89 protein-coding genes, 4 tRNA genes, 3 rRNA genes, 1 other RNA gene and 1 pseudogene (2 of these 98 only partly in view) are annotated in these 115,343 nt (G+C 59.2%); 58 read left to right on the top strand and 40 right to left on the bottom strand.

What is annotated here, in order from left to right; all coding sequences use genetic code 11:
* The 11 genes and pseudogenes from ABWL43_RS25050 to ABWL43_RS25000 form a co-directional block, all read right to left on the bottom strand.
* Window positions 1–1,330, bottom strand: partial view of an ArnT family glycosyltransferase gene (locus ABWL43_RS25050; protein ID WP_404485071.1) — the 5' portion only. The gene continues 104 nt to the left of window position 1, outside the view; 1,330 of the gene's 1,434 nt are visible here — the first part of the coding sequence; the start codon lies at window positions 1,328–1,330; its stop codon lies off the left edge, out of view.
* A 127-nt stretch (window positions 1,331–1,457) separates the two neighbouring features.
* Window positions 1,458–2,483, bottom strand: coding sequence for a hypothetical protein (locus ABWL43_RS25045; RefSeq protein WP_404485068.1), 1,026 nt, complete (start codon window positions 2,481–2,483; stop codon window positions 1,458–1,460).
* A gap of 107 nt (window positions 2,484–2,590) precedes the next feature.
* Window positions 2,591–2,845, bottom strand: a complete 255-nt coding sequence (locus tag ABWL43_RS25040; protein WP_404485066.1) for a DUF6124 family protein — start codon at window positions 2,843–2,845, stop codon at window positions 2,591–2,593.
* A gap of 457 nt (window positions 2,846–3,302) precedes the next feature.
* Window positions 3,303–3,956 (bottom strand): RraA family protein, encoded by a 654-nt coding sequence (locus ABWL43_RS25035; protein WP_404485063.1) that lies wholly within the window; start codon window positions 3,954–3,956, stop codon window positions 3,303–3,305.
* 27 nt (window positions 3,957–3,983) lie between these two features.
* Entirely contained in the window at window positions 3,984–5,039 is a 1,056-nt protein-coding gene (locus ABWL43_RS25030; protein ID WP_404485061.1) for an NAD(P)-dependent oxidoreductase, read from the bottom strand.
* A 64-nt stretch (window positions 5,040–5,103) separates the two neighbouring features.
* Window positions 5,104–7,791: a phosphoenolpyruvate carboxylase gene (locus tag ABWL43_RS25025; protein ID WP_404485058.1), complete on the bottom strand. Its 2,688-nt coding sequence runs from the start codon at window positions 7,789–7,791 to the stop codon at window positions 5,104–5,106.
* A 637-nt stretch (window positions 7,792–8,428) separates the two neighbouring features.
* Window positions 8,429–8,817 (bottom strand): annotated as a pseudogene (locus ABWL43_RS25020) (integrase arm-type DNA-binding domain-containing protein); the annotation flags it as partial.
* Window positions 8,818–9,003: 186 nt separating this feature from the next.
* Window positions 9,004–9,400: a transfer-messenger RNA gene (gene ssrA, locus ABWL43_RS25015) on the bottom strand.
* A 103-nt stretch (window positions 9,401–9,503) separates the two neighbouring features.
* On the bottom strand, window positions 9,504–9,785 hold the full coding sequence (locus ABWL43_RS25010; protein WP_106579272.1) for a hypothetical protein: 282 nt from the start codon (window positions 9,783–9,785) through the stop codon (window positions 9,504–9,506).
* A 135-nt stretch (window positions 9,786–9,920) separates the two neighbouring features.
* On the bottom strand, window positions 9,921–12,731 hold the full coding sequence (locus ABWL43_RS25005) for an FAD-binding and (Fe-S)-binding domain-containing protein (RefSeq protein ID WP_404485054.1): 2,811 nt from the start codon (window positions 12,729–12,731) through the stop codon (window positions 9,921–9,923).
* Window positions 12,732–12,801: 70 nt separating this feature from the next.
* Window positions 12,802–14,496 carry a lactate permease LctP family transporter gene (locus tag ABWL43_RS25000; protein ID WP_404485051.1) on the bottom strand — a complete coding sequence of 565 codons (1,695 nt, stop codon included), beginning with the start codon at window positions 14,494–14,496 and terminating at the stop codon, window positions 12,802–12,804.
* A 251-nt stretch (window positions 14,497–14,747) separates the two neighbouring features.
* Here ABWL43_RS25000 and ABWL43_RS24995 point away from each other — a divergent pair, with 251 nt between their 5' ends.
* Entirely contained in the window at window positions 14,748–15,515 is a 768-nt protein-coding gene (locus tag ABWL43_RS24995; protein WP_242200392.1) for an FCD domain-containing protein, read from the top strand.
* A 37-nt stretch (window positions 15,516–15,552) separates the two neighbouring features.
* On the opposite strand, the gene smpB is transcribed toward ABWL43_RS24995, so the two are convergent.
* Complete coding sequence (smpB, locus tag ABWL43_RS24990; protein WP_003176160.1) at window positions 15,553–16,035, bottom strand: SsrA-binding protein SmpB; 483 nt, start codon at window positions 16,033–16,035, stop codon at window positions 15,553–15,555.
* A gap of 166 nt (window positions 16,036–16,201) precedes the next feature.
* Between smpB and ABWL43_RS24985 the strand changes: the two genes are divergently transcribed.
* Window positions 16,202–16,636, top strand: a complete 435-nt coding sequence (locus ABWL43_RS24985) for a type II toxin-antitoxin system RatA family toxin (RefSeq protein ID WP_124418492.1) — start codon at window positions 16,202–16,204, stop codon at window positions 16,634–16,636.
* A complete protein-coding gene (locus ABWL43_RS24980; protein ID WP_262208600.1) occupies window positions 16,629–16,931 on the top strand; it encodes an RnfH family protein in 303 nt (100 codons plus the stop codon). Before ABWL43_RS24985 ends, ABWL43_RS24980 begins: the two co-directional genes overlap by 8 nt.
* Window positions 16,932–16,996: 65 nt before the next feature.
* Here the strand turns inward: ABWL43_RS24980 and ABWL43_RS24975 are convergent, their stop codons facing one another.
* The gene (locus ABWL43_RS24975; RefSeq protein ID WP_106579266.1) at window positions 16,997–17,524 is read right to left on the bottom strand and encodes an outer membrane protein assembly factor BamE; all 528 of its coding nucleotides are present in this window, start codon (window positions 17,522–17,524) and stop codon (window positions 16,997–16,999) included.
* 98 nt (window positions 17,525–17,622) lie between these two features.
* On the opposite strand from ABWL43_RS24975, the gene fur reads away from it, so the two are divergent.
* Window positions 17,623–18,027, top strand: a complete 405-nt coding sequence (gene fur / locus ABWL43_RS24970; protein ID WP_024077449.1) for a ferric iron uptake transcriptional regulator — start codon at window positions 17,623–17,625, stop codon at window positions 18,025–18,027.
* A gap of 87 nt (window positions 18,028–18,114) precedes the next feature.
* On the opposite strand, the gene recN is transcribed toward fur, so the two are convergent.
* Entirely contained in the window at window positions 18,115–19,788 is a 1,674-nt protein-coding gene (gene recN / locus ABWL43_RS24965; protein ID WP_242200396.1) for a DNA repair protein RecN, read from the bottom strand.
* A 254-nt stretch (window positions 19,789–20,042) separates the two neighbouring features.
* On the opposite strand from recN, the gene grpE reads away from it, so the two are divergent.
* From grpE to ABWL43_RS24925, 8 genes are all read left to right on the top strand, one after another.
* Window positions 20,043–20,603 (top strand): nucleotide exchange factor GrpE, encoded by a 561-nt coding sequence (gene grpE / locus ABWL43_RS24960; RefSeq protein WP_017139264.1) that lies wholly within the window; start codon window positions 20,043–20,045, stop codon window positions 20,601–20,603.
* A gap of 102 nt (window positions 20,604–20,705) precedes the next feature.
* Complete coding sequence (gene dnaK / locus ABWL43_RS24955; protein ID WP_106579264.1) at window positions 20,706–22,622, top strand: molecular chaperone DnaK; 1,917 nt, start codon at window positions 20,706–20,708, stop codon at window positions 22,620–22,622.
* Between the two features lie 316 nt (window positions 22,623–22,938).
* A complete protein-coding gene (dnaJ, locus tag ABWL43_RS24950) occupies window positions 22,939–24,063 on the top strand; it encodes a molecular chaperone DnaJ (RefSeq protein WP_119741042.1) in 1,125 nt (374 codons plus the stop codon).
* Window positions 24,064–24,073: 10 nt separating this feature from the next.
* Window positions 24,074–24,880: a 4-hydroxy-tetrahydrodipicolinate reductase gene (gene dapB, locus ABWL43_RS24945; RefSeq protein ID WP_145162164.1), complete on the top strand. Its 807-nt coding sequence runs from the start codon at window positions 24,074–24,076 to the stop codon at window positions 24,878–24,880.
* Window positions 24,881–25,139: 259 nt separating this feature from the next.
* A complete protein-coding gene (carA, locus tag ABWL43_RS24940) occupies window positions 25,140–26,276 on the top strand; it encodes a glutamine-hydrolyzing carbamoyl-phosphate synthase small subunit (protein WP_124418491.1) in 1,137 nt (378 codons plus the stop codon).
* A 105-nt stretch (window positions 26,277–26,381) separates the two neighbouring features.
* Window positions 26,382–29,603 carry a carbamoyl-phosphate synthase large subunit gene (gene carB, locus ABWL43_RS24935; RefSeq protein WP_145162157.1) on the top strand — a complete coding sequence of 1,074 codons (3,222 nt, stop codon included), beginning with the start codon at window positions 26,382–26,384 and terminating at the stop codon, window positions 29,601–29,603.
* Window positions 29,600–30,076: a transcription elongation factor GreA gene (gene greA, locus ABWL43_RS24930; protein ID WP_083356716.1), complete on the top strand. Its 477-nt coding sequence runs from the start codon at window positions 29,600–29,602 to the stop codon at window positions 30,074–30,076. The genes carB and greA overlap by 4 nt, the downstream gene beginning before the upstream one ends.
* Before the next feature lie 28 nt (window positions 30,077–30,104).
* Entirely contained in the window at window positions 30,105–30,509 is a 405-nt protein-coding gene (locus ABWL43_RS24925) for an MFS transporter (protein ID WP_106579259.1), read from the top strand.
* Window positions 30,510–30,517: 8 nt separating this feature from the next.
* Here the strand turns inward: ABWL43_RS24925 and ABWL43_RS24920 are convergent, their stop codons facing one another.
* Window positions 30,518–30,826: a YhbY family RNA-binding protein gene (locus ABWL43_RS24920; RefSeq protein ID WP_106579258.1), complete on the bottom strand. Its 309-nt coding sequence runs from the start codon at window positions 30,824–30,826 to the stop codon at window positions 30,518–30,520.
* A gap of 106 nt (window positions 30,827–30,932) precedes the next feature.
* On the opposite strand from ABWL43_RS24920, the gene rlmE reads away from it, so the two are divergent.
* The 16 genes from rlmE to ABWL43_RS24840 all read left to right on the top strand — a co-directional run bounded on the left by rlmE (window position 30,933) and on the right by ABWL43_RS24840 (window position 47,157).
* Window positions 30,933–31,583 carry a 23S rRNA (uridine(2552)-2'-O)-methyltransferase RlmE gene (gene rlmE, locus ABWL43_RS24915; protein WP_065892263.1) on the top strand — a complete coding sequence of 217 codons (651 nt, stop codon included), beginning with the start codon at window positions 30,933–30,935 and terminating at the stop codon, window positions 31,581–31,583.
* A gap of 200 nt (window positions 31,584–31,783) precedes the next feature.
* The gene (gene ftsH / locus ABWL43_RS24910) at window positions 31,784–33,694 is read left to right on the top strand and encodes an ATP-dependent zinc metalloprotease FtsH (protein ID WP_106579257.1); all 1,911 of its coding nucleotides are present in this window, start codon (window positions 31,784–31,786) and stop codon (window positions 33,692–33,694) included.
* 8 nt (window positions 33,695–33,702) lie between these two features.
* Window positions 33,703–34,554, top strand: a complete 852-nt coding sequence (gene folP / locus ABWL43_RS24905; protein WP_404485040.1) for a dihydropteroate synthase — start codon at window positions 33,703–33,705, stop codon at window positions 34,552–34,554.
* 16 nt (window positions 34,555–34,570) lie between these two features.
* Complete coding sequence (glmM, locus tag ABWL43_RS24900) at window positions 34,571–35,908, top strand: phosphoglucosamine mutase (protein WP_145162150.1); 1,338 nt, start codon at window positions 34,571–34,573, stop codon at window positions 35,906–35,908.
* A gap of 66 nt (window positions 35,909–35,974) precedes the next feature.
* Window positions 35,975–36,730, top strand: coding sequence for a triose-phosphate isomerase (gene tpiA / locus ABWL43_RS24895; protein ID WP_003194193.1), 756 nt, complete (start codon window positions 35,975–35,977; stop codon window positions 36,728–36,730).
* A gap of 4 nt (window positions 36,731–36,734) precedes the next feature.
* Complete coding sequence (secG, locus tag ABWL43_RS24890) at window positions 36,735–37,118, top strand: preprotein translocase subunit SecG (RefSeq protein ID WP_010206600.1); 384 nt, start codon at window positions 36,735–36,737, stop codon at window positions 37,116–37,118.
* A gap of 22 nt (window positions 37,119–37,140) precedes the next feature.
* Window positions 37,141–37,226 (top strand) — tRNA-Leu (locus tag ABWL43_RS24885).
* Between the two features lie 97 nt (window positions 37,227–37,323).
* A tRNA-Met gene (locus ABWL43_RS24880) sits at window positions 37,324–37,400 on the top strand.
* A gap of 140 nt (window positions 37,401–37,540) precedes the next feature.
* Entirely contained in the window at window positions 37,541–37,999 is a 459-nt protein-coding gene (rimP, locus tag ABWL43_RS24875; protein WP_003235029.1) for a ribosome maturation factor RimP, read from the top strand.
* A gap of 47 nt (window positions 38,000–38,046) precedes the next feature.
* Window positions 38,047–39,528: a transcription termination factor NusA gene (gene nusA / locus ABWL43_RS24870; RefSeq protein ID WP_008057419.1), complete on the top strand. Its 1,482-nt coding sequence runs from the start codon at window positions 38,047–38,049 to the stop codon at window positions 39,526–39,528.
* Window positions 39,529–39,555: 27 nt separating this feature from the next.
* Window positions 39,556–42,081 carry a translation initiation factor IF-2 gene (gene infB / locus ABWL43_RS24865; RefSeq protein ID WP_145162144.1) on the top strand — a complete coding sequence of 842 codons (2,526 nt, stop codon included), beginning with the start codon at window positions 39,556–39,558 and terminating at the stop codon, window positions 42,079–42,081.
* Between the two features lie 159 nt (window positions 42,082–42,240).
* A complete protein-coding gene (gene rbfA / locus ABWL43_RS24860) occupies window positions 42,241–42,636 on the top strand; it encodes a 30S ribosome-binding factor RbfA (protein ID WP_016973761.1) in 396 nt (131 codons plus the stop codon).
* Window positions 42,637–42,639: 3 nt separating this feature from the next.
* Complete coding sequence (gene truB / locus ABWL43_RS24855) at window positions 42,640–43,557, top strand: tRNA pseudouridine(55) synthase TruB (protein ID WP_106579253.1); 918 nt, start codon at window positions 42,640–42,642, stop codon at window positions 43,555–43,557.
* Between the two features lie 115 nt (window positions 43,558–43,672).
* Window positions 43,673–43,942, top strand: a complete 270-nt coding sequence (gene rpsO, locus ABWL43_RS24850; RefSeq protein WP_003176135.1) for a 30S ribosomal protein S15 — start codon at window positions 43,673–43,675, stop codon at window positions 43,940–43,942.
* 194 nt (window positions 43,943–44,136) lie between these two features.
* Window positions 44,137–46,242 (top strand): polyribonucleotide nucleotidyltransferase, encoded by a 2,106-nt coding sequence (gene pnp, locus ABWL43_RS24845; RefSeq protein ID WP_119741048.1) that lies wholly within the window; start codon window positions 44,137–44,139, stop codon window positions 46,240–46,242.
* A gap of 294 nt (window positions 46,243–46,536) precedes the next feature.
* Complete coding sequence (locus ABWL43_RS24840; protein WP_119741050.1) at window positions 46,537–47,157, top strand: BON domain-containing protein; 621 nt, start codon at window positions 46,537–46,539, stop codon at window positions 47,155–47,157.
* A gap of 288 nt (window positions 47,158–47,445) precedes the next feature.
* On the opposite strand, the gene ABWL43_RS24835 is transcribed toward ABWL43_RS24840, so the two are convergent.
* From ABWL43_RS24835 to dksA, 14 genes are all read right to left on the bottom strand, one after another.
* Entirely contained in the window at window positions 47,446–50,379 is a 2,934-nt protein-coding gene (locus ABWL43_RS24835) for a DUF748 domain-containing protein (RefSeq protein ID WP_404485030.1), read from the bottom strand.
* 87 nt (window positions 50,380–50,466) lie between these two features.
* The gene (locus ABWL43_RS24830; RefSeq protein WP_404485028.1) at window positions 50,467–51,483 is read right to left on the bottom strand and encodes a class I SAM-dependent rRNA methyltransferase; all 1,017 of its coding nucleotides are present in this window, start codon (window positions 51,481–51,483) and stop codon (window positions 50,467–50,469) included.
* A gap of 54 nt (window positions 51,484–51,537) precedes the next feature.
* Window positions 51,538–52,407 carry an oxygenase MpaB family protein gene (locus ABWL43_RS24825; protein ID WP_404485026.1) on the bottom strand — a complete coding sequence of 290 codons (870 nt, stop codon included), beginning with the start codon at window positions 52,405–52,407 and terminating at the stop codon, window positions 51,538–51,540.
* A 16-nt stretch (window positions 52,408–52,423) separates the two neighbouring features.
* Window positions 52,424–54,361: an acetate--CoA ligase gene (acs, locus tag ABWL43_RS24820; protein WP_404485023.1), complete on the bottom strand. Its 1,938-nt coding sequence runs from the start codon at window positions 54,359–54,361 to the stop codon at window positions 52,424–52,426.
* A gap of 105 nt (window positions 54,362–54,466) precedes the next feature.
* Window positions 54,467–56,131: a glucose-6-phosphate isomerase gene (pgi, locus tag ABWL43_RS24815; protein WP_404485020.1), complete on the bottom strand. Its 1,665-nt coding sequence runs from the start codon at window positions 56,129–56,131 to the stop codon at window positions 54,467–54,469.
* Window positions 56,132–56,368: 237 nt separating this feature from the next.
* The gene (gene panC, locus ABWL43_RS24810; RefSeq protein WP_242200423.1) at window positions 56,369–57,220 is read right to left on the bottom strand and encodes a pantoate--beta-alanine ligase; all 852 of its coding nucleotides are present in this window, start codon (window positions 57,218–57,220) and stop codon (window positions 56,369–56,371) included.
* Window positions 57,217–58,017 (bottom strand): 3-methyl-2-oxobutanoate hydroxymethyltransferase, encoded by an 801-nt coding sequence (gene panB / locus ABWL43_RS24805; protein ID WP_145162101.1) that lies wholly within the window; start codon window positions 58,015–58,017, stop codon window positions 57,217–57,219. Before panB ends, panC begins: the two co-directional genes overlap by 4 nt.
* A gap of 352 nt (window positions 58,018–58,369) precedes the next feature.
* The gene (folK, locus tag ABWL43_RS24800) at window positions 58,370–58,855 is read right to left on the bottom strand and encodes a 2-amino-4-hydroxy-6-hydroxymethyldihydropteridine diphosphokinase (RefSeq protein WP_262208926.1); all 486 of its coding nucleotides are present in this window, start codon (window positions 58,853–58,855) and stop codon (window positions 58,370–58,372) included.
* A gap of 2 nt (window positions 58,856–58,857) precedes the next feature.
* Window positions 58,858–60,261 (bottom strand): polynucleotide adenylyltransferase PcnB, encoded by a 1,404-nt coding sequence (locus ABWL43_RS24795; RefSeq protein WP_145162099.1) that lies wholly within the window; start codon window positions 60,259–60,261, stop codon window positions 58,858–58,860.
* A gap of 708 nt (window positions 60,262–60,969) precedes the next feature.
* Complete coding sequence (locus tag ABWL43_RS24790; protein WP_145162098.1) at window positions 60,970–62,409, bottom strand: sigma-54 dependent transcriptional regulator; 1,440 nt, start codon at window positions 62,407–62,409, stop codon at window positions 60,970–60,972.
* 22 nt (window positions 62,410–62,431) lie between these two features.
* Window positions 62,432–65,386 carry a sensor histidine kinase gene (locus ABWL43_RS24785; RefSeq protein WP_162530298.1) on the bottom strand — a complete coding sequence of 985 codons (2,955 nt, stop codon included), beginning with the start codon at window positions 65,384–65,386 and terminating at the stop codon, window positions 62,432–62,434.
* On the bottom strand, window positions 65,370–65,546 hold the full coding sequence (locus ABWL43_RS24780) for a hypothetical protein (protein ID WP_003176118.1): 177 nt from the start codon (window positions 65,544–65,546) through the stop codon (window positions 65,370–65,372). The genes ABWL43_RS24785 and ABWL43_RS24780 overlap by 17 nt, the downstream gene beginning before the upstream one ends.
* Before the next feature lie 62 nt (window positions 65,547–65,608).
* Window positions 65,609–66,496 (bottom strand): tRNA glutamyl-Q(34) synthetase GluQRS, encoded by an 888-nt coding sequence (gene gluQRS / locus ABWL43_RS24775; protein ID WP_404485013.1) that lies wholly within the window; start codon window positions 66,494–66,496, stop codon window positions 65,609–65,611.
* 83 nt (window positions 66,497–66,579) lie between these two features.
* On the bottom strand, window positions 66,580–67,020 hold the full coding sequence (dksA, locus tag ABWL43_RS24770; protein WP_034100675.1) for an RNA polymerase-binding protein DksA: 441 nt from the start codon (window positions 67,018–67,020) through the stop codon (window positions 66,580–66,582).
* A gap of 320 nt (window positions 67,021–67,340) precedes the next feature.
* On the opposite strand from dksA, the gene ABWL43_RS24765 reads away from it, so the two are divergent.
* On the top strand, window positions 67,341–68,513 hold the full coding sequence (locus tag ABWL43_RS24765; RefSeq protein WP_404485010.1) for a pyridoxal phosphate-dependent aminotransferase: 1,173 nt from the start codon (window positions 67,341–67,343) through the stop codon (window positions 68,511–68,513).
* Entirely contained in the window at window positions 68,513–69,226 is a 714-nt protein-coding gene (gene sfsA / locus ABWL43_RS24760) for a DNA/RNA nuclease SfsA (protein ID WP_404485008.1), read from the top strand. The genes ABWL43_RS24765 and sfsA overlap by 1 nt, the downstream gene beginning before the upstream one ends.
* Here the strand turns inward: sfsA and ABWL43_RS24755 are convergent.
* Window positions 69,223–69,540, bottom strand: coding sequence for a Rieske 2Fe-2S domain-containing protein (locus tag ABWL43_RS24755; protein WP_145162090.1), 318 nt, complete (start codon window positions 69,538–69,540; stop codon window positions 69,223–69,225). The two genes, sfsA and ABWL43_RS24755, sit on opposite strands and share 4 nt — an antisense overlap.
* 83 nt (window positions 69,541–69,623) lie before the next feature.
* Here ABWL43_RS24755 and ABWL43_RS24750 point away from each other — a divergent pair, with 83 nt between their 5' ends.
* From ABWL43_RS24750 to ABWL43_RS24740, 3 genes are read left to right on the top strand one after another with little or no spacing between them, the layout of a single operon-like run.
* Complete coding sequence (locus tag ABWL43_RS24750; RefSeq protein WP_404485006.1) at window positions 69,624–70,502, top strand: hemin ABC transporter substrate-binding protein; 879 nt, start codon at window positions 69,624–69,626, stop codon at window positions 70,500–70,502.
* Window positions 70,499–71,536 (top strand): FecCD family ABC transporter permease, encoded by a 1,038-nt coding sequence (locus tag ABWL43_RS24745; protein WP_404485003.1) that lies wholly within the window; start codon window positions 70,499–70,501, stop codon window positions 71,534–71,536. The genes ABWL43_RS24750 and ABWL43_RS24745 overlap by 4 nt, the downstream gene beginning before the upstream one ends.
* Entirely contained in the window at window positions 71,536–72,303 is a 768-nt protein-coding gene (locus tag ABWL43_RS24740; protein ID WP_404485000.1) for a heme ABC transporter ATP-binding protein, read from the top strand. The genes ABWL43_RS24745 and ABWL43_RS24740 overlap by 1 nt, the downstream gene beginning before the upstream one ends.
* 255 nt (window positions 72,304–72,558) lie before the next feature.
* Here ABWL43_RS24740 and ABWL43_RS24735 read toward each other — a convergent pair whose 3' ends face one another.
* The 3 genes from ABWL43_RS24735 to ABWL43_RS24725 form a co-directional block, all read right to left on the bottom strand.
* Window positions 72,559–72,831 (bottom strand): TfoX/Sxy family protein, encoded by a 273-nt coding sequence (locus tag ABWL43_RS24735; RefSeq protein WP_010562703.1) that lies wholly within the window; start codon window positions 72,829–72,831, stop codon window positions 72,559–72,561.
* Window positions 72,832–73,034: 203 nt separating this feature from the next.
* A complete protein-coding gene (locus ABWL43_RS24730) occupies window positions 73,035–73,379 on the bottom strand; it encodes a pentapeptide repeat-containing protein (protein WP_106579232.1) in 345 nt (114 codons plus the stop codon).
* A 93-nt stretch (window positions 73,380–73,472) separates the two neighbouring features.
* Window positions 73,473–75,029 carry a bifunctional aminoglycoside phosphotransferase/ATP-binding protein gene (locus tag ABWL43_RS24725; protein WP_145162078.1) on the bottom strand — a complete coding sequence of 519 codons (1,557 nt, stop codon included), beginning with the start codon at window positions 75,027–75,029 and terminating at the stop codon, window positions 73,473–73,475.
* 118 nt (window positions 75,030–75,147) lie between these two features.
* Here ABWL43_RS24725 and mrcB point away from each other — a divergent pair, with 118 nt between their 5' ends.
* The 20 genes from mrcB (at window position 75,148) to ABWL43_RS24625 (ending at window position 102,557) form a co-directional block, all read left to right on the top strand.
* On the top strand, window positions 75,148–77,472 hold the full coding sequence (gene mrcB / locus ABWL43_RS24720; RefSeq protein WP_145162075.1) for a penicillin-binding protein 1B: 2,325 nt from the start codon (window positions 75,148–75,150) through the stop codon (window positions 77,470–77,472).
* Between the two features lie 16 nt (window positions 77,473–77,488).
* On the top strand, window positions 77,489–78,223 hold the full coding sequence (locus ABWL43_RS24715) for a M48 family metallopeptidase (RefSeq protein WP_145162072.1): 735 nt from the start codon (window positions 77,489–77,491) through the stop codon (window positions 78,221–78,223).
* Complete coding sequence (locus tag ABWL43_RS24710) at window positions 78,223–78,552, top strand: YqcC family protein (RefSeq protein WP_145162069.1); 330 nt, start codon at window positions 78,223–78,225, stop codon at window positions 78,550–78,552. The genes ABWL43_RS24715 and ABWL43_RS24710 overlap by 1 nt, the downstream gene beginning before the upstream one ends.
* A 431-nt stretch (window positions 78,553–78,983) precedes the next feature.
* Window positions 78,984–80,708, top strand: coding sequence for an acetolactate synthase 3 large subunit (locus ABWL43_RS24705; protein WP_106579404.1), 1,725 nt, complete (start codon window positions 78,984–78,986; stop codon window positions 80,706–80,708).
* A 2-nt stretch (window positions 80,709–80,710) separates the two neighbouring features.
* Entirely contained in the window at window positions 80,711–81,202 is a 492-nt protein-coding gene (ilvN, locus tag ABWL43_RS24700; RefSeq protein WP_003176102.1) for an acetolactate synthase small subunit, read from the top strand.
* A 47-nt stretch (window positions 81,203–81,249) separates the two neighbouring features.
* Complete coding sequence (gene ilvC / locus ABWL43_RS24695) at window positions 81,250–82,266, top strand: ketol-acid reductoisomerase (RefSeq protein WP_003176099.1); 1,017 nt, start codon at window positions 81,250–81,252, stop codon at window positions 82,264–82,266.
* A 144-nt stretch (window positions 82,267–82,410) separates the two neighbouring features.
* On the top strand, window positions 82,411–83,268 hold the full coding sequence (gene pssA / locus ABWL43_RS24690; RefSeq protein WP_145162066.1) for a CDP-diacylglycerol--serine O-phosphatidyltransferase: 858 nt from the start codon (window positions 82,411–82,413) through the stop codon (window positions 83,266–83,268).
* 63 nt (window positions 83,269–83,331) lie between these two features.
* Entirely contained in the window at window positions 83,332–84,345 is a 1,014-nt protein-coding gene (msrP, locus tag ABWL43_RS24685; protein WP_404484991.1) for a protein-methionine-sulfoxide reductase catalytic subunit MsrP, read from the top strand.
* Window positions 84,345–84,965 carry a protein-methionine-sulfoxide reductase heme-binding subunit MsrQ gene (gene msrQ, locus ABWL43_RS24680; protein ID WP_242200443.1) on the top strand — a complete coding sequence of 207 codons (621 nt, stop codon included), beginning with the start codon at window positions 84,345–84,347 and terminating at the stop codon, window positions 84,963–84,965. The genes msrP and msrQ overlap by 1 nt, the downstream gene beginning before the upstream one ends.
* 545 nt (window positions 84,966–85,510) lie before the next feature.
* A 16S ribosomal RNA gene (locus tag ABWL43_RS24675) occupies window positions 85,511–87,047 on the top strand.
* 83 nt (window positions 87,048–87,130) lie between these two features.
* Window positions 87,131–87,207, top strand: a tRNA-Ile gene (locus ABWL43_RS24670).
* A 30-nt stretch (window positions 87,208–87,237) separates the two neighbouring features.
* Window positions 87,238–87,313: transfer RNA gene (locus ABWL43_RS24665), tRNA-Ala, on the top strand.
* A gap of 251 nt (window positions 87,314–87,564) precedes the next feature.
* Window positions 87,565–90,456 (top strand): 23S ribosomal RNA (locus tag ABWL43_RS24660).
* A gap of 170 nt (window positions 90,457–90,626) precedes the next feature.
* Window positions 90,627–90,742: ribosomal RNA gene (rrf, locus tag ABWL43_RS24655) — 5S ribosomal RNA — on the top strand.
* Together the 16S, 23S and 5S rRNA genes with 2 tRNA genes alongside form the textbook arrangement of a ribosomal RNA operon.
* Before the next feature lie 165 nt (window positions 90,743–90,907).
* Window positions 90,908–94,357 (top strand): exodeoxyribonuclease V subunit gamma, encoded by a 3,450-nt coding sequence (gene recC, locus ABWL43_RS24650; protein ID WP_404484987.1) that lies wholly within the window; start codon window positions 90,908–90,910, stop codon window positions 94,355–94,357.
* Window positions 94,354–98,028 (top strand): exodeoxyribonuclease V subunit beta, encoded by a 3,675-nt coding sequence (gene recB, locus ABWL43_RS24645; RefSeq protein ID WP_404484984.1) that lies wholly within the window; start codon window positions 94,354–94,356, stop codon window positions 98,026–98,028. The genes recC and recB overlap by 4 nt, the downstream gene beginning before the upstream one ends.
* The gene (gene recD, locus ABWL43_RS24640; RefSeq protein WP_404484981.1) at window positions 98,025–100,094 is read left to right on the top strand and encodes an exodeoxyribonuclease V subunit alpha; all 2,070 of its coding nucleotides are present in this window, start codon (window positions 98,025–98,027) and stop codon (window positions 100,092–100,094) included. The genes recB and recD overlap by 4 nt, the downstream gene beginning before the upstream one ends.
* A gap of 141 nt (window positions 100,095–100,235) precedes the next feature.
* Window positions 100,236–100,802, top strand: a complete 567-nt coding sequence (locus ABWL43_RS24635) for a YfiR family protein (protein ID WP_106578168.1) — start codon at window positions 100,236–100,238, stop codon at window positions 100,800–100,802.
* Entirely contained in the window at window positions 100,799–102,061 is a 1,263-nt protein-coding gene (locus ABWL43_RS24630; RefSeq protein WP_145164393.1) for a diguanylate cyclase domain-containing protein, read from the top strand. Before ABWL43_RS24635 ends, ABWL43_RS24630 begins: the two co-directional genes overlap by 4 nt.
* A gap of 4 nt (window positions 102,062–102,065) precedes the next feature.
* Window positions 102,066–102,557 carry an OmpA family protein gene (locus ABWL43_RS24625; protein ID WP_145164391.1) on the top strand — a complete coding sequence of 164 codons (492 nt, stop codon included), beginning with the start codon at window positions 102,066–102,068 and terminating at the stop codon, window positions 102,555–102,557.
* 952 nt (window positions 102,558–103,509) lie between these two features.
* Here ABWL43_RS24625 and ABWL43_RS24620 read toward each other — a convergent pair.
* Window positions 103,510–103,800, bottom strand: a complete 291-nt coding sequence (locus tag ABWL43_RS24620) for a DUF3077 domain-containing protein (RefSeq protein ID WP_145164389.1) — start codon at window positions 103,798–103,800, stop codon at window positions 103,510–103,512.
* Between the two features lie 330 nt (window positions 103,801–104,130).
* Window positions 104,131–105,078 carry a LysR family transcriptional regulator gene (locus ABWL43_RS24615; protein WP_145164387.1) on the bottom strand — a complete coding sequence of 316 codons (948 nt, stop codon included), beginning with the start codon at window positions 105,076–105,078 and terminating at the stop codon, window positions 104,131–104,133.
* A gap of 129 nt (window positions 105,079–105,207) precedes the next feature.
* Between ABWL43_RS24615 and ABWL43_RS24610 the strand changes: the two genes are divergently transcribed.
* Together ABWL43_RS24610 and mmsB are read left to right on the top strand one after the other, a co-directional pair.
* A complete protein-coding gene (locus ABWL43_RS24610; RefSeq protein ID WP_083356770.1) occupies window positions 105,208–106,725 on the top strand; it encodes a CoA-acylating methylmalonate-semialdehyde dehydrogenase in 1,518 nt (505 codons plus the stop codon).
* Between the two features lie 14 nt (window positions 106,726–106,739).
* Window positions 106,740–107,627 (top strand): 3-hydroxyisobutyrate dehydrogenase, encoded by an 888-nt coding sequence (gene mmsB, locus ABWL43_RS24605; RefSeq protein ID WP_404484976.1) that lies wholly within the window; start codon window positions 106,740–106,742, stop codon window positions 107,625–107,627.
* A 269-nt stretch (window positions 107,628–107,896) separates the two neighbouring features.
* Here the strand turns inward: mmsB and ABWL43_RS24600 are convergent, their stop codons facing one another.
* On the bottom strand, window positions 107,897–108,241 hold the full coding sequence (locus tag ABWL43_RS24600) for a cupin domain-containing protein (protein WP_010566207.1): 345 nt from the start codon (window positions 108,239–108,241) through the stop codon (window positions 107,897–107,899).
* Window positions 108,242–108,625: 384 nt separating this feature from the next.
* Between ABWL43_RS24600 and kynB the strand changes: the two genes are divergently transcribed.
* Both kynB and kynA read left to right on the top strand, forming a co-directional pair.
* A complete protein-coding gene (kynB, locus tag ABWL43_RS24595; protein ID WP_404484972.1) occupies window positions 108,626–109,276 on the top strand; it encodes an arylformamidase in 651 nt (216 codons plus the stop codon).
* The gene (kynA, locus tag ABWL43_RS24590) at window positions 109,273–110,130 is read left to right on the top strand and encodes a tryptophan 2,3-dioxygenase (protein WP_242201155.1); all 858 of its coding nucleotides are present in this window, start codon (window positions 109,273–109,275) and stop codon (window positions 110,128–110,130) included. Before kynB ends, kynA begins: the two co-directional genes overlap by 4 nt.
* Window positions 110,131–110,272: 142 nt before the next feature.
* Here kynA and ABWL43_RS24585 read toward each other — a convergent pair whose 3' ends face one another.
* The 4 genes from ABWL43_RS24585 to antA form a co-directional block, all read right to left on the bottom strand.
* The gene (locus tag ABWL43_RS24585; protein ID WP_404484968.1) at window positions 110,273–111,676 is read right to left on the bottom strand and encodes an amino acid permease; all 1,404 of its coding nucleotides are present in this window, start codon (window positions 111,674–111,676) and stop codon (window positions 110,273–110,275) included.
* 71 nt (window positions 111,677–111,747) lie between these two features.
* Window positions 111,748–112,755, bottom strand: coding sequence for an anthranilate 1,2-dioxygenase electron transfer component AntC (gene antC / locus ABWL43_RS24580; RefSeq protein ID WP_404484965.1), 1,008 nt, complete (start codon window positions 112,753–112,755; stop codon window positions 111,748–111,750).
* A gap of 233 nt (window positions 112,756–112,988) precedes the next feature.
* On the bottom strand, window positions 112,989–113,480 hold the full coding sequence (antB, locus tag ABWL43_RS24575; protein ID WP_124418464.1) for an anthranilate 1,2-dioxygenase small subunit: 492 nt from the start codon (window positions 113,478–113,480) through the stop codon (window positions 112,989–112,991).
* Entirely contained in the window at window positions 113,480–114,871 is a 1,392-nt protein-coding gene (gene antA, locus ABWL43_RS24570; RefSeq protein ID WP_404484962.1) for an anthranilate 1,2-dioxygenase large subunit, read from the bottom strand. Before antA ends, antB begins: the two co-directional genes overlap by 1 nt.
* 337 nt (window positions 114,872–115,208) lie before the next feature.
* Here antA and ABWL43_RS24565 point away from each other — a divergent pair, with 337 nt between their 5' ends.
* A protein-coding gene (locus ABWL43_RS24565) for a helix-turn-helix domain-containing protein (protein WP_145164368.1) crosses the window boundary here: on the top strand, window positions 115,209–115,343 show its beginning. 858 nt of this gene lie beyond the right edge of the window; the window shows 135 of its 993 coding nt (coding positions 1–135); the start codon lies at window positions 115,209–115,211; its stop codon lies off the right edge, out of view.

Raw genomic sequence — 115,343 nt, 5'->3', positions numbered from 1 at the left:
CGGGCTTGGCCGTGAGATAGCTGCGCAACTCAGCTTCGGTTTGCAGGATCGGCAAGTAGGCCTGCAGATAGAACACGCTGGCCCCGGCGATGCGTTCGTTGGGCTGGAACAGCACCACATCCTTGCCTTGGGCCTGGTAGGCCTGAACCTGACTGATAACGGGCACAAACGACTGGCGCACGTCGGCTTTGGGCGCAAACCAGAACGCGGCCGTCAGGTAGCAGGCGATCGCCAACGTGAAAACCCCGCCGATCACGCCACGGTGATAGCGGTACAGCGCCGGCCTGTTCGCTTTGAGCCACTCCAATAACACCCCGGCGTATTCTGCTGCGAGTACGGCGGCGGCAGGTGTCAGGGCCATCAGATAAACCACGCGCTTGCTCGAAGCCAGGGTCAGCAGGGTGAACTGCGCCACCAGCCACACGCTGAAAAACAGCCGGTAGCGGTTACGCACCAGGCTTTTGCGAAAGTGCCACAGGCCCAGGTACACCAGGATGTTCCACGGCAGGAAGGCCTCGGGCAGTTTGGCGATGTAGTAGTAGAAGGGCTCGTAGTGCCCGGCCTCGACAAACGAACCGCTGAAACGCCCGACGCTGTTGGTCCACAGCACTTCGGCCACAGCCTGCATGCCGCCGCGCTGGAACAGGAAGCCCAACCAGATGAGCAACGGCACCAGGGCCAGCAGCGTGAACAGCGCTGGCTTGAGCCAGTCGCCAATGCGCACACGCTTATCCATCACGCTGGTGCTGGCCAGGTACACGAAGATCACAATGCCCGGCATCGCCAGGCCCAGTACACCTTTGCTCAGGGTCGCGATGACCATGCCGACGGTGAACAACGCCCAGGCCCACGTACTCGAACCCTGGCGCTCGGGGCGCACCGCTTGGTAGAACGCCAGCAGCGCGGTGGTCACGCCGAGGCTGAGCAGCGAGTCTTCACCCACGCCCCGCACGTTGCCCCAGTAACTGGCCATGGTTGCCAGAATCAGCGCCGCGCAGAATGCCATTGGCTTGGGCCGTCCAAACTTGCGCAGCATCGCGTAAAACAGCATCACGCTGAACAGGCCGGCAAATGCCGAGGCCAGGCGCACGGCCCACGTCGTGCCGCCGAACAGGCGAATGGCGCCGGCGTCCAGCCATAGGCTCAGGGGCGGTTTTTCCAGGAAGGGTTCGCGGAACAGGCGCGGGATGACCCAGTCATTGTCCAGGTGCATGGCCATGGCGATCCCGGCGACGCGGGCTTCGGTGGAGCCTTGCAGCTCATGGCCACCCAGGGCAAAGAAGAACAACACACCAGCGAGAAGGAGCAGCAGAGGAGCGGGACGCGTCATGGTTTCTGGATACCGGAGCAAGGGACCGTTCGGGGGAACGGCCGTGGCGATCGGCTAGTATCTGCCAGCACTTCTGAACATTTCATGAATGAGTGTCAGTTTTTTGTAAGGCTGGCCAACGTGCAACTCAGGGCAGTTTCAAGCTTGGCACGGCTGCCTTGCCTTGCGCTGTGAGTACCGGCTCCAACTGCTCCCAGGTGAAGGACAAGTCATTGTCGCAGCCGTCTCCCGTGGCCGGTGTCGAGAGTTGCAGGCCCTGGGTGTTGAAGCTCAGGTCAAAGGAGGAATAGCGGTTGATGGCCGGGCAGCCTTCGTCAGTGGTGGTTTGCTTGGCCAGCCAGCGGCTGAATGCGCTGGGCAGCTTGATTTGGCCGGAATACGGGCTGTCCCATTCTTCGCGCCCACCCAGCCAGGTCCACGGGTCTACGCTGTCGCCGGTTTGCAGGTTCCAGCTGTGCAAGCCCCAACTGATGCCGCCGCGACCGTAACCGGCTGTCCAGCGGTAAAAGCGCACGGTGATCCACTGTGACGACCAGTAGAAGGGCTCTACGGTGATTTCACTGGTTGAGGTGCTGCCGCTCTGATCCAGGGCGTTGCGCCGCTCGCGGTAGAAGTCTGCCTGGCCGTCGGGGCTGACTGCCAGGCGCGCCAGGTCGCGGTTGATCTTTTCGATCGCCGGCCCGTCGCCTTCGAGCTTCAAGGTGACCTGCCCACCCTGGGTTTTCACTTGGTAGGCGTGCTCGCCGAACGTCTTCTTCTCGACCATCACCGCCGGCGGCACCGCCTCGAGCGGGTTGTTATAGGTGTCGCTGGCGCAGCTGTCCGAATCCGCCCGCTTGAGCGCCAATGCCAGGCTTTTACCGCCCAGTGTTTTACTCCAGGTTCCCGTCAGCGTGTCGCCTTGCGGTTCGTCCAGTTGCCAGAAACCGGTATTGCCCTCTTCGGCCCACGGCTCGCTGGCGTTGGCTTGGGTCAGCTGGATGGGGGTGAGAATGCGCTGGTAGTAATAACTGCCATTGGCCCCGTGAGCCCCGTTGAAACAGGCCGTAATGGAGGACTTGCCCAGCGTGCCTTTCCAGACACCTGCCAGGTCGGCAGCAGAGGCGAACAACGGCGCGCAGGCGAGCGCGAGGACAGCAAGAGGCTTGAGCACGGGTATCGGACTTCCGGTTGTCTGATAAAGGCCGTCAGGGTAATGGGAAGTGTGAGGGGTTTCCAGAGGGCGAGGCGTTGTGAGGCGGCTCGCCCTTTTGACGTCGCTTAGGGCTGAGGCGTGTGGCTGGGGAAGGGGTGGGTGCTCAACACACGGTCGATGAGTAGCTCGCCCAAAACGGTCAATTGCTGAGCGGCCAGCAGCGTGTGGCGATGCGAGCCTTCAAGCTTGAAGGCCAGGTCTGTGGTCATGGCGTTCAGTGAGGCGAGGGTTTCGCTGGCTTGGATCAGCAGGGTTTCGGGTTCGACGCCTTCAGTAATTGTGAAGAGCGTTGTTGGAGGATTGGGGGTGATTTTTTTCATGGCGCAAACTCCTTGATTGATGGAGTCGCCAGACATCGCTGCTAAACGAAAAGGGTGGCGACTGTACGCGGGTTAGCAGACCAGGAATCAAGGAACCCAGCGCACCCGAAAGTGCCCCACGCACAGCCGCCATAATGCAGTCCAGCAGATGCTGGGCAGGTGGTGGCGTTGCAGGCCTTGATATTAACCGAGCTGCTAAACCCGGTCGCTGATTTTGCAGCGACTGGGGGAGGTTAGCGGGGAGGGGAAAGCGCGGCCAGTTCACCAACAGCGCGACATATCGAAGGAAAAATCCGAAGGCCCGCCGGCTGGGCTTTCCACCCTCCAGAAACAACAAAACCCGCACTGGGCGGGTTCTGTTGATGCTTCGAATGGGTAAATACCAACTGGAATACCGTGCGAAATGGCATTTCACTTGAGCACCCACAGACACACTCGCCAGCAGTCAACGCTGTCGTCAGCTGCGTGGGGTTTGGAGTGCGTGGTAACCATAGTCGGCCCGAGCCTGGCGCAACGGCACGCCTGCCTCGATAGCCGCGCGGATATGCTCTTCGGCCTGGTGGACTTCTTCGGCCACCGCCAGCACTTCGCTCAGCGAACCGGCCGGAATCACCACCAGGCCATCGCCATCGCCGCGCAACCAATCATCCGGTTGTACCCGCACGCCGCCCAGCGTCACGGGCGTCTGGATCGCCTCAACGCGCACCCGATCCTTGCCGGTGCGCATCCAGTTACCCCGGGAAAAGATCGGGTAATTAAGCTCCAGCGCACGGTCGACATCGCGGCAGATACCGTCAATCACCGTCCCGGCCAACTGCTTACGGGCGGCGGTAGAGGTCAGCAAGTCACCCCACACGGTGGTGTCGAGCCGCGCCTGGTTGTCGATCACCACCACTTGGCCGGCCTCAAGGTCGTCGATGTAATCCCCCACCGAGCCGCCGTCCAGACCAATAGGGCCGTAGCGCAGGGTCCAGGCTTTGCCGGTGAGATTGAACGTGCGATCCAGGGGCATGATGTCGGTGCACTGGCAAACGATTTTCAGGCGGTCCATCGCATCGCTGAGGTCGGTGCAACTCAGGGCGTTGAGACGGGTAAAAATAGAGGTTTGCATGGTGTGGCCTTCCTTGTGTCCGATAGGTTAACGCACGCGGGCGGCGTTACTGAATGCATGGATTTTGTCGACGATCTGGCGCGATGCCGTCCTGATTGCCGTGGTGGTATTGCCGGCGATATGCGGCGTCAATTGCGCGCAGGGAATGCCGGTCAGTGGCGACTCGAACCGGTCCTTTTCCAGGGCAAAGGTATCGATGGCGACCGCCTTGATATGCTTGGGAAACTGGCGCATGAAGGCTGCCAGCTGGTGTTCGTCGACGATCCCGCCGCGTGCGGTATTGATCAGGATTGAACCTGGGCGCATCTGCCGGAACTCGGCAGTGCCGAACAAGCCTCGGGTCAGCGTGGTGAGCGGGACGTGGATCGAAACGATGTGCGCCTCGGCCAGTAACTGCGCAAGGTTTGCTCGTCGCTCAAGCTCAAGGCTGCGTGCTACCTGTTCGGTGAAGCGCTCCGACCCGGTGGCGATCACCTTGATGCCCAGCGCCGCCGCCTTGCGTGCCACCTGTCGGGCAATGCTGCCGGTGCCCACCAGCCCAAGCGTGAGTTCGGCGTATTCGGGGGTAGGTGCCAAGGTGCCTTTTGCCCAATGGCCGTTGTGGGTTTGGACGTTGTAGTAATCCAGGTCGCGAGACAGAAACAGCGTCTGGGCCACGACGTACTCGGCAACAGCGGCCGCGTTGGAACCTGGCGTGTTGAGTATCGCCACGCCGCACTGCTCGCACTCGAGCCGATCAATATGATTAACCCCGGTGCCGGCCTGGGCAATAGCGCGCAGTGGTGTGGCCAACGCGGGCGAGCTGGCGGCGCGGATCAGGCTGGCGCCCAGGGGGATGTTCAAGCGCGTCTTGAACACGCTGTAACCCCCGGCCCGATTCACGGCGGCAATAAAGGCCGGCTCGTCGTGGCAGTTGATCTCGGCATAGTGAATGCGCGTGGTGTAGTGCTGCCGGATGCGCTCTTTGTCCGCGAAATAGTGCAGGTTGAGGGTGACGGCCAGGCCCAGCTCAAGAAAGCGATCAACTTCCTCAAACAGTAACGGTGGGCCGGGGGCATCGAGTATCAGGGTAGTAAATGCCATACAGTTGATCCTCTTGCAGGGTAGCGCCTGCCGATACCCAGGTTGCCCTGGGTATCGGGGCTGATCACCAGGTGAAATGGTGGGCGCTGATGGGATCGACCAGACCTGCATCGGTACTCACGGCTGCGAGGAACCCGCTGTAGAAATCATTCAGCGATGAAGACTGGATGAACTCGGGATTGCTCTTGGCGTAGATAAGAAACAACCGATAGATTCTCAGGTTCTTTTCCTTGCGGTAGACCTCTGCCTTGAGGCTAGGCCACAGGTTGAGCAAGCTGCCTTCCTTGATTTTCCAAGGGTCCGCCGGCTCGGTGCCGATGGTGGCTTTGTAGACGAAACGTTTACCTTCAATCACCTCCAAGTGCAGGCTGGCCAACAGCTGTTCAGCCGTGCCGACGGCTTCGCCCTTCAACGCTTCAGCCAGCGCCAGGATGTGGGCCTTCTCCGGGATGCTGCCGGTCAAGGTCAGCCAGGCGCATTTGAGGTCGGTTCGCGCAATGGCATAGGCCATGCCTTTGACGTAGGTGTGAAAGCTCTCATCTTCGTTGAAGGCCTTCGAGACCTGCGTTGCCGGCTCTTGCGCGAACTGCCCGACGCCGATCAGTTCGCTGTGCAACCCACCGGCCAGCAGGGCGCGGGTCCAGGGAATCGCACGAATGGCATCGGGTCGCGACTCGAAAACCTTGATGTTGAAGATACGCGAAGGCGGCCGGGTGCCCTTGGCGGTGGCCCTGACCACATCAAATCGCGCCAGGTCCCGCAGCAGGGAGGGCAGCGCCGGGTGCTCGAAGAACGTCGCTTGATAGCGTCGCACCACCTCAGCCCAGCGTTGGATCCTGCCCGCAACGACCTCTTCGGACGGTTGCGGCTGGGGCTCGGCGTGCATGCGGTACAACTGGCTGAGGAAGTTGACGGACTGGTTGCGGGTCAGCAGATGAGCGCGCATCTCCGCGCACCCGGCCAGCATGAAGCGGGTTTCCGGGCCCTCCAGCGCGCCGAACTCCTGCAAGGTCTCGGCGATCACGCCGTTACACCGTGCATGTTCCCCGCCCATGATCACGTGGACAACCACCTCGACACCGTAGCGGGCCGCGATCCGCTTGTGCTGGTTGGCAATCGCCATGTTCAGTTTGTGCATGGCCTTGCCGCCTTGTTTGCCCGTGTCGCTGGGGCCAAACGTGATGTATTGGCGGTTGCCCCGCGTTGCCAGGTGCTGGCGGTACAACGGGTTTTCGTACACCTCATGCACCGTCGCCAGCGTGCGCTCGGCACCCGCCAGGTCTTCGGGTTGCAGGGCGATGTCGATACCGTCCCGCACCTGGGCCGCCTTCATCAGGAACAGCACCTCCAGCGCGCTGAGGGCCGAGGTGTATTCGGCGATCCCGTGGATTTTCATGCGGTCGCGATACCGATCGATCATTTCAAACCGCTCGAGCGCGTTGCGCGCATCGTGCATGCGGATGTAGCTCGGGTCCTGCTCCATCAGCGCGATGTAATCCTGGCCGGCGTATTGCTGGGCTTTCTTGGTGTAGATCGACGTGGTGCGTTGCAGATAGCCTTGCCAGAGGGCAGCGGGAGCCTGGGACTCGTCGCCTTCCAGCGCGACCTCAAGCGCGGCCTGGCGCGCACGCTCATCCAGCTCGTGATAGTGCCGGCCTTGGCCCAGGCCGATGGTTTCCAGCCACTGGCTGGAAAGAATCTCATCGACCACGCTGCTGAACATCTCGGCGTTTTCACGAAACTCGATATCCAGGTAGTGAAAGCCAAACGCATGCACCCGCAGCAGCAAGCGGTCAATGGCGGCCGGCTGGGTAAAACGGATGCTGCCCAGTGCTTCGATCAGCTCGGCGGGCTGCTCGAAATGCTCGGGATGATCCTTGCCCAGGCGTGCGCGAATCTCTTCCAGGCGATGCCGTGCGCCGCCGTCCTTGATCAGGCTGTCGATATCAGCGATGTAGCGATTACGCAGCGCGGTTTCCAGCGCCACGACCAGGGTTTCGGTGTGCTGGTTGGTGTCATAGGGGCGGCCATCTTTGTCGCCGTATAACCAGGTAAACAAGGTCAGCCATTTTTCCTGCGGCGCCAGGCCCAGGGCGTGATGCACGTCGGGTAACGCGTCATACACACTGTTGGCGTAAAAAATCTGCGACTCGATATCGGTGCCATTACTGCCCGACCACACGGCGTTGTACAACTCCAGCAGGAGCTGCGCAGTGACTTGGGTTTTTTTCAGGCCACGGTCTTCGATGTGCTGCGCCAGTTTCTGCAAGACCAGCACGACGGAATGCTTGAGCTGGTCGGTCTCTTTGCACAGCAGCCCCAGGCTGATATTTACCCCCGACGGCGCTGCAATCAACTGCGAGTCGAGCGTGAGCAACTGACGGGGCAGGCTGGCTTGCGAAGCGATCTGGGTCGCCACACTCCTGACCGACAATTCGAACAGCAGCTGCTTGATCAGCAACAGCTTCCAGAACGCCTCGACGTCTTTGCTTGAGCGGGATTCGAAGAACGCCTTGCCCAGAGCCGCCGCCAGCTTCGAATCAGCCTTGTCCAGATACGACAGCGTATCGATTTCGGCGTAGATCCTCAGGCAGGCACGAGTGTGCGGGGTTTGCGAAGCATCATCCGTGTTTGCCTTGAGTGCGTGCTCCAATGCCCGCCATAGAACGTCATGCAGTAACGCAGGGTTGGTATGGCCGATTGATGGGCGAGTTGATGCATTTTCCAGTATGGAGTTGATCACATGATTCATGGGTTCAAGCCTCGATAATTACAAATCCCTTATTTGCATTGCGCCAAACAGGCACAAGCAAAATCATCAATGTCCCAGGCTTAACCCACTGCGTCGCAACGAACGGAACTCACCTGTTCGCCGACAGAAAGCCCCCCTTGTCGGTACCGAAAAACGGCAAAAAATTGAAACAACTTGTTACATCTGTGAGCAATAAAGCATGCCCCCGTTTTCTCGACAAAAGACCTTTTTGGAATAAACGGCATCGAAAAAATGATAGGAAGCTATCAAACATTGTTGGATGAAGGTCTAATTTTGAGCGCCGATATTTTCTTAAGCTTCTGTTTTTTCGAGATGAAAAAAAGCTAAAAGAAAAAATAGCCAGAAAAGCGTTGGTAGAGCGGCGAGGTATTTTCTAGAGGGATATGAAAAAAGTTTCATGAGGCTAACAGCCGCTCCCCGCTCCCCTACACGAGCCTTTATATGATCCAAATGAAACTCTCGGAGGTTAAATACGCCAGTTGGCGCTTCGAACCTCGTCTTTATCGACATGTGCCAGCGCGACCTCGATCAGTTCCGGATCCTACCCATGCTCGTTCAGGATGGTGCTGGCCATGGAGCGCATGTCGGGAAGCACATGCAGCGTGAGCGACCGCTAAATGTCCTCGGCATAGGCCGGCGTGACCGTATCTTTTTTTAAGCTCGAACCAGGCAGTGCTACGTTCTCGAAGGTGTGTTCCGTTTCTGCACGCCGTGCCTCATTTAGCGTATCGCGCTGCACTTTCGGATCGATGCCTTGGGCGAGCAGCTCGCGGGCTTGCACTGCCATCTTTCGGGCGTTCGCCAACGAAAGCTCTGGGTAGGTACCCAAGCCCTTGTTAATTCAGTTCTTGGTCACCGGTTCACGGTAGTTGAAATTCCATAGCAAAGAACCGTTGCCGCGTAGTCGAGGTTGCAAACCGTCCCCGTCGATGAGGACGTAATCCTTGGACGCGGGTTGACTCCCTTGAGGTGTCGATCGGAAAGGCAGAGGGTTTGAGCAGTCATGAGAGTTCCCTCACACGCTGATTTGGTATTCCAAAGGTGAGCACCGGAGGTGCTGGAATACCGTATGGAATACCAAAACTTCTGAGCTCCAAAAAGCTACGAAGACCTCAATAGACGCTGACGCCTTGTATTCACTGGATTTCAGGCACAAAAAAAGACGTCCGTGGACGTCTTTAGATGATGAAGTGGTGGAGCCGGGGGGATTTGAACCCCCGTCCGCCAGTACTCCGCTGTCGGTACTACATGCGTAGCCGTATCTATTAAGTTAACCCTCAGCGACCCGAAGGGCAGGGTGCTTTGGGCGAGTTGTGTAAGTTTTAGCCGCTTCGTCCACAACGTACTGCACGGCGATTCTGTTCTATATGACAATCACTTTGGGTTTACAGACATCCCCTGGTGATTGCTGGACCCGAAGGTACCAGAAGCTCAGGTCTAAGGCTGCTTACGCAGCGATAGCGAATTCCTGGCCGTAGTTTTCGTCATTGGCAACTATAAGAAGTTGCAACAGTGGATTTACGAGTTCTGTTACCAACTCGGCATGCACCTAAAGTTTCGCGACCGGCGTCGAATCCTAAACGGCCCCGTGCTTGTAACTCGTTGTTTCATAGCGAGTGACAAGCCTGTGCAGTGTACGCCAAACCGTCACAGAAGGCCAACCCGAAGGTTGACCTCTGCGGCTGGCGTGGTTACTGATTGCCGCCTTTGTCGCTGTTCTGCAGGTCTTGCAGGGCTTTGGAGGTGATCTCGATGCACTTCTTGTCATCACCGGCCGCGTGCGCGGCTTTGGCTTGGGAGACAGCGGTATCGATTTCGCCTTTTTTGCCACTGGTATCGGTTGCGAGCAGGGCTTGGCCGTTATTGATTTTGTCCAGATTGATTTTGCACAGATCAGGCTCACCGGCAGCAAAAACAGGGGAGGCCATCATCGCAGCGGTAATGAACAAGCCAGCAAGAGCGGAACGCTTCATAGGGTATCTCCTTGCGAAAAAGGGCTCGACGCTGCTGGCGTTCAGAGGCGGCCAGCGACATCACTGTTAAGCCTCGTACGCCGAGGCCTATTCAAATGACTACGCAGACGCACAGGCGTTCGGTTTAGTGGCCATTTAATGCGCTCGAGCTTGCGTTACCCGGTCCACCAGATACACCAACCCGTGATAATCAATGCCTCCATGCTGGCTCAGGCCGATCTCGCAGGTGCGGCTGGTGGAAATGCCTTCGCTGCAATGTTGCACGGCGTCCTTGAGCGACCGCAGTGAGTGGGCGTTGAGCTCGGGCGTGGTAAAGCCTTTGTCGCCGGCAAAACCGCAGCAATGGATGCCTTCCGGGATCACCACGTTTTTTGAGCAGCGTCGCGCGAGATCAATCAACGCCTGGCTCTCGCCTAGGTGCTGAGTGCTGCAGGTGACGTGCACGGCGATGGGCGCCTCCTGCGGCGTGAAGTCGAGGCGGTCCATCAGGTGGGTGCGGATAAAACGCACCGGGTCGTAGAGGTCCAGGCGTGTTTCGCCCAGGTCTTGTACCAGGCGCAGGGTGCAGGGGCTGGTGTCGCAATAGATCGGGTCGAGGCCGCCGCGGCTGGCGTGGAGCAGGGCGCCGATCAGCTCCTGGCGTTTGTGCTCGGCTTGTTCAGCGTAACCTTTGGAGGCGAACGGCTGGCCGCAGCACAGGCTGTCCTGATTGTCGGGAAAGACTACCTGGTAACCGGCTTTTTCCAGCAGCCCTCGGGTCTTTTCGTACAGCGACATCTGCTCTTTATCACCCGCCGCCGGGCCCATGGCGCGTGAGACGCAGGCTGCCAGGTAGACCACGCGCGGTCGCTCATCCGTCACGGCCGGGCTGAAGCGAATGGCTTTTTCCGGCTGAGGCATGGCGCTGCTCCACTGCGGGATTTGCCCCTTGGACAGCTTAGTCACCGTCGCGGACAGTTTGGCCAGGCGTGGCGCGCCCAAGAGCATGCGCGCGCCGTTGGCGACATGCAGGGTAAAGCGCGCACCTTGCAGTGCCGTGGCGAAATGGCTGGCAAGCCATTCGGCGGTTTTCTGACTGTCAGCGTCACGGGCGCGCAGCTTTTTCACCAGGTCGCCGGTATTGATGCCTACAGGGCAGCGTTGAGCGCATAACCCGGTGGCGGCGCAGGTGTCGATGCCTTGGTAGTGGTAAGCCGCTTCCAACTCGGTGGTGTCTGCACCCGCGCGTTTCTTCGCCTGGATATCGCGCCAGATCACAATGCGCTGGCGCGGGCTCAAGGTCAGGCCCTTGGAGGGGCATACCGGCTCGCAGAAACCGCACTCGATGCACTTATCCACAATCTCGTCGGCCGCAGGCAATGGCTTGAGGTGTTTGAGGTGAATGTGCGGGTCTTCGCTGAGCACCACGTCGGGGTTGAGAATGCCATTGGGGTCGAGCAGGCGTTTGAGCTGCCACATCAACTGATACGCATCGCTGCCCCATTCCAGTTCAACGAACGGCGCCATATTACGGCCAGTGCCATGTTCGGCTTTTAGCGAGCCACCAAACTCCACTGCCACCAATTGCGCGACGTCGTCCATGAACGCTTGATAGCGTGCGATTTCTTCGGTGCTGTTGAAGCCTTGGGTGAACACAAAGTGCAAATTACCTTCCAGGGCATGTCCGAAAAGGATGGCTTCGTCGTAGCGATGTTTGTCGAACAACTCGATCAAGCGATTCACGCCGATGGCCAGTTGCTCGACCGGGAAGGTCACGTCTTCGATGATTACGGTGGTGCCGGTTTTACGTACAGCACCCACGGCGGGGAAGGTGTCTTTGCGGATGGCCCACAGCCTTGCGTTTTCGACCAGATCTTCGGTGAAGTCGACCTGTTTTTCCACAGGGAAAGGTGCCAGGGACGCCATGATCAGCGACAGCTGCTCGTGCAGCAACGACGGCGACGCGGCGCGGGATTCGATCAGTAGCGCGCAGGCATTTTCCGATAACTGCTGTACGAAAGCGGGCATGCCCGGTTTGTCCTGTACCGAACGCATGCTGCGCCGGTCCAGCAACTCGACGGCCGAGACCGGCTGGGTTTTCAGCACCGTCACCGCGTTGCAGCAGGTTTCGACATCCGGGAACACGATCAGCGCCGAAGCTTTGTGCGGGTGATCGATCACCGTGTCGTAAGTCACCGCGCTGATAAAACCCAGGGTGCCTTCGGAACCCACCAGCAAGTGGCTGAGGATATCCAGTGGCTCGTCGAAATCCACCAAGGCATTGAGTGACAGGCCGGTGGTATTTTTCAGACGGTATTTGTGGCGGATTTTGGCCGCCAATTCAGCGTTTGCCCGCGTCTCACGTCCCATCGTCGCCAGGCGTTCCAGCAGCGCGCCATGTTGGTTGCGAAAAGCCGCGACGCTCGCCGCATCTTCGGTATCCAGGCGGCTGCCGTCGGCCAGTACCAGCCGGATGCCAGCCAGGGTGTGATAGGTGTTCTGCGCGGTACCGCAGCACATGCCGCTGGCATTGTTGGCGACGATGCCGCCAATTTTGCAGGCATTGATCGACGCGGGGTCCGGGCCAATCTTGCGTCCGAACGGCGCAAGCCACGCATTGGCCTGCGCGCCAATCACGCCGGGTTGCAGGCGGATCTGTGTGCCTTGCCCACGAATCTCGCGACCGTTCCAGTTGTCACCCAGCACGATCAGCACCGAGTCGCTGATGGCTTGGCCTGACAGGCTGGTGCCCGCCGCGCGGAAGGTCACGGGTACGCGATCACGCTGAGCCAATTGCAGCAGTGCAACTACTTCGTCTTCCGACTCCACGCGGATCACCAGCTGTGGGATCAGTCGGTAAAAACTGGCGTCGGTGCCGAAGGCCAGGGTGGAAAGTGGATCGTCGAAGCGACGATCTTTCGGGATCAGTTGTGCGGCGTCGCTCAGAAAAGCAGCATGCAGGCTCATCGGTCCTCCAGAAATAGCTGACGCCGGCATGAGTGTCCGGCGTCGATTCTTACCCTATTACGTGCAGGTTTCAGTGCACCAGCATACCGGTGAACCAGTAGGCCTGCGCCAGCGTGATCAGCCCGACGATGGTGGCAAAAAACAGGCTGTGCTTGAGGGTAAAGCGGAACAGATCGGATTCCTTGCCCACCAGGCCGGTGGCGGCGCAGGCGACGGCGATCGACTGCGGCGAGATCATCTTGCCGGTCACGCCGCCGCTGGTATTGGCGGCAACCAATAGCACGTCGTTGACGCCGATCTGGTGGGCAGTGGTGGCTTGCAGCGAGCTGAACAGGGCATTGGACGATGTGTCAGAGCCTGTCAGAAAAACGCCAAGCCAGCCAAGGAACGGCGAGAAGAACGGGAATGCAGCACCGGTTCCGGCCAGCACCAGTGCCATGGTCGAGGACATGCCGGAGTAGTTGGTAACGAAGGCAAACGCCAGCACCATGCCAATCGAGAGGATCGGCCAGCGCAGCTCATAGAAGGTCTCTTTTAAAGTGGTAAGACCAGTTTTTACGTTGATCTTGAGCACCAGCATCGACACGAGTGCGGAGAAGAAAATCGCCGTGCCGGTGGCTGAAATGGGGTCCAGTTTGAACACGGCTGGAATCGCCGTTGGGGTGGTGACGATCGGGGCGACCTTGATCACCAACTGGTCCAGGTGCGGGATCGCGAAGTTGAAGACCCAGCTGTACATCGAACCGCCCGCCGCGAACATTGCCTTGAAAGGTTTGAGGGTCCAAAGGGTGACCAGGACGGTCAGGATCAGGAACGGCGACCAGGCTTTGAAAATCTGCCCCAGGCTGTAGGGCGAAGCGACCGTTTGGCGCGGTTGGCCGAAGCCGCCGACACTGGCGGTAACTGCGGCGCTGGACGTCGCGCCGGCAATCTGCGCGCCCGCGGTGCGCTTGGGCTGCCAGACTTTCAGGAACAAGGTCAGGGCTATCAGGGCGGCCAGCGCGGAAGTGATGTCCGGCAGCTCCGGGCCGATGAAGTTGGAAGTGAAATATTGGGTAACGGCAAAGCTCAGGCCTGCCACCAAGGCGGCCGGCCAGGTTTCACGAACGCCACGCAGGCCGTCCATCATGAACACCAGCCAGAACGGCACGAACAGCGACAGCAGGGGCAGTTGGCGGCCGGTCATGGCGCCGATCTTGAATGCGTCAATGCCGGTGACCTGGCCTGCGACGATGATCGGAATACCTAGCGCGCCGAAGGCCACTGGCGCCGTGTTAGCGATCAGGCACAGACCGGCGGCGTACAACGGGTTGAAACCCAGGCCGACCAGCAGGGCGGCAGTGATCGCCACAGGTGCGCCGAAGCCGGCCGCGCCTTCGAGGAACGCGCCGAAGCAGAAACCGATCAGCAGCACTTGCAGGCGCTGGTCGTCGGTAATCGACAGCACTGAGCTGCGGATGATCTCGAACTGGCCGCTCTTGACCGTCAGTTTGTAGAGAAACACGGCTGCGACGATGATCCACGCGATAGGCCACAGGCCGTAGGCAAAGCCATAACCAGCGGCGGCCAGTGCCATGTCCACGGGCATCTGGAAGGCAAAGATAGCCACCAGGATCGACAGCCCCAAGGTGATGCTCCCGGCGACGTGGCCTTTGAGGCGAAACACGGCCAGGGCGAGGAAGAAAAATACGATTGGAATGACGGCGGCCAATGCGGACAGGTCGAGGCTGCCGAGCGGGCTGTAGAGCTGTTGCCAGGTTTGCATATGGGGTGGCCCCTGATTGTTGTTGTTAGGTCAGCGTGGGTAATTGGTAATACCAATTTACAGTTGCTGTTGGCTAGAGTAAAAGCCTGGGATGGGGTGTGTCAATTTGCCGCTCGCGAAACTTTGGTCGTATCTGGGCGGCGCAGAGGTTCTGCTCGGGTAAATCGAGGGCGTTCTGATAGGTGCCGCAAGCGCGGCGATAGGCCAGAATAGAGGGCCCGGCGAGTGGTCGGGATTGTGGAGAGTGAGTTATGGGGTTTGATCAGGTGCGTCAGCGCCGTTTGTCTGACGATATCGTCGAGCAGCTTGAGGGCATGATCCTCGAGGGCACGTTGAAGTCGGGCGAGCGCTTGCCGGCCGAGCGCGCGTTGGCTGAGCAATTTGGCGTGTCGCGCCCATCGTTGCGCGAGGCGATCCAGAAGCTGGCGGCCAAGGGGTTGCTGGTCAGTCGCCAGGGCGGCGGCAACTATGTGGCGGACTCCCTGGGGTCGACGTTCAGCGACCCGCTGCTGCACCTGCTGGAAAATAACCCCGAGGCCCAGCGGGATTTGCTGGAGTTTCGCCAGACGCTTGAAGCATCGTGTGCTTTTTACGCCGCACAGCGCGCCACCGAAGTTGATCGTGAGCGGCTGACTGCAGCGTTTGAGGCATTACAGGATTGCTACACGCGCGTTGATGAAGTGAGTCGGGTGGAGGAGGGTGCGGCGGATGCGAGGTTTCACTTGGCTATCGCCGAGGCCAGCCATAATGCGGTGTTGCTGCACACCATCCGCGGCTTGTTTGATCTGCTCAAGCGCAACGTGGTGACCAACATCGGTGGCATGTATCAACAGCGTACGGAAACCCGCGACATGCTGATCAGTCAGCACCGGGATTTGTACCTGGCGATTATCGAGGGGCGGGCCGAGCAGGCGCGTGAGGTTTCAACACGCCATCTGCTGTATGTGCAGGAGGTGTTGGAGGAGGTGCGTCAGGAGGTCCAGCGCGTGGCGCGGGCGGAGCGACGTAAAGGCCTGTAGCCCGGGTGAGTCACCCAGGGCTACATCGTCACAAGGATTATTCTTCCTTGCCCTTGTTGCGTACGGCGCGATGCAGCTCACGATTGGAATCGCGCTCGCGCTCGGTATCGCGCTTGTCGTATTCCTTTTTACCCTTGCCCAATGCGATCTCGCACTTGACCAGGTGCTTGCTCCAGTACCACGACAGGCAGATGCAGGCATAGCCTTTCTGCTGTACAGCGGCGGCGAGCTTTTCGAGTTCGCGGGCGTTGAGCAACAGCTTGCGCGTGCGCACCGGGTCAGCAATCACGTGGGTGCTCGCGGTGGTCAGCGGGGTGATATGACTGCCGAGCAGCCATGCCTCGCCATCCTTGAGCAATACGTAGCTGTCGACCAGTTGCAGCTTGCTGGCGCGCAGACTTTTTACTTCCCAGCCGGCCAGGACCAGACCAGCCTCGAACCGATGTTCGATGAAGTAATCGTGTCGCGCCTTTTTATTTTGCGCGATGGTCCCTGTGGGGTGTTTCTTTTGTTTAGCCATAGGGGCGGCATTATAGGGAGTTGCGAGCGTGTCGGCTACGGTCAACCTGCGTGCTTGAGCGTGTTGGACGAATCCCGGACAATACCGGCAGTTCTTTGGTTTTTTTCTCTCGCGGATCGGGCTGTTCTTTCGCGATGTTTGCCTCAGCAGTGGAAGTAACGCTCACATGACGACGCATATTCAACGTTCGGCTTTATTGCCTTATCCGGCGCAGGCGCTCTATGACCTGGTCAACGACGTGGCGCGTTACCCGGAATTCCTGCCATGGTGCAACACCGCCGAGGTGCTGGAGAGCAGTGATGAGCACATGGTTGCCAGTGTCGGTGTGGCGAAGGGCGGCCTCAGCCAGCATTTTGTTACGCGCAATGTGTTGGTCCCTGGGCAATCCATCGAAATGAATTTGCAAGAGGGGCCGTTCACCCAGCTTCATGGGGTATGGGTGTTCAAGGCGCTGACTGACAAGGCCTGCAAGATCAGCCTGGACCTGTCCTTTGATTATGCGGGGCCGATTGTGCGGGCAACGTTGGGGCCTTTGTTCAACCAGGCGGCCAATACGCTGGTGGACGCATTCTGCCAGCGGGCCAAGCAACTGCATGGTTGAGATTGAGGTGGTGTATGCCGCCGAAGACCGTCAGGTCTTGTTGGCGGTCACTGTGCCGGCGGGCACAAGCCTGAGGGCTGCGGTGCTGGCGTCGGGTATCGCAGTGCACTTTCCAACAGTAGTCTTGGCTGATTGCCCTTTGGGCATATTCGGCAAGGTAGTTACGGATGCGGATACGCGCGCTGTGCAGCCGGGTGACCGTATCGAGATTTACCGGCCCTTGCTGGCAGACCCCAAGGAAGTGCGCAGGCTGCGCGCGGCCAAGGCGGCGATAGCCCGGCAGAAAATTTCATGACTCCCTGCTAAAAGGCAGGCAACAAAAAGCCCGGCATGCCGGGCTTTTTATCGAGCGCCGCAAACTTACTGCGGGCCGGTGTCCAGAGGCTGAGGCGTCGGGACTGGAACGGTTTGCACGCCGTCCACGTCCTTCTGGATCTGATCCAGCAAGGAGCCTGGCTTGGCCGGCACTTCAGACTTAGGCTTTTCTGCTTCCTGCGCGGGCGCAGTCACATTGGTGCCGTTGTCCTTGCCCAGCAAGGCTTCATCACGGCTTACGCCAGGCATGAAGTCACCGGACAGGCTGACAAGCTGGTCATTGCCATTGAAGATGACACTGACGCGTTCCTGCTGGCGTTCACCGCCACCAGGCTGGATGCTGTAGAGATAATCCCAGCGATCGGCATGAAAAGTGTCGGTCAGCAGGGGGTTGCCCATAATAAACCGTACTTGCCGTCGGGTCATTCCCGGGCGTAACTGGTCTATCATGTCCTGCGTGACGACATTGCCCTGCTGGATGTCGATTTTGTAAACCCCGGGGAATGAACAACCGGCGAGTGCGAGCAGTCCCACAAGGGTGAAACTGGTTAGCAAGAGCTTGGTGTTTTGCATCGGTGGGCGACTTCCACTATCTTGGCTGGGACAACGTAAACGCCGATCATACCCGTATTAAGAGAAGCTGCGAAGCAGCATCCGCGAGAAAGCTAACCATGGTTGAAAATAGCGAACTACGCAAAGCCGGTCTTAAAGTGACTCTGCCACGAGTCAAGATTCTACAAATGCTCGATTCTGCTGAGCAGCGCCACATGAGTGCCGAGGATGTTTACAAGGCGCTGATGGAGTCTAACGAGGACGTTGGCCTGGCCACGGTTTACCGTGTGCTGACCCAGTTTGAAGCCGCAGGGCTGGTGGTTCGTCATAATTTCGACGGCGGTCATGCGGTGTTCGAATTGGCTGACGGTGGTCATCACGATCACATGGTTGACCTGGATACCAACGAGGTTATCGAGTTCACCAGTCCGGAAATCGAGAAGCTCCAGAAGGCTATCGCCGAAGAGCATGGTTTCGATTTGGTGGACCATAATCTGGTGCTGTACATCCGTAAGAAAAAGTAAAAATCGACGCAGATTTGCTCTGCAAAACGATTGAAGGCGACCCTAGGGTCGCCTTCGTGCTTTCTAAATAGAAGAAATAACCGGATTTTAGGCCTTGGCTGCCACGACCATTTTCTTCGCGTGGGCCAAAGACTCTTTGGTCAGGTCGATCCCGCCCAGCATCCGCGCCACTTCTTCCACACGTTCCGACTTGTTCAGTTTGGAGACGGCCGTGTGGGTCGCATCGCTGCCGCGTACTTTATGTACAAACAGGTGCTGATGCCCTTGAGCGGCCACTTGCGGCAAGTGGGTCACGGTCAAGACCTGCCCACGTTCGCCCAGGCGGCGCAGCAATTGGCCAACAATTTCCGCAGTCGGCCCGCCGATACCCACGTCTACTTCATCGAATACCAGCGTGGGTACTCGTGAGGTTTGCGCGGTAATGACCTGGATCGCCAGGCTGATTCGCGACAGCTCGCCGCCAGACGCCACTTTCGCCAACGCCTTGAGCGGCTGACCGGGGTTGGCGCTCACCAGCAGCTCCACCTGTTCCAGGCCGTGGGGTTGCAGCTCATTGCTGGTGTTGGCATGCAGTTCGATGGTGAAGCGCCCGCCCGGCATGCCGAGGCGCTGAATTTCCTGCTCTACCGCTGCGGCCAGGCCTGTGGCCGCCTGCTGGCGCAGCTCGCTTAATTCGCGAGCTTTCTCCTGATAGTGGCGAGCAAAGGAGGCGAGCTCGTCACCGAGGCGCTCAATGGATTCGTCATTCGCGTTCAAGGTTTCGATTTCATCCAGCAACTTCTGCTGCATCGTCGCTACTTCGGTTGGCTGAATTCGATGTTTGCGGGCCAGGGTGTAAATAGTGTCCAGACGTTCTTCGATTTCCTGCAGGCGCGCTGGGTCCGCGTCGAAGTGATCAAGAAAGCGATTCAGTTCGCCCACGGCCTCTTCGACCTGGATCTGTGCGCTGGTCAACAGTGTTGTGGCTTCACTCAGCGAGCCGGACGCGTTGTTCACGCTGGACAGTCGATTGAGGCTGGCGGTCAATGCGTTCAGGACATTGCCCGAATCACTTTCGCTGCACTGCTCCACCACTTGGCGACAGATACCCAGCAGGGTTTCGGCATTGGTGAGGTTCTTGTGCTCCTGCTCAAGTTGCTCCAGCTCGGTTTCGCCGAGGCCCAGGCTTTCGAGCTCTTCAAGCTGATAGCTAAGCAGCTGATGGCGAGCGCGCTGCTCGTCGCCGGAATTGGAGAGACGCTCCAGCTCCTGACGAGTCTGACGCCAGCGCTGGGCGGCAAGTTGTACCTGCCGGGCCAGGTCGGTGGCGCCGGCATACTCATCGAGCAGGCGGCGATGGGTATCGGTTTTCAGCAGGGATTGGTGTTCGTGCTGGCTGTGGATATCGATCAGCAGCTCGCCCAGGGCTTTCAAGTCGCCAAGAGGGCAGGGCGTGCCATTGATGTAGCCGCGCGAGCGGCCTTCCGCGGTGATGACCCGGCGCAGGATGCACGGGCCTTCATTATTAAGATCGCGCTCGGCCAGCCAGGTTTCGGCTTCTGGAATGTCTGCCAGGTCGAAGGTCGCCAGGATATCGGCCTTGTCCGCACCGGGTCGCACCACGCCGCTGTCGGCACGGTCGCCAAGCGTCAGGCCCAGGGCGTCGAGCATGATCGACTTGCCGGCACCGGTTTCGCCTGTGATTACGCTCATCCCGCGATCCAGTTCGAGGTCCAGATGTTCAACGATGGCGTAGTTATGTACAGACAGGTGCACGAGCATGGCGGCCGCTCCGAGGCGTTAGGTCTGGTTATTTATACAGTGTTTTGTTTGAGGCTGACAATCCTGATGCTTAGCTCGATTTGCTTGATTGCAGGAGTTTCTTAGCTCAATGAGGAATGAGTGCGCAGGAATTGATCCAGAGCACGCGAAAGACTTTTGGTAACGCCTGCGCTCTTGAACCTGGAAATTGTGGCCCCATATACCGGAACAGAAGCGCGAGTTGAGTTCGCGCATGATTTTGAAAGGAGAAATCTATGGCTGACGAACAGACGCAGGATACGCAAACTCCAGACGCCAATTCGGCTGCCGGTGATGAGCTGGCGACTCGTGTGCAAGTGCTCGAAGAGCAATTGGCTGCTGCGCAGGATCAGTCTTTGCGTGTTGCCGCCGATCTGCAGAACGTCCGCCGCCGTGCCGAGCAGGATGTCGAGAAGGCTCACAAATTCGCGTTGGAAAAATTCGCCAATGACCTGCTGCCGATTATCGATAGCCTGGAGCGTGGCCTTGAGCTGTCCAACCCGGACGATGAAAACATCCGCCCGATGCGCGAAGGAATTGAGCTGACGCTGAAAATGTTCCAGGACACCCTCAAGCGTTATCAGCTGGAAGCTATCGATCCGCAAGGCGGCGAGCCGTTCAATGCGGAGCATCACCAAGCCATGGCCATGCAGGAAAGCCATGACCTGGAGCCCAACAGCGTATTGAAAGTGTTCCAGAAGGGTTATCAGCTCAACGGTCGCTTGTTGCGCCCGGCAATGGTGGTGGTGAGCAAGGCTCCTGCACCTGTTGCACCTTCTATTGATGAGCAGGCTTGAAATCAGTCGTAACGGCCCCATCTATAAGTCAAGCGTTTAAGTGCTACCGCAGTTAGCCACCACTGCTGCGGCAACCAAATTAAAGTTTCGGGAGAGTAAATCATGGGCAAAATTATCGGTATCGACCTGGGGACTACCAACTCCTGCGTCTCCGTGCTGGAAAACGGCGTTGCTAAAGTTATCGAAAACGCCGAAGGCGCGCGTACCACGCCGTCGATCATTGCATACGCCAACGACGGTGAAATCCTCGTGGGTCAGTCGGCCAAGCGTCAGGCTGTGACCAACCCGCACAACACCCTGTACGCGGTGAAGCGTCTGATCGGTCGTAAGTTCGACGAAGAAGTCGTACAGAAAGACATCAAGATGGTCCCTTACAAAATCGCCAAGGCTGACAACGGTGACGCCTGGGTTGAAGTAAACGGCCAGAAAATGTCGCCGCCGCAAATCTCGGCTGAAATCTTGAAAAAGATGAAGAAGACCGCCGAAGACTACCTCGGTGAAGCAGTGACTGAAGCGGTGATCACCGTTCCGGCCTACTTCAACGACAGCCAGCGCCAGGCGACCAAAGACGCCGGCCGCATCGCGGGCCTGGACGTAAAACGTATCATCAACGAACCTACCGCAGCGGCTCTGGCTTACGGTATGGACAAGGCCAAGGGCGACCACACTGTGATCGTTTACGACCTGGGTGGCGGTACTTTCGACGTCTCCGTGATCGAGATCGCTGAAGTTGACGGCGAGCACCAGTTTGAAGTGTTGGCCACCAACGGCGACACCTTCCTGGGTGGCGAAGACTTTGACATTCGTCTGATCGACTACCTCGTTGACGAATTCAAGAAAGAAAGCGGCATGAACCTCAAGGGTGACCCGCTGGCCATGCAGCGCCTGAAAGAAGCCGCTGAGAAAGCCAAGATCGAGCTGTCTTCCGCTCAGTCGACCGACGTGAACCTGCCGTACATCACTGCAGACGCCACCGGTCCTAAGCACTTGAACGTGAAGATCTCGCGTTCCAAGCTGGAAGCACTGGTTGAAGACTTGGTTCAACGCACCATCGAGCCTTGCCGCATCGCGCTGAAAGACTCCGGTATCGACGTTGGCTCGATCAACGACGTGATCCTGGTTGGCGGTCAGACCCGTATGCCACTGGTTCAGAAGCTGGTCACCGAGTTCTTCGGCAAAGAAGCCCGTAAGGACGTGAACCCGGACGAAGCCGTTGCCATGGGTGCTGCTATCCAAGGTGCGGTACTGGCCGGTGACGTGAAAGACGTGCTGCTGCTGGACGTCAGCCCGCTGACTCTGGGTATCGAAACCATGGGCGGCGTGATGACCGCGCTGATCGAGAAAAACACCACGATTCCTACCAAGAAATCGCAAGTGTTCTCGACTGCCGACGACAACCAGGGCGCTGTGACCATTCACGTGCTGCAAGGTGAGCGTAAGCAAGCGGCGCAGAACAAGTCTCTGGGCAAGTTCGACCTGGCTGAGATTCCACCAGCACCACGTGGCGTGCCGCAAATTGAAGTGACCTTCGACATCGACGCCAACGGCATTCTGCACGTAGGCGCTAAAGACAAGGCCACAGGCAAAGAGCAGAAGATCACCATCAAGGCCAACTCCGGTCTGTCTGATGAAGAAATTCAACAGATGATTCGTGATGCTGAAGCCAACGCTGATGCAGATGCCAAGTTTGCTGAGCTGGCCGGCGCCCGTAACCAAGGCGATGCCCTGGTTCACTCGACGCGCAAAATGATCTCCGAAGCAGGCGACAAAGTGACTGCTGAAGAGAAAACCGCAATCGAAGCAGCTGTGGTTGCCCTGGAAGCCGCTATCAAAGGCGACGACAAGGCTGCCATCGAAGCCAAGGTTGAGGAGCTGTCGAAAGTTTCCGCACCGGTTGCTCAGAAAATGTACGCCGAACAAGGCCAGCCGGCAGAAGGCGCTGCGCAGCACGCAGAGCCTGAAGCCAAGCACGACGATGTTGTCGATGCCGAGTTCGAAGAAGTTAAAGACCAGAAGTAAGTTGGTCGCCCGGTTGACCGCTATCAAGCGGTGACTGGTAGGATGTCGCCGCGCGGGAGCTTGCTCCCGCGTTGGCGTGTCTGGGGTATGCGAATTTTTACAACATGCGACAAGGTTCGGATGTTGGCGGTGTGACTGGGAATGCTCCTGCTTCCTGGCGACAGTCACCGCGTTTTTGGCCGGCTCCCTGGCTAAAAGCAGTTATGACCAGGATCGTTGAATTGACGTGAGTTGGGTCCGGGCCTGTATTGGGGCTCAACGAGTTTGGCAAGGCTCAGGAGGGTCTGGCCGAACGTCCTTAAGAGTGCAAAGACTTATGGCAAAGCGTGACTATTACGAAGTGTTGGGTGTGGAGCGTGGCTCCAGCGAGGCGGACCTGAAAAAGGCTTACCGTCGCCTGGCGATGAAGCACCACCCGGACCGTAATCCGGATAGCAAAGAATCCGAAGAGCTGTTCAAAGAGGCCAATGAGGCCTACGAGTGCCTGTCTGATCCCAACAAGCGTGCGGCCTACGACCAGTATGGTCATGCGGGTGTTGACCCAAGCATGGGCGGCGGCGGTGCTGGCTTTGGTGGTCAGAATTTCTCCGATATTTTCGGCGACGTATTCAGCGACTTCTTCGGCGGTGGCCGTGGCGGCCAGCGTGGCGGCGCTCAGCGTGGCAGCGATTTGCGCTACACCCTGGAGCTGAACCTGGAAGAAGCCGTGCGCGGCACCAGCGTCAATATCCGTGTGCCGACGCTGGTCAATTGCAAGCCGTGCGATGGCTCGGGCGCCAAGAAAGGCTCCTCGCCGATCACGTGCCCAACCTGCGGCGGTATTGGCCAGGTGCGTATGCAGCAGGGCTTCTTCTCGGTGCAGCAGACCTGCCCGCGTTGCCATGGTCAGGGCAAGATCATTTCTGATCCGTGCGACTCCTGCCACGGCGAAGGCCGCGTAGAAGAGTACAAGACCCTCTCGGTGAAGGTGCCGGCGGGTGTCGATACCGGTGATCGCATTCGTCTGTCGGGCGAAGGTGAGGCGGGGACTCAAGGTGGGCCTACGGGCGACCTGTATGTGGTGATCAATGTGCGCGAGCACTCGATCTTCCAGCGCGATGGCAAACACCTGTTCTGTGAAGTGCCGATCAGCTTTGTCGATGCGGCCCTGGGTGGCGAGTTGGAGATTCCGACGCTGGACGGTCGGGTCAAACTCAAGATTCCTGAAGGTACGCAGACCGGCAAACAGTTCCGTATTCGTGGCAAAGGCGTTGCGCCAGTGCGCGGTGGCGGTGCTGGCGACCTGATGTGTCGCGTGGCGGTGGAAACACCGGTCAACCTCGGGCGTCGTCAGCGCGAACTGCTGGAAGAGTTCCGCAGTTCGTTGGAGGGTGATGACTCCCATTCGCCGAAAACCACCGGATTTTTCGATGGCGTGAAGCGCTTCTTCGGCGACCTGTAAGGAAGTGAGTATGCGACGTATAGCCGTAATGGGCGCTGCCGGGCGCATGGGCAAGACGCTGGTCGAAGCGGTGCAGCAGCGCTCGCCGGCCTCGGGGCTGACGGCGGCGATTGTTCGCCCGGGCAGCACGTTGATCGGTGCGGATGCAGGTGAGCTGGCCTCGTTGGGGCGCATCGGCGTTTCGTTGTCTGGCAACCTGGAGCAGGTGGCTGACGAGTTCGACGTGCTGATCGATTTCACCCTGCCGGAGGTGATGCTGAAAAACCTGGCGTTCTGCCGCAAGGCGGGCAAAGCCATGGTGATCGGTACCACGGGCTTGAGTGCTGAGCAGAAGCAGTTGCTGGTGGAGGCGGGCAAGGATATTCCAATCGTCTTCGCTGCCAATTTCAGTGTGGGCGTGAACCTGTCGCTCAAGTTGCTGGACCTGGCCGCTCGTGTGCTGGGTGATGAGGCGGATATCGAGATCATCGAGACCCATCATCGCCACAAGATCGACGCGCCGTCGGGTACCGCATTGCGCATGGGCGAAGCCATCGCCGATGCGCTGGGGCGTGATCTGTCGAAAGTCGCGGTGTATGGCCGTGAAGGTCATACCGGGGCGCGTGCGCGTGACACCATCGGTTTTGCCACTGTGCGCGGTGGCGATGTGGTGGGTGATCACACTGTGCTGTTCGCCTCCGAAGGCGAGCGCCTTGAGATCACGCACAAAGCCTCAAGCCGCATGACATTCGCCAAGGGTGCGGTACGTGCCGCCCTTTGGTTGGAAGGTCGTGAAGCGGGGCTGTACGACATGCGTGATGTGCTGGATCTGCACTAATCAGTAGCTAAAACGGGGCCTCAGGATTATCCTGAGGCCCCGTTTTTACCCGCTAGGCGACTTCCTGTCGCATTCCCCTGCCTTTAAGGCTCATTAGCGGTGGACCAAAAAAGCCTTTTTCTGTAAGCTACAGCTTTAGTGTGTCCACTAAAAGCGCGCAGAATAATTCAGTGAAGAAGCGGGGTGACGTGTCCATACGTCACTCCGCTTTTTTACAACCTGCGATCGCCCTTTCAGGCTTTATTTACGGGAGGTCTTCTTGACTAAGCCAGCCATACTCGCCCTTGCTGATGGCAGCATTTTTCGCGGCGAAGCCATTGGAGCCGACGGTCAAACCGTTGGAGAGGTAGTGTTTAACACTGCCATGACCGGCTATCAGGAAATCCTTACCGATCCTTCCTACGCCCAACAGATTGTTACCCTGACCTATCCGCACATCGGCAACACCGGTACTACACCGGAAGACGTCGAGTCTGATCGTGTCTGGTCGGCTGGTCTGGTCATTCGTGACCTGCCGCTGGTTGCGAGCAACTGGCGTAACACGATGTCGCTGTCCGATTACCTGAAAGCCAACAATGTTGTGGCAATCGCCGGTATCGACACGCGCCGCCTGACACGCATCCTGCGTGAAAAAGGCTCGCAGAACGGCTGCATCATGGCGGGTGACAATATTTCCGAAGAAGCGGCGATTGCCGCAGCGCAAGGCTTCCCTGGCCTGAAAGGCATGGACCTGGCGAAAGTTGTCAGCACCAAAGAGCAGTACGAGTGGCGCTCCACTGTCTGGGACTTGAAGACCGACAGCCACGAGACCATCGCCGCTGCCGACCTGCAATACCACGTGGTCGCCTACGACTACGGGATTAAGTACAACATCCTGCGCATGCTGGTTGAGCGCGGTTGCCGCGTGACCGTGGTGCCGGCGCAAACCCCGGCCAGTGACGTGCTGGCCCTGCAGCCGGACGGTGTGTTCCTGTCCAACGGCCCGGGTGACCCCGAGCCTTGCGATTACGCCATCAAGGCGATCAAGGAAGTGCTGGAAACCGAGATTCCGGTATTCGGTATCTGCCTCGGTCACCAGCTGCTGGCCCTGGCCTCCGGCGCCAAGACCCTGAAAATGGGTCACGGCCACCACGGCGCCAACCACCCTGTGCAAGACCTGGACACTGGCGTTGTGATGATCACCAGCCAGAACCATGGTTTTGCGGTGGATGAAGCGACTTTGCCGGCCAACGTTCGCGCTATTCACAAGTCGCTGTTCGACGGTTCCCTGCAAGGCATCGAGCGCACCGACAAGAGCGCGTTCAGCTTCCAGGGCCACCCTGAAGCCAGCCCGGGCCCGAACGACGTAGCGCCGCTGTTCGACCGTTTCATCAATGAGATGGCCAAGCGACGCTGACTGAGCGGCCTGCGGGCGGCCCCGAATGTCGGTGGCCCCCGCAGGCTCTTCAAAGAGTGTTCAAGACGGCTTGCCGACTGACCTGCGGATTTGAGTGACAAACCCATGCCAAAACGTACAGACATAAAAAGCATCCTGATTCTCGGCGCTGGCCCGATCGTGATCGGCCAGGCCTGCGAATTCGACTACTCCGGCGCCCAGGCCTGTAAAGCCCTGCGCGAAGAGGGTTACCGCGTCATCCTGGTGAACTCCAACCCGGCCACCATCATGACCGACCCGGACATGGCCGACGCCACCTACATCGAGCCGATCAAGTGGCAGACCGTTGCCAAGATCATCGAAAAAGAGCGTCCGGACGCGCTGCTGCCAACCATGGGCGGCCAGACCGCACTGAACTGCGCCCTGGACCTAGAGCGCGAAGGCGTCCTGGAAAAATTCGGCGTAGAGATGATCGGCGCCAACGCCGACACCATCGACAAGGCTGAAGACCGCTCGCGTTTCGACAAGGCCATGAAGTCCATCGGCCTGGATTGCCCGCGTTCCGGTATCGCCCATAGCATGGAAGAGGCCAATGCGGTCCTCGAGAAGCTGGGCTTCCCGTGCATCATCCGTCCGTCCTTCACCATGGGCGGCACCGGTGGCGGTATTGCCTACAACCGTGAAGAGTTCGAAGAAATCTGCGCCCGTGGTCTGGACCTGTCGCCGACCAAAGAGCTGCTGATCGACGAATCCCTGATCGGCTGGAAAGAGTACGAGATGGAGGTTGTCCGCGACAAAAAGGACAACTGCATCATCGTCTGCTCGATCGAAAACTTCGACCCGATGGGCGTGCACACCGGTGACTCGATCACCGTTGCTCCGGCACAGACCCTGACGGACAAGGAATACCAGATCATGCGTAACGCCTCGTTGGCGGTACTGCGTGAGATCGGCGTGGAAACCGGCGGTTCCAACGTTCAGTTCGGCATCTGCCCGGACACCGGCCGCATGGTCGTGATCGAGATGAACCCGCGTGTATCGCGTTCTTCGGCGCTGGCATCGAAAGCCACCGGCTTCCCGATTGCGCGTATCGCTGCCAAGCTGGCGATCGGTTACACCCTGGACGAGTTGCAAAACGAAATCACTGGTGGCGCTACGCCGGCATCCTTCGAGCCGTCCATCGACTACGTCGTGACCAAGCTGCCACGGTTTGCCTTCGAGAAGTTCGCCAAGGCTGACGCTCGCCTGACCACCCAGATGAAATCCGTCGGTGAAGTCATGGCCATCGGCCGGACTTTCCAGGAGTCCCTGCAGAAAGCCCTGCGTGGCCTGGAAGTGGGTGTTTGCGGTCTGGACGAGAAGCTCGACCTGAGCAACCCGGAAAGCATGAGCGTGCTCAAGCGCGAGCTGACCGTACCGGGCGCCGAGCGTATCTGGTACGTGGCCGATGCTTTCCGCGCTGGCATGACTGTCGAACAAATCTTCGGCATGAACATGATCGACCCGTGGTTCCTGGTGCAGATCGAAGATCTGATCAAGGAAGAAGAGAAGGTCAAGACCCTCGGTCTGTCCTCCATCGACCGCGACCTGATGTTCCGCCTCAAGCGCAAAGGTTTCTCCGACCAACGTCTGGCCAAGCTGCTGGGTGTGACCGAGAAGAACCTGCGCACGCATCGCCACAAGTTGGATATCTTCCCGGTCTACAAGCGCGTTGACACCTGCGCTGCCGAGTTCGCCACCGACACTGCATACCTGTACTCCACCTATGAGGAGGAGTGCGAAGCCGCGCCGTCGGGCCGCGACAAAATCATTATTCTGGGCGGCGGTCCAAACCGTATCGGCCAGGGCATCGAGTTCGACTACTGCTGCGTACACGCCGCTCTCGCCTTGCGCGAAGACGGGTACGAGACCATCATGGTCAACTGCAACCCGGAAACCGTTTCCACTGACTACGACACTTCCGACCGTCTGTACTTCGAGCCGGTCACCCTGGAAGACGTGCTGGAAATCTGCCGCGTCGAGAAGCCAAAAGGCGTGATCGTCCAGTACGGTGGCCAAACTCCGCTGAAACTGGCTCGCGCCCTAGAAGCAGCCGGCGTGCCGATCATCGGCACCAGCCCTGACGCCATCGACCGTGCCGAAGACCGTGAGCGCTTCCAGCAGATGGTTGAGCGCTTGAGTCTGCGTCAGCCGCCTAACGCCACCGTGCGCAGCGAAGACGAAGCCATCCGCGCAGCCAGCAAGATCGGTTACCCGCTGGTGGTGCGTCCGTCCTACGTATTGGGCGGCCGTGCGATGGAAATCGTCTACGAAGAAGAAGAGCTCAAGCGTTACCTGCGTGATGCGGTGAAAGTGTCCAACGACAGCCCGGTGCTGCTGGACCACTTCCTCAACTGCGCCATCGAGATGGATGTGGATGCTGTTTGCGACGGCACCGACGTAGTGATCGGCGCGATCATGCAACACATCGAGCAGGCGGGCGTTCACTCCGGTGACTCCGCATGCTCGCTGCCGCCATACTCGCTGCCGGCGCACATCCAGGACGAGATGCGCGAGCAGGTCAAGAAAATGGCTCTGGAACTGGGCGTGGTCGGCCTGATGAACGTTCAGTTGGCGCTGCAAGGCGAAGACATCTACGTCATCGAAGTCAACCCGCGTGCTTCGCGTACCGTGCCATTTGTTTCCAAGTGCATCGGCGTTTCTCTGGCGATGATTGCTGCCCGTGTGATGGCCGGTAAGACCTTGAAGGAAATCGGCTTCACCAAGGAAATCATTCCTAACTTCTACAGCGTGAAAGAGGCGGTGTTCCCCTTCGCCAAATTCCCTGGTGTGGACCCGATCCTGGGCCCAGAGATGAAGTCCACCGGTGAGGTGATGGGCGTGGGCGACACCTTCGGTGAAGCGTTCGCCAAAGCCCAGATGGGTGCAAGCGAAGTGCTGCCGACCGGCGGTACCGCGTTCATCAGTGTGCGTGATGATGACAAGCCGCTGGTTGCAGGCGTGGCCCGTGATCTGATCAACTTGGGCTTTGAAGTCGTGGCCACCGCCGGGACCGCCAAGCTGATTGAAGCTGCCGGCCTGAAAGTGCGTCGCGTGAACAAGGTGACGGAAGGCCGTCCGCACGTTGTCGACATGATCAAGAATGACGAAGTCACCCTGATCATCAACACCACTGAAGGTCGCCAGTCGATCGCGGACTCCTACTCCATTCGTCGTAATGCCTTGCAGCACAAGATCTACTGCACCACTACTATTGCTGCTGGCGAAGCCATCTGCGAAGCGCTCAAGTTCGGTCCGGAAAAGACCGTGCGTCGCTTGCAGGATCTACACGCAGGATTGAAGGCATGACCAAATACCCAATGACCGTCCAGGGCGCCAAGGCCCTGGAAGAGGAACACGCCCATCTGACCAAGGTTGTCCGTCCGAAGCTGAGCCAGGACATCGGTACGGCCCGCGAGCTGGGTGACTTGAAGGAAAACGCTGAATACCATGCTGCTCGCGAGCAGCAAGGTATGGTCGAAGCGCGGATCCGTGACATTGAAGGCCGTATGCAGAACGCGGTGATCATCGACGTCACGACCATCCCGCATACCGGCAAAGTGATTTTCGGTACCACCGTGGAAATCGCCAACGTCGAGACGGATGAGCGCGTTGTTTACCACATCGTCGGCGAGGACGAAGCTGACTTCAAACTCGGCAAGATCTCGGTTGGTTCGCCTCTTGCTCGCGCCTTGATTGCCAAGGAAGAGGGTGATGTGGTGGCGGTGAAAACGCCCGGTGGCGTGATCGAGTACGAGATTGTTGAAGTTCGTCACATCTGAAAGACGGCGCCCGCTTCGTGCGGGCGCCATGCTTTGGCAGCTTGCCCAGATGCTTTGGGTGGGCGGCGTGTGGTTGTTACACATTGGTTTACTGCCGACGCTGGGCCTGATTGGCCTGGCGCCGTTGCTGATCGATGAAATCGACGGATTGCTCAGCGCGCTGCTGGTAGGTTTTGCGGCGGCGTGCGTGACGCTCCAGGTGCTGGTGCTGATCAAGGCCGAGGGCTTGGGGAGTTTGTGGCGGGATATTCGCGGCCAACTGCTGTTGATGGCGCTGTACGCATGCGCAATGTTTTGCGTGGTGCATACGTGGCTGCCGGAAGCGTTGCGCTGGCAGCTATTCAGCTATCTTGTGCTAGGGTTCTCCGGCTTGGTGCTGGTTTTACAACCGGCGCCAGGATGGAGTGGCGGGGCGCGCGAAGCACGCCCGTGACCCTTTTGTTACTTGAAGCGGTGTACGTTCGACAGTTGCTTGTTGACGCTGAAGTTCTTGCGATACAGCAGCGCCATCTTACCGATGACCTGAACCAGATCCGCTTTGCCGACCTTGCACAGTTCTGCAACAGCGGCCAAACGCGCTTCGCGGTCAAGGATGTTGACCTTGATCTTGATCAGTTCGTGATCGCCCAATGCGCGTTCAAGTTCGGCTAACACACCTTCAGTCAAACCGTTGTCTGCCACAATCAGAACTGGTTTCAGATGGTGGCCAATGGATTTGTACTGTTTCTTCTGCTCTTGAGTGAGCGGCATAATCTGACCCCTGCGTCTGATCTTGTAAAAAGCGGCGGCCAGTTTACCCGAGCGAGTCCGGGACCGCCCAGTTAATCACGACCCGTTTTATTTTTCGAGGTGGCCCGTGGCCCGTTCCAAAACTAGCCTTAAGTGGCTGCAAGAGCATTTCAACGATCCTTACGTCAAAAAGGCGCAAAAGGACGGGTACCGTTCGCGGGCCAGCTACAAGCTCCTTGAGATCCAGGACAAGGACAAATTGATTCGCCCCGGCATGAGCGTTATTGATCTTGGCGCGGCCCCTGGTGGCTGGTCCCAAGTGACCAGTCGTCTGATTGGTGGGCAGGGCCGCTTGATCGCTTCCGACATCCTGGAAATGGACAGCATCCCGGATGTGACCTTTGTTCACGGTGACTTCACCCAGGACACCGTGCTCGCAGAGATCCTCGAGGCAGTGGGAAATTCGCAGGTAGACCTTGTGATTTCCGACATGGCCCCCAATATGAGTGGATTACCGGCCGTCGATATGCCGCGCGCAATGTTCCTGTGTGAACTGGCGCTGGATTTGGCGGGTCGGGTGTTGCGTCCGGGTGGTGATTTTCTGGTGAAAGTCTTCCAGGGTGAAGGTTTTGACGAGTACCACAAGAACATCCGCAAGTTGTTCGACAAGGTGCAAACGCGCAAGCCAGACTCTTCTCGGGACAGGTCTCGAGAGCAATACCTGCTGTGCCGCGGCTTCCGCGGTGTTGAAGGTGCGGCGAGTGAAGAGCGTTTTTGAGGAATTCGAGGAAGGCGATAGGTTTTTTTATATCGCTTTCGTCACGAAGCTTTACGAATATTGTGTAGTCAAAGTTTCACAAAGGGTTACAGACGGCGCCTGCCAGAGTTGTAGGTAATGTAGTAAGTTAGGCCGGTGAATATCATGCGAAGCGCGCGCCAGTAGCGGAGCTTGCTTCAGAGGGTAGTTAATTGAACGATATGGCAAAGAATCTGATCCTGTGGTTGATCATCGCGGCAGTCCTGGTGACGGTGATGAACAACTTCTCCAGCCCTAACGAGCCGCAGACCCTCAACTATTCCGACTTCATCCAGCAAGTTAAGGATGGCAAGGTCGAGCGCGTAGCGGTTGATGGCTACGTGATCACCGGCAAACGCAACGATGGCGACAGCTTCAAGACCATTCGTCCGGCTATCCAGGACAATGGTCTGATCGGCGACCTGGTAGATAACCACGTGGTCGTTGAGGGCAAGCAGCCTGAGCAGCAGAGCATCTGGACTCAACTCCTGGTGGCCAGCTTCCCGATCCTGGTGATTATCGCCGTGTTCATGTTCTTCATGCGCCAGATGCAAGGTGGTGCGGGAGGCAAGGGCGGGCCGATGAGCTTCGGCAAGAGCAAGGCGCGCCTGCTCTCCGAGGATCAGGTCAAGACCACCCTGGCTGACGTTGCAGGTTGCGACGAAGCCAAGGAAGAGGTCGGTGAGCTGGTCGAGTTTCTGCGCGATCCGGGCAAGTTCCAACGCCTGGGCGGCCGTATTCCACGCGGCGTACTGATGGTTGGTCCTCCGGGTACCGGTAAAACCTTGCTGGCCAAGGCGATTGCCGGCGAAGCCAAAGTGCCGTTCTTCACCATTTCCGGTTCTGACTTCGTCGAAATGTTTGTTGGTGTGGGTGCCAGCCGTGTTCGCGATATGTTCGAACAGGCCAAGAAGCACGCACCGTGCATCATCTTCATCGATGAAATCGACGCTGTTGGTCGCCATCGTGGTGCTGGCATGGGCGGCGGTCACGATGAGCGTGAGCAGACCCTCAACCAGTTGCTGGTGGAGATGGACGGCTTCGAAATGAATGACGGCATCATCGTCATTGCTGCGACTAACCGTCCTGACGTACTGGACCCTGCACTGCTGCGTCCAGGTCGTTTTGACCGTCAGGTTGTGGTTGGCCTGCCGGATATCCGCGGTCGCGAACAGATTCTGAAAGTGCACATGCGCAAAGTGCCGATGGGCGACGATGTTGCGCCGGCCGTGATTGCTCGTGGTACGCCAGGCTTCTCGGGTGCAGACCTTGCCAACCTGGTGAACGAGGCTTCGTTGTTCGCAGCCCGTACCGGTAAACGCATCGTTGAAATGAAAGAGTTCGAGCTGGCAAAAGACAAAATCATGATGGGCGCCGAGCGCAAATCCATGGTCATGTCCGAAAAAGAGAAGCAGAACACCGCTTATCACGAAGCCGGTCACGCCATTGTGGGTCGTGTTGTGCCTGAGCATGACCCGGTCTACAAAGTGTCGATCATCCCTCGTGGTCGCGCGCTGGGTGTCACCATGTTCCTGCCGGAAGAGGATCGTTACAGCCTCTCCAAGCGAGCGCTGATCAGCCAGATCTGCTCGCTGTACGGTGGCCGGATTGCTGAAGAAATGACCTTGGGCTTTGACGGTGTGACCACCGGTGCCTCCAACGACATCATGCGTGCCAGCCAGATTGCACGAAACATGGTGACCAAGTGGGGCTTGTCGGAAAAACTCGGTCCATTGATGTATGCCGAGGAAGATGGCGAAGTGTTCCTGGGGCGTGGCGGCGGCGGTCAAAGCGCCAGCTTCTCCGGTGAGACGGCCAAGCTGATCGACTCCGAGGTGCGCAGCATCATTGACCAGTGCTACGGCACTGCCAAGCAGATCCTGACTGACAACCGCGACAAGCTGGATGCCATGGCTGATGCGCTGATGAAGTACGAGACCATTGACGCCGACCAGATCGACGACATCATGGCCGGTCGTACGCCTCGTGAGCCTCGCGACTGGGAAGGCGGTTCAGGCACCTCTGGCACCCCGCCAGTGGTTCAGAACGAACGCCCTGAAACCCCGATCGGTGGCCCTGCGGCTGACCACTAAGGTTTGAAATGACTTCTGCGTCGTCCTCCACCCGGTTGCCTTGCGGCAACCGGGTTCTTGATTTGGCCCATACACACGTCATGGGCATTCTTAATGTAACCCCTGATTCCTTTTCCGACGGCGGCCGTTTCAGTCAGCAGGACGCCGCGTTGCGTCACGCCGAGGCTATGGTGCTGGCGGGGGCAACGTTGATTGATGTTGGTGGCGAATCGACTCGTCCGGGAGCACGTGTTGTTTCTCCCTTGGAGGAGCTGGAGCGCGTCGCGCCGATAGTTGAGCGTATCGCCCGCGAGCTTGATGTGATCATCTCGGTTGATACATCTACGCCGGCGGTAATGCGTGAAACGGCGCGCCTGGGTGCGGGCCTGATCAACGATGTGCGCTCCCTGCAGCGAGACGGTGCCCTGGATGCTGCGGCGGCAACCGGTCTGCCGGTGTGCCTGATGCATATGCTGGGGGAGCCTGGCAACATGCAAGACAGCCCGCACTACGACGACCTGGTAGGTGAAGTGAGTGGGTTTCTCGCCGAACGAATCGCTCAGTGCGCCACAGCGGGAATCGCTGCCGAAAAGATCATCCTTGATCCCGGTTTTGGGTTTGCCAAGACACTCCAGCACAATTTGAGTCTCTTTAAGCATATGGAAGCCCTGCATGCCCTTGGTCGGCCCTTGTTGGTCGGTGTTTCGCGCAAGAGCATGATAGGGCTGGCCTTGAATCGCCCGGTGGGCGAGCGGCTGTACGGCGGACTGGCGCTTGCTGCGCTTGCCATGACCAAAGGTGCGCGAATTTTGCGCGTGCATGATGTCGCCGAGACAGTCGATGTGGTGCGTATGATTGCCGCTGTAGAATCAGCCGAATAAGAATGACGGAGCACTTATGACTAAAAAATATTTTGGCACCGACGGTATTCGCGGTCGGGTCGGCGAATTTCCGATTACTCCTGATTTCATGCTCAAGCTGGGCTGGGCGGCAGGCATGGCGTTCCGCAGCATGGGCGCTTGCCGCATTCTGGTGGGCAAGGACACCCGTATTTCGGGTTATATGTTCGAATCGGCGCTGGAGGCAGGTTTGTCCGCCGCCGGTGCTGATGTGATGCTGTTGGGGCCAATGCCTACGCCTGCAATCGCTTACCTGACGCGTACCTTTCACGCTGAAGCCGGGATCGTGATCAGTGCGTCGCACAATCCCCACGATGACAACGGCATCAAGTTCTTCTCGGGCCAGGGCACCAAGTTGCCGGACGAGATCGAGTTGATGATTGAAGAGCTGCTGGATGCACCGATGACGGTGGTTGAGTCCAGCAAGCTGGGCAAGGTGTCGCGTATCAACGACGCATCAGGCCGTTATATCGAATTTTGCAAAAGCAGCGTTCCGAGCAGTACCAATTTTGCCGGGCTGAAGATCGTTGTCGACTGCGCCCATGGTGCGACCTATAAGGTGGCTCCGAGTGTATTCAAAGAGCTGGGTGCGGACGTGACGGTGCTTTCGGCGCAACCGAACGGCTTGAACATCAATGAAAATTGCGGTTCCACCCACATGGGGCAGTTGCAGGCGGCCGTTCTGGCTGAGCATGCCGACCTGGGCATCGCCTTTGATGGCGATGGCGACCGTGTGTTGATGGTGGATCACACCGGTACCGTGGTTGATGGCGATGACCTGCTGTTTATCATTGCTCGCGACCTGCATGAGCGTAACAAGCTGCAAGGTGGTGTCGTCGGCACATTGATGAGCAATCTTGGGCTTGAGCTCGCTCTGGCGGAACTGGGTATTCCGTTCGTACGCGCTAACGTCGGTGACCGATATGTGATCGCCGAGCTGCTGGAGCGTAACTGGCAGGTGGGGGGTGAAAACTCCGGGCATGTTGTCTGCTTCCAGCACACCACCACGGGCGATGCCATCATTGCTGCTCTGCAAGTGTTGTTGTCGTTGCGTCGCCGTGAAGAGAGCTTGGCTCAGGCGCGACAGGCGCTGCGTAAGTGCCCGCAAGTTCTGCTCAATGTGCGTTTTGCCGGTGGCGAAAACCCGATCGAGCACCCTGCTGTCAAAGACGCGTGCGAGCGCGTAACCCTGGCAATGGCGGGGCGTGGACGGGTGCTGTTGCGCAAGTCCGGCACAGAGCCTCTGGTGCGCGTCATGGTCGAAGGCGAAGACGAAACACAGGTTCGCGGCCATGCCGAAGACCTGGCAAAACTGGTAACTGAAATTTGCGCCTGAATTCGGCTTGCCAGTGATGATGTGGTTGGGTAACATCTGCGCCCACTTTGACCGACGAGGTACAGCATGCGTCGCACTATGGTAGCTGGTAACTGGAAGATGCACGGTACCCGCGCCAGTGTCGCTGAGCTGATCAATGGCCTTCGTCACTTGGCCTTGCCTAGCGGTGTTGATGTTGCGGTTTTCCCGCCTTGCTTGCATATCAACCAGGTTGTTGATGGCTTGAAAGGTAAGTCGATTCAGGTCGGCGCGCAGAATTCTGCGGTGGAGCCCATGCAAGGTGCGTTGACCGGCGAGATTTCGCCGAGTCAGCTGGTAGATGCGGGTTGTTCCTATGTGCTTGTCGGGCACTCCGAGCGCCGTCAGATGATGGGCGAGCGTGATGGGACACTCAACCGCAAGTTCGCAGCGGCACAGGCTTGTGGCTTGATTCCAGTGTTGTGCATAGGGGAGACCCTGGAGCAACGTGAATCGGGCAAGACTCTTGAAGTTGTCTCGCGTCAGCTGGGCAGCATCATCGAGGAGCTGGGTGTTGGTGCATTTGCAAAGGCAGTCATTGCTTACGAGCCGGTCTGGGCCATTGGCACCGGACTGACTGCTACGCCGCAACAGGCGCAGGATGTGCACGCAGCCATCCGCGCTCAGTTGGCGGCAGAGAATTCTGAAGTCGCGCAAGGTGTGCGGCTTCTATACGGCGGCAGCGTGAAGGCGGCCAATGCGGTCGAACTGTTCGGCATGCCGGATATCGATGGGGGGCTCATTGGTGGAGCTTCCCTGAATGCAGATGAGTTCGGTGCGATCTGTCGCGCCGCGGGAAACTGAAAAAATGCTGGAAACAGTCGTAGTCGTTTTTCATCTGTTGGCTGCCCTGGGCGTAGTTGCCCTGGTTTTGTTGCAACAGGGTAAAGGTGCGGATGCTGGTGCGTCTTTCGGTGCAGGTGCTTCAAATACTGTGTTCGGAAGCCAAGGTTCCTCTACCTTTCTTAGTAAGTTTACTGCTATACTTGCCGCCGGTTTCTTCATAACCAGCTTGGGGTTAGGTTACTTTGCTAAAGAGAAAGCTCATGTGCTGACTCAAGTAGGTCTCCCAAACCCGGCAGTGTTGGAAGTACCAAAAGCAAAACCGGCTTCTGATGATGTCCCGGTGCTTCAAGAGCAAAAGTCGGCTACTCCAGCGACTGACGTACCTCCAGCTCAAGAGCAGAAGTAAGAAGGGTTGTAAACGCTGTATTGCCGAGGTGGTGGAATTGGTAGACACGCAACCTTGAGGTGGTTGTGCCCATAGGGTGTAGGGGTTCGAGTCCCCTTCTCGGTACCAATTATCAGGAGAGCCCGCTGTTGCGGGCTTTCTTGTAGGTGGAAGGTTACATTGACCCTGTAAGGGATCGGTCGTATACTTCCGCCCCCAGCTTTGTCGCGGGGTGGAGCAGTCTGGTAGCTCGTCGGGCTCATAACCCGAAGGTCGTCGGTTCAAATCCGGCCCCCGCAACCAGTTTTAGCGGAGCCCCTTTTAAGGGGCTTTTTGTTAGCTGGACACTTTCAACGCCGCTGTTCGACGGCGTTTCAAGGATGGGCGTTTCGCCCATTTTTTTATTTTGCACAGCATGCACATACATGCACGAGGGGGTTCAGGTGTCGAGCAAGCTAGAAGAGTTGCAGGCCTTGTTGGCCCCGGTGGTCGTGGCCCTAGGCTATGAATGCTGGGGTATTGAGTTTTCGGCTCAAGGTCGCCACTCAATGTTGCGCGTTTATATCGATAAAGAGGGCGGCGTGCTGGTGGACGATTGTGCCATTGTCAGCCGTCAGATCAGCGGTGTCCTGGATGTTGAAGATCCGATTTCCGTTGAATACACCCTCGAAGTTTCCTCGCCAGGCATGGAACGCCCACTGTTCACTATTGATCAGTTTGCAAAATTTGCCGGTGAACAAGTGAAGATCAAGCTGCGCTCTCCCTTTGAAGGGCGACGCAACTTTCAGGGCCTTCTGCGCGGTGTAGAAGAACAGGATGTCGTGGTGCAGGTAGAAGACCATGAATTCCTGTTGCCGATCGATATGATCGACAAGGCCAACATTATTCCCAGTTTTGACTGAGACGCGGATCCCGCGGATCCAATGGCTTGCGAAAGGCGAGGCGTACGATGAGCAAAGAAGTACTGCTGGTTGTTGAGTCGGTATCCAATGAAAAGGGCGTACCGGCAAACGTGATTTTTGAAGCGCTGGAGCTGGCCCTGGCCACTGCTACCAAAAAGCGTTTTGAAGACGAAGTTGATCTGCGTGTGGAAATCAACCGCCACACCGGTGCCTATGAGACTTTCCGTCGCTGGACGGTCGTCGAAGAAGCCGATCTTGATGATCCGGCCATCGAAACCTGGCCAAGCAAGGTTGCCGAAACGCACCCTGGCGCCAAGGTCGGTGATGTCGTCGAAGAAAAGATCGAGTCGATCGAATTCGGCCGTATTGCTGCACAGACCGCCAAGCAGGTCATCGTGCAGAAGGTTCGCGAAGCTGAGCGCGCTCAAGTCGTTGATGCTTATCGCGAGCGCCTGGGTGAAATCATCTCCGGTACCGTGAAAAAAGTTACCCGCGACAACGTGATCGTTGACCTGGGCAACAACGCTGAAGCGTTGCTGGCCCGCGAAGACATCATCTCTCGCGAAACCTTCCGTGTCGGCGTGCGTCTGCGTGCGCTGCTCAAGGAAATCCGCACCGAGAACCGCGGCCCTCAGTTGATCCTGTCGCGTACCGCGCCGGAAATGCTGATCGAGCTGTTCCGTATCGAAGTGCCGGAAATTGCCGAAGGCCTGATCGAAGTCATGGCTGCGTCCCGCGACCCGGGTTCGCGCGCCAAGATCGCGGTCCGCTCCAAGGACAAACGCATCGACCCACAGGGCGCTTGCATTGGTATGCGCGGTTCGCGCGTCCAGGCAGTGTCGGGCGAGTTGGGCGGCGAGCGTGTGGACATCGTCCTGTGGGACGATAACCCGGCGCAGTTCGTAATTAACGCCATGTCGCCGGCTGAAGTGGCGGCAATTATCGTTGACGAAGATGCCCATGCAATGGACATCGCCGTTGGCGCAGATAATCTGGCTCAGGCCATTGGTCGTGGTGGTCAGAACGTGCGTCTGGCCAGCCAACTGACCGGCTGGACCCTGAACGTGATGACCGAATCGGACATCCAGGCTAAGCAGCAAGCTGAAACCGGTGACATCCTGCGCAACTTCATCGACGAGCTGGAAGTCGACGAAGACCTGGCGCAGGTGCTGGTAGATGAAGGCTTCACCAGCCTGGAAGAGATTGCCTACGTACCGTTGGAAGAAATGCTCAACATCGACGGCTTTGACGAAGACACCGTCAACGAGCTTCGCGCTCGGGCCAAGGATCGTTTGTTGACTAAAGCCATCGCTACTGAGGAAAAGCTGGCAGACGCCCATCCGGCCGAAGACCTGCTCTCGCTTGAGGGTATGGACAAGGATTTGGCGATGGAACTGGCGGTGCGCGGCGTAATTACCCGCGAAGACCTGGCCGAGCAGTCTATTGACGATCTGCTCGACATCGACGGCATTGACGATGATCGTGCCGGCAAGTTGATCATGGCCGCCCGAGCCCATTGGTTCGAGTAACTAGGCGCGGCCTGAGGAGAGAAGTGCATGACGCAAGTCACGGTGAAACAACTGGCCGATGAGGTCAAAACACCGGTAGAGCGCCTGTTGCAGCAGATGCGTGAGGCAGGTCTGCCGCACACCGCCGCCGATGAAGGTGTGAGCGACAGTGAGAAGCAGTCTTTGCTGACTCACTTGAAGAGCAGCCACAAGGCGAAAGTGGAAGAACCGCGCAAGATTACATTGCAGCGCAAAACCACCAGCACCCTGCGTGTTGCTGGTAGCAAGAGCATCAGCGTTGAAGTACGCAAGAAGAAAGTCTTCGTACAGCGCAGCCCGGAAGAAATCGAAGCCGAGCGCAAACGCGAACTGGATGAACGTCGCGCAGTAGAAAATGCTGCTCGTCAGAAGGCTGAAGAAGAAGCCAAGCGTCGCGCCGAAGAAGAAGCGCGCCGCCAGCCTGCTGCTGCGCAACCTGCTGGTACTGACGCGGTCGCCGCTCCTGCAGCGCCTGTTGAAGCTGTGCGTGAGGCTGCTCCGGTTGCCGCTGCACCTGCTCCTGCAGCAGACGCTCGCAAGCGCGACGAGCCTCGTCGTCCGGACAAACCACGTGCCGACGATAACAATCGTCGCGGTGGTGGTGGCGATGGCGAGCGTAAAAACGCTCCACATCGTGCCTCGGTCAAAGAGAAAGCGCCTGCTCCACGCGTTGCCCCACGTACTACCGACGAAGAAAGCGATGGCTTCCGTCGTGGTGGTCGCGGCAAGGCCAAGCTGAAAAAGCGCAACGCCCACGGTTTCCAGAGCCCAACCGGCCCTGTCGTGCGTGATGTGCAGATCGGCGAGACCATCACAGTTGGCGACCTCGCCAATCAGATGTCGGTCAAGGCTGCTGAAATCATCAAGTTCATGTTCAAACTGGGTACGCCGGCGACCATCAACCAGGTACTGGACCAGGAAACTGCCCAACTGGTTGCTGAAGAGCTGGGCCACAAAGTGACCCTGGTCAGCGACACCGCCCTGGAAGATTCCCTGGCCGAGTCCCTGAAGTTTGAAGGTGAGTCGTTCTCCCGTGCGCCAGTTGTGACCGTAATGGGCCACGTTGACCACGGTAAGACCTCGCTGCTCGACTACATCCGTCGTGCCAAGGTAGCTGCTGGCGAAGCCGGCGGTATCACCCAGCACATTGGTGCATACCACGTTGAAACCGAACGCGGCATGGTCACTTTCCTCGACACCCCTGGTCACGCCGCGTTTACCGCAATGCGTGCCCGTGGTGCCAAGGCGACTGACATCGTAATTCTGGTGGTTGCAGCGGACGACGGCGTGATGCCGCAGACCATTGAAGCTGTCCAGCACGCCAAGGCCGCTGGTGTTCCACTGGTTGTTGCCGTGAACAAAATCGACAAGCCGGGCGCCGATCTCGATCGCATCCGTAGCGAACTGTCGGTTCACGGCGTGACGTCCGAAGAGTGGGGCGGTGATACGCCGTTCGTTTCGGTCTCGGCAAAAGTCGGTACCGGTGTAGACGAACTGCTCGAAGCGGTCCTGCTGCAAGCTGAAGTACTCGAACTGAAAGCAACGCCATCGGCCCCGGGTCGCGGTGTTGTGGTTGAATCGCGTCTCGACAAAGGTCGTGGCCCGGTTGCAACCGTTCTGGTTCAAGACGGTACGCTGCGCCAAGGCGACATGGTACTGGTTGGTTCGAACTACGGCCGTGTACGTGCCATGCTCGACGAGAACGGCAAGCCAATCAAGGAAGCCGGTCCTTCCATCCCTGTCGAGATTCTCGGCCTGGACGGTACCCCGGACGCTGGCGACGAGATGAGCGTAGTAGCCGACGAGAAGAAAGCCCGTGAAGTGGCTCTGTTCCGTCAAGGCAAGTTCCGCGAAGTCAAACTGGCCCGTGCTCACGCCGGCAAGCTGGAAAATATCTTCGAAAACATGGGCCAGGCAGAGAAGAAGACGCTTAACATCGTCCTCAAATCTGACGTCCGTGGTTCCCTCGAAGCGTTGAACGGCGCCTTGAACGGCCTGGGTAACGACGAAGTGCAAGTGCGCGTTGTCGGTGGCGGTGTCGGTGGTATCACCGAGTCCGACGCCAACCTGGCACTGGCTTCCAACGCTGTACTGTTCGGCTTCAACGTGCGTGCCGATGCTGGCGCTCGCAAGATCGTCGAGCAGGAAGGCCTGGACATGCGTTACTACAACGTCATCTACGACATCATCGAAGACGTCAAGAAAGCCCTTACCGGTATGCTTGGCAGCGACGTTCGGGAGAATATCCTGGGTGTTGCCGAGGTGCGTGACGTGTTCCGCTCGCCGAAATTCGGCGCGATCGCCGGTTGCATGGTTATCGAAGGTGTTGTGCACCGTAACCGTCCAATCCGTGTACTGCGTGAAGACATCGTTATCTTCGAAGGCGAGCTGGAATCCCTGCGCCGCTTCAAGGATGACGCTTCCGAAGTGCGTGCCGGCATGGAATGCGGTATCGGCGTCAAGAGCTACAACGACGTCAAAGCTGGCGACAAGATCGAAGTCTACGAGAAGGTTCAGGTTGCTCGCAGCCTCTAACTCGCGCACTTCCGGAGCCACGCGACGCGTGGGCATGCACATGCCCCGCGCAGCGTACGGACTCTAAACGCAACGCCCGGTCTGGCTTTTGTCAGGCCGGGCGTTTGCCGCTTTCAGACCCCACGGGTTTCACCGTGTGGCAGTAACAGGTAACAAGACATGGCAAAAGAATACAGCCGTACCCAGCGTATCGGCGATCAGATGCAGCGCGAGCTGGCCCAACTGATCCGTCGCGAAGTCAAAGACCCACGCGTTGGCTTGGTCACCATCACCGCCGTTGAAGTGAGCCGCGACGTAGGTCACGCGAAGATCTTCATCACCGTGATGGGCCAGGACAGCAGCGAAGAAATCGCGCAAAGCATCAAGGTGCTCAACTCGGCTGCAGGTTTCCTGCGCATGCAGTTGGCCCGCGAAATGAAGCTGCGCAGCGTGCCTCAGTTGCACTTCCACTACGACGAAAGCGTCGTGCGTGGTGCGCACCTGTCGGCGCTGATCGAGCGCGCCGTGGCTGAAGACAGTCAGCACCCATCCACACCTGAAGACGCCAAGGAGTAAGCGGTGGCTCAGGTCAAACGTATCCGTCGCAACGTCAGCGGCATTATTCTGCTCGACAAGCCCATTGGCTTTACCTCCAATGCTGCCTTGCAGAAAGTTCGCTGGCTGCTCAATGCCGAGAAGGCCGGGCATACCGGCAGTCTCGACCCCCTGGCCACCGGCGTGCTGCCGTTGTGCTTTGGTGAGGCGACCAAGTTCTCGCAATACCTGCTCGATTCCGACAAGGGTTACGAAACCCTGATGCAACTGGGCAAGACCACCACCACGGCCGATGCTGAAGGTGATGTTCTGCAGGTTCGCGACGTGACCGTTGGTCGTGCTGATATTGAGGCTGCTTTACCCGGTTTTCGTGGGCAAATCAGTCAGATACCGCCGATGTACTCGGCCCTCAAGCGTGATGGCCAGCCTCTGTACAAGCTGGCACGTGCGGGCGAAGTAGTGGAGCGCGAACCGCGTTCTGTTACTATTGCGCGCTTGGAATTGCTCGCCCATGAAGGCGACACTGCCCGCTTGGCCGTGGACTGCAGCAAAGGCACCTATATCCGTACCCTGGTGGAAGATATTGGTGAAAAGCTCGGTTGCGGCGCGTACGTTGCAGAACTGCGACGCACCCAGGCCGGTCCTTTCAGCCTGGCCCAGACGGTCACGCTGGAAGAGTTGGAAGCAGTACACGCCGAAGGCGGCAATGAAGCAGTTGATCGCTTCCTGATGCCATCGGACAGCGGTTTGCTGGATTGGCCATTGCTGCACTTCTCGGAGCACAGCGCGTTCTACTGGCTCAACGGCCAGCCGGTACGTGCCCCGGACGCTCCGAAGTTCGGTATGGTGCGGGTACAGGATCATAACGGTCGCTTCATCGGTATCGGTGAAGTGAGCGAAGACGGGCGCATCGCGCCGCGTCGACTGATTCGGTCAGAATGACCGAACGAGTGTGGCTGTTAACAGGCACGGTCAACACTCATTTTTAGATACAGGGATTTGTCCCTGGCCTGTTGAGATCACCCTTTGGGTGGTTTCCTGAAAAAAGGATTGCCTCATGGCTCTCGACGTTCAAGAAAAAGCACAAATCGTAGCTGACTATCAGCAAGCTGTTGGTGACACTGGTTCGCCAGAAGTGCAAGTTGCACTGCTGACCCACAACATCAACAAGCTGCAAGGTCACTTCAAGGCCAACGGTAAAGATCACCACTCCCGTCGTGGTCTGATCCGCATGGTAAACCAGCGCCGTAAGCTGCTGGACTACCTGAAAGGCAAGGATCTGGGTCGTTATCAGGCTCTGATCGGTCGCCTGGGTCTGCGTCGCTAATCAGCGATTGCGCTAGAGGTTGGTTGTCTGCCGTGTGTCAGTGGGATTCCCGCTGGCCCATGGCAGGCTTCCAGCCTCAAGTTTTATCTGGATACACGTTTTACCCTGGACGAGCGTCGGGCCGATTCCCGGCATTGCCCAAGAATTTCGCAAGAAGACAAGTTCCCCAAGAGCCACAAAGAAGGTAGGACACCGTGAACCCGGTTATCAAAAAATTCCAGTTCGGTCAGTCGACCGTTACCCTCGAGACAGGCCGTATCGCCCGTCAAGCCTCCGGCGCAGTGCTGGTCACCGTTGACGACGACGTCACCGTATTGGTGACCGTTGTTGGCGCCAAGACCGCTGACCCAAGCAAAGGCTTCTTCCCTCTTTCCGTTCACTACCAGGAAAAGACTTACGCTGCCGGTAAGATCCCTGGCGGTTTCTTCAAGCGCGAAGGCCGTCCTTCCGAAAAAGAAACCCTGACTTCCCGACTGATCGACCGTCCGATCCGTCCGCTGTTCCCAGAAGGCTTCATGAACGAAGTGCAGGTTGTCTGCACCGTCGTTTCCACCAGCAAGAAGACCGATCCGGACATCGCTGCGATGATCGGTACTTCGGCTGCCCTGGCCATCTCCGGTATTCCTTTCGATGGCCCGATCGGCGCAGCTCGCGTTGCTTTCCACGAAAGCACCGGCTACCTGCTGAACCCGACTTACGAACAACAGAAAGCGTCGAGCCTGGACATGGTCGTTGCCGGTACGTCGGAAGCCGTGTTGATGGTTGAATCGGAAGCCAAAGAGCTGACCGAAGACCAGATGCTGGGCGCGGTATTGTTTGCTCACGACGAGTTCCAGGTTGTGATCAACGCTGTTAAAGAACTGGCTGCCGAAGCTGCCAAGCCGACTTGGACCTGGGCTCCACAGGCTGAAGCGACTGAACTGCTGGGTGCGATCCGCTCCGAGTTCGGCGCTGCAATCTCCGACGCCTACACCATCACCGTCAAGGCCGACCGCTACGCTCGCCTGGGCGAGCTGAAGGAGCAGGTTGTGGCCAAGCTGTCCGGCGAAGAAGGCCAGCCTTCTTCCAGCGACGTCAAAGCTGCCTTCGGTGAAATCGAATACCGCACCGTTCGCGAAAACATCGTTAACGGCAAGCCGCGTATCGATGGTCGCGACACGCGCACCGTACGTCCGCTGAACATCGAAGTCGGCGTTCTGCCGAAGACTCACGGTTCTGCTCTGTTCACCCGTGGTGAAACCCAGGCTCTGGTTGTTGCAACACTGGGTACCGCCCGTGACGCACAGCTGCTGGACACCCTGGAAGGCGAGAAAAAAGACCCGTTCATGCTGCACTACAACTTCCCTCCGTTCTCGGTAGGTGAGTGTGGTCGCATGGGTGGCGCTGGTCGTCGCGAAATCGGTCACGGCCGTCTGGCCCGTCGTTCGATTGCAGCCATGCTGCCTGCCGCCGACGTTTTCCCGTACACCATTCGTGTTGTGTCGGAAATCACCGAGTCCAACGGTTCCAGCTCCATGGCTTCGGTCTGCGGCGCTTCCCTGGCGCTGATGGACGCTGGTGTGCCGATGAAGGCACCGGTTGCTGGTATCGCCATGGGCCTGGTTAAAGAAGGCGAGAAGTTCGCCATCCTGACCGACATCCTGGGCGACGAAGACCACCTGGGCGACATGGACTTCAAAGTAGCCGGTACCGCTAAAGGTGTTACCGCGCTGCAGATGGACATCAAGATCAAGGGCATCACCGAAGAGATCATGGAAATCGCTCTGGGCCAAGCCCTGGAAGCGCGCCTGAACATCCTCGGCCAGATGAACCAGATCATTGGTCAGTCGCGTACCGAGCTGTCGGAAAATGCTCCGACCATGATCGCGATGAAAATCGACACCGACAAAATCCGTGATGTTATCGGTAAAGGCGGCGCGACCATTCGTGCGATCTGTGAAGAGACCAAGGCTTCGATCGACATCGAAGACGATGGCTCGATCAAGATCTTCGGCGAAACCAAAGAAGCTGCAGAAGCTGCACGTCAGCGCGTTCTGGGTATCACCGCAGAAGCCGAGATCGGCAAGATCTACGTCGGTAAAGTTGAGCGCATCGTCGACTTCGGCGCATTCGTCAACATCCTGCCGGGCAAAGACGGTCTGGTGCACATCTCCATGCTGAGCGACGCTCGTGTTGAGAAAGTGACCGACATTCTGAAAGAAGGTCAGGAAGTGGAAGTGCTGGTACTGGACGTGGACAACCGCGGCCGTATCAAGCTGTCCATCAAGGACGTAGCAGCAGCCAAGGCTTCGGGCGTTTAATTACCCCGGCCTCACGCTGAAAAAAAGGACTCTTCGGAGTCCTTTTTTTATGCGCTTAGGAAAATGCCGATAAATCAGAAGCTTAGTAAATCCCAAAAGCCGCAACTTGCATGCAAGGACGGCCTTCTTCATGCAAGTTGCACGATTCCGAAAATTGGTCATTTTTATAAGTTATTGTTTTATAAGGATTTAATTCGAAAATCTAACTTGGCACACTGCCTGCAATAATCCTGGTAACGCTGCAGCATCAAGGTTTACCCACTGCAGACTTTCAATAAAACAGGAGTTACTCGTATGAAGAAGTTCGCTCTCGCTACTGCTACCGCTCTGACCCTGGCCATGGGTGCTAACGTGGCCTTTGCTCAGACTTCCCAAGCTCCAATGACCATGGCTGCTGGCGAAGTGACCAAAGCCAAAGAATCCACTTCGGATACTTGGATCACCACCAAAGTCAAAGCTGACCTGCTGACCGAGAAAGGCATTCCTGGTTCGGACATCAAGGTTGAAACCAACAAAGGTGTGGTTTCCCTGTCGTCGACCGTAGCGATCTCTGATTCGCAGAAAGCCACTGCAGTAGCAATCACCAAGCGCATCAAAGGTGTGACCGCTGTTTCTGCTGACGGCCTGCTGGCAGGCGGCGCAACTAAAGCCGACAACGTCGACAAAACCAAAGGCGCAGCAGCTGACGCCAAGGGCGCCACTTCCGATACCTGGATCACCACCAAAGTGAAAGCTGACCTGGTAACCGAGAAAGGCATTCCTGGCACCGACATCAAAGTCGAAACCAACAAAGGCGTAGTTTCTCTGTCCTCTTCGGTCGCTGTGACTGAAGCACAGAAAACCACCGCGGTGAATATCGCCAAGAAAATCAAAGGCGTTAAAGCTGTATCGGCCGATGGCCTGAAAGCAGAGTAACGCTTAACTGTTCGTCTGAACTGAATAGCGGCGGCTTAGGGTGAGTTAGATATCCACCCAAGGCACCTCTGGAGTTCATGCGACCGACCACACGGATGTGGTCATTACAGGCCCCGGCACTTGTGTCGGGGCCTGTTCTATTCTGGGCGCAAACAAAACCCCAGGCCGAGCACAAACAAATGTGGGAGCTGGCTTGCCTGCGATAGCATCACCTCGATTCAACTGAATGACCGAGGTGTCTGCATCGCCGGCAAGCCAGCTCCCACATTTGGATGGGTGTCTCAGGTGTTACTCAGCATCCAGATGCATTGGGGTTACCACCCGGCCATCCTTCTCCGCCTGCCCCAGGTTGGCATCGATGAAGTACACCCGGTCATCTTCCAGTTGGCCCTTGTCCACCAGGTAATCCTTGATGGCACTGGCTCGGTCTTGCCCCAGTTGACGCAGCAGTACATCACTGGCGCCCCAGAACTTGATCAGCCCGTCACGCAGCTTCGCGGTGCGTTCATCGCTGCTCAGGTCTTTCCACTCGGCCGGCGGTTGTTGTTTCAGACGGGTGCGGTAGATGCCTTCCAGCAACGGCGCTTTTTCCTTCTCGGGGACGACCAGCAGCGAAGCCTGGGCCGGAACCTTATCGCCACGGCGCTGCAGTATCTTGTAGTAGTTGTATTGATATTCACGTTCCAGTCGCTCGGCAGCGAGCAAGGGACCGTCACTGCTGGCAGCCGCCGTGCCTTCGATTTCAAGGCGCAGGGTAGGGCGCTCTTTGAGTGCCTTGGCCAGGGTATTCAGCGCGCCTTGAGCGTCTTTGTTCAATTCGCTGGAGCCTGGGGTGAACGACACATTGCCCAAGTCTTCCGAGCCTCCACCCGTGACCAGCCCACCGATGAACTTGAACGGCGCCGTCGCCGCGCGCACCACCAGGTTACGCAGGGTTTGCCAGACAATCGGCATCACGCTGAATTGCGGGTTGTTCAGGTCGCCGGTGACCGGCAGTTCGATGGAGATCTTGCCGTCGGAGTCCTTGAGCAGGGCGATGGCCAGGCGAATCGGCAAATCCACGGCGTCGGCGCTGTCGACTTTCTCACCCAGTTGCAGTTGCTCAACCACCACCTTGTTTTCAGCCTTCAACTGGCCTTTGGTGATCACATAATGCAGGTCCAGGTTGAGCCGGCCCTTGCGGATGCGGAAACCGGCGAACTTGCCGGAATACGGCGTCAACGTGGTCAACTCGACGCGTTTGAAGCTGGTGGCGATATCCAGCGCCGCCATCGGATCAAACGGGTTCACGCTGCCTTTGATGGTCACTGGCGCATAGCGATCCACCTTGCCCTTGATGTCGACGCTGGCCGGTTTGGCTTGGCGACTGTCAATGGTGCCGATCTGCCCGTTGAGCTGTTGAATGGCCGTGGCAAAGTTGGGCGTAAGGCTGAAGTCGGCAAAGTTGGCCGAGCCGTCATTGATCGCGATCTGCCCTATATGGATGCCCAGCGGCTTGTCTTTACTGGCCGCCGGCTTGGCTGCCGATTTGGCGCCACTGTCGGCCGGCTGCGGGATCAACAGGTCATCGATGTTGGTGGTGCGGTCATCATTGATCATGAAGCGCGCGTACGGTTGCAGCAGGTTGACCTTGTCGATCGACAGGCTGTCGCCGTGTTGATAATTGACATCTTCGAGCACCAGGCGCTGCCATTTGAGGAAGTCGCGGGTCTTGAGCGTGTCCAGGGTGTGCAATTGGTCGACCTGAGCGCGGCCGGTGACCTGAAGCGCCAAAGGCTCGGTGCTCTTGAGGTTCACATCCAGGTTGCTGCCCAACATGCCGCTGCGCAGTTCCAGCCGAATGAACGGGCTGATATAGGACTGAGCAACCCGCAGGTCGATGTCCTGGGTATTCACTTTGAGTTTGGCGCTGACCGGGTTGAGATTGACCTCGCCGGTTGCCTGGATCTTGCCTTGTTTACCCAGGCCGGAGTCGACCTTCAAGGTAAACGGGCTTTGGTTGAGGCTGTCGAAGTTCTGCACATCGACGTTCAAGGGGCCCAGTTCCAGCGCTACCGCAGGTTTGGCCTGACGGTCGGCCAGGTGCACCTGATAGTTACGCAGCTGCACATCCTTGAGCATTACTTGCCAGGGCTTGCCAGGCGCGGCCGGTTCAGCCTTTGGCGAGTCGGCCGTTGCCGGCGCATTGGCGGGCTCGGGCGCCTTGGCCGGTTTGCTCGGTTGGCTGGCGAACAGTTTTTGCCAATCCAGTTGCCCATCGGCTTCGCGGGCGGCCCAGGTTTCCAGCTTGTTGCTGCGAATCTTGCCGACCACCACGTGCTGCTTGGCCAGGTCCACCGTGGTGTCACTGACGTCCAAGCGTTCCAGGCGCACCAATGGGCGGCCATCGGGCGCCTTGATAGCAAATGGCGCAATGCTGGCGGCGGTGTTGGTCAGGTTCAGTTCGGTTTCTTTGGCCAGGCTGAATGTGTAGTTGGTGCTGAAATTCAGCACACCGTCTTCCAGCACGAGCGGCAAGGCATCACGAACATACGGCCACCAGGCCTTCATCTTGCCGTCGGTGACTTTCAGCGTGCCCTTGGAGGTGATCGGCACCAGGCTGAAATTGCCTTTCCAGTCGATTTGCCCACCCTCCGGGCCGGCGGCCACCAGCGTCATGTCGGCGTTGTCTTCCGGCAAGGTGCTGAGGTTTTTGAGTTCAAAGTCGAGTTTGTCGTAGAGGAATTCGATCGGTTCGCTGGGACGCAGGTCTCGAAAATGCACATAGCCGCCCGCTAGCTTGATGCTGTCGATGCGCAGCGGGAATGGCTTGGCGTCGGGATCGGCCGGGGTCGGCTCGCTCGGCGGCAGCTTGAACAACTGCGCCAGGTTCAGTTGGCCGGATTTGTCGAACAGCAGCTCGGTCTTGGGGTGGTCGAGTTGCACATCGGCCAGGTGCAGGGCGCGAGTCCAGAGGCTGTCGATCTGCAGGTTGGCGTAGAGACGCTCGAAACCCACTTGCTCTTTGCCCGGTTCGCCGATTTTCAAGCCCCAGGCTGTCACTTCCAGGCTGAACGGATTGAGTTCGATACGCTCGATGCGTGCCGGCACCGTGGCGTAATGGGCCAGCTGTTGATTGGCAATACGAAGGGCGATGCCCGGCAAAATCAGAAAACCCAGCAAGCTGTAAAGAGCCAGGGCGGTCAACAAGGCGCCAGCGGCGCGGATCAATCCTTTGGGCATGAGTGACGCCATCTATGTCGAACAGGAGTGCCTTGGAGTATGGCACGGGATTTCGGTTCCGAAGCACCGGGCCGCTTGGGAAAAGTACTACAGCTGCAGGATGAGGGTTTTCAACGGTGGCTGCAGGTCCTGGGAAGGGAAGTCGGCACCCGGTGTCATGATTTGCCAGTCGCGTATCGGGCGACCGGCTTTCTCAGCGCAGCGCAGCACCTGTTCGCGCCAGTCATCCATGCTGACTTTCGCCAAATTGTTGCAGCAGATCAGCACGCCATTGTCGGCCGTCGCGAGCAGCGCAGGCTTGAGCAGGCTTTGGTAGTCACGCAACAGGTCAACGGTGCCAAAGGCGCTCTTGGCCCATGCCGGTGGGTCGAGCAATACCAGGTCATATTGGCGCTGGTCCAAGCGTGGATAGCTCGGCAGTTTCTGCCCGCGACGTTGAGTGATCGGCAAGCCCGCCAGTTGGCGAATCGCCGGGAAGTAGTCGGACTGCACGAATTGCATGGTTGGCAATTGTGGGTTGAGCAGGCCGTTTTCGCGACCGACTGCCAGGTTGCCCTCGGCGAAGTCCAGGTTGCACACCTCACGCGCGCGACCGGCCGCCGCGCTCAGGCCGACGCCGCAGGTGTAGGCGAACAGGTTGAGCACGCTCTTGCCGGCGCTGTGCGCCTTGACCCAGCCGCGGGTGTTGCGCAGGTCCAGGAACAGCAGCGGGTCTTGCCCGGCATGGCGCCCACGCACACGATAATTGAGGCCCCATTCATGGCCCACCAGGTCTACCAGCGCGGCAGGCTCGGCGCGGTACACCGTGTCTTCACGGTCGATCCGCGAGTTGCCACGGGAGCGGTCGTTGTAGACCAGCAGCAATTCCAGGCCCATGAACTGGTTGATCAGCTGGTGCAGGTCCAAAAGGTCGGCTGTTTCCAGGGATTGGTGGAAACTCTGCACCAGCAACTGTGGGCCGTAACGGTCGATAGTCAGGCCGCCGGCACCTTCCTGGCTGCCATGAAACAAGCGGTAGCAGTCAGTGCCTTGGGCATGCAACTCGTGGATCAGGTCTTGGCGGTAATCGAGGGCGGCGCGCAGCGCCTGATTCAAGGAAGTCATGGAGCGCGCCTTGCTGTAAATGGGGCGCGGAGTTTAACAGCTATAGGCGCCGGCCTACATCAACCCCATCCGCCGATGGGCACGCTGCACCGAGCCATTGCGCATCGCCCAGCGCAGCAACGGCGCACTGCGCTTGACCCCGGCGCGGATCATTTGCCGTTGCAGCGGGCTTTGGTGTTGCTCGAGCAGGCTGCTCGCCCAGTCGGGCAGCAAGTCGATCCCGGCCTGCATCATCAGCGCACCAAAAGGTTTGGCCAGCGTGCTGGGTGAGGGTGCATTGAGCAGCAGACGCAACACCTCGCGGCTGCGCTCGTCGCACAGCAGTTGCGGACGAATGCGCGCCAGGTAATCCGAAATTTCCTGCCGTGAACGCGGAACATGCCGCGCGCCCAGGCGTTCGGCCACCAACGCGATTTCACTGTAGTAGCGGTCCTGATCCCGACCCGAAAGGCGCGGGTTGCAGTAACGCAGGTGGGCCGCGAGGAAGTTGCTGACCTCCGCCACATGCACCCACGTCAGCAACGCCGGATCGCTGGCCGCGTAAGGTCGCCCGTCCGGGGCGTGCCCCGTCACTTGCAGGTGAATGGTGCGCACTTTTTCGATCAGCCATTCGGCGTCTTTGCGCGAGCCGAACGTGGTCCCGGAAATGAACTGCGAGGTGCGCCGCAAACGCCCGAGCATGTCCTGGCGAAAATTCGAGTGGTCCCACACACCCGCCAGGGCCAACGGGTGCAAGGCTTGCAGCATCAAGGCGCTGATCCCACCAATCAGCATGCTGCTGAAATCGCCATGGACTTGCCAACTGACCGAGTCCGGCCCGAACAGGCCTGGATCGCCCTTGGGGTTTTCCAGGTCCAGCTGGCCCAGCGACAGGCCGGTGAGGCTCATCAGCTGGGTTTCGATACGGCTGCGGATAAATTCCATGGCGACTCGAGGGTTCCTAGCGGTTCAGGCGTTTGTCGATCAGGCCATCCACGACGCTGGGGTCGGCCAGGGTCGAGGTGTCACCCAGGCTGTCCAGTTCGTTGCAGGCGATTTTGCGCAGAATCCGCCGCATGATCTTGCCGGAGCGGGTTTTCGGCAAGGCCGGCGCCCATTGGATCAGTTCCGGTTTGGCAAAGCTGCCGATTTCCTTGCTGACCAGCTCAAGCAGGTTTTTCTTCAACGCATCGCTGGGTTCAACGCCATTCATGGGCGTGACGAAGGCATAAATTCCCTGGCCTTTGACGTCGTGGGGATAGCCCACCACCGCAGCCTCGGCCACTCGGTCATGCAGCACCAGCGCGCTTTCCACCTCGGCAGTGCCGATGCGGTGGCCGGACACGTTGATCACATCGTCGATGCGCCCGGTGATCCAGTAGTCGCCGTCTTCATCGCGGCGTGCGCCGTCGCCCGTGAAGTAGTAGCCAGGGTAGGGTTTGAAATAGGTGTCGATCATACGCTGCGGGTCGCCGTAGACGCTGCGAATCTGCCCAGGCCAACTGGCCTTGATCGCCAGCACGCCACTGCCGGCGCCGTTGATTGGCTTGCCTTGCTCATCCAACAGCACCGGCTGCACGCCAAACATTGGCCGGGTTGCGCAGCCGGGCTTGATCCGCTGGGCGCTGACCAGGGGGCTGAGCATGATGCCGCCGGTTTCGGTCTGCCACCACGTATCGACAATTGGGCAGCGTTGTTCACCGACGGCGTTGAAGTACCAGTCCCAGGCTTCGGGGTTGATCGGCTCGCCGACACTGCCCAGCAGGCGCAGGCTGGCGCGGGAGGTATTCTCCAGTGGCCCATGACCCTCACGCATCAGGGCGCGCAGGGCGGTGGGCGCGGTGTAGAAGATGTTCACCTGATGTTTGTCGATCACTTGCCAGAAGCGCGAGCTGTCCGGGTAGCTCGGCACGCCTTCGAACATCAGCGAGGTGGCGCCATTGGCCAGCGGACCGTACACGATGTAGCTGTGGCCGGTCACCCAACCCACGTCGGCGGTGCACCAGAACACTTCGCCGTCGCGGTAATCGAGCACGTACTTGAAGGTCATCGCCGCTTGCAGCAGGTAGCCGCCGGTGGTGTGCAGCACGCCTTTGGGTTTGCCGGTGCTGCCGGAGGTGTAGAGGATGAACAGCGGGTCTTCGGCGTCCATGGGCTCGGGCGGGCAGTCGTCGCTGGCGGCATCCAGCGCTTGCTGGTACTTGAGGTCGCGGCCTTCGTGCCAGGCAAGGTCAGCGCCGGTGCGCTCCACCACCAGCACTGTGCTGACGTTCGGGCAGCTGGCCAGGGCCTTGTCGACATTCTTTTTCAGCGCCACCGGTTTACCGCCGCGCACGCCTTCATCGGCGGTGATCACGGTGCGGCAGTCGGCGTCGAGAATACGGTCACGCAGGGCGTCCGGTGAGAACCCGCCAAAAACCACCGAGTGCACCGCGCCAATGCGTGTGCAGGCCAGCATTGCGTAGGCGGCTTCCGGGATCATTGGCATGTAGATGCACACGCGGTCGCCTTTTTTCACGCCACGGCTTTTCAACACATTGGCCAGGCGGCTGACGTTTTGATGGAGCTGGCGGTAAGTGATTTTTGCAGACCGTGTCGGATCATCGCCTTCCCAGATGAAGGCAGGCTGGTCGGCGCGTTGCGCCAGATGACGGTCGATGCAGTTGTAGCTGACGTTCAGTTGGCCGCCGGCAAACCATTGGGCGGCGCCGGTGTGAATGTCTGAATGCTGGACGGTGTGCCAGGGTTTGATCCAGTCGAGAAAGCTGTTGGCCTGTTCTGCCCAAAAAGTGTCGGGTTGCTCGATGGATTGGCGATAGAGGCGCTGGTAGTCGGCTTGACTGAGCTGCGCGGCCTGGCGGACGGCATCGGCGTTGGGGAATGTGCTGATATCGAACATGAGCGGTCCTTATTCTTGTTTTGGCGACAAGTCATAAAGATGCACGCAGTGGTGGGAGGGTTCAAGGCCAACGTCCAAACGGACGTTGGCCTTGGTGTACCGGCTTCAGCCGCGGTGACGACCGCGGAAGTAGTTGATCAGGCCTTGGGTCGAAGCATCCTCGGCCGAGGTTTCTTCGGCGCCGGTCAGACGGTTATACACGCCCTTGCCCAGCTCTTTGCCCAACTCCACGCCCCATTGGTCGAAGGCGTTGATACCCCAGACCACGCTTTGTACAAACACTTTGTGTTCATACATAGCCACCAGTGCGCCCAGGCGGCGCGGGCTGATGCGTTCAACCACAATGGTGTTGCTCGGACGGTTGCCCGGGATCACCTTGTGCGGGGCCAGCTTCTGCACCTCGGCTTCGGCAACGCCTTTCTCACGCAACTCGGCTTCGGCTTCGCTGCGGGTTTTGCCGAGCATCAGTGCCTGGCTTTGGGACAGGCAGTTGGCGTACAGCCACTGATGGTGGTCGGACACCGGGTTGAAGCTGACAATCGGCACAATGAAGTCGGCCGGAATCAATTGGGTCCCTTGGTGCAGCAACTGGTGGTAGGCGTGCTGGCCGTTGCACCCTACGCCGCCCCAGATGACCGGGCCGGTATCGGTGGACACTGGCGTACCATCCTGGCGCACACTCTTGCCGTTGGATTCCATGTCCAGCTGTTGCAAGTGTTTGGTGATGTTGCGCAGGTAGTGGTCGTACGGCAGGATCGCGTGGCTCTGCGCACCCCAGAAATTGCCGTACCACACGCCCAGCAGACCCAGCAGCACGGGCATGTTGGCTTCGAATGGGGCGTTCTGGAAATGCTGGTCCATGGTGTAGGCACCGGACAGCAGTTCCTTGAAGTTGGACATGCCGATCGCCAGGGCAATCGGCAAGCCGATGGCCGACCACAGCGAGTAACGCCCGCCCACCCAGTCCCACATCGGGAAGATGTTTTCTTCGCGGATACCGAAGGCCACGGCCGCGGCGTTGTTGCTTGAGACGGCGATGAAGTGGCGATACAGCTCGGCTTCCGAGCCACCCTGGGCCAGGTACCAGTCGCGGGCGGCCTGGGCGTTTTTCAGGGTTTCCAGGGTGTTGAAGGATTTTGACGAGACGATAAACAGCGTGGTCTCGGCGCGCAGCTTCTGGGTCAACTCGTGGAACTCGCTGCCGTCAATGTTCGCCAGGTAGTGGCAGCGCACACCTTTGTGGGCGTAGGACAACAGCGCTTCGGAGACCAGCTCCGGGCCGAGGAACGAGCCACCGATGCCGATGTTCACCACGTCGGTGATCGGCTTCTCGGTGTAACCGCGCCACAGGCCATCATGGATGCGGCCGACCAGGTCGGTGATCTGGTTCAGCACCTTGTGCACGTCCGGCATGATGTTCACGCCGTTGACCGACAACTTGTCGCCAACCGGGCGACGCAGTGCGGTGTGCAGGGCCGGACGGCCTTCGGAGGAGTTGACCGGCTCGCCGGCGTAGAGCGCGTTGATCGCGTCTTTAAGCCCGACTTCATTGGCCAGGTCGACAAGCAAGGCGCGCGTTTGGGCAGTGATGAGGTTTTTCGAGTAATCGAGGAAAAGCCCGCAGCTGCTCAAGGTGAATTGGGAAAAGCGCTGGGGATCGGCATTGAATGCGTCGCGCATGCTGAAATCCTGCATGGCTTGGCGATGTTTATCGAGCGCTTGCCAAGCGGGCAGAGCGGTAACGTCATGAGGAGTGCGGTAATACGCCATCGCTGCGGGTTTCCTTTTTATTACGGGGACTTGCCTTTAGGACACTTCTAAATCCGGAACGTCCAGTCTTTCATCAGGCGTTGGGTTCCGGTCAGCGCCAACAATGGCACAGGGCGTTTACATTAAACCTAGCGTGTCGATATGTCTTGGCTTTGTCTGCGCTGTAGCCGGTACTTTTTTATACCGGCACAGCGGGGAGGGCAACAAGCGCGCTTTTTTGAGGGAGAAAAGGCGAGGTCAGGCCAGCGTCAGGTGCAGGTTGTCGATCAGGCGTGTGGCGCCCAAATACGCGGCCACCAGGATCACTACATCGCGATCCTCTGGCGTGGCGGGACGCAGGTGCACACCTTGGCGCACTTCCAGGTAATCCATGCGCAATCCGGCCGCTTCGATCTGCTGGATCTGCTCGGCACGCAGCTTGGCGAAATCGTGGTCGCCGCCTTTGATGGCGGCGGCAATCTGGCTGAGGCTGCGGTACAGCACCGGCGCGATGGCGCGTTGCTCTTCGCTGAGGTAGCCGTTGCGCGAGGACAGCGCGAGACCGTCAGCGGCACGCACGGTGGGCTCGCCGATGATCTGGATGGGCATGTTCAGGTCATGCACCATGGCGCGAATCACTGCCAGTTGCTGATAATCCTTCTGGCCAAACACGGCCATATCCGGCTGGACCATGTTGAACAGCTTGCTGACCACCGTCGCGACACCTTCGAAGTGCCCGGGGCGGCTGGCGCCGCAGAGGCCTTCGGACAGTTGCGGGACGCTGACGCGGGTCTGGCCGGTCATGCCGCCGGGGTACATTTCTTCGACGGTGGGCGCGAACAGCAGGTTGCAACCGGCTTGCAGCAGTTTTTCCTGATCGGCAGCCAGGGTGCGCGGGTATTTGTCCAGGTCTTCGCCGGCACCGAACTGCAACGGGTTGACGAAGATACTCGCCACCACGAAATCCGATTGCTGGGCGGCCTTGGTCACGAGGGTGGCGTGGCCGCTGTGCAGGTTGCCCATGGTGGGCACAAAGCCAATGCGCTTGCCGGCGCTGCGCGCGTGGGCGACTGCAGCGCGCAGTTCTCGTACGGTTTTAACGGTGTTCATGCAGAGAATCCGTGTTCGGCGCCTGGGAAAGTAACGGCTTTGACTTCGTCGACGTAAGCGCTCAACGCGGCCTGAATGCTGTCTTTACCTGCCATGAAGTTTTTCACGAACTTGGGTGCACGCCCGGTCAGCGACAGGCCGAGCATGTCATGCAAGACCAGAACCTGGCCGTCTGTGGCAGAGCCCGCGCCAATGCCGATTACCGGCACTTTGACTGCCTGGGTGATCTCTGCCGCCAATTCGCTCGGTACGCATTCGAGCAGGATCATCGCGGCACCGGCTTGTTCCAGGGCGATGGCATCCGCGCGCATCTGACGCGCCTGGGCTTCATTGCGGCCTTGTACCTTGTAACCGCCGAGGATGTTCACTGACTGTGGCGTCAGGCCCATGTGCACGCACACCGGCACACCGCGCTCGGCCAGCAGGCGGATCGACTCGGCCAGCCATACGGCGCCTTCGACCTTGATCATGTGCGCGCCGGCCTGCATCAGTTTGCCGGCGTTCTGAAAGGTCTGTTCCAGCGTGGCGTAGCCCATGAACGGCAGGTCGGCGATGATGAAAGCGCCATCGTTACCGCGCTTGACGCTGGCGGTGTGGTAGGCGAGTTCATCGGTGGTGACGGGCAGGGTGCTGTCATTCCCTTGAAGAACCATGCCCAGCGAGTCGCCTATCAACAGCACTTCGACACCGGCCTGGCAACTGGCGTGGGCGAAGGTGGCGTCGTAGCACGTCAGCATGGTGATTTTTTCACCTTTGAGCTTGAGGCTCTGCAAGGTGGTCAGGGTAATGTCTGGCATGAAAAGGGTCCTCGTTCAGGCGCTTGGAAACAGCGAGTAACGCGCGTGAGTCTTCGTTTATACAGGCGCACCGTCTTGAGAGCAGTGCTTATAAGGCCTGGATTGCGCCCTTCAGCGCCGGGTTGGCGGCAGCGGGACGCCTATAGTCGTGATGAGGACTCGGGAAGTCAATTGGATGTGTTACCGCATTGTTACGATGGCGGTGTTACCGCTGTTACTGACGCGATTCAGCACGTAGAAGACCGCTTTTGATGGCCTGCGAGATCAAATGTGGGAGCGGGCTTGCTCGCGAATGCGGTGGGTACTGGTTCACCGCATTCGCGAGCAAGCTCGTTTTCCCACAGGGGCTGCATCAGACGGTAGAAAGCCGTTCCAGGCCGACAAACGGGCAGGCCTTCAACAGCTCTGCGAGCGTTCGGCCGTCGGGCAGTTGCAGCTCGGCGGGAGCCAGTTCGGCCAGCGGGTACAGCACGAACGCGCGCAGGTGCATCTGGTAGTGAGGCACTTTGAGGCGCGGCTCGTCGATCAGGCGATCACCAAACAGCAGGATATCCAGATCCAGCGTACGCGGGCCCCAACGCTCGAGACGTTCGCGGCCCTGGCCGTTTTCGATGGCTTGCAGTGCATCGAGCAGCGCCAGTGGCGCAAGGCTGCTGTCCAAGGCCGCGACCGCATTGGTATAGCGCGGCTGACCGGGGAGCAGGGAGTCACTCTGATAGAAGTCGGACACACCGACGAGGGCGGTGCCTGGCAATAACGCCAACGCCGCAATGGCGCTGCGCAATTGCTGGTCCGGGGCAGCGAGGTTGCTGCCCATACCGATGTAGATACGTTCCACGTTTATTCGCCTGCAGCGCCCGAGGCATCGGCAGACGTGCGTTTGCGCTTGCTGGAGCTGCGACGACGCTTCTTCGGCCCATCGCTGGCGCCATCACCTTTGCTGCCAAGGTCACGAATCATGTCGCGGCGCTGGCTGTCGTTGGCGTCCTGGTAGTCGGTCCACCATTCGCCCAGGCCGTCGGTTTGCTCGCCGGCGCTTTCGCGCAGCAGCAGGAAGTCGTAGCCAGCACGGAAGCGCGGGTTGTCCAGCAGCAGGTCGGCGCGTTTGCCGCTGCGCCGTGGCAGGCGCTCCTGCATGTCCCAGATCTCGCGGATCGGCAGGGTGAAACGTTTCGGAATGGCGATGCGTTGGCATTGCTCGGCGATCAGCTCGTGCGCAGCTTCCTGCATGGCAGGAATCGGCGGCATGCCACGGTCCTGCAGGCGCAGTACGCGTTTGGGCAGGGCCGGCCACAACAGGGCGGCAAACAGGAACGCCGGGGTCACCGGTTTGTTCTGTTTGATGCGCAGGTCGGTATTGATCAAGGCTTCGCTGATCAGCGTGTGGGTGTACGTCGGGTTGTATTCCAGAGCCTCGGCGCTGGCCGGGAACAGTGGGTCGAACAACTGCAGGTCGACGAGCATTTCGAAAGTGTCGGCGGCGTACCCCGAGAGGAACAGCTTGAGCACTTCTTCGAACAGGCGTGCCGAAGGAATTTCCCGCAGCATGGGCGCCAGGTCGCGAATCGGCGCGGCCGTGTGTTTCTCGATACCGAAATTCAGCTTGGCGGCAAAACGCACCGCTCGCAGCATGCGCACCGGGTCTTCCTGGTAGCGCTGCGTCGGGTCGCCGATCAAACGGATCAGATTGTTGCGAATGTCGTGTACGCCATTGGCGTAATCGAGGATGCGCTCGCTGACCGGGTCGTAATACAAGGCGTTGATGGTGAAGTCGCGGCGTTGCGCGTCTTCTTCCAGGGTGCCATAGACATTGTCGCGCAGGATGCGGCCGCTTTCGTTGCGGGAAGACTGGTTGGTGTCTTCCTCTTCATCGTTTTGCGGGTGGCCGGCGCGGAACGTGGCGACCTCGATGATTTCGCGGCCGAAGTGGATATGCACCAACTTGAACCGGCGACCGATGATTCGCGCGTTGCGAAATTCGGCACGCACTTGCTCGGGCGTGGCGCTGGTGGCGACGTCGAAATCCTTGGGCGTGATATTGAGCATCATGTCACGTACACAGCCGCCCACCAGATAAGCCTGGTAGCCGGCGTTCTGCAAACGTTCGACGATGTTCACCGCATAGCGGCTGAATTGAGCACGCTGCAATGAATGCTGATTGCTGTTAAGCACTTCAGGCGTGCTGCGAATGTGTTGCGTACGACGCAAGGGAGAACGGAATGACTGGAACAACTTCTTCAGCATGGGATGCACTGTTTGAAGGAATGTTCGGCCATAACGAAGAATGACCGCATGATGGGCGGGGATTCTAGCATTTAGTCGAGGGATGGTGTAGGAACAAGCTGCAGGCCTTGCGCCATAAGCTTAAAAGACAGGGGAACCGGCCAAATGCCGGAAACTACAAGGGGAGCCGAAGCTCCCCCAGAAGTAGTTGCGTGCTCTATTTTTATTATTGATTTCGGGCTTCTTGTTTTTGTTGATCGCCCTCGCCATGAAGCTTCACCTTCATGACACTCCCAATCGGGAGTCAAGAGCAAACGGATTGCTTTGGTCGCTGTGTTGCTGATCTACGATCCAACCAGTTCAGGCTCTGCCTTAGGGCAGTTTTTGTTGTTCTCGGCCTGGTTGCGGGGCAAGCCCCAAATGCAACGCCTCTCCAAAAGAATCAGTTAGCTGCGCCTCCGCCGTGTTGTTTTTATTGTGCGTGAGTCGATACGTCTTATTTTTATTGTCGGGTACTGAGCTTGTTATTGTTTTTGTACTAAGCATATAGCAGGGTGCGTGCCAACTTTTGTGCCGCCCAGCAAAACCGGGGGTTTGAGGCGCTTTCGGCGTTTTCGGGGGCGAAAAAAAGCCGGGGCTTCGTTACCGTAAGCCCCGGCTTTTGTTACGTGAAAATTCAGCGGTAACAGTTTTTTCACATCTGAGGGTGTTACCTGTGGGGGCGCACCCTCAACTCTCGCTGGCCACGCCGGTCTTGCGTCGCGGAATGCCCAGGCGCTGGCGCCGTTCCCACAGGCACTTGCGGCTCACGCCCAGCTTGCGCGCCAGCTCGGTCTCGGTCATGTGGTCCTGGTGCTCAAGGACGAAGTGCTGGAAGTAATCTTCCAGTGACAAATCTTCCGTCGGCTCGTGGCTGGTATTGCTACCGCCGCCCTGTTGTGGGGCCAGGCCGATGAAGTCGTCGTCTTCCAGGTCACTCAACTCGATGTCGATGCCCAGCAGCTCGGCAGAAATCTCCGGGCTCTCCGACAGAATCACCGCGCGCTCGACCGCGTTCTCCAGCTCTCGCACGTTACCCGGCCACGAATAGTGACGAATCGCCTGCTCGGCGTCCGGGGCAAACTTGAGGTCGGTACGGTTGATCCGCGCGCTCTGGCGCAGCAGGAAGGCGCTGGCGATTTCGTTGACGTCGGCACCACGCTCACGCAGCGCCGGCAGCTTGAGGGCGATCACGTGCAGGCGGTAATACAAGTCTTCACGGAACTGGCCGATCTTGGCCAGGCTCTTGAGGTCGCGGTGGGTCGCGGCGATCAGGCGAACATCGACCTTTTGCGATTGCACCGAACCTACGCGGCGAATTTCGCCTTCCTGCAACACGCGCAGCAAGCGCGCCTGGGCTTCCAGCGGCAGTTCGCCGATTTCGTCGAGGAACAAGGTGCCGCCGTCCGCCGCTTCGACCAGGCCCGCACGCCCGGCGCTGGCGCCGGTAAACGCGCCTTTTTCGTGGCCGAACAGTTCGGACTCAATCAGCGATTCAGGGATCGCCGCACAGTTCACCGAAATCATCGGCGCCTTGGCGCGCTTGGACAGGTTGTGCAGCGCGCGTGCGACCAGTTCTTTACCGGTGCCCGACTCGCCCTGAATCAATACATTGGAGTCGGTGGGCGCGACTTTGCGAATCTTGCTGTACAGGTCCTGCATCGGTGGGCAGGAGCCGATAATGCCGATTTCGCCATTGCTGTTGTTGACGCCAGGCTTGTCCGCACCGCTCGCGGTCTTGCCGGCGGGGCGCTGTTCGGCGGGCGCGCTGCTGGCCGACTGACGGTCGCGCAGAATGCGGGCCACGGCTTGCAGCATTTCGTCGTGGTCGAAAGGCTTGGCGATGTAATCCACCGCGCCCATCTTCATCGAGTCCACCGCCGAACGCAGGCTGGCGTAACTGGTCATGATCAGCACCGGCGTGCCCTGGCCAAGCTTGATCAGCTCGGTGCCTGGCGCGCCCGGCAAACGCAGGTCGCTGACAATCAGGTCGAACGTGGGAATGCTGAATCGCTCTTGGGCTTCCTGCACCGAGCCGGCTTCGCTGACCTGATACTGATTACGTTCAAGCAGGCGACGCAAGGCAGAGCGGATAATTGTTTCGTCTTCGACGATCAAAATGTGCGGCATTGATTCAATTCTCTCGACGGTCTCAGTTCACAGCGGACGTCGCTTCGACATGACGCGGCAAGGTCACCCGAATACGGGTGCCGCGTTGGCTTTCGGTGTCAGCCGGGCTGTCGATGGTGATTTGTCCATAATGCTCTTCAACGATGGAATAGACCAGTGCAAGGCCCAGACCGGTACCTTCACCCGGGTCCTTGGTGGTGAAGAAAGGTTCGAACAATCGGTCCATGATGTTCTGTGGAATACCGCTGCCTTCATCCTCCACGATCAGATCGACCGTGTGCTCGAAAGCCTCGCTCTTGACGCGTACCGCGCTGTGCGGCGGGGACGCGTCACGGGCGTTGGACAGCAAGTTGATCAACACCTGCGCCAAGCGTTGGGAATCGCCGTCGACCCAGTGGTCCGGGTCGCACAGATTGAAGAACTGTACTTCGAAATTGCGCCGGTTCAAGGCCAGCAGCCCAATGGCATCCTGCGCGACTTCGGCCAGGCACACGGCCTCGTCCTGATTCTGATGAGCGCCGGCATGGGCGAAGCTCATCAACGACTGCACGATGCGTGAAACGCGCTTGGTCTGCTCAAGGATCTGCCCGCTGATTTCGGTGATTTCGCCGTCCTCTTCGCGCTCTTCCCGCAGGTTCTGCGCCAGGCAGGCGATACCGGTGATCGGGTTGCCAATCTCATGGGCCACGCCTGCCGCCAAACGACCAATGCTGGCCAGGCGCTCTGAGTGCACCAGCTTGTCTTCGAGCATTTGCGTGTCGGTCAAGTCTTCCACCAGCAGCACCAGGCCGCTGTTGCCGGGTGCCAGCGGTTCGTCGATCGCCGCTTTGTGCAGGTTGAGCCACCGCGTCTGGCCGTCGAGCGCCAAGTGCTGCTTGTGCAAATGCTCGTCGGGCAGGTTGATAAAGCCCTGCAGCAGTTCTTTCCACGGATCGCCCAGGGTGTTCAGGCGCGAACCCACTACCCGCTGGGCGGCGATGCCGGTCAATTCTTCCATGGCCTTGTTCCACATCAGGATCTCTTGATCCTTGGCCAGGGAGCACACGCCCATCGGCAGTTCCTGCAGGGTCTGGCGGTGGTAGCGGCGCAGCGCGTCGAGTTCGGCGGCAAGGCCGGTGAGGCGCGAGTGGTAATCCTCCAGCCGGCTCTCGATGAAATGAATGTCTTCGGTGACGTAGTTTTCGCCGCCAGCCTTGTAGGGCAAGAACGTTTCGACCATGTCCTGGGACACGCTTGGCCCCATCAGCCCGGACAAGTTGGCCTCGATACGGTCACGCAAGCGTCGCAGCGCATACGGGCGGCGCTCGTCGAACGGCAGGTAGAGGTCGCGCAGTGCCTGTTCGACTTCCTTTTGCGCGGCCTTCGCACCCAGCGGCTTGGCCAGTTGAGTGGCGAACTCCTGGGGTGAGGCGGCATGCAACTCGCGGCGTTGCGGGCGGCGTACGTTGTCCACCGCGCAGGCTTCGGCGGCGCTGGTTTCTTCGGGGCTGGCGTTGGTGAACAGCGAGATCAAGGTGAACATCAAGACGTTGGCAGCCAATGAAGCGATGGCGGCCATGTGCCAACTGGTGTCGTCCAGCACGTAAATCATGTTCAGCAACGGAATGTAGAAACCCTGCAGGTTGCCGACCAGCGGCAGCAGCATAGTAACGATCCACACCAGAATCCCCGCCAGCAGGCCGGCGATAAACCCGCGGCGATTAGCGGTCGGCCAGTACAGCACCGACAACACGCCCGGCAGGAACTGCAAGGTGGCAACGAACGCAACAATGCCGAGGTTGGCGAGGTCTTGCCCGGCGCCCAGCAACAGGTAGAAGCCATAACCGGCCATGATGATCGCGACGATCAGCGCGCGGCGCGTCCACTTCAGCCAGCGGTAGATGTTGCCTTCGGCCGGCGGCTGATACAGCGGCAACACCAGGTGGTTGAGCGCCATGCCCGACAGCGCCAGCGTGGTCACGATGATCAAGCCACTGGCCGCCGACAAACCGCCGACGTAAGCAAGCAACGCCAGGGATTTGCTGTTGGCGGCAATACCGACGCCGAGGGTGAAGTATTCCGGGTTGGTGGTTGCGCCCAGCTTGAGGCCGGCCCACAGGATCAGCGGCACCGCCAGGCTCATCAGCAGCAGGAACAGCGGCAAGCCCCAGCTTGCACTCACTAATGAGCGCGGATTGAGGTTCTCGGTGAAGGTCATGTGGTACATGTGCGGCATCACAATCGCCGAAGCGAAGAACACCAGCAACAGCGTGCGCCATGGGCCTTCCTGCAACGGCGTGTGCAGGGCGGCGAGGGCGGTCTGGTTTTGCAGCAGCCACAGCTCCAGCTGTTGCGGGCCGTCGAACACGCCATACAGCGCATACAGGCCGACGCCGCCGATGGCGATCAGCTTGATCACCGACTCAAAGGCAATCGCAAACACCAGGCCCTCGTGTTTTTCACGGGTGGCGATATGGCGCGAACCGAAGAAAATCGTGAACAGCGTGATCAGCGCGCAAAAGGCCAGGGCGACGCGATGTTGCACGGGCTCACGGGTCAGGATGCTGATGGAATCTGCCACGGCCTGGATCTGCAGGGCCAGCAATGGCAACACGCCGAGCAGCATGAAAATCGTGGTCAGCGCGCCGGCCCAGGTGCTGCGAAAGCGGAAGGCAAACAGGTCCGCCAGGGATGACAGCTGGTAGGTACGGGTGATTTTCAGGATCGGGTACAGCAACACTGGCGCCAGCAGGAATGCGCCGGACACCCCAAGGTAACTGGACAGAAAGCCGTAGCCGTACTGATAGGCCAGGCCCACGGTGCCATAAAACGCCCAGGCGCTGGCGTAAACGCCCAGGGACAAGGTGTAGGTCAACGGATGGCGAATGATCGCCCGCGGAATCATTCCGCGCTCACTGATCCAGGCCACGGCGAACAGCGCGGCCAGGTAGGCGGCGCTGATCAGCAGCATCTGGGTGAGGCTAAAGCTCATCGGCATCTTTTTGGCTCTGCAGGATGAAGGTCACGACGATCAGGATCAGCCACAGCAGATAAGGGCGATACCAGGCGCCCGTGGCGTCGATCCACCAATCCATGATGGCGGGGGAAAACAGGTAGATCCCGACGACCAGCAGCAGGACCAATCGATAGATGTACATGTTGGCCTCTGATTAAAAAACTGCGGCGATGGTAACGGATGGCTGGCAAGCTGCAAGCGCCTTCAGCGCAATTGCGCTTCGGCCAGCGTGAGTGTGCGCGGGATCAGGGTTGCATCCCAGTGCGCAATGCCCCAATCGAGCAGTTCCCGTGGGCTGGCGTGCAGCAGTTCAGCGCCGGCGGGCTGGCCGAGGGCGCGCAATGCCCTTAACAGCAAAGGCGTGGCCTGGTCCGGTGTCAACGGCGGGGAACGGTAGGTTTTGCCCAACTTGTTACCGTCCGGCTGCACGATCAAGGGCACGTGCAGGTAGCGCGGCTGGCGCAGGCCCAGCAGTTCTTGCAGGTAGAGCTGGCGTGGCGTGGAATCGAGCAGGTCGGCGCCGCGCACGATGTCGGTTACACCTTGCCAGGCGTCGTCGAGCACGACGGCCAATTGATAGGCATACAAGCCGTCGCGGCGACGGATGACGAAATCGCCTGCATCGCGGCCCAGGTGCTGTCGGAATTCGCCCTGTGCGCGGTCGGTAAAGTGGTATTCCAGCTCGGGTACGCGCAGGCGAATGGCCGCGTGGTGCTGATCGTGCCCGGCATTGCGGCATAAACCCGGGTAAATCCCGTGGTAGGGCTCCAGCTGTTTGCGCGAGCATGTGCAGGCGTAGGCCAGGCCGTGGTTGAACAGGCCGTCGAGGACTTTGGCGTAGGCATCATGCCGCTCGCTTTGTCGGACGAGTTCGCCATCCCACTCGAAGCCGTAGCTTTCCAGGGCGTGCAGGATCGCCGTCTGGGCGCCGGGTTCTTCACGCGGTGGGTCGAGGTCTTCCATGCGCATCAGCCAGCGGCCGTGGTTGGCGCGGGCATCAAGGTAGGAGGCGAGGGCGGCAACCAGCGAGCCGAAATGCAAATGGCCGCTGGGCGTGGGGGCGAAACGCCCAATATAGGTAGAGGCTGTCATGGGCCGGATACTACTGGAAAATCGGTAAACGCCAGAAACAAAAATGGGGCGTTTGCACGCCCCATTCGTTCAGCCCGGCAGGATTACTTGCCGACCTGTTTTTCCTTGATTTCAGCCAAGGTTTTGCAGTCTACGCACAGGTCCGCGGTTGGGCGGGCTTCCAGGCGGCGAATACCAATCTCGACGCCGCAGGATTCGCACCAGCCATATTCCTCGTCTTCGATCAGTTGCAGCGTTTTGTCGATTTTCTTGATCAGCTTGCGTTCACGATCACGGGCGCGCAGTTCGAGGGCGAATTCCTCTTCCTGGCTGGCACGGTCTGCCGGGTCCGGGAAGTTGGCGGCTTCGTCCTTCATGTGGTCAACGGTGCGGTCGACCTCTTGCATCAAGTCCTGCTTCCACTTTTGCAGGATCTTGGTGAAGTGCTGGCGCATGGGCTTGCCCATGTACTCCTCACCTTTCGTTTCGACGTAAGGTGTGAAGCCACTGAGGCTCTGCTGCTGTTGCTTTGCTTGGGTGGACATGAATAGACCGCCTCTCACTCTTCTAATCCATTGCGCAGGATTGCAACGTCACCGACACCTGCCGGCCCTGCGGCTGCAAGCGGGCGAACTTACCAGATAGATTCGGGGTGCGCCACTCCCGGTTGTCGAGGCCCAACTTGGCGGGGGTGCAAACTGCAACAGCCCGCCATGGCTGGGTATAGCGTGTCTCGAATGTTGATTTTAGTCGTTTTGCAAGCGCTTGCTCGGTTCGTCATGGACGGCCGAGCAGGCAATAGAGCATGTTTTACCGCGAGGGTTCGGTAGAATCCTGATTTTGTCCTCACCGTTAAGGAAGGCTAATGGCTCAGCCCTACAGTGCGCGCAGTCGCGCCATCGAACCTTTTCATGTCATGGCGCTGCTGGCGCGAGCCAATGAGCTGCAGGCAGCCGGCCATGATGTGATCCACCTGGAAATCGGCGAGCCGGATTTCACCACGGCCGAGCCCATCATCCAGGCCGGCCAGGCGGCGCTGGCCAACGGCAAGACCCGCTACACCGCAGCGCGCGGGTTGCCGGAGTTGCGCGAGGCCATCAGTGGTTTCTACCAGCAGCGCTACGGGCTGAACATCGATCCTGAGCGCATTCTGATCACTCCCGGTGGTTCCGGTGCGTTGCTGCTGGCGAGCAGCCTGCTGGTCGATCCGGGCAAACATTGGTTGCTCGCCGACCCGGGCTATCCGTGCAACCGACATTTTCTGCGCTTGGTGGAAGGCGCGGCGCAGCTGGTGCCGGTTGGCCCGGACGTGCGCTACCAATTGACTGCCGAGTTGGTGGCCAAACATTGGGACCAGGACAGCGTGGGCGCGTTGGTTGCTTCCCCGGCCAACCCCACCGGCACGATCCTCACGCGCGACGAGTTGGCGGGGTTGTCCAGTGCAATCAAGGCGCGCGACGGCCACTTGGTGGTGGACGAGATCTATCATGGCCTCACGTACGGCACCGATGCCGCCAGCGTGCTGGAAGTGGACGACGACGCGTTCGTCCTGAATAGTTTTTCGAAGTATTTCGGCATGACTGGCTGGCGCCTCGGTTGGCTGGTGGCGCCGCCCGCGGCGGTGGGTGAATTGGAAAAGCTCGCGCAAAACCTCTACATCAGCGCGCCGAGCATGGCCCAGTACGCGGCACTGGCGTGTTTTACCCCGCAAACGTTGAGCATTCTGGAGCAGCGCCGCGCCGAATTCGGTCGCCGTCGGGATTTCCTGCTGCTCGCCCTGCGCGAACTTGGATTCGGGATCGCCGTAGAGCCGGAAGGGGCGTTCTATTTGTATGCCGATATCAGCGCGTTCGGCGGTGATGCCTTCGCGTTCTGCCGGCATTTCCTCGAAACCGAACACGTGGCGTTTACGCCCGGGCTGGATTTTGGCCGCTATCAAGCCGGCCACCATGTGCGTTTTGCCTACACGCAAAATATCGATCGGCTACAACAGGCGGTAGAGCGTATCGCCCGTGGTTTGCGGAGCTGGCAAGGCTGATGCGTTTTCATCCTCCTCTCGAAGAAGCGCGGCTGATCCGCCGCTACAAGCGTTTTCTCACCGATATCGAAACCGTTACCGGCGAGTTGCTGACGATTCACTGCCCGAACACCGGCTCGATGCTCAATTGCATGGTGGAGGGCGGCCAGGTCTGGTTCAGTCGCTCCACGGACCCCAAGCGCAAGTTGCCCGGCACCTGGGAAATTGCCGAAACGCCGCAGGGGCGGCTGGCGTGCGTCAACACGGCGCGCGCCAACCAACTGATCGAGGAGGCGTTGCGCGCGGGGGTGATCACTGAGCTCAACGGGTTTACTGCCTTGAAGCGCGAAGTGCCTTATGGCCAGGAGAAAAGCCGCATCGATTTTCGCCTCGATTACCCGCAAGGCGCGGCGTTTGTCGAAGTCAAAAGCGTCACCCTGGGCTTTGATGGCACGGCGGTGGCAGCCTTCCCCGATGCGGTGACCCAGCGCGGCGCCAAGCACCTGCGCGAGTTGGCGCACTTGGCGCGTGACGGGGTGCGGGCGGTGCAGTTGTATTGCGTCAACCTGTCGGGGATCGAGGCGGTGCGCCCAGCGGTTGAAATCGACGCCGGTTACGCTGCGGCATTGCGTGAGGCCAGGGCCGCCGGTGTGGAGGTATTGGCCTACGGTGTGCGAGTCACGCCTGAGGAAATTGTTGTGGATCGTCGCTTGGATGTACTGATCAGCGACTAGAGTTGCACCCACAGGCCCTGCGCGTCTTCGCGGCCGGGCAGGGCGGTGAGGCTCTGGCCCGCGCAGGGGCCGGCGATGCATTCGCCGCTTTCGATCAGGAACAGCGCGCCGTGAGTGGCGCACTGGATCAGGCTGGCGCTGGTGTCGAGGAACTGATCGGGTTGCCATTCCAGCGCGATGCCGCGATGGGGGCAACGGTTGATATAGAAGTAGGCAACGCCGTCCCGGCGCACGGCCAACAGTTTGCAACCGTCGATCTCGAAGCCGAGGCTGCTGTTGGCTGCAAGGGTGTCGGAGGTGCAGAGAAACTTCATTTCAATCCTTAAGTGCCTTGACGTTCAAATGCAAACAATTATCAAATGCCGGCTTCGCCCCGCCCCTGGAAGGAAACCCTGTTATGCGTCTGAGTACCAGCGCTATTGCGTTTGTTGCCTCACTGCTGGTCCACCACGGGGCGCAAGCCTCTGAACTGCCGCAACGCTGGGTGAGTGCCGGTGGAGCGCTGTCGGAATGGGTGACGGCCTTGGGCGGCGAATCGAAACTGGTGGGCGTGGATACTACCAGCCAGCACCCGGAATCGCTGAAGGCCTTGCCGAGCATAGGTTACCAGCGCCAGTTGTCGGCGGAAGGCATTCTCAGCCTTCGCCCGCAAGTACTGGTCGGCACCGAGGAAATGGGGCCGCCGCCGGTACTTGCGCAAATTCGCGGCGCCGGCGTGCAGGTGGAAATGTTTTCGGCCGAGCCGGACCTGCCAACCCTGAAAGGCAACTTGCAGCACCTTGGCAAGTTGCTGGGCAGCGAGGCTAAAGCCAACGAATTATTTACCGGATATGAACAAGCACTCGAGCAGCAGAAGCGCTGGGTCACTCAGGCCCAGGCCACGCAAAAAGCCCCGGGTGTGCTGTTGGTGCTCGGTCATGCGGGCGGCAAGCCGCTGATCGCAGGTAAAGACACCGCCGCCGATTGGCTGTTGCAGCAGGCGGGCGGACGCAACTTGGCCACCCATACTGGCTACAAACCTTTTTCGGTGGAGTCGTTGGCGGGGCTGAGTCCTGATGTGCTGGTATTTGCTGACCGTGCCTTGACCGGCGATGCAGCGCGCGCGGCGCTGTTCAAGGAAAACCCGATTTTGGCCTCAACGCCGGCGGCCAAAAATGGCCGGGTGTTTGAGCTGGACCCCACCCTGCTGGTGGGCGGCCTGGGCCCGCGTGTGCCGCAAAGCCTGGTGCAACTGTCTGCCGGGTTCTATCCGTCCCAGGCTAAACCTGCTCCATGACCACTCTGGTTAAGCCGAAAACACTGTTTGTCGGGCTGGCGCTGTTGTGTGTATTGGCGACCTGGCTCTCATTAGCCTTGGGGCCGGTCAGCCTGCCGTTGCTGGACACACTCAGGGCCGCGTTGCGCTTGATGGGCGTGCCGATTGCAGCCGACGGCCTGGAGCAGGCCGAATTGATCCTGGGGCAGATTCGCCTGCCGCGCACATTGCTTGGCCTGGCGGTCGGCGGCGTGCTGGCGTTGTCGGGCGTGGCGATGCAGGGGTTGTTCCGTAATCCGCTGGCGGATCCCGGGCTGGTCGGGGTGTCGAGTGGCGCGGCGCTGGGGGCGGCGATTGCGATTGTCGGGGGTTCGTTTTTTGGCGGGCTGCCGGATGCGTTCGGGCCTTACCTGCTGTCGCTGTGTGCGTTTCTCGGTGGTTTGGGAGTGACTGCGCTGGTCTATCGCCTGGGGCGCCGTAACGGCCAGACCAATGTTGCGACGATGCTGCTTGCCGGCATCGCGCTCACGGCCCTCGCCAGCTCGGCGGTCGGGCTGTTTACCTATTTGGCCGACGACGCCACTCTGCGCACCCTGACGTTCTGGAACCTGGGCAGCCTCAATGGCTCGAGCTACTCGCGGTTGTGGCCGTTGCTGCTGGTGAGCGCGAGTGTCGCGCTTTGGTTGCCGCGCCGCGCCAAGGCGCTGAATGCCTTGTTGCTGGGTGAGTCCGAGGCCAGCCACCTGGGGATTGATGTGGAAGGGCTCAAGCGTGAGCTGGTGTTCTGCACCGCTTTGGGTGTGGGGGCGGCAGTAGCGGCGGCGGGGATGATCGGGTTTGTCGGGCTGGTGGTTCCGCACTTGGTGCGATTGCTGGCCGGGCCCGACCATCGTGTGCTGTTGCCAGCCTCGGTGCTGGCCGGCGCGAGTTTGTTGCTGTTTGCGGATTTGGTGGCGCGCCTGGCCCTGGCGCCCGCGGAGTTGCCGATCGGCATTGTTACGGCGTTTATCGGTGCGCCGTTTTTTCTTTTTCTGTTGTTGCGAGGACGCGCCTGATGCTGCGAGTGGAAGCGCTGCAGATCCGGCGTGGTCGCAAGACTGTGTTGGCCGATGTCAGCCTGGACCTGTTACCGGGCCAGGTACTTGGCGTGCTGGGCCCCAATGGTGCTGGCAAAAGCACCTTGCTCAGCGCGCTGTGCGGTGAGCTGCGCCCCGATCAGGGCGCGGTGTGGCTGGATGAGCAGGCGCTCAAGAGCTGGACCGGCCCGCAGCGCGCCCAGCGCTTGGCGGTGTTGCCGCAAACCTCGACCCTGGATTTTGCGTTTCGCGTTGAAGAAGTTGTCGGCATGGGGCGTTTGCCGCATCAGACCGGGCGCGTGCGTGACGACGAGATCATCCGTGCGGCGTTGCAGGCGGCGGACATCAGCCATTTGAGCGGCCGCAGCTACTTGGCGTTGTCTGGCGGGGAGCGCCAACGTGTGCACCTGGCGCGCGTATTGGCGCAACTATGGCCGGGCGAGGCGGGGCAGACGTTGCTGCTGGATGAGCCGACGTCGATGCTTGACCCTTTGCATCAGCACACGACCTTGCAGGCTATTCGCAGTTTTGCCGATCGAGGCGCGGCCGTGCTGGTGATCCTCCATGACCTGAATCTGGCTGCGCGTTACTGTGATCGCATTCTGCTGCTGGAAGGCGGGCGTCCGCATGCCTTGGATACGCCCGCACACGTCTTGCGACCTGAGCCGCTCAAGGCTGTGTTTGGGCTGGATGTGTTGGTGCAGCCGCACCCGGAGCGTGGGCATCCGTTGATTATCGCGCGCTGAGCCTCACGGTTTTATAGGCGTTTTACAGGCAAAAAAAGACCCGGCAAGAGCCGGGTCAAATAACCGTGATTAGCCTGATGAGGAGATAATCTGAGAGTCCGAACCAATGGTCTTTCAGTTATCGGCTGATCTCGCGACCAGTTGTGATAATCATAACGATTCTCATTTGAGAGTCAACATTTGTTTTTGCTCGACCTGTGGATTTTCTCAAACAGGCGTTCGTAATGCCTGTAAACGTTGAGTTTTATCGCTGAGCTAATTCTTCTGACGTGCCGAAATCGCATCCAGCTGGCGGTTCAGCGCTTCCTTTCGCTCCGCGGGAATGTCGTTCCAGTGCACATCCATCAATGCGCCTTCAATGGCGTACAGCAATACCTTCGACGCCCGGAAACCGCGAGTTCGCACTGCCCGGTAGGCATCGACCGCTCCCAGGCGGCGCAAGTCGGACGCGCTGTGGATGCCCACCGCATGCAGCCACTGCGCCGACGTCTTGCCAAGGTTTTTCAGGTGTTGCAGCTCATCGTTCATCAAGCCTCCTTGCGACGGCCGAATGGTTCGGTGGGTATCGTGACCAGGCAAGCCTGAAAAGGAGTGTAGCGCTCAGTAGGAAAAGCGTAGTTCTTTGGTCAGGAACGGCTGAAACGCTTATAAGAATGCTCAGGAGGTTTTAAGCAGAGGCACGGCGAACCACCCGGCACACTTGATGCGTAGCCGGGGGCGGGCATATGGCGTCACTTGGTGCGATAGCGCAGGCGAGTACCGAAATTAACCGACATGAGGATTTCGTCGGCGGTCAGTTCAGGTGGAAAGTAGGTGCCGGAAATTTGTGCATGCGCCAGGCTGGCGCCTTCCAATGAGCAGTCGCGTAGATCCAGGCCACGCAGATCGGCAGAGCGGAAATACGCGTCGGTGAAATCTACGCCCGTGGCGTTCAGGTCGCGCAAGTCCAGCCCACGAAAGTCACCGCCACGCATGTCGATGCTGCCGTCTTTAGGCCGTTCCTGGTTGAAGCCTCGAATGTCGTCCTTGTGCAGGAGCGCGTAGAGCGGAGTATCAAGAAGCTTGGGCTGACTCATGACGGCGACTCCTGTTGGAATTATGACGCCATTATAGTGCCACTATTGCTCGGTCGTGCACCGTAGATCGGTGACACGACCAAGAAATATTTCTTACAGGCCTGGCAGGCGTTGGCGAATATGCGCCACCAGGGCATCCAGGGTTCCGCTTTCATTGGTCTCTACACGCTTGCTGAGCAGCAATTCTTCAGCCGTCAGCGGGTCTCGGTTGGCCTGCTGCTCTTCAATGATGGTCAGCGTCGCGTCGGAAGGGTCGTTCTTATCCGCCTGACGTTGTGCCAACCAGCTGGCGATAACGGCTTGCGGTGCGTTGCAATCCAGGATCAGGAATGGCGCGCCGGTGGCCTCGGCAATCTTCGCGGCGGCGTCGCGCTGTTCACGTTTGAGGAAGGTGGCATCCAGTACGACCGGGTAGCCGGCGCGCAAGACGATATCGGCGATTTCATTCAGGCGAGCATAGGTTGCTGCGCTGGCGTCGGCGGCATAGATGCCGGCCTGTGGTGTGTTTTCCACGTGCTGTTCGCCAAACAGGCGTTTGCGTTCCACATCCGAGCGCAGGCGCACGGCGCCCAAGGCTTCCACCAGGCGCATGGCAACGTGGCTCTTGCCGACTGCCGATACGCCGTGGGTAATTGCCAGGAAGCGCGAAGGAATAGTGCTGTAGCTTTCGGCCAGGTTGGCGTAGTTGCGGTACTGGCGCAGGGTAGTGGCGCGCTGCACCGGGCTTGCCTCGCTCGGCATGCTGAACAGTGCAACCTTGGCGCGTACCAGCGCCCGGTAAGCTTTATAGAAGTTCAGCACTTCCAGGCCTTGGTAATCGCCGGTCAGTTCCAGGTATTGGCTGATAAAGCGACGTGCCAGGGATTTGAGGCCACGGTCTTCCAGGTCCATCGCCAGGAAGCCGGTGTCGGCGTACACATCGGTGAAGCGGAACGGCTCGTTGAACTCGATGCAGTCGAAGATGACGACTTGGCCGTCGATCATCGTCGCATTGCCCAAGTGGATATCGCCGTGACATTCACGCGTGAAGCCCTCGAGCTTGCGCTGCGCCAGCAAAGGCTTGAGGCGCTCGAAGCTGCTTTCGGCCCAGGCCTGCAGAGCTTCCAGCTGGGCCAGGTCGGCCTTGTCGCTGAGGAAAGGACGGATCTGATCGAAGTTCTGGCGCACCGGCGCCATCACCTCGTCCGGGGTGCCGGCCGGGTGCGCCTGTGGAACCTTTGGAGCGGTGAGGTGGAAATGCGCAATCTGCTTGGCCATTTCATCGATGTGCGCGCTGGTCAGTTCGCCGTTGGCCTGCAAAGTGCTCAGCAGTTGGCTTTGCGGGAACTGGCGCATTTTCAGCGCGTACTCGATTACCGGGCCATCGCCGCCCAGTTGCGGAGCCTCGGCGGTGCCGGTAATTGGCAACACTTCAAGATACAAATCTTCGGTCAGGCGCTGGTTGAGGCGTAGTTCTTCGTTGCAGAAGTGCCCCCGGTCGTCCAGTTGGGTGAAATCCAGAAAGCCGAAGTTCATCGGCTTCTTCAGTTTGTAAGCGAAGGGGCCAGTCAGAATGACCCAGGAAATATGGGTCTCGATAACTTGAAACGCTTCAACCGGATGGGGATACAAAGCCGGGTTTTGCAGGGCAGCGATCAGGGACTGGCTCACGGGCGATCCTTCAAAGTCTGGGGGAAATCATGGCGGGCATTATGGCGGTTACAGCCGGTCGTGCAAACCGCTGTCCGGCTCATGTTGATCATCAATAAAGTGCGTATAATCCGCCGCCATGACTCGAACCCGATCTCCCCGTTCCCGTAAAAAACCTCCTTCCCGCGGCCTGCGTCCGTGGCTGGGCTGGGCGCTCAAGCTCAGCCTGGTAGGCCTTGTGGTGCTCGCCGGCTTCGCGGTGTACCTCGATGCTGTGGTCCAGGAGAAGTTCTCCGGCAAGCGCTGGACCATTCCGGCCAAGGTGTACGCACGCCCGCTGGAACTGTTCACCGGCCAGAAGCTGAGCAAGGATGACTTTCTCACCGAGCTCGACGCCTTGGGTTACCGCCGCGAAGCCGTGAGCAATGGCCCTGGCGCCGCGGCCGTCAGCGGCAACACCGTCGACTTGAATACCCGCGGCTTCCAGTTCTATGAAGGCCTGGAAAAAGCCCAACCGGTACGCGTGCGCTTCTCTGGCGATTACGTCGCCGAGCTGTCGTCGCTCAATGGTTCGAAGTTGCCTGTGGTGCGCCTGGAACCGCTGCTGATCGGCGGCATTTACCCCAAGAACCTGGAAGATCGCATCCTGATCAAGCTCGATCAGGTGCCGCCGTATCTGCTTGAAACACTGGTTGCCGTCGAAGACCGCGACTTCTACAGCCACTGGGGCGTCTCGCCCAAGTCGATTGCCCGCGCCATCTGGGTCAACACCTCTGGCGGCAAGATGACGCAGGGTGGCAGTACGCTGACGCAACAATTGGTCAAGAACTTCTACCTGACCAACGAGCGCAGCCTGACCCGCAAACTCACCGAAGCCATGATGGCGATGCTGCTGGAGCTGCATTACAGCAAGCAGGAAATCCTCGAGGCTTACCTCAACGAAGTATTCGTCGGCCAGGATGGCCAGCGCGCCGTTCACGGCTTTGGCTTGGCCAGCCAGTTCTTCTTCGGTCAGCCGTTGTCCGAGTTGAAGCTGCATCAGGTTGCGTTGCTGGTGGGCATGGTCAAGGGACCGTCCTATTACAACCCGCGTCGCAACCCGGAGCGTGCGCTTGAACGTCGTAACCTGGTGCTGGACGTACTCGAGCAGCAGGGCGTGGCTACCGCTGAACAAGTCGCGGCCGCAAAGAAAATGCCACTGGGTGTAACCACTCGCGGCAAGTTGGCCGACAGCTCCTTCCCAGGCTTTATCGACCTGGTCAAACGTCAGTTGCGCGAAGATTACCGCGACGAAGACTTGACTGAAGAGGGCCTGCGGATCTTCACCAGTTTCGACCCGATTTTGCAGATGAAAGCCGAAGCGTCGGTCAACGATACCTTCAAACGCTTGACCGGCCGCAAGGGCGCCGATGAAGTCGAGGCGGCCATGGTGGTGACCAACCCGGAAACCGGTGAAGTCCAGGCGATGATCGGCAGTCGCCAGGCCAGTTTTGCCGGTTTCAACCGTGCGCTGGATGCCGTGCGGCCGATCGGCTCGCTGGTCAAGCCTGCGGTCTACCTGACGGCCCTGGAAAAACCGAGCAAATACACCCTGACCAGTTGGCTGTCGGATGACCCGTTGTCGGTCAAAGGTGCCGATGGCCAAGTGTGGACGCCGCAGAACTTCGATCGCCGCTCTCACGGCACGGTTTTCCTGTATCAGGGCCTGGCGCATTCCTACAACATCTCCACCTCGCGCCTCGGGCTGGAAGTTGGGGTGCCGAATGTGTTGAAAACCCTGGGTCGCCTGGGCATCAACCGTGAATTCCCGTCGTTCCCATCGATGCTCTTGGGCGCTGGCGCCATGACCCCGATGGAAGTGGCCACGATGTACCAGACCCTCGCCAACGGCGGCTTCAATACCCCGATGCGCGGTATCCGCAGCGTGCTGACTGCCGAGGGCGAACCGCTCAAGCGCTATCCTTTCCAGATTCAGCAGCGCTTTGATGCAGGCTCCATTTACCTGATCCAGAACGCCATGCAGCGCGTAATGCGCGAAGGCACCGGACGCTCGGTTTACAGCGTGCTGCCGTCGAACCTGACGCTGGCTGGCAAGACCGGTACCAGTAACGATTCGCGTGACAGCTGGTTCGCAGGCTTTGGCCAGGACGTGCTGGCCGTGGTTTGGCTGGGGCGTGACGACAATGGCAAGACGCCGTTCACCGGTGCCACCGGTGCGCTGCAGGTCTGGACCAGCTTCATGCGCAAGGCCGACCCGTTGCCGCTGAACATGCCGCAACCGGACAACATCGTGCAGGCCTGGATTGATCCGCACACGGGGCAGGGCTCCGATGCCAACTGTCCGGGCGCGGTGCAGATGCCGTATATTCGCGGCAGCGAGCCACCACCCGGCGCCGCATGCGGTGGCAGTGCCCCTGCTGACGCGGAATCGGTGATGGATTGGGTCAAGGGCTGGATGAACTAAGCAAAGAGGGTTTCACGTGAACAAGTGGTTGATTCCAGCTATTACAGCTCTGGCAGTGCTCAGCGGTTGCTCCAGCGTGCAGCGCGGTTCGATTCCCGTGGTGGATTCGAGTACCACCGTTTCCAATAACGATCGCATTTCGGCCAACGGCGGCTTCCGTCAGACCGTGGTCAAGCGTCCGGCCCAAGCCACACCGCAGGCCATGCCGCAGGATTCGGGTGTGGTAGTGATGGTGCCGGGCGGTGGTGCTGCAACGTCGGCGCCGATCAGCGCCGAGCCGTGGACCCCAGGCCCAAGCACGTCGGGGCCGGTTGATTCCACGCCGATCCAGACGGCACCGGTTAACCAGGGCACCTACAACATGCCGTCGACGCCGAGCGGTATTCCGTCGTCGTCGAACGCTGGCGGCCTGTCGGCTGATGAGCAACTGGACGGACCAGTGCTCTCGCTGTTGACTACCGCCCAGCAGCAGCAGGCCGGTGGTGATTTGAACGGCGCTTCGTCCAGCCTTGAACGTGCCCAGCGCGTGGCACCTCGCGAGCCGCAAGTGTTGTATCGCCTGGCCCAGGTGCGTATGGCTCAAGGTGATGCGCCGCAAGCCGAACAGTTCGCCCGTCGCGGCCTGAGCCTGGCCAATGGTCGTCCCGATCTGCAAGCCAACCTGTGGGCCCTGATTGGTGACGCGCGTGCTGCCCAAGGCGATGCTGCCGGTGCTGCGCAGGCTCGCCAGAAAGCCAAGGTCAGCCTCTGATGGATGCGCGTTTTCCTGCGATTGCCGAACAGTTATTGCTGATCGAGCGCGAATTACGCGTGCAGGGCTGGTGGGACGAGGTGTCCCCCAGCGCAGAGGCGCTCAGCAGTGTCGAGCCTTTTTCGGTTGATACCCTGGATTTTCATCAGTGGCTGCAATGGATCTTCCTGGTGCGCATGAAGCAGATCCTCGAGCAGGATCTGCCGTTGCCTAATGCGTCGGGGATTCTGGAGATGGCGGAGATGGTTTACGCCGATCGCCCGCGTGAGAGCCTCGGTTTGCGTAATGCGCTGAAAAAGTTCGACCAATTGATCGTCGACGCTCGTTAATTGCCTGACTGCCGGGTTTTCCGGCAGTCTTGCGCACATTTCTACCGCTTGACGACATTCAGGCGAGTTTTATCCCTCCTCAAACCCCTTTAATCTACGTTCTCATGCGCTTAGTTGGAAAAAAGCGCAATTATTGCTTGACTTGAAGGGGCTGAAACAGAAGAATCCAAAGTCCGCTGTATCGGGACTGCCAGAAGCAGACCCGCTCAGCAGATCATGAGGCGCATATCCGCGCCGACCTGTAACACCCGCAACGCGTTACCTCGCGCTGGGTGGGAAAAGCCCGCAACACTTGGGACGATCCCAATACTTGCTCAGTCAGTGCTGACGTAGTCGGCGACCACCGTCGCTCATGCTCTGTTGAGAAGTAAACCTATTAAGACCCGTCGGTTTTTAACGGACGGTATTCTGGCGTTTTAGAGGTGAACAACGTGGAGCTTTTATCTGGCGGTGAGATGCTCGTCCGCTTTTTGCGTGACGAAGGCGTCGACTATATCTACGGGTACCCAGGTGGTGCTCTGCTGCATGTTTACGACGCACTGTTCAAGGAACCGGCTGTTACCCACATCCTGGTTCGCCACGAACAGGCCGCGACCCATATGGCTGACGGTTACGCCCGTGCCACCGGTAAAGCCGGTGTGGTACTGGTGACGTCCGGCCCAGGCGCAACGAATGCCATTACCGGCATCGCGACTGCGTATATGGACTCTATTCCGATGGTGATTATTTCCGGCCAGGTCGCAAGCACCATGGTGGGTACCGATGCATTCCAGGAAACCGACATGATCGGTATCTCCCGGCCGATCGTGAAACACAGCTTCATGATCAAGCATGCCTCGGAAATCCCGGAAGTCATGAAAAAGGCGTTCTACCTCGCACAGTCCGGTCGCCCGGGCCCTGTTGTGGTCGATATCCCGAAAGACATGACCAACCCGGCTGAAAAGTTCGAATACATCTTCCCGAAGAAAGCCAAGCTGCGTTCCTACAGCCCGGCTGTTCGTGGGCACTCGGGGCAAATCCGCAAGGCGGCAGAAATGCTTCTGGCGGCCAAACGCCCGGTGCTGTACTCGGGCGGTGGCGTGATCCTGGGTGGCGGTTCTGCGCCGCTGACCGAGCTGGCCAAGCTGCTTAATTTGCCAGTCACCAATACGTTGATGGGCCTCGGCGCATTCCCGGGCACGGACCGTCAGTTCGTCGGCATGCTCGGCATGCACGGCAGCTACACCGCCAACCTGGCCATGCACCACGCCGACGTGATCCTGGCAGTGGGCGCGCGTTTTGATGACCGTGTGATCAACGGCGCGAGCAAGTTCTGCCCGAATGCCAAGATCATCCACATCGACATCGACCCGGCGTCCATCTCCAAGACCATCAAGGCCGATGTGCCGATCGTGGGTCCGGTAGAAAGTGTGTTGACCGAGATGGTTGCCGCGCTCAAGGACATCGGCGAAACGCCGAACAAGGAATCCGTTGCCAGCTGGTGGAAGCAGATCGACGAATGGCGCGGTGACCGCGGCCTGTTCCCTTACGACAAAGGCGACGGCAGCGTCATCAAGCCACAAACCGTGATCGAAACCCTGTGCGAAGTGACCAAGGGCGACGCCTTTGTAACCTCCGATGTGGGCCAGCACCAAATGTTCGCCGCGCAGTACTACAAGTTCGACAAGCCTAACCGCTGGATCAACTCCGGTGGCCTGGGCACGATGGGCTTTGGTTTCCCAGCGGCCATGGGTGTGAAGCTGAGCTTCCCTGACACCGACGTCGCGTGCGTCACCGGTGAGGGCAGCATCCAGATGAACATTCAGGAGTTGTCGACGTGCTTGCAGTACGGCCTTCCGGTGAAGATCGTCTGCCTGAACAACGGCGTACTGGGCATGGTTCGTCAGTGGCAGGACATGAGCTACGGCAGCCGTCACTCCCATTCCTACATGGAATCGCTGCCAGATTTCGTAAAATTGGTTGAAGCCTATGGCCACGTCGGCATTCGCATCACCGATTTGAAAGATCTGAAGCCGAAGATGGAAGAGGCGTTCGCCATGAAGGACCGCCTGGTGTTCCTCGATATTCAAGTGGATACCAGCGAGCACGTCTACCCGATGCAGATCAAAGACGGCTCTATGCGCGACATGTGGCTGAACAAGACGGAGCGTACTTAATCATGCGGCACATTATCTCCCTGCTTCTGGAGAACGAACCCGGCGCTCTGTCTCGTGTTGTCGGCCTGTTTTCGCAACGCAACTACAACATCGAAAGCCTGACCGTGGCGCCGACCGAAGACCCGACCCTGTCGCGCCTGACGTTGACCACCGTGGGTCACGATGAGGTGATCGAGCAGATCACCAAGAACCTCAACAAGTTGATCGAAGTGGTCAAGCTGGTCGATCTTTCGGAAAGTGCCCACATTGAGCGTGAGCTGATGTTGGTTAAGGTCAAGGCTACGGGTGCCCAGCGTGCCGAGATTAAACGGACTACTGACATTTATCGCGGGCAGATCGTCGATGTGAGCGCCAGCGTTTATACCGTTCAACTGACCGGTACAAGCGACAAGCTGGACAGTTTCATCCAGTCGATCGGGACGGCCTCGATTCTGGAAACCGTACGCAGTGGTGTCACCGGGATTGCCCGTGGCGACAAAGTACTCAGCATCTAACCCAAATTAGCGAATGGCCTCACGGCCTGGATATATAGAGGAACCTCATGAAAGTTTATTACGATAAAGATTGTGACCTGTCGATCATCCAGGGCAAGAAAGTCGCCATCATCGGCTACGGTTCCCAGGGCCACGCCCAAGCGTGCAACCTGAAAGATTCCGGCGTTGACGTCACTGTCGGCCTGCGCAAAGGTTCGGCCACTGTTGCCAAGGCTGAAGCCCATGGCCTGAAAGTGACCGACGTTGCTTCCGCCGTTGCTGCTGCTGACCTGGTCATGATTCTGACCCCGGACGAGTTCCAGTCCGCGCTGTACAAGAATGAAATCGAGCCGAACATCAAGAAGGGCGCCACCCTGGCCTTCTCCCACGGCTTCGCGATTCACTACAACCAGGTTGTTCCACGCGCTGACCTCGACGTGATCATGATCGCGCCGAAAGCCCCGGGCCACACCGTGCGTTCCGAGTTCGTCAAAGGCGGCGGTATCCCTGACCTGATCGCGATCTACCAGGACGCCTCGGGCAACGCCAAAAACGTTGCACTGTCCTACGCAGCTGGCGTGGGTGGTGGTCGTACCGGCATCATCGAAACCACCTTCAAGGACGAGACTGAAACCGACCTGTTCGGCGAGCAAGCCGTTCTGTGCGGCGGTACCGTTGAGCTGGTCAAAGCTGGTTTCGAAACATTGGTTGAAGCTGGCTACGCGCCAGAGATGGCCTACTTCGAATGCCTGCACGAACTGAAGCTGATCGTTGACCTCATGTACGAAGGCGGTATCGCCAACATGAACTACTCGATCTCCAACAACGCCGAATACGGCGAGTACGTGACTGGCCCGGAAGTGATCAACGCCGAGTCCCGTCAGGCCATGCGCAACGCTCTGAAACGTATTCAGGACGGCGAATACGCCAAAATGTTCATCAGCGAAGGCGCAACCGGCTACCCTTCGATGACCGCCAAGCGTCGTAACAATGCCGCTCACGGTATCGAAGTCATCGGCGAGCAACTGCGCTCCATGATGCCGTGGATCGGTGCCAACAAGATCGTCGACAAAGCCAAAAACTAAGTCGTACGCATCAACAGAAAACGCGGCTTAGGCCGCGTTTTTTCGTTTGAGGGGCTGGTTCTGGTATAAAGCTGCATCGTTTGCGGGCGAACACTTGCCGCAAGTTTCTGTCGAATTTTTTCACACCGTTGCAAGGTAAAATCCATGAGCGAACGTCCCGAAGAGCCACACCAGGCCTCTGACGCCGAAAGCCTGCTGCCGATCGATGAGCATGTCGAAGAAGGGCATGACGCGGAAGGTCGCAAGGTCCGGCATCGTGGCATCTATCTTCTGCCCAACCTGTTCACCACCGCGAACCTGTTTGCCGGCTTCTATTCCATCATCAACTCCATGAGCGCCCAAAGTGCGCTGGCGGCGGGTGATGCGGTGAGTGCCAGCAAGTATTTCGGTTTTGCCGCCATCGCAATCTTCGTGGCCATGGTGCTTGATGGCCTTGATGGCCGTGTGGCGCGCATGACCAACACGCAAAGTGCCTTTGGCGCCGAGTACGACTCGCTGTCGGACATGGTCGCTTTCGGGGTCGCACCGGCGCTGCTGGCGTTTGCCTGGGCGCTGGGGGATATGGGCAAGGTCGGCTGGATGGTCGCCTTCATCTATGTCGCTGGCGCCGCTTTGCGTCTGGCGCGCTTCAATACCCAGGTGGGTACCGCTGACAAGCGTTACTTCATCGGCCTTGCCAGCCCGGCGGCGGCGGGCGTGGTGGCGGGTATTGTCTGGGCATTCAGTGACTATGGAATCCAGGGCTCGAAAATGTCGTTCCTGGTGGCCTTGATGGTGGCTGCGGCCGGCATGCTGATGGTCAGCAATATCAAGTACAACAGCTTCAAGGAGTTCGACCTCAAGGGGCGCGTGCCTTTCGTGGCGATCCTGGTGGTGGTGTTGGTGTTCGCTGTAGTGTTCAGCGACCCGCCGCGTATCCTGCTGCTGGCGTTCCTGGTCTACGCCGCTTCGGGGCCGATTCAGTACTTGCTGCATCTGCGCCGCGACAAAACATTGTCTTAATGTAATGTCCGCCATACTCCGCAGTCTATTGGTGCATCAGTCCTCCAATGCTGCGGAGTTGCCATGTTAATCAAGATCCCCAAAGCGTCCGATTGTCACGAATCGGATGTCACGCCTGAATCCTTCTATTTATCTCGCCGCAGCTTGCTCGGTGGTGCGCTTGCTGGCGTCGCTGCCAGTACCTTGCCGCGCTGGGCCAGTGCTGACGATGCAGCGCGTTACGCCGACGTCGAGCCGGGCAATGCCCCGAGTTGGTTTGCCCAAAAGCTGCCAGGCACCCAGTGGCAGGTTGTTACGGTAAAGGACGAAGCCATCACGCCGTTCAAGGACGCAACCCACTACAACAACTTCTATGAATTCGGTACGGACAAGGGGGACCCGGCGAAGAACGCGGGTTCACTCAAGACCGAGCCCTGGAGTGTGGTGATTGATGGAGAGGTCGGCAAGCCGGGGCGTTATGCCTTGGAAGACTTCATGAAGCCTTATCAGTTGGAAGAGCGCATCTACCGTTTGCGCTGCGTCGAGGCGTGGTCGATGGTGATTCCGTGGATGGGTTTCCCCCTTTCCGCCTTGCTCAAGCAGGTGGAGCCGACCTCCAAAGCCAAGTACATCCGTTTTGAAACGCTCCAGGACCCCAAAAGCATGCCGGGGCAGCGCTCAAGCTTCGGCTTGATCGACTGGCCATATGTAGAAGGATTGCGCCTGGACGAGGCCATGAACCCATTGGCTATCCTTGCCGTTGGCATGTACGGGCGTGAATTGCCTAACCAGAACGGCGCGCCACTGCGTCTGGTGGTGCCGTGGAAGTATGGCTTCAAGAGTGTGAAGTCGATTGTGCGGATCAGTCTTGTAAGCGAACAACCCAAGACGACCTGGCAGAGCATCGCGGCCGATGAGTATGGGTTCTACGCGAACGTGAATCCTACGGTCGACCATCCTCGTTGGACTCAGGCGCGAGAACGTCGCCTGCCCAGCGGCTTGTTCAGCCCGAACGTGCGCGAGACGCAGATGTTCAATGGCTACTCGGATGAGGTCGCTTCTCTTTATACGGACCTCGATCTGCGGAAGAATTACTGATGCGTTATCCGATCTGGCGCATAGGAGTATTTATAGCCGCGGCGATATGGCCATTTTTCTGGTTGTACGAGGCATGGAGTTCTGTGCTCGGGCCTGATCCAGGCAAAGTGCTGATGGATCGGTTGGGGCTTGGGACCTTGATTCTGTTGCTGATCACGCTGGGCATGACGCCATTGCAGAAGCTCAGCGGGTGGGCGGGGTGGATTGCTGTCCGCCGACAGCTGGGTCTCTGGTGTTTTGCGTATGTGGTTTTGCACCTGGCGGCTTACTGCGTCTTTATCCTGGGGCTTGATTGGTCGCAATTCGGGGTGGAGCTGCGTAAGCGGCCCTACATTATTGTGGGCGCGCTGGGATTCCTCTGCTTATTGGTGCTGGCAGTGACCTCCAATCGCTATAGCCAGCGTCGACTTGGCAGTCGTTGGAAGAAGCTGCATCGCTTGGTGTATGTGATCCTTGGGCTTGGTTTGCTGCATATGTTGTGGATTGTGCGGGCCGATCTGAAGGAGTGGGCAGTATATGCATCTATAGGTGCGCTGCTTTTGGCCCTGCGTATTCCGCCTGTCATGCGCCGGATTCCCCGCCTTATCGCGAAAAAACCAGTTTCTGCACCAAAAGCGTAATTAGTGCTTGACGGCAGATTCTGGAAGTCTATAATTCGCCCCACTTCCGGCGCAGTCGAAACGGACAACTCCTTGGTAAACAAAGAGTTACGCAGAATTCGACAGCGAGTTGCTTCAGTTCATCGAAGCCCAGAAGAAGTTGGTAGAGCGGTGTTGTTTGGCTCTATTAACGTTTCGATCTTCTCGGTCGAAAGCGGAGAAAAAGAGGTGTTGACAGCAGCGTGTAACGCTGTAGAATTCGCCTCCCGCTAACGAGAGATCGGAAGCGCAAGTGGTTGAAGTTGTTGAAGAAATCTTCGAAAACTTCTGAAAATAATCACTTGACAGCAAATGAGGCTGCTGTAGAATGCGCGCCTCGGTTGAGACGAAAGATCTTAACCAACCGCTCTTTAACAACTGAATCAAGCAATTCGTGTGGGTGCTTGTGGAGTCAGACTGATAGTCAACAAGATTATCAGCATCACAAGTTACTCCGCGAGAAATCAAAGATGTAACCAACGATTGCTGAGCCAAGTTTAGGGTTTCTTAAAAACCCAAAGATGTTTGAACTGAAGAGTTTGATCATGGCTCAGATTGAACGCTGGCGGCAGGCCTAACACATGCAAGTCGAGCGGTAGAGAGAAGCTTGCTTCTCTTGAGAGCGGCGGACGGGTGAGTAATGCCTAGGAATCTGCCTGGTAGTGGGGGATAACGTTCGGAAACGGACGCTAATACCGCATACGTCCTACGGGAGAAAGCAGGGGACCTTCGGGCCTTGCGCTATCAGATGAGCCTAGGTCGGATTAGCTAGTTGGTGAGGTAATGGCTCACCAAGGCGACGATCCGTAACTGGTCTGAGAGGATGATCAGTCACACTGGAACTGAGACACGGTCCAGACTCCTACGGGAGGCAGCAGTGGGGAATATTGGACAATGGGCGAAAGCCTGATCCAGCCATGCCGCGTGTGTGAAGAAGGTCTTCGGATTGTAAAGCACTTTAAGTTGGGAGGAAGGGCATTAACCTAATACGTTAGTGTTTTGACGTTACCGACAGAATAAGCACCGGCTAACTCTGTGCCAGCAGCCGCGGTAATACAGAGGGTGCAAGCGTTAATCGGAATTACTGGGCGTAAAGCGCGCGTAGGTGGTTTGTTAAGTTGGATGTGAAATCCCCGGGCTCAACCTGGGAACTGCATTCAAAACTGACTGACTAGAGTATGGTAGAGGGTGGTGGAATTTCCTGTGTAGCGGTGAAATGCGTAGATATAGGAAGGAACACCAGTGGCGAAGGCGACCACCTGGACTAATACTGACACTGAGGTGCGAAAGCGTGGGGAGCAAACAGGATTAGATACCCTGGTAGTCCACGCCGTAAACGATGTCAACTAGCCGTTGGAAGCCTTGAGCTTTTAGTGGCGCAGCTAACGCATTAAGTTGACCGCCTGGGGAGTACGGCCGCAAGGTTAAAACTCAAATGAATTGACGGGGGCCCGCACAAGCGGTGGAGCATGTGGTTTAATTCGAAGCAACGCGAAGAACCTTACCAGGCCTTGACATCCAATGAACTTTCTAGAGATAGATTGGTGCCTTCGGGAACATTGAGACAGGTGCTGCATGGCTGTCGTCAGCTCGTGTCGTGAGATGTTGGGTTAAGTCCCGTAACGAGCGCAACCCTTGTCCTTAGTTACCAGCACGTAATGGTGGGCACTCTAAGGAGACTGCCGGTGACAAACCGGAGGAAGGTGGGGATGACGTCAAGTCATCATGGCCCTTACGGCCTGGGCTACACACGTGCTACAATGGTCGGTACAGAGGGTTGCCAAGCCGCGAGGTGGAGCTAATCCCATAAAACCGATCGTAGTCCGGATCGCAGTCTGCAACTCGACTGCGTGAAGTCGGAATCGCTAGTAATCGCGAATCAGAATGTCGCGGTGAATACGTTCCCGGGCCTTGTACACACCGCCCGTCACACCATGGGAGTGGGTTGCACCAGAAGTAGCTAGTCTAACCTTCGGGAGGACGGTTACCACGGTGTGATTCATGACTGGGGTGAAGTCGTAACAAGGTAGCCGTAGGGGAACCTGCGGCTGGATCACCTCCTTAATCGACGACATCAGCTGCTCCATAAGTTCCCACACGAATTGCTTGATTCATTGAAGAAGACGATAAAGAAGCAGCCCGAAATTGGGTCTGTAGCTCAGTTGGTTAGAGCGCACCCCTGATAAGGGTGAGGTCGGCAGTTCGAATCTGCCCAGACCCACCAATTTTGTGTGGGAAACGCCTGTAGAAATACGGGGCCATAGCTCAGCTGGGAGAGCGCCTGCCTTGCACGCAGGAGGTCAACGGTTCGATCCCGTTTGGCTCCACCACTACTGCTTCTGAAAGTTTTGAAAGCTTAGAAATGAGCATTCCATCCAGGCGATGGTGAATGTTGATTTCTAGTCTTTGATTAGATCGTTCTTTAAAAATTTGGGTATGTGATAGAAAGATAGACTGAACGTTACTTTCACTGGTAACGGATCAGGCTAAGGTAAAATTTGTGAGTTACTCGTAATTGAGTATTATCGAATTTTCGGCGAATGTTGTCTTCACAGTATAACCAGATTGCTTGGGGTTATATGGTCAAGTGAAGAAGCGCATACGGTGGATGCCTTGGCAGTCAGAGGCGATGAAAGACGTGGTAGCCTGCGAAAAGCTTCGGGGAGTCGGCAAACAGACTTTGATCCGGAGATGTCTGAATGGGGGAACCCAGCCATCATAAGATGGTTACCTTACACTGAATACATAGGTGTAAGGGGCGAACCAGGGGAACTGAAACATCTAAGTACCCTGAGGAAAAGAAATCAACCGAGATTCCCTTAGTAGTGGCGAGCGAACGGGGACTAGCCCTTAAGTGGCTTTGAGATTAGCGGAACGCTCTGGAAAGTGCGGCCATAGTGGGTGATAGCCCTGTACGCGAAAGTCTCTTAGTCATGAAATCGAGTAGGACGGAGCACGAGAAACTTTGTCTGAATATGGGGGGACCATCCTCCAAGGCTAAATACTACTGACTGACCGATAGTGAACTAGTACCGTGAGGGAAAGGCGAAAAGAACCCCGGAGAGGGGAGTGAAATAGATCCTGAAACCGTATGCGTACAAGCAGTGGGAGCAGACTTTGTTCTGTGACTGCGTACCTTTTGTATAATGGGTCAGCGACTTATTTTCAGTGGCGAGCTTAACCGAATAGGGGAGGCGTAGCGAAAGCGAGTCTTAATAGGGCGTCTAGTCGCTGGGAATAGACCCGAAACCGGGCGATCTATCCATGGGCAGGTTGAAGGTTGGGTAACACTAACTGGAGGACCGAACCGACTACCGTTGAAAAGTTAGCGGATGACCTGTGGATCGGAGTGAAAGGCTAATCAAGCTCGGAGATAGCTGGTTCTCCTCGAAAGCTATTTAGGTAGCGCCTCATGTATCACTGTAGGGGGTAGAGCACTGTTTCGGCTAGGGGGTCATCCCGACTTACCAAACCGATGCAAACTCCGAATACCTACAAGTGCCGAGCATGGGAGACACACGGCGGGTGCTAACGTCCGTCGTGAAAAGGGAAACAACCCAGACCGTCAGCTAAGGTCCCAAAGTTATGGTTAAGTGGGAAACGATGTGGGAAGGCTTAGACAGCTAGGAGGTTGGCTTAGAAGCAGCCACCCTTTAAAGAAAGCGTAATAGCTCACTAGTCGAGTCGGCCTGCGCGGAAGATGTAACGGGGCTCAAACCATACACCGAAGCTACGGGTATCACGTAAGTGATGCGGTAGAGGAGCGTTCTGTAAGCCTGTGAAGGTGAGTTGAGAAGCTTGCTGGAGGTATCAGAAGTGCGAATGCTGACATGAGTAACGACAATGGGTGTGAAAAACACCCACGCCGAAAGACCAAGGTTTCCTGCGCAACGTTAATCGACGCAGGGTTAGTCGGTCCCTAAGGCGAGGCTGAAAAGCGTAGTCGATGGAAAACAGGTTAATATTCCTGTACTTCTGGTTATTGCGATGGAGGGACGGAGAAGGCTAGGCCAGCTTGGCGTTGGTTGTCCAAGTTTAAGGTGGTAGGCTGGAATCTTAGGTAAATCCGGGATTCTAAGGCCGAGAGCTGATGACGAGTTAACTTTTAGTTAACGAAGTGGTTGATGCCATGCTTCCAAGAAAAGCTTCTAAGCTTCAGGTAACCAGGAACCGTACCCCAAACCGACACAGGTGGTTGGGTAGAGAATACCAAGGCGCTTGAGAGAACTCGGGTGAAGGAACTAGGCAAAATGGCACCGTAACTTCGGGAGAAGGTGCGCCGGTGAGGGTGAAGGACTTGCTCCGTAAGCTCATGCCGGTCGAAGATACCAGGCCGCTGCGACTGTTTATTAAAAACACAGCACTCTGCAAACACGAAAGTGGACGTATAGGGTGTGACGCCTGCCCGGTGCCGGAAGGTTAATTGATGGGGTTAGCTAACGCGAAGCTCTTGATCGAAGCCCCGGTAAACGGCGGCCGTAACTATAACGGTCCTAAGGTAGCGAAATTCCTTGTCGGGTAAGTTCCGACCTGCACGAATGGCGTAACGATGGCGGCGCTGTCTCCACCCGAGACTCAGTGAAATTGAAATCGCTGTGAAGATGCAGTGTATCCGCGGCTAGACGGAAAGACCCCGTGAACCTTTACTATAGCTTTGCACTGGACTTTGAATTTGCTTGTGTAGGATAGGTGGGAGGCTTTGAAGCGTGGACGCCAGTCTGCGTGGAGCCAACCTTGAAATACCACCCTGGCAACTTTGAGGTTCTAACTCAGGTCCGTTATCCGGATCGAGGACAGTGTATGGTGGGTAGTTTGACTGGGGCGGTCTCCTCCTAAAGAGTAACGGAGGAGTACGAAGGTGCGCTCAGACCGGTCGGAAATCGGTCGTAGAGTATAAAGGCAAAAGCGCGCTTGACTGCGAGACAGACACGTCGAGCAGGTACGAAAGTAGGTCTTAGTGATCCGGTGGTTCTGTATGGAAGGGCCATCGCTCAACGGATAAAAGGTACTCCGGGGATAACAGGCTGATACCGCCCAAGAGTTCATATCGACGGCGGTGTTTGGCACCTCGATGTCGGCTCATCACATCCTGGGGCTGAAGCCGGTCCCAAGGGTATGGCTGTTCGCCATTTAAAGTGGTACGCGAGCTGGGTTTAGAACGTCGTGAGACAGTTCGGTCCCTATCTGCCGTGGACGTTTGAGATTTGAGAGGGGCTGCTCCTAGTACGAGAGGACCGGAGTGGACGAACCTCTGGTGTTCCGGTTGTCACGCCAGTGGCATTGCCGGGTAGCTATGTTCGGAATAGATAACCGCTGAAAGCATCTAAGCGGGAAACTAGCCTCAAGATGAGATCTCACTGGAACCTTGAGTTCCCTGAAGGGCCGTCGAAGACTACGACGTTGATAGGTTGGGTGTGTAAGCGCTGTGAGGCGTTGAGCTAACCAATACTAATTGCCCGTGAGGCTTGACCATATAACACCCAAGCAATTTGCTTGCTTCGAGCTGAAAAGCGTAAGAGCACCAGATTGCGGTGTGTGAAGACGAAATGAACCGAAAGTTCGAATCTCACAAAACACCGAAAGCTGTCACATACCCAATTTGCTGAAGCGAGGCCACATGGTCACGACTCAGTACCCGAATTTCTTGACGACCATAGAGCATTGGAACCACCTGATCCCATCCCGAACTCAGCAGTGAAACGATGCATCGCCGATGGTAGTGTGGGGTTTCCCCATGTGAGAGTAGGTCATCGTCAAGATTAAATTCCAAAGCCCCTGTTTGCTAACGCAAACAGGGGCTTTGTTTTGGGCGGTCGAAAACATTCCAGTCACCCCCGTTCAGTCGGCCTGCCTCACTTGCAGCCTGCGGCCGCCTTCAATGCTAAAGTCGCTGCCTCGATTTTGCTTTTCCCAAGGAAGCCGTTATGCCGGATGCGACGTCCCTCAGCGCTGGATTTATGGTGGTTCACGGCAACCGCCTGGACGAGTTGCGCAGCCTGGTAGTCAGCTGGATGCGCCGCTATCCGCTCGCGCCCTTGGAAAACGAAATCGCCCTGGTACAAAGCAACGGCATCGCCCAATGGCTCAAGTTAGCCCTGGCCGAAGACCCGGAAGACGACGACATGGGTGGCTGCGGCATCGCTGCGGCAATCGACGTGCAACTGCCCGGCAGCTTCATGTGGCAGCTCTATCGCATGGTCCTGGGCCGTGACGAAATCCCGCCCAAGTCCCTGCTCGATAAAGCGCCTCTGACGTGGCGCCTGATGCGCCTGCTCCCTGAACTCATCGATCAACCGCACTTCGAGCCGCTGCAGCGCTTCCTTACCCACGACACCGACCTGCGCAAACGCTATCAACTGGCTGAACGCCTGGCCGACCTGTTCGACCAATACCAGGTCTACCGTGCCGACTGGCTGGAAGACTGGGCTGCTGGCCGCCACCAATTGCGCAACGGGCGAGGCGAATCCAAGCCCCTTAATCCCGCAAACTGCTGGCAGGCCGAATTGTGGCGTGCATTGCTGGTCGATGTCGGTGAAGAAGGCATGGCCGAAAGCCGCGCCGGTGTGCACCAGCGCTTTATTGAACGCATCAATACCCTTGAACAGGCGCCCGCAGGCTTACCATCCCGAGTGATCGTTTTCGGCATTTCCTCACTGCCTGCGCAAGCCCTTGAGGCGCTCGCCGGCTTAGCGAGGTTCAGCCAAGTCCTGCTCTGCGTGCACAACCCTTGCCGTCATCACTGGTCCGACATCGTTGCCGACAAGGACCTGCTGCGTAATGAATACAAACGCCAGGCACGCAAAGCCGGCATGCCGGTCACCATCGATCCACAAACCCTGCACCAGCACGCCCACCCGCTGCTGGCCGCTTGGGGCAAACAGGGCCGTGATTACATCAGCCTGCTTGACAGTTACGACGACCCCAACAGCTACCGCGCCGCCTTCCGTGATGGTCGCATCGACCTGTTCAGCGACAGCGAACCTACCACGCTGCTCAACCAATTGCAGGACGACATCCTTGAACTGCGCCCACTCAACGAAACGCGCGAGCTATGGCCGGCCGTCGATCTAGATAACGACAGCTCCATCCGCTTCCACATCGCCCACAGCGCACAACGCGAAGTGGAAATTCTCCACGATCAATTGCTCCAACGTTTCAGTGGCGACCCGACGCTGCGCCCGCGCGACATTATCGTCATGGTCCCTGACGTTGACAGCTACGCGCCGCACATTCGCGCCGTGTTTGGCCAACTTGAGCGAAGCGACCCACGTTTCATTCCGTTCACTCTTACCGACCAAGGACAACGTGGCCGCGACCCTCTGCTGATCGCCGTCGAACACCTGCTCAAACTCCCGGACAGCCGCTTCCCCGTCAGCGAAATCCTCGACCTGCTCGACGTTCCCGCCTTGCGTGAACGTTTTGCCATCAAGGAGCGCGACCTGCCGACGCTGCACCGCTGGATCGAAGGGGCCGGCATCCGTTGGGGCCTCAACGCCGAGCAACGCGCCGGACTCGGCCTGCCGCATGAGCTGGAACAAAACAGCTGGCGATTCGGCTTGCGCCGCATGCTGTTGGGTTACGCCGTTGGCACCGGTGTCGCCTGCGACGGCATCGAACCCTACGATGAAATCGGCGGCCTCGACGCGGCCCTGATCGGCCCGTTGGTCTCCTTGCTCGATGCGCTAAACGACGCCCATCAGGCTTTGTCTCAACCGGCAGCGCCCCGCGAGTGGGGTGAACGCCTGCAACGCCTGATGCAACTCTTCTTCCTGCCCAGCAGCGAACACGACGACTACCTCTTAGGCCAACTCGAACAACTGAGAGAAGAATGGCTGGAAACCTGTGAGTCCGTCGGCCTGCAGGACGAGTTACCCCTCACCGTAGTCCGCGAGGCCTGGTTGGCCGGCCTGGACCAGGGTCGCCTGTCCCAGCGCTTCCTTGCCGGAGCTGTCAATTTTTGCACCCTGATGCCCATGCGCGCCATCCCGTTCAAACTCGTCTGCCTGCTCGGCATGAACGACGGCGACTACCCGCGCGCGCAACCGCCGTTGGACTTCGACCTGATGGGCAGCGACTACCGCCCCGGCGACCGTTCACGCCGCGAGGACGATCGCTACCTGCTGCTCGAAGCCCTGCTGTCCGCCCGCGACCAGCTCTACATCAGTTGGGTCGGCCGCAGCATCCGCGACAACAGCGACCGGCCAGCCTCGGTACTGATCGGCCAACTGCGTGACCATATCGCCAGCGGCTGGCATAACGCACACCAGCAAGAACTGTTGGAAGCAATGACCCAGGAACACCCGCTCCAACCCTTCAGTGCGCGCTATTTCCATGAAGGCGACGCGCTCTTCAGTTATGCCCGCGAGTGGCAGTTGCTTCACGAGGCCGCCGACGTTCCAGTTAAAGACCACGAACTGGCAGAGCACCAACAAGAAGAACCCCTGAGCCTCGGCCAGTTGCAGGATTTCCTGCGCAACCCGGTCAAACATTTCTTCAGCCAACGTCTGAAAGTGTTCTTCGAAGCCGCCGAAGTACCGCTCGCCGATGAAGAACCCTTCGTGCTCGACGCGCTGCAACGCTACAGCCTCAGCGACAGCCTGCTGAACGCCGCACTGACCCAGCCCGATCACGTGGATCAAGCACTCAACGCCCAGGCCCTGCGCCTGCAGGGCAGCGGCCTGCTGCCCATGGTGGGTTTCGGCGAGTGCCTGCGTAACGAACTGATCGAGCCGTTGCCCGATTTGCTGCAACGCTACCAACACTTATTGGCACTTTGGCCCACGCCACAAACCACCGCCGAGCCGATCAGTTTTGAGCATCAAGGCATCCAGTTGGAAGGCTGGATCAGCGGCCTGCACCGACGCAGTGATGGCGGCTTGCTCAGCGTGACCACCATCCCCAACAGCATCGGTTCGATCAAGACGCGTAAATGGCATCGTCTGATTCGCCCATGGGTCAATCACGTGGTGGCGTGCGCCTGCGGCCTGCCACTCAGCACCGGTTTGGTGGCGAGTGACGACACCTTGTTACTCGCCCCGCTGGATCAATCCAATGCCCGGGAAACCCTTGGCAACCTGCTGCTGGCCTGGCACACCGGCATGCGCAAACCGCTCCCGGTAGCCGTCAAAACCGCCTTCGCGTGGCTCGGCCAAACCGATCCCGCCAAAGCCCTGGCCGCCGCGAGCAAAGCCTATGAAGGCGACGGCCTGACCACCGACGGTGAGCGCCGCGAAACCCCTGCACTCACCCGCCAATTCCCCGACTTCGTCACGCTCATTGCCAGCGAAGCGTTCGAAGGCTGGGCCGAAACCCTGTATCGCCCATTGCTCAACGCACCCTGGCGATCGCTCGGCAGTGAGGAGGCCAGCGCATGATGGGTCAACCTTTAGCCCTGGCCTTCCCGTTAAAAGGCAGCCAGCTGATTGAAGCCAGCGCCGGCACCGGCAAGACCTTCACCATTTCCGCGCTGTACCTGCGCCTGGTGCTTGGCCACGGCGGTGACGAAGCCGGCTTTGGCCGGGAGTTACTGCCGCCGCAAATTCTGGTGGTGACCTTCACCGATGCCGCCACCAAAGAGCTGCGCGAACGCATCCGCATTCGCCTGGCTGAAGCCGCACGGTTCTTCCGCGCCGAAATCGAGCAGCCGGATGCATTGATCGCCGACCTGCGCGACCAATACCTTCCCGAACAATGGCCCGCCTGCGCCAATCGCCTGGACATCGCCGCGCAATGGATGGATGAGGCCGCCGTCTCGACCATCCACAGTTGGTGCCAGCGCATGCTGCGCGAACACGCGTTCGACAGTGGCAGCCTGTTCACCCAAACCCTGGAAACCGACCACAGCGACCTGCTCGGCGAAGTGCTGCGTGACTACTGGCGGCTGTTTTGCTACCCGATGCACGACGACGCACTTAACTGGGTGCGCAAAAACTGGAGCGGCCCCGCCGCCCTGATGCCCCGCGTGCGTGCGCTGTTCGGCAGTGAACGGCCCACTGGCGAAAGCCGTGAGCCCGCCGAGCTGATCAACGCTTGCCTGCAAGAGCGCCGCGAAGCCTTGGTAAGTCTCAAGGCGCCGTGGCAACAATGGGCCGCCGAACTTCGTGATATCTGCCTGCAAGCCGTGGCCGCGAAAGCCGTCGACGGCCGCAAGATGCAAGCGCGGTACTTCGAACCCTGGTTCGAAAAGATCAGCGCCTGGGCGGCTGACGAAACCCTCGAACAACTGGACATCGGCACCGGCTTCACGCGCCTGACGCCCGACGGCATGGCCGAAGCCTGGAAGGGCGAGCCGCCGAGTCACCCCGGCATCGACGCCATGGCCACTCTCAAAGCCAGCCTCGACGCGTTGCCAACACCCGACGCCGCCGCGTTGCAACACGCCGCCGGCTGGGTGGGTAAACGCTTCGAAGAAGAAAAACGCCGTCGCGCCGAAATGGGTTTCGACGACATGCTGATCCGCCTCAACGCCGCCCTGCAGGCCGACGGGGGCGAGCGTCTTGCCAGTGTGATCCGCGAGCAATTCCCGGTCGCCTTGATCGACGAATTCCAGGACACCGACCCGGTGCAATACAGCATCTTCGACAGCATCTACCGCATCGAAGAAAACCACCTCGACAGCGGCCTGTTCCTGATCGGCGACCCCAAGCAGGCGATCTATGCCTTTCGTGGCGCCGACATCTACACCTACCTGCGCGCCCGTCAGTCCACCACCGGCCGCCACCACACTTTGGGCACCAACTTCCGCTCCAGCCACGCGATGGTCGAGGCGGTGAACCACGTGTTCCAACGCGCCGAAAGCGGCCGTGGGGCTTTCCTGTTCCGCGAGCCAAACGGCGACAACCCGGTGCCGTTCCACTCGGTGCTGTCCCAGGGCCGCAGGGAGCAACTGCAAGTCGATGGCCACACGTTGCCGGCGATGAACCTCTGGCACCTGCCCACCGATCAGCCGATTTCCAACGCGGTGTATCGCCAGCAACTGGCGGCTGCCTGCGCCACGCAAATCGTCGCGTTGCTCAATGGCGGCCAGCAAGGTACCGCCGGTTTCCTACAGGCGGACTCCAGCTTCAACGGCGTACTTCCGTCAGACATCGCCATCCTGGTACGTGACGGCAAGGAAGCCCAAGCCGTGCGCGCCGAATTGGCCGCTCGGGGCGTGCGCAGCGTGTACCTGTCTGACAAAGACTCGGTCTTCGCCGCCCAGGAAGCCCACGACCTGCTCGCCTGGCTCAAGGCCTGCGCAGAGCCCGACGTCGAGCGCCCGCTGCGTGCCGCGCTGGCCTGCGTCACCTTGAACCTGTCATTGGCGGAACTGGAGCGTCTGAATCAGGACGAACTGGCGTGGGAAACCCGCGTGATGCAGTTTCGTGGCTACCGCGCGATCTGGCGCACCCAAGGCGTGCTGCCGATGCTGCGGCGCCTGCTGCATGACTTCAAACTGCCGCAAACCCTGATCGCGCGCAGTGACGGCGAACGCGTGCTGACCAACCTGCTGCACCTTAGCGAACTGTTGCAGCAGGCCGCGTCAGAGCTGGACGGCGAGCAAGCGCTGATCCGTCATCTGGCTGAACACCTGGCACTCTCAGGCCAGGCCGGTGAGGAGCAGATTTTGCGCCTGGAAAGCGATGAGCAATTGGTCAAGGTAGTGACCATCCATAAATCCAAAGGCCTGGAATACGACCTGGTCTTCCTGCCGTTCATCTGCTCGGCCAAGCCCGTGGATGGCAGCCGCCTGCCGCTGCATTACCACGACGAACAGGGCAAATCGCACGTCAGCCTGCGGCCCACCGCCGAGTTGATTGCTCAGGCCGATGATGAGCGCCTCGCCGAAGACCTGCGTTTGTTCTACGTCGCGCTCACGCGCGCCAAGCACGCATGCTGGCTGGGCATCGCCGACCTCAAGCGCGGCAATAACAGCAGCTCGGTCCTGCACCTGTCGGCGCTGGGCTATCTGCTCGGTGCCGGTGCGTCGCTGGGCGAGTCGGCCGGCCTGGCGCGCTGGCTGCTGGATTTGCAGCAAGGCTGCGCCGCGATCCACTACGCCCATGTCCCGGACGCGCAAGACACGCTGTTCCACCCGCCGCGCAACGCAGCCACGTTGCTCGCGCCGTTGCTGCCCAAGCGCAAGGCCGCCGAAAACTGGTGGATCGCCTCTTACAGCGCATTGCGCATCGGCGACAGCATGAGCGCCGCGCCCCTCGAAGCTCCGGAGAGCCCACAAGCCCAGAAGCTGTTTGACGACGAGCGTCTCGACCCCGACGCACCGCGTGAAGTGGCGGCGTCCGGTGGCGACATACACCGTTTCCCACGCGGACCAAACCCCGGCACCTTCCTTCATGGCTTGTTGGAATGGGCGGGCGAGGAGGGTTTCAACGTCACCCCCGAGGCCATCGAAAAAGCCGTGGGCGCGCGCTGTAACCGGCGCAATTGGGAAGGCTGGATCGTCACCCTCAGCGCTTGGCTCGGCCACCTGCTGCAAACGCCGCTGCCGGTGGATAACGATCAGCTAACCCTGAGCAGCCTGCAGCAGTATCAGATCGAGATGGAGTTCTGGTTCGCCAGCCACAAAGTCGACGTGCTGGCCCTCGATAAACTGGTGTGCCAGTACACCCACAACGGCGTGTCCCGCGTCGCCGCCGAACCGGTGCTGCTCAACGGCATGTTCAAAGGCTTTATCGACCTGACTTTCGAACACGACGGCCGCTACTACGTGGCTGACTACAAATCCAATTGGCTCGGCCCTGACGATTCGGCCTACACCTTAGAGGCCATGGAACACTCGATCCTCGAGCATCGGTACGACCTGCAATACGTGCTTTACCTGTTGGCCCTGCACCGCCAGCTGAAGGCGCGCCTGCCCGAGTATGACTACGACCGCCACGTCGGCGGTGCGCTTTACGTGTTCCTGCGCGGCACTGAGTCGGTGAGCAAAGGCGCGTATTTCACCCGGCCGCCCCGTGAACTGATCGAAGGCTTGGACGCGTTGTTCCAGGGCAAACCCATACCGCCCAAGGTTGAGCCCGCCTGGGAACAAGGAGTGCTGCTATGAGCCTGTCGCCGTTACCGCTTGAGGCGCTGATGCCGCTCCACCGCGCCGCCGACCTGCTGCAACTGCTCGAACGCTGGGTTGACCGGGGCTGGCTGCGCGCGTTGGACAAGGCGTTTGTCGGCTTCCTGCACGAACTTGATCCGCAGGCCGACCCTCTGGTGTTGCTGGCCGCGGCGTTAACCAGCCACCAGTTGGGCCATGGTCATGTGTGCCTCGACCTGTTCGAAACCCTCAAGGCGCCGGATTTCGCCCTGTCGCTGCCGCCCGAAGGCGACCTGCAAACCGGCGCAATGCTGCTGCCGTCGCAGTTGCTCGACGGCCTCGACGGTGCCCACTGGTGTCACGCGCTGGCGGCCAGCCAATTGGTCGCCCTGGCGGTTGATGGCAGCGAAGCCGCGCAGAGCCGCCCGTTGGTCTTGTCCGGCAAACGCCTTTACCTGCGCCGCTACTGGACCTACGAACGGCGCATCGACACAGCCTTGCGCCTGCGCCTGGCCACCCAGGAAAGCGTCGCCGCCGATTTGCCGCAACGCCTCAACAGCCTCTTCAACCAACCGCCGCCCGACGGCGTGATCGACTGGCAAAAGCTCGCCTGTGCCCTGGCCACGCGCGGTGCCTTCAGTATCGTTACCGGCGGCCCCGGCACCGGCAAGACCACCACCGTGGTGCGCCTGCTCGCGCTGTTGCAGGCGCCGGCCTTGGAAGCCGGCAGCCCGTTGCGTATCCGCCTGGCGGCGCCCACCGGCAAAGCTGCCGCACGCCTTACCGAATCCATCAGCCAGCAAGTGCAGTCGTTGACCGTGCCCGACAGCGTGCGGGAAAAAATTCCCACAGAGGTCACCACCGTTCACCGCTTGCTGGGCAGTCGCCCGGGCACGCGGCACTTCCGCCATCACCTTGGCAACCCATTGCCGCTGGACGTGCTGGTGGTGGACGAAGCCTCGATGATCGACCTGGAAATGATGGCCAACTTGCTGGACGCCTTGCCGCCCCACGCGCGCTTGGTGTTGCTGGGTGACAAGGACCAACTTGCCTCGGTCGAGGCCGGCGCCGTACTGGGCGATTTATGCCGCGACGCTGAAGCCGGCTGGTACAGCCCCGACACGCGCCAATGGCTGCAGGCGGTCAGTGGCGAAGACCTGAATGCCAGCGGCCTGCAAGAAGACCTCGACGGCAGCCATCCGCTGGCCCAGCAAGTGGTGATGCTGCGCTATTCGCGACGTTTTGGTGAAGGCAGCGGCATCGGCCAATTGGCACGCTGGGTCAACCAGCAAAACGCCGAAGAGGCGCGCCAACTGCTCGCCGCGCGCAGCCACGATGACCTGTTCTGCCTCAGCCTCAAGGGCGAGCATGACCACGCCCTCGAGCGGCTGATATTGGACGGGCAGGGCGGCGACGCCCAGGGCTATCGTTATTACCTCAACTTGCTGCAAAGCGCGCGCCCGGCCCTCGACACCCCGCGCGAAGACCTCGCCTGGACGCACTGGGCGCAGCAACTGTTGCAAGCCTTCGACGCCTTCCAGTTGCTCTGCGCTGTGCGCAAAGGCCCGTGGGGCGTAGAAGGGCTGAACCTGCGCATCACCGCGGCCTTGCGCAAAGTGCGGCTGATCGAGGGGGACGAGCAATGGTACGAAGGTCGCCCGGTGCTGATGACCCGAAACGATTACGGCCTGGGCCTGATGAACGGCGACATCGGCATCGCGCTCAAACTGCCCGAAAGCGATGGCGGCCCCCACGTGCTGCGCGTGGCTTTCCCACGTAACGATGGCCAAGGCGGCGTGCGTTTTGTACTGCCCAGCCGTCTGAACGATGTGGAAACTGTGTACGCCATGACTGTGCACAAGTCCCAGGGCTCAGAATTTACCCACACCGCGCTGATCCTGCCGGATGCGCTGAACCCGGTGCTGACCAAAGAACTGATCTACACCGGTATCACCCGCGCCAAGCGCTGGTTCAGCCTGATCGAACCGCGTGGCGGCGTGTTTGAAGAAGCCGTGCGGCGCAAGGTCAAGCGTTTGAGCGGGTTGATGCTGGAATTGGACGTACCGGCTGGAGAAACTGACTGATTGGTCATTAAATATTTCTGATTCAGTCGTCTGAATTTTCTGAAAAAATAGCGGACTTCGCGAAGGCCCGGCTTCGCGGGGTCTTCCGCCGCTGTGCTATCGTTGCGGCATCACCCTGAAAAAACTGAAGAGAATCGCTGCATGAACGTGGCTGTCTCGCCCACAGAGCGCAGTTTGAGCTGGAGACGCATGTTACTGGTGGCACTTCTGTGCGTGCTCGCCCCGCGAGCATTTGCCCAGGCCCCCGGCCCGGCAGACCAGCGCGCCCAGGCGGTGACGCAAGTGGTGCTCGGCATCCTCAGCTATGCACGCTGGCCGGTGGAGCCTGCGCAACTGCGCTTGTGCATCGTCGGCCCCACCCAATACACCGACGATCTGGTCAAAGGCACCACCCAGGCGACCGGCCGTCCGGTGGTGGTGCAGCGTTTGCTCGCCGATCATCCTGATATCGTCAGTGCCTGCGACGCCGTGTACATCGGCAAACTCAGCGCCGATGAACGCTCGCGGTTGTTTACCTCACTGATCGGCCACCCGGTGCTGAGCATCAGCGAAGGCGGCGACCAATGCACCGTGGGCAGCCTGTTCTGCCTGCGCGTGGGCGATGAGCAAGTGTCATTTGAGGTCAACCTGGACTCCGTCGCCCGCAGCGGCGTGCGCATTCACCCCAGCGTGTTGCAGTTGTCCCGCCGTCGAGCGCCTGCGTCATGAGAACCCCGAAAGCGCGGCCGACCTTGCGCTCCGTCATCGGCCGTGGGCATTTGATCCTGGCGTTGGTGGCCGTGACCCTGGCCAGTGTGTCCTTGACCCTGCTCGGCGTGCTGGCGCTGCGCGTGTATGCCGAGCACAACCTGCACCTGATCGCGCGCTCGATCAATTACACCGTGGAAGCGGCGGTGGTGTTCAACGACAGCGCCGCCGCCACTGAAGCACTCAGCCTGATTGCCTCCACCGAAGAAGTGGCCCAGGCCGAAGTCTTCGATGCCAGCGGCAAGCTGCTGGCGCAATGGGAGCGGCCGGAAACCGGCATGCTGTCCGAGGTCGAACTGGCGCTGGCGCATGCCTTGCTCGAACAGCCCATCAGCCAGCCGATCCTGCACCAGGGGCAAACCGTGGGCAGCATTCACGTGGTCGGCCACGGCGGTAGCCTGCTGCGCTTTCTGCTCAGCGGCCTGGCCGGCATCGTGATTTGCACCGCCCTCAGCGCCTGGGTGGCGTTGTACTTGGCGCGGCGCCTGCTGCAAGGCATCACCAAACCGTTGCAAAGCCTGGCCGCGGTGGCCCATGCCGCCCGCAGCGAGCGAGACTTTGACCGACGCGTGCCACCGGCGCAGATCGCCGAACTCGACAACCTGGGCAGCGACTTCAACGCCCTGCTCGGCGAGATGGAAGCCTGGCAAAGCCACCTGCAAAGTGAAAACGAAACCCTCGCTCACCAGGCCAGCCACGACAGCCTGACCGGCTTGCCCAACCGCGCGTATTTCGAAGGCCGGCTGATCCGCGCGCTGCGCAGCGCCGCCAAGGTCAATGAACGGGTCGCCGTGTTGTTTCTCGACAGCGACCGTTTCAAAGACATCAATGACAACTTCGGCCACGCCGCCGGCGATGCGGTGCTGGTGGCCGTCGCCGAGCGGGTGCGCGCGCAGTTGCGTGAAGATGACCTGGTGGCGCGCCTGGGCGGTGATGAGTTCGCGGTGCTGCTGGCGCCATTGCATAAAGCGGAGGATGCTCAGCGTATCGCCGACAAGATCATTGCCAGCATGGACACGCCGATCCCGGTGCCCGGCAACACCGAGGTGTTGACCTCCCTCAGTATCGGCATTGCCATCTACCCCGATCATGGCGCCACTCCCGGCACCTTGCTCAATGCCGCCGATGCGGCGATGTACCAGGCCAAACGCTTGTCCCAGGGCGGCCAGCAAACGGCGGATTCGGAGCCCACCGCCGCAAACGTTACCGACAGGAGTTGATCCCTTGTTCTCGACCGCGCGTTTCATGTTTATCACGTTACTGGTGGCATTCCTTGCCCTTGGCGGCTGCCAGACGGCCCCACCCAAAGGCCTGACACCGGCGCAAATCGCAGTCCTCAAACAGCAGGGTTTTGAACTGACTGACGAAGGATGGGCGTTTGGCCTCTCGGGCAAAGTGCTGTTTGGCAGCGACGTTGAAAGCCTCAACAAAGCCAGCACCGACATCGTCGAACGCATCGGCAAAGCCCTGGTCGGCGCCGGCATCGACCGCGTACGCGTCGACGGCCACACCGACGCCTCTGGCAAAGAAACCTACAACCAGCAACTGTCCCTGCGCCGCGCCAAAAGCGTGGGCAACGTGCTGACCGGTGTGGGCATGAAGGAAGAAAACATCCAGCTGCGCGGTTTGGGCAGCAGCGAGCCGGTGGCGCCGAACACCACGGTAGCGGGGCGCACCGAAAACCGGCGCGTGTCGATTGTGGTGATCGCGGACTGAGCGGGTTCACCTCTCTCAATCTGAAATGCCATCAAACTGTGGGAGCGGGCTTGCTCGCGAATGCGGTGTATCAGCAGCAAATAATCTGACTGACCCACCGCCATCGCAGGCAAGCCAGCTCCCACATTAATTGGTGCCTGACGCAAAATTTCCCACCCGCCACAGTCCTAACTGTGGGAGCGGGCTTGCCCGCGAATGCGGTGTATCAGCCGCAAATAATCTGGCTGACCCACCGCCATCGCAGGCAAGCCAGCTCCCACACTGACTTGTGCCTGACTCAAAATTTCCCATCCGCCACAGTCCAAAATGTGGGAGCGGGCTTGCCCGCGAATGCGGTGTATCAGCAGCAAATAATCTGGCCGACCCTCCGCCATCGCAGGCAAGCCAGCTCCCACACTGATTTGTGCCCGACCAAAATTTCCCATCCGCCACAGTTCAACTGTGGGAGCGGGCTTGCTCGCGAATGCGGTGTATCAGCCGCAGATAATCTGACTGACCCACCGCCATCGCAGGCAAGCCAGCTCCCACACCGATTTGTGCCTGACGCAAAATTTCCCACCCGCCACAGTTCAACTGTGGGAGCGGGCTTGCTCGCGAATGCGGTGTATCAGCCGCAGATAATCTGACTGACCCACCGCCATCGCAGGCAAGCCAGCTCCCACACTGATTTGTGCCTGACGCAAAATTTCCCAACCGCCACAGTCCCAAATGTGGGAGCGGGCTTGCCCGCGAATGCGGTGTATCAGCCGCAGATAATCTGACTGACCCACCGCCATCGCAGGCAAGCCAGCTCCCACACTGATTTGTGCCTGACGCAAAATTTCCCGACCGACACAGTCCAAAATGTGGGAGTGAGCTTGCCCGCGATGGCGGTCGTTCAGGCAATGATGTGTTGGCTGGCCCACTGCATTCGCGAGCAAGCCTGCTCCCACCTTTATGCCGCAGTGTTCGCTTAACTGCCCGGCGTCATCGCCTGCGTCAGGTCATCCACCACGGCCTTGCCCATCTCACACAGGTAATGCGCGGCCCATGCGTATTGCTCGCCGCGCACATCCATGGCGGCTTCCATCGCGAGTTTCTTGGAGTAAAAAAGCAAGGTGGAGGCGTGTTCCAGGGCTTGCTCAATCGGCATGCCGGCGTTGACGCGGAACAGGGGTTTTTGGTTTTCGCCGTAGTCGCCGAACGTGACGACGCCGAGGGTAGTGATGGAGGAAAGCGGTGGGTCGGGGACGATTTTGCTCATGACGATTGCTCTCTGCTGAAGTAGAGCCGCCACATCACATCGCTAAACATGAAGAGGGTGGCAGCTGTGTGCAGGTTAGCGATCCGGGCCAGAGCGCATCCCGGGTAGACTCGGAAGTCTCCCGCACACAGCCGCCATAAAACGCTAAAAGCTGGCGAGCGCCAGCTAATGCTATCGGGGCAATGTCACGCCTGAAACCCGGATCGCTAAACCCGATCGCTGATGTGCAGCGACCCAGGGAGGCTAGTGACCCAAACGGTAAGGCGCAATGGGCTAGAGAGTCTCTAGGAAACGTCCTGCAAATTAAAGCGAATCGTCATTGATGGCCCTTTAATCCGCGAACCTTATCTCCCGCGTTTCCCCCATCAACAACCCGGTGTTCTGCTCCGTCACCTCTCGGATGTAATCCCACAACAACGTAATCCGCTTCAACTTGCGCAAATCCTCCCGGCAATACATCCAGAACTGCCGCGTGATCGAAATCTGCTCCCCCAACACCGGCAACAGCCGCGGGTCCTGCGCGGCCAAAAAGCACGGCAATATCGCCATCGACCGCCCCTGCTGCGCGGCCACGTACTGTGCGATCACGCTGGTGCTGCGCAAACTCGCGCTGGCGCCCGGCACCACATTCGCCAGGTACAGCAGCTCCGAGCTGAACGCCAAGTCATCCACATAACTGATAAACGGGTGCTCAGCCAAATCCGCCGGCCGCTGGATGGGCGGGTGTTGGTCGAGGTAATCCTGGGTCGCGTACAGCTGCAGTTTGTAGTCGCACAGCTTGCAGCACACATACGGCCCGTGCTCCGGGCGTTCCAGGGCGATGACGATGTCGGCTTCGCGCTTGGACAGGCTGATGAAGTGGGGCAGGGGCAGGATGTCGACCGAGATGGCGGGGTAGGTGTCGACAAAATGGCTGAGCTGCGGCGTAACGAAAAAACTGCCGAAACCCTCGGTGCAGCCCATGCGCACATGGCCGGACAGCGCCACGCCGGAGCCGGACACCTGCTCGCAAGCCATGTGCAGCGTGCTTTCGATGGACTCCGCGTAACCCAGCAAACGCTGGCCTTCGGCGGTGAGCACGAAGCCGTTGGTCCGGGATTTTTCGAACAGCAGCGTGCCGAGCGACACTTCCAGTGAACTGATGCGCCGCGACACAGTGGTGTAGTCCACCGCCAGGCGTTTGGCGGCGACGCTGGCCTTGCGGGTGCGGGCCACTTCGAGGAAAAACTTCAGGTCATCCCAGTTCAGGGAGCCCAAGGACGTGATGTTTTTTTGCATATTGGACCGGCTTTTATGTGCGTTCTTATTAGAGATTTGCACATCTATACTCCAAAAACAGTCCGAACGCCTCATTCCCAAGGCGATTCACGCGCCTTGTCTCTGCATAACTACAAGATTGGAGACCACATGAACGCTTCTGCCGACATTTCCGTGCAACAGGTCAAGTTGCTGATCAACGGTGAATGGGTCGAGTCCAAGACTACCCATTGGCAAGACATCGTTAACCCGGCCACCCAGCAAGTGCTGGCCAAAGTCCCTTTCGCGACCGCCGATGAAGTCAACGCGGCCATCGACGCTGCCCATCAAGCCTTCCAGACCTGGAAGCTGACGCCGATCGGCGCGCGCATGCGCATCATGCTCAAGCTGCAGGCCTTGATCCGTGAACATTCCAAGCGCATCGCTGTAGTCCTCAGTGCCGAGCAAGGTAAGACCATTGCCGATGCCGAAGGCGATATTTTCCGCGGCCTGGAAGTGGTCGAGCACGCGTGCTCCATCGGCACGTTGCAGATGGGCGAATTCGCCGAAAACGTCGCCGGTGGCGTCGACACCTACACCCTGCGCCAACCTATCGGTGTGTGCGCCGGTATTACCCCGTTCAACTTCCCGGCGATGATTCCGCTGTGGATGTTCCCGATGGCGATTGCCTGCGGTAACACCTTTGTACTCAAGCCGTCCGAGCAAGACCCGCTGTCGACCATGTTGCTGGTGGAGCTGGCGCTGGAAGCCGGTGTGCCCGCTGGCGTGCTCAACGTGGTACACGGCGGCAAGGATGTGGTGGATGCGCTGTGCACTCATAAAGACATCAAGGCCGTGTCCTTTGTCGGCTCGACCGCCGTCGGCACTCATGTGTACGACCTGGCTGGTAAACACGGCAAGCGCGTGCAGTCGATGATGGGCGCCAAGAACCACGCCGTGGTGCTGCCGGACGCCAACCGCGAACACACCCTGAATGCCTTGGTCGGTGCCGGTTTTGGCGCAGCGGGCCAGCGTTGCATGGCCACCTCGGTGGTGGTGCTGGTGGGCGCGGCCAAGCAATGGCTGCCGGACCTTAAAGCGCTGGCGCAAAAGCTCAAGGTTAATGCCGGCAGCGAAGCCGGTACGGATGTTGGACCGGTGATTTCCAAGCGCGCCAAGGCGCGCATCCTGGAACTGATCGAAAGCGGCGTGAAAGAAGGCGCCAAGCTGGAGCTGGACGGTCGCGACATCAAGGTACCGGGCTTCGAGCAAGGCAACTTTGTGGGCCCGACCCTGTTCTCGGGCGTGACCACGGACATGCAAATCTACACCCAGGAAATCTTCGGCCCGGTGCTGGTGGTGCTCGAAGTTGCCACGCTGGATGAAGCCATCGCGCTGGTCAACGCCAACCCGTTCGGTAATGGCACCGGCCTGTTCACCCAAAGTGGGGCGGCGGCGCGTAAGTTCCAGAGCGAAATCGATGTAGGCCAGGTCGGCATCAACATTCCGATTCCGGTGCCAGTGCCGTTCTTCAGCTTCACCGGTTCGCGTGGCTCCAAGCTCGGCGACCTCGGCCCGTACGGCAAGCAAGTGGTGCAGTTTTACACCCAGACCAAAACCGTCACGAGCCGCTGGTTCGACGACGACACGGTCAATGATGGCGTCAACACCACCATCAACCTGCGCTGATTCGGGAGACGACCATGAAGATTGCATTTATCGGCTTGGGCAACATGGGCGCGCCCATGGCCCGCAACCTGATCAAGGCCGGCCACGCGCTGAACCTGTTCGACCTGAACCAGACCGTGCTCAAGGAACTCGCCGAACTGGGCGGCAGCATCAGCGACTCGCCGCGTGATGCAGCCCAAGGCGCTGAGCTGGTGATTACCATGCTGCCGGCGGCGGCCCATGTGCGCAGCGTGTGGCTGAATGAAGACGGGGTTTTGGCCGGCATCGGCAAAGGCGTACCGGCGGTGGATTGCAGCACCATCGACCCGCAAACTGCGCGCGATGTCGCTGCAGCGGCGGCCAAGCAAGGCGTGGTGATGGCCGACGCGCCTGTCTCCGGCGGCACCGGCGGCGCCAGCGCGGGCACGCTGACCTTCATGGTCGGCGCCACCCCGGAGCTGTTCGCCACCCTGCAACCGGTGCTGGCGCAGATGGGCCGCAACATCGTGCATTGCGGCGATGTAGGCACCGGCCAGATCGCCAAAATCTGCAACAACCTGCTGCTCGGGATCAGCATGGTCGGCGTCAGCGAAGCCATGGCCCTGGGCGACGCGCTGGGCATCGACACCCAAGTGCTGGCCGGGATTATCAACAGCTCCACCGGGCGCTGCTGGAGTTCCGACACCTACAACCCCTGGCCGGGCGTGATTGAAACCGCGCCGTCGTCGCGGGGTTACACCGGCGGCTTTGGTGCCGACCTGATGCTCAAGGACCTGGGCCTGGCCACCGAAGCCGCGCGCCAAGCCAAACAACCGGTGATTCTGGGCGCCGTGGCCCAGCAGTTGTATCAATCGATGAGCCAGCGCGGGGAAGGCGGCAAGGACTTCTCGGCGATCATCAACAGCTATCGCAAGCCCCAGTAGAATGCCAAGCCCGCTTGCCTTAGCAAGCGGGCTTTTTATGGCCAACGGGCTTGTTGTGGCTGGCGGGCTTGTTATGGCCAACGGGCTAGTTGTGGCTGGCGGGTTTGTTGTGGCGAGCGGGCTTGCCCCGCGTTGTGCTGCGCAGCAGCCCCAATAAAGTCAACGCATTTTCCCAGCCAAACCGCAGTGCGTGGACCAGGGGCCGCTACGCAGCCCAACGCGGGGCAAGCCCGCTCGCCACAAGGAAGAAGTAGTCCGGGTTAGATCGCTCAGGCAAACACAAAATACTTACGCACCGTCTCAACCACTTCCCACGTGCCCTTCATCCCCGGCTCCACCACAAAGATATCCCCAGCCCGCAAGTGAATCGGCTCCAGGCCTTCTGGGGTGATCACGCAGTAGCCTTCCTGGAAATGGCAGTATTCCCACTTCACGTATTCCACGTACCACTTGCCCGGTGTGCAGATCCAGGTGCCCATGATTTTGCTGCCGTCTTCGCTGGTGTAGGCGTTGAGGTTGACGGTGTGCGGGTCGCCTTCGAGTTTTTCCCATTTGCAGGCATCCAGGACCGGCAGTGGGTGGGTGTCGCGCAGTACGGTGATGGGCTTGGACATGATGGCTCCGAGGCAGGGAAGGGAAAGATGCACCCTAAGGCCTCGGGCGTTGTGCCAGTGGTCTGAACTCGACATCGGGATGCCCAGAAGCGCAGGCGAATGCGATTGCTCTGACTCATGCAGTCCCTGTGGGAGCGGGCTTGCTCGCGAAAGCGGTGGGTCAGCCCGCACCTGTATTGACTGGCACACCGCCTTCGCGAGCAAGCCCGCTCCCACATTGGATCTCCAGTGTTTGAGCTACTTTGGTCAGACAAAATATTCGGGCGCCAATCCGGCATTTCCTCGCAGTAACTGCGAAAGAATTCCCGCCTGGCGCTGGAATTAGCAAGAAAATGCACGGCTGGCCCTCGTATCATTCACCCCAGAACGAGTGAGAGCCTTCAAATGAACCCAATAAAAACGTGGTGGGATATCAGCCCGCCCTTGAGCACGGCGACCCCGACCTGGCCGGGCGATACGCCGTTTCAGGAAGAGCGCGTGTGGCAGTTCGGCCCCGAGTGCCCGGTGAATGTGGGCCGCGTGACCTTTTCGCCGCACACCGGCGCGCATGTGGATGCGCCGCTGCATTACAGCGCTGGCGGCGCGCCGATCGGCGACGTGTCGCTGGACGTGTACATGGGCCCGTGCCGGGTGTTGCATTGCCTGGGCAGCGGCGCGCTGGTGCAGCCGCATCAGTTGGAAGGCCGTGTGGATAACTTGCCCGAGCGCGTGCTGCTGCGTACTTATCCACAAGCGCCGCTGACCGAATGGGATTCGAACTTCACCGCCATCGCGCCGCAAACCATCGAGCTGCTCGCCAGCCTGGGCGTGCGCCTGATCGGTATCGATACGCCGTCCCTGGACCCGCAACAGTCCAAGACCATGGATTCGCACAACGCCGTGGCCCGCCATGGCATGGCGATTCTCGAAGGCATCGTGCTCGATGACGTGCCGGAGGGCGACTATGAATTGATCGCGCTGCCGCTGCGCTTTGCCAACCTGGACGCGAGCCCGGTGCGCGCCATCCTCCGCCCGCTCAAGGAGCCCACGCGATGAGCCAATGCCCCTTTTCACCTGATTACCAGCCCCCGGAAGAATGGCATAACGCCGAGCTGAATTTTTCCGAGTCCATGAGCTACGGCGACTACCTGGACCTGGGCAAGGTCCTCAGCGCCCAGCACCCGCTGTCGCCCGACCACAACGAAATGCTCTTTATCATCCAGCACCAGACGTCCGAGCTGTGGATGAAACTGATGCTCCACGAACTCAAGGCTGCCCGTGAACACGTGCGTCTGGGCGAGTTGCCGCCGGCGTTCAAGATGCTGGCGCGGGTGTCGCGGATCTTCGATCAACTGGTGCACGCCTGGGCGGTGTTGGCGACCATGACGCCGTCGGAATACAAGGCGATTCGCCCGTTCCTGGGGCAGTCGTCGGGGTTCCAGTCGTTCCAGTACCGCGAGATCGAATTTATCCTCGGCAATAAAAGCGCGGCGCTGTTGCGGCCTCACGCGCACCGGCCGCAGTTGTTGAACGAGTTGAAAGTGGCGATTGCCACGCCGTCGCTGTATGACGAGGCGGTCAACCTGATGGCGAAAGCCGGTTTGGCGATTGACCCCAAACGCGCCGAGCGCGACCCGACGGCGGCCACGGTTCACGATGAGTCGGTGGAAGCGGCCTGGCGTGAGGTGTATCGCGACCCGAGCCGGTATTGGGATTTGTATCAGTTGGCCGAAAAATTTATCGACCTGGAGGATTCGTTCCGCCAGTGGCGCTTCAGGCATGTGACCACGGTGGAGCGGATCATCGGCTTTCAACCTGGTACGGGCGGCACCGAGGGCGTGGGGTATTTGCGCAAGATGCTCGACACGGTGCTGTTCCCCGAGTTGTGGCGAGTGCGTTCCACGCTATAAAAAAAGCCCCGGAATCCCGGGGCTTTTTCATGACCAATGCAAGCGAATGTGGGAGGGGGCTTGCCCCCGATGGCAGTGGGTCAGGCACTGCATCCGGTGTCTGACCCACCGCCGTCGCGGGCAAGCCCGGCTCCCACAGGGATCACTGTGCATTCGCTAAAGCGCTACCTTTTTTGATTCGCATCCGGTAGGCGATGTAGATAATCCCCACCCACACCGGCATCGCATACACCGACTCACGAATGCCATCGATCGCCAGCATCACGCTGACAATCATCACCATGAACGCCAGGCACAGGTAGTTGCTGAACGGGAACCAGAAGGTCTTGAACGACGGCGTCACGCCTTGCTCGCCCATGGCCTTGCGGAACTTGATGTGAGTGATGCTGATCAGCGCCCAGTTGATCATCAGCGAGGCAACCACCAGCGCGAACAACAACTCCAAGGCGCTCTTGGGCGCGACGTAGTTGACCACCACGCACAGCATCGTCACCAGTGCCGAAATCGCCAGGGCGCGCAGCGGCACGCCTTGTTTGTTGAGCTTCATCAGCGCTTTTGGCGCGTCGCCTTGCTCGGCCAGGCCGAACAGCATGCGGCTGTTGCAGTACACGCCGCTGTTGTACACCGACAGCGCCGCGGTCAGCACGACGAAGTTGAGGATGTGCGCGGCGGTGTCGTTACCAATCAGCGAGAAGATCTGCACAAACGGGCTGCCGCTGTAGGCGTCGCCCGACGCGCCGAGGGTTTGCAGCAGTTGGTCCCACGGGTACAGCGACAGCAAGACGGTCAGGGCGCCGACGTAGAAAATCAGGATCCGGTAAACCACTTGGTTGATGGCTTTGGGGATCACTTTGCGCGGCTCGCTGGCCTCGGCGGCGGTAATGCCCACCAGCTCCAGGCCACCAAACGAGAACATGATAAAGGCCATCGCCATCAACAGCCCCATGCCGCCATTGGGAAAGAACCCGCCGTGACTCCACAGGTTGCTCACCGAGGCTTGCGGGCCGCCGGTGCCGCTGAACAGCAGGTAACAGCCGAGCACGATCATGCCGACAATTGCCACCACCTTGATGATCGCGAACCAGAACTCGGCTTCACCGAAGAACTTCACGTTCAGTGTGTTGATCAGGTTGACCGCGACAAAGAACACCAGCGCGCTGACCCAGGTCGGAATCTCCGGCCACCAGAACTGGATGTACTTGCCCACGGCGGTCAGTTCGGCCATGCCCACCAGCACGTAGAGCACCCAGTAGTTCCAGCCCGCCAGGAAGCCTGCGTAGCCGCCCCAGTATTTGTGTGCGAAGTGGCTGAAGGAGCCGGCCACCGGCTCTTCGACGATCATCTCGCCGAGCTGGCGCATGATCAGGAAGGCGATGAAACCGGCGATCGCGTACCCCAGGATCATCGACGGGCCCGCCGACTTGAGCACCCCGGCCGAGCCGAGGAACAACCCCGTGCCAATCGCCCCTCCCAAGGCAATCAGCTGAATATGCCGGTTCTTCAGGCCACGCTTGAGGCCTACCGGGTTAACCATGTCATCCGCCATTAACATTCCCTTCTACTTGTTTTTCTCAGGGTTGATTGCACGCCGCACCCGCCCCTCAAAGTACTGAGGGGTCAGATATTACTCTGCGTAAACTTTTCGTAATACAGCTGAACGCCAACAAGTGCCTGATCCAGCAGCCATTGTTGGATGGATTCGACCATCGGAGGGGGGCCGCACACGTACATATCCGCCGATTGGTCCCGCAATTCGGCCAGGTCGAAATGCTCGGTGAGGTAACCGCGCTTGCCGGGCCACTCGGGCGACGGGTCACTCAGCACTTGGGTGTAGCGAAAACCCGGGAGTTTCGACGCGTAGGCTTCAATGCGTGTTGCTTCGCACAAATCCTCGGCGCCACGTACGCCGTAGTACAGGTGCACCGGCTGCTCGCAACCGTTGGCCGCCAGTTCATCGAGCATGCCCAGCAACGCCGACAACCCGGTGCCGCCGGCCACCAGCACCAGCGGCTGGGTGACATGCCGCAGGTAAAACGCGCCCAACGGTGCTTCCATCAGCACTTCATCACCGACCTGGCAGCGCTCGCGCAGGTAGTTGCTCATGACGCCATCGGGCAGCAGGCGCACCAGAAACTGCAACTGATTGCCTGGCCGGTTGGCGAAGGAGTAAGAGCGCCAGCTGTCGGTGCCGGGCACCGACAGGCGGGCGTATTGGCCCGGCAGGAAGTCCAGTGGCGCCTCCACCTGCACGTGCAAAATGGCCGTGCTGGCCGAGACCAACTGCACCGCACTCACCGTGCCGCGCACCTGCACCGGCCCCGGCGCATTGCACAGGCTCGAATCGAAATCGAAGTAAAACGTTGCATCGGATTTGACCCGCGTCTGGCAGCTGAGCATTTTACGTTGCTGCAGCTCGAGGCTGGAGAGCGCTTCCTCGTCGACATAATCCTGGCTGTAGTCGCCTGACTCGCAACGGCCCTGGCAGGTGCCGCACACGCCTTCGCGGCAATCCAGCGGGATCTTGATGCCGTTGCGCAGGGCCGCGTCCAACAGGATTTCGTTGGCGCCCACCGGGAAAAACAGGGTTTTGCCGTCGGCAAAGCTGAAGGCTACTTTGTGATTCATCCGCATAACTCCGCGTATCTGATGTGATGGCTGACGAGTGAGCTTTTGTGGCGAGCGGGCCTGCTGTGGCGAGCGGGCTTGCCCCGCGTTGGGGCGCGAAGCGGCCCCTGGTCCAGCCACTGCGGTTTGACTGAAGAAATGCGGTGACTTTAATGGGGGCCGCTTCGCAGCCCAACGCGGGGCAAGCCCGCTCGCCACAACAAGCCCGCTGGCCACAACAAGCCCAGGCATGGTCAAAGGTGATAAAAATCCAGCACCGAATTGATGGTGTCGTTGAGCAGCAGGGCGTGCTTGCGGGTGATCAGCCAGCTGTCGCCATGGGCTTTGAGGCTGTAGGTGGCGCTGCCATAGAACTGCTCCGACATGGCCAGCCGATAGAACAGCGTGTGCCAGTTCAACTTCACTTCCAGCAGCCCGCCGGGTTGCTCGGCAATCCGCACGTTATTGATCAGGTGCAAGGTGCGCGGCATTGGCGTGGCCGATGCCGCCTTGCCGGTGCGCAGACGGAACACGCGGTCTTCCAGGCCCGAACGGTTGGCGTAATAGATCAACGACATCTCGCGCTTGGGGTCGCGGGTGTAGACGTGTTCCGAGTCCCATTGCGGCAGGTGGAACTCACTCTGCGGGTCGAACAGCTGCACATAGGCGTCCCAGTCCTGGGCGTCGCACAGCTCGGATTTACGGTAGAAAAACTGCTCGATCTGATACTGCAATTGCGCATTCATCACTTCACCTCCCGCAGTGTCAGCGCTTGTTTGTCCAGGCCGTTGAGCAGGAACTGCTGCCAATTGCGGTGCTGGTTGACGTACAGGCCTTCATGGGTGAACTCGGTGCCGGTCATCGCCGGTTGGATGCCGATGGCTTCGCTGTTCGGCGTGGGCCCGGTTTCCCAGCGGTGGCTGCCGCGCGAGATGTCGCTCCAGCGTTCCAGGCGGCCCTGGAAGCCGCGTTGGGCTTCGCGAAATTCCACCAGGTCATCAGGTGTGCCCATGCCGGACACGTTGAAGAAGTCCTCAAACTGGCGGATACGGTTTTCGCGGTCGGCATCCGACTCGTTCTTCACACCCAGGCACTGGCTGATGATTTCGGTCTTGTTCCACGCCACCGGGCGGATGATGCGCAGCTGCGAGCTGATCTGGTCGAGGAAGAACAGGCTCGGGTAGATGTTCAGGTTGCGCAGGCGGTGCATCATCCACTCGGCCTTCTGCTGGCCGTGCTCTTGCACCAGGCGCGGCATGATGGTGGCGTAGCCGGAACGCACACTTGGGTTGGGCATGTCGCTGAACAAAAGGCTGTGGCCATTGTTGAAGGCGAACCAACCGTCGTCGGTGTTGGCATCGCCCGCGCCGAGTTTGCTGTAGTCCAGCGTGCTGGCGGAGCCGCTGCCGTTTTCGGTGTTCACCTGCTGGCGATGCTGCACCGTGGCCACGTAGTTGTAGTGCACGGTGCTGACGTGATAACCGTCCAGGCCGTTTTCGTTTTGCAGTTTCCAGTTGCCGTCGTAGGTGTAGGCGGATTTGCCCGGCAGCACTTCCAGCTCACCGGTGGCCGACTGCGCGACCATCATGTCGAAGAACACTTTGGCGTCGCCGAGAAAGTCCTCCAGGCTGTCGCGGCCATTCACGTCCAGGCTGATAAACACAAAGCCCTTGTAGCTTTCGATGCGGGCTTTCTTCAGGCCACGCGTGGCCTTGTCGAAGCCTTCCGGGTACTCGCCCGGCGCCTTGACCTTCACCAGCCGGCCATCGCTCTTGTAGCACCATGCATGGAACGGGCAAGTAAAGGTGGATTGGTTGCCTTTGCCGACGCGCGTCAGCGTGGTGCCGCGGTGCTGGCAGGCGTTGATCAGCGCATTCAGTTGGCCTTCGCCATCGCGGGTGATGATCATCGGCTGGCGCCCGGCGCGCATCGTCACGAAGTCGTGGTTATTGGCCAGTTCGCTTTCGTGGCAGGCGTAGATCCAGTTCTTTTCGAAGATCAGTTCCATCTCCAGGTCGAACAGTTGCGGCTCGGTGAACATGTCCCGGGCGATGCGGAACACGGCGTCCGCCGGGCGAAAATCCAGGCAGCTTTCGATAAACGTTTTCCACTGCTCGACGCTTTTTGCACCACTCATGGGAGGCACCTTTTTTGATAGGGGCTAATCGGTGGTTCATTAGAGGCAGCGCGGCAGGGTGCGGGCTATCCGCTTAATGGGCAGAGATGGGCCGCATAGTTGAGCCATATAGTTGGGGCGTCGTTGGGCAGCAAATACCCAGTTCGGTGCAGCGAGGTGACGCGATGCGCTACTGTCATACCAAGGGAACGTCGCAAAAACCTGCGGCTTATCCACATAGTCGACCGTTGCTATCCACCCCGTTGCATTACGGCGCGCGTGGCGTAGAACTTGCTGTCGATTGTCAACGACGCGCCGCCAGAGCGCGCAACCGCCTAACCGCCGTGGGTGCACCCTGATGAGTAGCCATACACGCGAAATCCATATTCAACGCTTCGACCTGGAAGGCGCCCGCAGCTGGATGTCCGGCATTTGTGGGCCACACCGCCTGGCGACGTCGACGCCGGAGCGCCTGCGCTTTCACCACAGCGCC

The organism is Pseudomonas sp. HT11, assembly GCF_044875395.1.
GTDB lineage: Bacteria > Pseudomonadota > Gammaproteobacteria > Pseudomonadales > Pseudomonadaceae > Aquipseudomonas.
This window is presented reverse-complemented; position numbering and strand designations above follow the sequence as displayed.

Excerpts from the sequence above, each read along its gene's own strand:
- ABWL43_RS25040 (WP_404485066.1), bottom strand. The coding sequence starts at position 2,845 with ATGAAAAAAATCACCCCCAATCCTCCAACAACGCTCTTCACAATTACT.
- ABWL43_RS25035 (WP_404485063.1), bottom strand. The coding sequence starts at position 3,956 with ATGCAAACCTCTATTTTTACCCGTCTCAACGCCCTGAGTTGCACCGAC.
- ABWL43_RS25030 (WP_404485061.1), bottom strand. The coding sequence starts at position 5,039 with ATGGCATTTACTACCCTGATACTCGATGCCCCCGGCCCACCGTTACTG.
- ABWL43_RS25025 (WP_404485058.1), bottom strand. The coding sequence starts at position 7,791 with ATGAATCATGTGATCAACTCCATACTGGAAAATGCATCAACTCGCCCA.
- ABWL43_RS25010 (WP_106579272.1), bottom strand. The coding sequence starts at position 9,785 with ATGAAGCGTTCCGCTCTTGCTGGCTTGTTCATTACCGCTGCGATGATG.
- ABWL43_RS25005 (WP_404485054.1), bottom strand. The coding sequence starts at position 12,731 with ATGAGCCTGCATGCTGCTTTTCTGAGCGACGCCGCACAACTGATCCCG.
- ABWL43_RS25000 (WP_404485051.1), bottom strand. The coding sequence starts at position 14,496 with ATGCAAACCTGGCAACAGCTCTACAGCCCGCTCGGCAGCCTCGACCTG.
- ABWL43_RS24995 (WP_242200392.1), top strand. The coding sequence starts at position 14,748 with ATGGGGTTTGATCAGGTGCGTCAGCGCCGTTTGTCTGACGATATCGTC.
- smpB (WP_003176160.1), bottom strand. The coding sequence starts at position 16,035 with ATGGCTAAACAAAAGAAACACCCCACAGGGACCATCGCGCAAAATAAA.
- ABWL43_RS24985 (WP_124418492.1), top strand. The coding sequence starts at position 16,202 with ATGACGACGCATATTCAACGTTCGGCTTTATTGCCTTATCCGGCGCAG.
- ABWL43_RS24980 (WP_262208600.1), top strand. The coding sequence starts at position 16,629 with ATGGTTGAGATTGAGGTGGTGTATGCCGCCGAAGACCGTCAGGTCTTG.
- ABWL43_RS24975 (WP_106579266.1), bottom strand. The coding sequence starts at position 17,524 with ATGCAAAACACCAAGCTCTTGCTAACCAGTTTCACCCTTGTGGGACTG.
- fur (WP_024077449.1), top strand. The coding sequence starts at position 17,623 with ATGGTTGAAAATAGCGAACTACGCAAAGCCGGTCTTAAAGTGACTCTG.
- recN (WP_242200396.1), bottom strand. The coding sequence starts at position 19,788 with ATGCTCGTGCACCTGTCTGTACATAACTACGCCATCGTTGAACATCTG.
- grpE (WP_017139264.1), top strand. The coding sequence starts at position 20,043 with ATGGCTGACGAACAGACGCAGGATACGCAAACTCCAGACGCCAATTCG.
- dnaK (WP_106579264.1), top strand. The coding sequence starts at position 20,706 with ATGGGCAAAATTATCGGTATCGACCTGGGGACTACCAACTCCTGCGTC.
- dnaJ (WP_119741042.1), top strand. The coding sequence starts at position 22,939 with ATGGCAAAGCGTGACTATTACGAAGTGTTGGGTGTGGAGCGTGGCTCC.
- dapB (WP_145162164.1), top strand. The coding sequence starts at position 24,074 with ATGCGACGTATAGCCGTAATGGGCGCTGCCGGGCGCATGGGCAAGACG.
- carB (WP_145162157.1), top strand. The coding sequence starts at position 26,382 with ATGCCAAAACGTACAGACATAAAAAGCATCCTGATTCTCGGCGCTGGC.
- greA (WP_083356716.1), top strand. The coding sequence starts at position 29,600 with ATGACCAAATACCCAATGACCGTCCAGGGCGCCAAGGCCCTGGAAGAG.
- ABWL43_RS24925 (WP_106579259.1), top strand. The coding sequence starts at position 30,105 with ATGCTTTGGCAGCTTGCCCAGATGCTTTGGGTGGGCGGCGTGTGGTTG.
- ABWL43_RS24920 (WP_106579258.1), bottom strand. The coding sequence starts at position 30,826 with ATGCCGCTCACTCAAGAGCAGAAGAAACAGTACAAATCCATTGGCCAC.
- ftsH (WP_106579257.1), top strand. The coding sequence starts at position 31,784 with ATGGCAAAGAATCTGATCCTGTGGTTGATCATCGCGGCAGTCCTGGTG.
- folP (WP_404485040.1), top strand. The coding sequence starts at position 33,703 with ATGACTTCTGCGTCGTCCTCCACCCGGTTGCCTTGCGGCAACCGGGTT.
- glmM (WP_145162150.1), top strand. The coding sequence starts at position 34,571 with ATGACTAAAAAATATTTTGGCACCGACGGTATTCGCGGTCGGGTCGGC.
- tpiA (WP_003194193.1), top strand. The coding sequence starts at position 35,975 with ATGCGTCGCACTATGGTAGCTGGTAACTGGAAGATGCACGGTACCCGC.
- secG (WP_010206600.1), top strand. The coding sequence starts at position 36,735 with ATGCTGGAAACAGTCGTAGTCGTTTTTCATCTGTTGGCTGCCCTGGGC.
- nusA (WP_008057419.1), top strand. The coding sequence starts at position 38,047 with ATGAGCAAAGAAGTACTGCTGGTTGTTGAGTCGGTATCCAATGAAAAG.
- infB (WP_145162144.1), top strand. The coding sequence starts at position 39,556 with ATGACGCAAGTCACGGTGAAACAACTGGCCGATGAGGTCAAAACACCG.
- rbfA (WP_016973761.1), top strand. The coding sequence starts at position 42,241 with ATGGCAAAAGAATACAGCCGTACCCAGCGTATCGGCGATCAGATGCAG.
- rpsO (WP_003176135.1), top strand. The coding sequence starts at position 43,673 with ATGGCTCTCGACGTTCAAGAAAAAGCACAAATCGTAGCTGACTATCAG.
- ABWL43_RS24840 (WP_119741050.1), top strand. The coding sequence starts at position 46,537 with ATGAAGAAGTTCGCTCTCGCTACTGCTACCGCTCTGACCCTGGCCATG.
- ABWL43_RS24835 (WP_404485030.1), bottom strand. The coding sequence starts at position 50,379 with ATGCCCAAAGGATTGATCCGCGCCGCTGGCGCCTTGTTGACCGCCCTG.
- ABWL43_RS24830 (WP_404485028.1), bottom strand. The coding sequence starts at position 51,483 with ATGACTTCCTTGAATCAGGCGCTGCGCGCCGCCCTCGATTACCGCCAA.
- ABWL43_RS24825 (WP_404485026.1), bottom strand. The coding sequence starts at position 52,407 with ATGGAATTTATCCGCAGCCGTATCGAAACCCAGCTGATGAGCCTCACC.
- acs (WP_404485023.1), bottom strand. The coding sequence starts at position 54,361 with ATGTTCGATATCAGCACATTCCCCAACGCCGATGCCGTCCGCCAGGCC.
- pgi (WP_404485020.1), bottom strand. The coding sequence starts at position 56,131 with ATGGCGTATTACCGCACTCCTCATGACGTTACCGCTCTGCCCGCTTGG.
- panC (WP_242200423.1), bottom strand. The coding sequence starts at position 57,220 with ATGAACACCGTTAAAACCGTACGAGAACTGCGCGCTGCAGTCGCCCAC.
- panB (WP_145162101.1), bottom strand. The coding sequence starts at position 58,017 with ATGCCAGACATTACCCTGACCACCTTGCAGAGCCTCAAGCTCAAAGGT.
- ABWL43_RS24795 (WP_145162099.1), bottom strand. The coding sequence starts at position 60,261 with ATGCTGAAGAAGTTGTTCCAGTCATTCCGTTCTCCCTTGCGTCGTACG.
- ABWL43_RS24790 (WP_145162098.1), bottom strand. The coding sequence starts at position 62,409 with ATGCCGCACATTTTGATCGTCGAAGACGAAACAATTATCCGCTCTGCC.
- ABWL43_RS24785 (WP_162530298.1), bottom strand. The coding sequence starts at position 65,386 with ATGCCGATGAGCTTTAGCCTCACCCAGATGCTGCTGATCAGCGCCGCC.
- ABWL43_RS24780 (WP_003176118.1), bottom strand. The coding sequence starts at position 65,546 with ATGTACATCTATCGATTGGTCCTGCTGCTGGTCGTCGGGATCTACCTG.
- gluQRS (WP_404485013.1), bottom strand. The coding sequence starts at position 66,496 with ATGACAGCCTCTACCTATATTGGGCGTTTCGCCCCCACGCCCAGCGGC.
- dksA (WP_034100675.1), bottom strand. The coding sequence starts at position 67,020 with ATGTCCACCCAAGCAAAGCAACAGCAGCAGAGCCTCAGTGGCTTCACA.
- ABWL43_RS24765 (WP_404485010.1), top strand. The coding sequence starts at position 67,341 with ATGGCTCAGCCCTACAGTGCGCGCAGTCGCGCCATCGAACCTTTTCAT.
- sfsA (WP_404485008.1), top strand. The coding sequence starts at position 68,513 with ATGCGTTTTCATCCTCCTCTCGAAGAAGCGCGGCTGATCCGCCGCTAC.
- ABWL43_RS24755 (WP_145162090.1), bottom strand. The coding sequence starts at position 69,540 with ATGAAGTTTCTCTGCACCTCCGACACCCTTGCAGCCAACAGCAGCCTC.
- ABWL43_RS24750 (WP_404485006.1), top strand. The coding sequence starts at position 69,624 with ATGCGTCTGAGTACCAGCGCTATTGCGTTTGTTGCCTCACTGCTGGTC.
- ABWL43_RS24745 (WP_404485003.1), top strand. The coding sequence starts at position 70,499 with ATGACCACTCTGGTTAAGCCGAAAACACTGTTTGTCGGGCTGGCGCTG.
- ABWL43_RS24740 (WP_404485000.1), top strand. The coding sequence starts at position 71,536 with ATGCTGCGAGTGGAAGCGCTGCAGATCCGGCGTGGTCGCAAGACTGTG.
- ABWL43_RS24735 (WP_010562703.1), bottom strand. The coding sequence starts at position 72,831 with ATGAACGATGAGCTGCAACACCTGAAAAACCTTGGCAAGACGTCGGCG.
- ABWL43_RS24730 (WP_106579232.1), bottom strand. The coding sequence starts at position 73,379 with ATGAGTCAGCCCAAGCTTCTTGATACTCCGCTCTACGCGCTCCTGCAC.
- mrcB (WP_145162075.1), top strand. The coding sequence starts at position 75,148 with ATGACTCGAACCCGATCTCCCCGTTCCCGTAAAAAACCTCCTTCCCGC.
- ABWL43_RS24710 (WP_145162069.1), top strand. The coding sequence starts at position 78,223 with ATGGATGCGCGTTTTCCTGCGATTGCCGAACAGTTATTGCTGATCGAG.
- ilvN (WP_003176102.1), top strand. The coding sequence starts at position 80,711 with ATGCGGCACATTATCTCCCTGCTTCTGGAGAACGAACCCGGCGCTCTG.
- ilvC (WP_003176099.1), top strand. The coding sequence starts at position 81,250 with ATGAAAGTTTATTACGATAAAGATTGTGACCTGTCGATCATCCAGGGC.
- pssA (WP_145162066.1), top strand. The coding sequence starts at position 82,411 with ATGAGCGAACGTCCCGAAGAGCCACACCAGGCCTCTGACGCCGAAAGC.
- msrP (WP_404484991.1), top strand. The coding sequence starts at position 83,332 with ATGTTAATCAAGATCCCCAAAGCGTCCGATTGTCACGAATCGGATGTC.
- msrQ (WP_242200443.1), top strand. The coding sequence starts at position 84,345 with ATGCGTTATCCGATCTGGCGCATAGGAGTATTTATAGCCGCGGCGATA.
- recC (WP_404484987.1), top strand. The coding sequence starts at position 90,908 with ATGCCGGATGCGACGTCCCTCAGCGCTGGATTTATGGTGGTTCACGGC.
- recB (WP_404484984.1), top strand. The coding sequence starts at position 94,354 with ATGATGGGTCAACCTTTAGCCCTGGCCTTCCCGTTAAAAGGCAGCCAG.
- recD (WP_404484981.1), top strand. The coding sequence starts at position 98,025 with ATGAGCCTGTCGCCGTTACCGCTTGAGGCGCTGATGCCGCTCCACCGC.
- ABWL43_RS24635 (WP_106578168.1), top strand. The coding sequence starts at position 100,236 with ATGAACGTGGCTGTCTCGCCCACAGAGCGCAGTTTGAGCTGGAGACGC.
- ABWL43_RS24630 (WP_145164393.1), top strand. The coding sequence starts at position 100,799 with ATGAGAACCCCGAAAGCGCGGCCGACCTTGCGCTCCGTCATCGGCCGT.
- ABWL43_RS24620 (WP_145164389.1), bottom strand. The coding sequence starts at position 103,800 with ATGAGCAAAATCGTCCCCGACCCACCGCTTTCCTCCATCACTACCCTC.
- ABWL43_RS24615 (WP_145164387.1), bottom strand. The coding sequence starts at position 105,078 with ATGCAAAAAAACATCACGTCCTTGGGCTCCCTGAACTGGGATGACCTG.
- ABWL43_RS24610 (WP_083356770.1), top strand. The coding sequence starts at position 105,208 with ATGAACGCTTCTGCCGACATTTCCGTGCAACAGGTCAAGTTGCTGATC.
- mmsB (WP_404484976.1), top strand. The coding sequence starts at position 106,740 with ATGAAGATTGCATTTATCGGCTTGGGCAACATGGGCGCGCCCATGGCC.
- ABWL43_RS24600 (WP_010566207.1), bottom strand. The coding sequence starts at position 108,241 with ATGTCCAAGCCCATCACCGTACTGCGCGACACCCACCCACTGCCGGTC.
- kynB (WP_404484972.1), top strand. The coding sequence starts at position 108,626 with ATGAACCCAATAAAAACGTGGTGGGATATCAGCCCGCCCTTGAGCACG.
- kynA (WP_242201155.1), top strand. The coding sequence starts at position 109,273 with ATGAGCCAATGCCCCTTTTCACCTGATTACCAGCCCCCGGAAGAATGG.
- ABWL43_RS24585 (WP_404484968.1), bottom strand. The coding sequence starts at position 111,676 with ATGGCGGATGACATGGTTAACCCGGTAGGCCTCAAGCGTGGCCTGAAG.
- antC (WP_404484965.1), bottom strand. The coding sequence starts at position 112,755 with ATGAATCACAAAGTAGCCTTCAGCTTTGCCGACGGCAAAACCCTGTTT.
- antB (WP_124418464.1), bottom strand. The coding sequence starts at position 113,480 with ATGAATGCGCAATTGCAGTATCAGATCGAGCAGTTTTTCTACCGTAAA.
- antA (WP_404484962.1), bottom strand. The coding sequence starts at position 114,871 with ATGAGTGGTGCAAAAAGCGTCGAGCAGTGGAAAACGTTTATCGAAAGC.